Source organism: Streptomyces sp. NPDC107538, from assembly GCF_055657445.1.
Genome location: NZ_JBVKAY010000008.1, coordinates 59,293 through 174,635 on the forward strand (window position 1 = coordinate 59,293; position 115,343 = coordinate 174,635).

The following is a 115,343-nucleotide window of genomic DNA, read 5'->3' on the forward strand; positions in this document are numbered from 1 at the left end:
CCGCCGTACCGGCGCGACCGCCGTACCGGCGCGACCGCCGTACCGGCGCGACCGCCGTACCGGCGCGACCGCCGTACCGGCGCGACCGCCGTACCGGCGCGACCGCCGTACCGGCACGACCGCCGTACCGGCACGACCGCCGTACCGGCACGACCGCCGTACCGGCACGACCGCCGTACCGGCACGACCGGCCGCACCGATCCACACCGGCTTCACCGATCCACGCGCCTCACCGATCCACCCGCCTCACCAAACCGCCCGCTTCACCGACACGGCCCCGCCCAGGAAGGACGGCAGACATGGTGCGCGTCTCCTACGACTACGACCTGATGACCGTCCTCGCCCGCCACTTGTGGCACCTGCGCGACGAACTCGACCAGGCCTCGAAGACGGACAAGACGTTCGCCCCCGGGGACATCGGCCCGCGCCGGGAGACGGCCGAGGCGCTGGAGGACTTCTACGGCGCCTGGAAGAAGTCGTTCGGCGAGGGCTGGCAGGCCATGACGGACCTCGGCAACCTGCTCGACCGGGCGGGCAAGGCCTTCTACGACCAGGACGCCTCGCACGCCGCCGGCGCGGCCCAGCAGGTCACCGGCCAGGTCCGCGACGAGGCCAACCGGCAGAACGAGATCCGCAAGCAGGCCCTGAACGGCAAGCTCCGCGCCGACCAGGCCAGACGACTGGAAGCCGCCTTCAACACCCAGCAGGCGCGCCTGAAGAAGGAACAGGACGCGCTGGTCGAGAAGCGGAACAAGATCGACGAACAGACCGCGGCCCAGCAGAAGCGGCAGGAAGAGCTGAACAAGGAGCAGGAGGAGCTGGCCGAGAGGCGCGCGCCCCTGCTGAAGGAGCAGGACGAACTCCAGGCCAGACAGCAGCGGCTCTGGCAGGAGGAGAAGGAACTCCTCAAACAGCGCGAGGAGAAGCTCCAGGTCAAGCGGGACGAGCTGCAGCGGGACTATGAGGCCCTCCGTAAGGAGCAGGAGCCCCTGATCAAGCAGCAGGAGGACCTCCAGCGCAGACAGCAGGAGCTCTGGGCCGAGGAGAAGGCCCTGCGCGCGGAACAGGACGCGGCCCTGGAGAAGAAGGCCACCGCCCTGGAGCAGGAGCAGAAGGCCTACGACGCCAAGCAGGACGCGCTGCAGACGAGGCAGGAAGACCTCTGGAGGCGACGGGAGGCCCTGCTGAGCGGCGGGAACGCGACCCGGGCCGACCTCGACGCCTGGCAGCGCGACCAGGACGCCCTGGACAAGGAGCGCGACGACCTGTGGGAGTCCGAGGGCAAGGGGCTCTCCGCGCGCTGGGACGCCCTGGAGCAGGAACAGCGCGACCAGGAGAAGGCGTTCGACCCGATCCGCGCCCGGCAGAAGGAACTCGACGACGAACGGGACGCGCTGAGCCGCGCCCAGGAGCCCCTCTCCGAGCGGCAGGACGGACTCCAGGCCAGGCAGAAGGACCTCTGGGCGCTGGAGAAGTCCACCCAGAAGGAGGTCGAGGACGCCCTGAAGGGGGAGCGGGACGACCTGGAGGCCGATCGCGCCGACCTCCAGACGCGGCTCGACCCGCTGGACCGGGAGTCGGACGAACTGCAGGGCCGCCAGAAGGAGCTGTGGGACGACCAGTCGGCCACCGACAAGGAGCAGACCGCGCTCACTGAGGAGGAGAAGCCCGTCCAGCAGCGGCAGCAGGACCTCCAGGACAGCTTCGGCGAGGAGTACGACAAGCTGCGCGACTGGGACCCGGACAAGGACGCCGACGTCGGCCGGCTCCGGGGCATGCGCGGCCAGTTGGACGACCTGCCCCCCGAGGCCTTCGTGCCGAAGGGCTACACGATCGACGACGGCAACAGCACCACCACCGTGTCGTACCAGCTCGACGAGAACGGCGAGATCAAGGTCGACGAGCACGGCGACCCCGTCGAGACGACCACCACGGTCACCAACAAGAACACGGGCCTGACGTACTCCGAGACGTACCACCCGCTGTCCCGCGACGGCGACTCCGTGACCACGATCCGCAGCTCCGACGGCTCCGTCACCAAGGTGTACATGGACTCCGACCCCGAGGGCTCGCCCGACGGGTGGATGAAGCGCTACGTCACCGACGAGACCGGCCGGGACACCCTCCAGATCTGGACGAAGCGGCCCGGTGAGGACTGGTCGTTGACGATGGACAAGGAGGAGTACCTCAACTCCGAGGCCGGCAAGGAGGACGCCCAGCAGTTCCTGGACCGGCCCCCCGCGTACCTCACGGTGGAGAACCCGCTGGTCGACTCCGGCGGCCGGCCCGCGGACGCCACCGCGCCGGGGACGACGACCACCGTGCAGGAGGGCGTCACCCGCACCGACTACACCGGTGCCGACGGCTCCGTCACCAAGGTCGTCACCAACGAGAACACCGGACAGCGTTTCGTCGCCGACGCGAGCAACGAGATCCAGGAGATCTGGCAGCGCGCCGAGGACGGCTCCTGGTACCTGCGGGACTCCGTCACCCAGCACGAACGCAGCAGCGCCGAACCACCTCTCGGCTCCCTCGGGGAGAACTGGCGCTGACCCACGCGCCCCGCGCCCACCCCCAAGCTCCCTGCGCGCGCCCTTCGCGCCGCCGGGTCCCATCAACACAGCATCCACACAGAACGAGGTGCACCATGCCGAAGAACGTCATCGACGACGAGGAAATCGAGAGCACTGCCAAGAAGCTCGACTCCGCCGTCAGCGACACCCTGGTCCCCCAGCTGTCCTCGCTCCAGGCCGACGTCGAGAACCTCCTCCAGGGCGGTCTGCTGCTGACGGCGACCAGCCCGAAGATGCAGACGTCCTACGCGAACTTCAACAAGTCGCTGACCGAGGCTGTGAACAACATCACGCAGTTCTCCAAGCAGTTCCGGGACATCTGCAACGCCGTCAACAACCTGGACTCGCAGATCGCCGGCGGCATCCCCAGCTGATCCGGGTCCACCCCGAGCCGGGACACCGCCCCGGAATCCCCCTTCTGTCGGTGTCCCTTGCGCAGGGGTGTCGGTCCACTCCCCCGGACCGGCACCCCTGTTCGGGTTTTCGGACAACTCATCGGTAACCTCAGGTTCCTCTCAGGAACCCTTGAAAGCTGCAGAAGCACTCATAGACTCCCTCTTGCGGAACCTCGCCTTCCACCCATGAACCGCGAGGTCATCCCGGGTACCCGCGCTCAGCCCTGCTCAGCCCTGCCCAGTAACGCCGCCGCCGCGGCGCCCGACCGGACCGGCACAGAAGACTCACGCCGGCCCTGGGGGAATTCATGAGAACGTCCATACCCAGACCCGTCGTGACGGGGAGCGCTCCCGCCTCCGGGGAAGCGCCACCCGTCTCCGGCGAAACGCCGCTCGCCGGCGACGGTTCGATCCGCAGGCTCTACGAAGAGCACCACGGCCCGCTGCTCCGCTATGTCTCCGGACTGATCCGCGGTGACCGGCAGCGCGCCGAGGACTTCGTCCAGGAGACCCTGGTCCGCGCCTGGCAGAGCATCGCGACCCAGCCCCCGGGCTGGTCGCCGTCCCGGGCCTGGCTGATGCGGGTCGCGCACAACCTGGTGATCGACTGGGCCCGCCGCGAGCGGCCGCACCACGAGGTCACCCAGGAGCACACCCTGGAGCACCACGCCGAGACCGTGGACCCCATGAGCGAGGCCGACCAGCGCCGCTTCCTGGTCCACGCCCTCTCCCGGCTCTCGCACTCCCACCGCGAGGTGCTCTTCTACGTCTACGTCCTCGGCCACACCGGCAGCGACGCCGCCGACGCCCTGGGCATCCCGCCGGGCACGGTGAAGTCCCGCACCCACCACGCGATACGGGAGCTGCGCCGCCGGCACCCGGAGCACACGCGGGCGGCGGCATGACCACGCCCGCCGGGTCCGCCCCGGCCCTCGCGCTGGGCAAGCCGAACGAGTCCCTGCTCACGGTCCTCATCGTGGGCGTCGTCGTCCTGCTGCTGCTCTTCCTGCTGCTGCGGCACCTGGTCCGCAAGCGGGGCGGCTGGCGGCGCTTCCGACGTCGGCTCGGCCGTGAACTGACCCTGACCCGGCGGGCGTTCGGTGAACCCCTGCGCGGCTACCGGCGCCACCGGCGCGGCGTGCGCGCCCTGGCCCGTCATCTGTCCGACCCCCGGGGCGGCCTGCTCGTACGACGGCTGCTGGACGCGGCGGCGACGGCGCTGGCCGACGCGCCGGGCGCGGTCCCGCACGCCGTGCGCACGCGGGCCGGGCTGGTGGCCGTGCAGATCGCGGCCCGCCCGCTGCCGGAGCCGCCGGCCCCGTGGGAGGCGTCCGACGAGCCCGGCCCGCAGGGCTGGGAGCTGCCTCTCGCGGAGGCGGACGGGCTGCCACAGGGGCGCCCGCGCACCGGTGCGTCGCGGATCCGTCCGCTGCCGGTTGCCGTCGGCATGGCGGACGACGCCTGCGTCCACCTCGATCTGACCGCCGGACCACGGCTGATCACCGTCGAGGGCGACACCGCCGCCCGGGGCCGGCTGATCCAGGCGCTGGCCGCCCAGTTGGACCGGCCCGGCAGCGGGGCCTCGGTCACCGTCACGGACGGGGTCCATCCGCAGTACCGGGGGGAGCGGCTCGACGCCGTCCTGCGCGAGCTGGAGGAGACGGCCGGGGAGGGCCGGGAGGCCGAGGGCGCCGGTGAGTTCGACGAGTCCGGGCGCGCCGGTACGACCGTGGTCGTCTGCGCCGCCCCGGGCCCGGATCAGGCGCGGCGGCTCGGCGCCCTCGCCGCCTCGGGTGCCGTCGTCTGCCTGATCGACGGCCGGGTCGCGGGCCACAGCTGGGCCCTGCGGGTCGACGGCCGCGGCCGTGTGGTCGCGCCCGAACTGGACCTGAACGCGGACGCGTCCCCCCTCGGCAGAGCCGTCGCCACCGCCGTCCGCACAGACCGCCGCCGCCTCCGCCGCGAAGCGCCCCCACGCCGAAGCCACCCCACCCCACCTCGCCCCGACCACGGCGATCCCCGGCGGGGGGAGTTCGAGGAGACCCGGCGGATCGCGGTGGGCCGGGAGGTCGAGGAGACGCGACGGAGCGAGGCGAGCCGGGAGGCCGAGGAGACCCGGCCGCTCCAGGTCGTCCGGGGAGCCGAGGAGACCCGGCGGGTCGGGGTGGGCCGGGAGGTCGAGGAGACCCGGCGGATTCAGATCGCCCGGGGAGCCGAGGAGACCCAGCCGATTCACGTGGGCCGGGAGGCCGAGGAGACCCAGGTGCTCCAGGAAACCGAAGCCCTGCAGGAGGAGGTACCGGCGTCCGCCCTCCAGGCCCCGGCCGCCGCCCGGACCGCCACCGCCTCCGAGCTGCTCGCCGAACCGGCCGCCGCCCGGGACCGCACCACCACCTCCGCCGCCTCATCCTCCGGAGCCCGAGAGGACTGACCCCCACAGGGCGCGGCCCCCCACCGGGCCGGACCCCCCCACCGGGCCGGACCCCCCACCGGGCCGGAGCCCCACCGGCCCGCCCCCCACCGGCCTGCCCCCCCCCACCGGCCCGACCCCCCACCCCCGCAAGCCCCACCCACCAACCCACCCCCGAGCACCCCCAAGGGGAGCAGTGAAACTCCTCATCACCACGGTCGCCGACGGTGACGCCACCGGTCGGCAGGATGTCCTGCTGAGCGCTTCCGGGAGCACGCCCGTCGAGGACGTCGCCGCCCATCTGGCCCGGCTGCGCGCCGGTGACACGGACGAGACCGGACTCGCACCCGCCGCGTCGGGACCGGCCCCGGCCTGCTACCTGGGCGACGAGGCCCTCGCCCCGGGCACCCCGCTGGCCGCCACGCGCCTGATGGACGGCAGCGTCGTCGCCCTCGGCGCCCCGCAGCCGCCCCCGGCCACCGCCTACGGCCCCGAGCGCGACGCCATGCCGCAGCCGCACCGCGCGGACCACTCACCCGTGGTCGAACTCCAGGTGGTGGGCGGCCCGGACGCCGGACGGGTCCACCCGCTCGGCCTCGGCACGCACGGCCTCGGCCCGCTCGCGGACGCCGCCGTCCCGCTCGACGGCCGGGGCATGCCGGGCGAGGGCATCCGGGTGACCGTACGCCCGGACGGTTCGGCCGTGGTGGAGCTGCCCGAGGACGGCCCGGCACGGCTCTCCGTCCCGGAGCCGCCGGAGCACCGGGGCCGCCCCAACACCCCGCTGCTGCCGCTCGTGGAGCAGGACGAGGAGGACATCGACCCGGAGGAGGCCGACGACGACAGCGCGGAACTCCCCGACGGCTGGGTGCTCTGGCCCGTAGGCGCGGAACTGTCCGTCGGCGACCATCTGCTGCGGCTGACCGAACCGACCGTGAGGGACGCCGCCGTGGTGCCGTCCGAGGGCGGCGGCGGCCTGGACTACAACCGCCCGCCCCGCATCCTGCCGCACCTCGCGCCCGAGCGGTTCCGGCTCCCCGGCCCGCCCGATCCCCCCGCCCGCCGCCCGATCCCGCTGCTCGTGGCCCTCGCCCCGATGGTCTTCGGCGTCAGCATGATGTTCTTCCTGAACTCGTACTTCTATCTGATCTTCATGTTCCTCTCGCCCGTGCTGATCGCCGCGAACTACGTCAGCGGCCGACGCCAGGCCCGCAAGGACTACGAGGAGAAGTCCAGCGTCTACCGGCAGCGCCGCGCCTCGCTGGAGGAGGACGTCCGCCAGAAGGTCGCCACCGAGCGACGGCTGCGCACCGAGAGCGCCCCCGACCCCGCCGTGGCCGGCCTCTGGGCGGTCGGCCCGGGCCGCAGGCTGTGGGAGCGCCGCCGCGGCGACCCGGACCACCTGTCCCTGCGCCTCGGCACCGCCCCGCAGCCCTCCCTGCTCGGCATCGACGACACCGCCCGCGAGGACAACCACACCGCCGTCCACTGGACCATCCCGGACGCCCCGGTCGGCGTCGACCTCGTCGAGAGCGGCGTGGTGGGCCTGGCCGGCGCGACCGCTCCGGTGCAGGCGCTGGCCCGCTGGATGACCGCCCAGGCCGCCGTCCTGCACACCCCGCGCGACCTGCGGATCGTCGTCCTCACCGACAAGGCCGCCGAGGACTCCTGGCACTGGGCGCGCTGGCTGCCGCACTCCCGCGACGGCCTGCCCGGCATCCGCGGCGGCGCCGTCACCCTGATCGGCAACGACCCGGAGACGGTCGCCAACCGCGTCGCCGAACTCGTCTCCACCCTGCGCACCCGCCAGCGGGCCGCCGAGTCCACCATGAGCAAGGCGCTGCTCAGCGAACCCGATGTCCTCGTGGTGATGGACGGCGCCCGGCGCCTGCGCGACGTACCCGGCGTGGTGTCGATCCTCAAGGAGGGCCCGGCCGTCCGGATCTTCCCGCTCTGCCTGGACCAGGAGGAACGCCTCCTGCCGGAGGAGTGCACCGCCGTCGTCCGCCACGAGAACCACCGGCTGACCCTGCGCCGCACCGGCCGGCCCGACATCACCGACATCCGCCCCGACCTGGTCGAACCCGAGTGGTGCGAGCGCGTGGCCCGGGGCATCGCCCCGATCCGCGACGTCACCCCGGACGCCTCCGAGGGCCTGCCCACCGAGGTGGGGCTCCTGGAACTCCTCGGCCTGCCCGAGCCGAGCGGCGAGCAGATCGCCGCCCGCTGGGAGCGGCGGCCCGCCTCCACCGGCGTCCTGCTGGGCGCCGGCTACGACGGTCCGATCGCCTTCGACCTGGTCAAGGACGGCCCGCACGGCCTGGTCGCCGGAACCACCGGCTCCGGCAAGTCCGAACTGCTGCAGACCTTCGTGGCCACCCTCGCCGCCGTCAACCGGCCCGACGAACTCACCTTCGTCCTCGTCGACTACAAGGGCGGCAGCGCCTTCAAGGACTGCGTCGACCTGCCGCACACCCTCGGCATGGTCACCGACCTCGACAGCCACCTCGTCCAGCGCGCGCTGACCTCGCTCGCCGCCGAGCTGACCCGCCGCGAGCACATCCTGGCCGACGCGGGCGCCAAGGACCTCCCCGAGTACCAGGGGATGCGCCGCCGTACGCCCGACCTCCTGCCCGTACCCCGGCTGGTGATCGTCATCGACGAGTTCGCCACCCTCTACCGGGAGATCCCCGACTTCATCCCCGGCCTGGTGAGCATCGCCCAGCGCGGCCGCTCCCTCGGCATCCACCTGGTCCTGGCCACCCAGCGCCCGGCCGGTGTGGTCAGCTCCGACATCCGGGCCAACACCAACCTGCGGATCGCGCTCCGGGTCACCGACAGCTCCGAGAGCATGGACGTGATCGACACCAAGGACGCCGTCAGCATCTCCGCGGCCACCCCCGGCCGCGCCCTCGCCCGCCTCGGCCACGGCACCGTCGTCCCCTTCCAGACCGCCTACGCGGGCACCCCGATGCCCGGCGCCAAGCCCACCCCGGAGACCCCGGAACAGCGCCCCGCGGAGGAGTCCCGTATCTGGGGCACCGAACTCCACTGGCAGCGCCTCGGCCGCGCCGCCGGACTCCCCGGCACGACGGAGGCGGAGCAGGGCGGCGACCCGGCGGCGGACCAGGCCGGCGAGGACGTCCCGACCGACCTCAACGCGCTGGTGGCGGCCGTCACCGAGGCGTCCGCGCTCACCGGCTGCGCCCCGCAGCCCAGCCCCTGGCTCCCGGCCCTCGACCAGAGCCTCCTCATCGACGACCTGCCCCAGCCCGACGAGACCGGCGGCGCCCGGCTGGCCCCCGTCTCCTGGGGCCTGTCGGACCTGCCCGAGGCCCAGGCCCAGCTGCCCGTCCGCCTCGATTTCGCCGAGTTCGGACACCTGTACGTCGTCGGCATCCCCCGCTCCGGCCGCTCCCAGGTGCTGCGCACCATGGCCGGTGCCCTCGCCCGGGGCCACTCCAGCGCCGACGTCCACCTCTACGGCATCGACTTCGCCGGCGGCGCCCTCACCGCGCTCGGTGTCCTGCCGCACTGCGGCGCGGTCGTGCCCCGGGGCGACATCGAGCGCCTCGAACGACTCTTCGCCAGGCTCGACGGCGAACTGGAACGCCGTCAGGAGCGGCTCACCGAACAGCACGCCGGCAACCTCACCGAACTCCGCGGGACCGTCGGCGCCGGCTCCCGCCCGCCGCACATCATGCTGTTCATCGACGGCTGGGACGCGCTGATCGAGGCCGTCGCCGACCACAACGGCGGCCGCCTGGTGGAGCAGCTCAACCGGTTCCTCCGCGAGGGCGCCGCCGCCGGCCTGCACGTCGTCGCCACCTCCGAACGCGCCCTGCTGTCCGGCCGGGCCACCGCCCTCAACGACAACAAACTGCTGCTGCGCCTCAACGACCGCACCGACTACCACGCCGTCGGCAGGCGGGCCCGCGACATCCCCGACCTGATCCCCCCGGGCCGGGGCTTCACCTCCGACGGCGGCACCGAGATCCAGGTCGCCCTGCTCGCCCCCGGCGCCACCGGCCAGGAACAGGCCGAGGCACTGCGCGCGATCGGCGCCGAGGCCGGCCGCCGCGACGCCGGACTCCCCGCCGACCGCCGGCCCGCCCGCATCGGCACCCTGCCGGTGAAGGTCACGTTCACGGACGCGTACGAGAAGGTGGGGGAGGAGTGCCGGCGGCCGATGTGGGGCCTGCTGGGCCTCGGCGGCGACGACGTCTCCCCGGTCGGCGTGGACTTCGCGGAGACCTCGCCCACCTTCTCCGTCGTCGGCCCGCCCGGCTCCGGCCGCAGCACCACCCTGGCCGCCCTGGCCGTCTCGCTGCTCGCCGCCGGCACCCGCCTGGTGATCCTCGCGCCCCGCGAGTCCCCGCTGCGCACCCTCGGCGACCACCCCGGCGTACGGCTGATCACCGCGACCGAACCCACGGTCGAGGAGTTCACCGAGGCCCTGGAGTCCGGCGACGGACCCCGGGTCGTCATGGTGGACGACGCCGACCTGTTCGTCCTGCCGGACATCGACCAGAACCTGCGCTCCCTGGCGCAGTCCGGCCGGGACCACGGCATCGGCATCGTCATCGCCGCCACCGCCGAGACCATGACGGGCGCGATGGGCTGGCTCAGCGCGCTGAGACGGCACCGCAAGGGCGTCCTCCTCGGCCCGCAGAGCGTCCTGGAGGGCGACTACATCGGCGCCCGCCTCGCCCACGCCCATCTGCGCGGCCGCAAACCGGGTCGGGGCCTCACCGTCGACCAGCGCACCGGCGAACTGATCAACGTGCAGATCCCGGAGACCGTGCTCGACGCGGACGACATGAGGGACTGACCCCGACGGGGCGACCACTGAGACCGCAGCGCCTGGGGACGAGGGCTCCCCGGGCGCTGCCTTAGGCTTACGGAGTGACCAACAGCAGCGACCGGAGTCAGGCAGTGGACGTCAAGACATACGAAGTGCGTACGTATGGATGCCAGATGAACGTCCATGACTCCGAACGCCTGTCCGGTCTTCTGGAGGACGCCGGATACGTCCGCGCTCCCGAGGACGCGGGCGAGGGCAACGCCGACGTCGTGGTCTTCAACACCTGCGCCGTACGGGAGAACGCCGACAACCGCCTCTACGGCAACCTCGGCCGCCTCGCCCCGATGAAGACCGCCCGCCCCGGCATGCAGATCGCCGTCGGCGGCTGTCTGGCCCAGAAGGACCGGGACACCATCGTCAAGAAGGCGCCCTGGGTCGACGTCGTCTTCGGTACGCACAACATCGGCAAGCTGCCCGTCCTGCTGGAGCGCGCCCGCGTCCAGGACGAGGCCCAGGTCGAGATCGCCGAGTCCCTGGAGGCCTTCCCCTCCACCCTGCCGACCCGCCGCGAGAGCGCCTACGCCGCCTGGGTCTCGATCTCCGTCGGCTGCAACAACACCTGTACGTTCTGCATCGTCCCGGCCCTGCGCGGCAAGGAGAAGGACCGCCGGACCGGCGACATCCTCGCCGAGATCGAGGCCCTGGTCGGCGAGGGCGTCTCCGAGATCACCCTGCTCGGCCAGAACGTGAACGCGTACGGCTCCGACATCGGCGACCGCGAGGCGTTCGGCAAGCTGCTGCGGGCCTGTGGGCAGATCGAGGGCCTGGAGCGCGTCCGCTTCACCTCGCCCCACCCCCGCGACTTCACCGACGACGTGATCGCCGCCATGGCCGAGACGCCGAACGTGATGCCGCAGCTGCACATGCCGCTCCAGTCCGGCTCGGACACGGTCCTCAAGGCCATGCGCCGCTCGTACCGGCAGGACCGCTACCTCGGGATCATCGAGAAGGTCCGCGCCTCCATCCCGCACGCGGCCATCACCACCGACATCATCGTGGGCTTCCCCGGCGAGACCGAGGAGGACTTCGAGCAGACCATGCACGTGGTCCGCGAGGCCCGCTTCACCCAGGCCTTCACCTTCCAGTACTCCAAGCGCCCCGGCACGCCCGCCGCGACCATGGAGGACCAGATCCCCAAGGAGGTCGTCCAGAAGCGCTACGAGCGCCTCGTCGCCCTCCAGGAGGAGATCTCCTGGGAGGAGAACAAGAAGCAGGTCGGCCGCACGCTGGAGCTGATGGTCGCCGAGGGCGAGGGCCGCAAGGACGGCGCCACCCACCGGCTCTCCGGCCGCGCCCCCGACAACCGCCTCGTCCACTTCACCAAGCCGGACCAGGAGGTCCGCCCCGGCGACGTCGTGACCGTCGAGATCACCTACGCCGCGCCGCACCACCTCCTCGCCGAAGGCGCCGTCCTCGGCGTGCGGCGGACCCGGGCGGGTGACGCCTGGGAGAAGCGGCATGCCCTTCCGGCGGAGAAGGGGGCCGGGGTGATGCTGGGGCTGCCGAAGATCGGGGTTCCGGAGCCGTTGCCGGCGGCCACCACCGGTGGGTGCGGGGTTCTTCAGTAGCGGGGTCGGCTCGGTCGTTGTCGGTTGTTCGCGGGCTGCCGGTGTGTGGGGGGTTGCTCGCGCAGTTCCCCGCGCCCCTGAAGGGCGCGTGTGTCACCCCCGGTCGCGGAAGTTACCCTGCGCCTCATGCTTGTCGCCGCTGCCGTCTGTCCCTGTCCGCCGCTGCTCGTGCCCGTGGTCGCCGCGGGGGCCGCGCCCGAGCTGGACGCGGCGCGGGACGCGTGCGCGGACGTGCTCGGGGTGCTCGCCGCGGCCCGGCCGGACCGGCTGGTGGTCGTCGGGCCCGCCGCACAGGACGGGTCGTATCCGGAAGGCGCACGGGGCTCGTTCCGGGGCTTCGGGGTGGACCTCGACGTCCGCCTGGGCCATGGCGACGGTACGGAGGTCCGGTTGCCCGCCTCCCTCGCCGTCGCCGCCTGGCTGCTCGACCGCACGGGCTGGGCCGACGCCCCGATGGAAGGGCTCGGGGTGGCGGAACCGATCACCGTCGAGCGGTGTATCCACATCGGAGGGGACATCGCCGGGTCGGCCGGGCGGGTGGCCCTGCTGGTGATGGGGGACGCCAGCGCGTGCCGCACGCTCAAGGCCCCGGGGTACCTGGACGACCGCGCGGCCGGCTTCGACGCGGAGGTGGCCCGGGCGCTCGCCGACGCCGACATCGAGGCCCTGAAGGCGCTGGACAGCGGGCTCGCCCGCGAACTGCAGGCCTCGGGCCGCGCCCCCTGGCAGATCCTCGCGGGCGCCGCCGAGGACGCCGGACTCGCCGGCAGCCTGCTGTACGACGACGCGCCGTACGGCGTGGGCTACCTGGTGGCCGCCTGGTCATAGCGGTCGTAGCCCGGCAGCGGCGGCCGGACACGGCGGACGGCCGGGAGCGCGAGGCTCCGCGGCCGTCCGACGATGTGCCTGTGTTCAGGAAGCCGGAGGCGGGGGCGTGGGACCGCCGCCCTCCTCCTTGTGCGCGAGTCGGTCCATGGCGTGCTTCGCCTTGCCCGTGCCCGACTGGATCCTGTCGCTGTACTTGCCCTTGGTCTTCCGGTCGACCGTGTGCGCGGCCTTGTCGAGACCGTGCTGGATCTTGTCCTCGTGCTTCTGTGCGAGGTGCGAGACCTTTTCCTTGGCCGGGGAGAGTTTGGTTCTCAGATTGTCCAGCAGACCCATGGTTCACCTTCCCGCGCGGGGTCAGTCACTTGCGGGCGTTCTCACCGGCCTCGTTGTCGGCCGCCTGCTCGGCGGTCTGCTGCTTGGGGATCTCCACGTCGTCCGCCGTGTCGACGACCTCCGCCAGGGGCTCGGCCGTCTCCTCCGCCGCCTCGGCCGTGTTCTCGGCCTCCGCTTCGGGCTGGGCGGCCTCGGTGGATCCCTTCGCCTCGTCCGACTTCTCCGCCTCCGTCCCGGCGGCCGGCTCGGACGCCGTCACGGCGGCCTCGTCCGGGTTCTTCGCCTTACGCCGGAACAGTGAGAAAACGCCCATATCAACCTCAATGCTAATCATGCGGGTTAATTCCCGCGCTCTCCCGGAGCGTCCCATTGCGTCATCCGGGCCGCCGGCACTCGAAACCGGCGCTTCGAACTCGCAACACGCAACGACCCCGGCTGCCCCGCGTCACGTAGCTCGTTCGAGAAGAGGCCCCGACATTTGCGAGACTGGGTCGGTGAGTAGCGCAGTTCCCCCACCACGGGTCATCGCCGTCGTCGGACCGACCGCGGCCGGAAAGTCCGATCTGGGCGTCTTCCTCGCCCAGCGCCTCGGCGGCGAGGTCGTCAACGCCGACTCCATGCAGCTCTACCGGGGGATGGACATCGGCACCGCCAAGCTGACCCCCGCGGAGCGCGACGGGGTCCCGCACCACCTCCTGGACATCTGGGACGTCACGGCCGCCGCCAGCGTCGCCGAGTACCAGCGGCTCGCCCGCGCCCGCATCGACGCCCTGCTCGCCGACGGCCGCTGGCCGATCCTGGTGGGCGGCTCCGGGCTGTACGTCCGGGGGGCCGTCGACAACCTGGAGTTCCCCGGCACCGACCCCGAGGTCCGCGCCCGGCTGGAGGAAGAGCTGACCCTGCGCGGCTCCGGCGCGCTGCACGCCCGGCTCGCCGCCGCCGACCCCGAGGCCGCCCACGCCATCCTGCCGAGCAACGGCCGACGGATCGTCCGCGCCCTGGAAGTGATCGAGATCACCGGAAAGCCGTTCACCGCCAACCTCCCGGGCCATGACTCCGTCTACGACACCGTCCAGATCGGCGTCGACGTGGCGCGCCCCGAACTCGACGAGCGCATCGCCCGCCGCGTCGACCGCATGTGGGACGCCGGCCTGGTCGACGAAGTGAGCGCACTCGAGGCGCAGGGGTTGCGCGAGGGGCGTACGGCGTCGCGTGCGCTCGGCTACCAGCAGGTCCTCGCGGCGCTCGCCGGGCAGTGCACCATGGACGAGGCGCGGGCCGAGACCGTGCGTGCCACCAAGCGCTTCGCGCGCCGCCAGGATTCATGGTTCAGACGCGACCCGCGGGTGCATTGGCTCAAGGGGGGTCTCGCCGACCTGACGGAACTCCCGCAGCTCGCACTGGCGTTGATCGAACGACCGGTCACAGCCTGATCACGTCATGGCATCGGGTCGCCCCGGCGGTCATCCCGGCCTCCGGGGGCGTGCCATCATCGAGCTTCGATCGACCAAGTGGAGTCCGAGTTGGGAGGGCGCGTGGCGATGGAGGCCGGCCCTCGCGACACCGCACAAGGCACGGAGCAGGGCACCGCGGAGGACGTGGAGCAGCTGGTTACCGAGGGGTACGCACTGGATCCCGACGGCGAACCGCTGAGCCCCGACGGTCCCGACGACCAGACGCCCGGCGGCGTGAGCGACGACGGACCGGAACCGGACGAGATGTCCGGGCCGGAGGTCGAGGTCGAGCTGCGCCCCCAGCGCAGGCTGCGGCTCTGGCAGCTCGCGCCCATCGTGGGCCTCGCCGCGGTCGGCTCCCTGATGTTCGCCTTCCCACTCGCCTTCGAGTTCGGTGACGGCGGCGCCGTCGTCGCCATGCTCGGCCTGCTGATCTGCGCCACCGCCGCCGGCTGGGGCATGATGGCCGCCCGCCGCGTCGGTTACACGTGGCCCGGCCTCCCCGCCCGCGGCTCCGGCCGCCGCCCCGACTGGCGCCTCGTCCTCGCCTACGCCCTGGTCGTCGCCGCGGTCGCCTTCCTGGCCGTATGGCGGGTGGCACGGCTCCGCTAGCCCGCACCCGTCGTCGGCCCTCCCTGCGGAGCGCTCCCGTAAAATCGAGGGATGAGCACGCGCATCGCCTTCCTCAAGGGACACGGGACCGAGAACGACTTCGTGATCCTCCCGGACCCGGAGAACGCCCTCGACCTCTCCCCGGCCGCCGTCGCCGCCCTGTGCGACCGCCGCGCGGGCATCGGCGGCGACGGCGTGCTGCACGTCGTACGGTCCGCCGCGCACCCCGAGGCGAAGGAGTGGGCGGCCGAGGCGGAGTGGTTCATGGACTACCGCAACGGCGACGGATCGATCGCCGAGATGTGCGGCAACGGCGTGCGGGTCTTCGCGCGCTACCTCCTGCACGCCGGTCATGTCACCGAGGGCGACCTCGCCGTCGCCACCCGCGGGGGCGTGAAGAAGGTCCACATCGACAAGGACGGCGACGTCACGGTCGGCATGGGCCGCGCCCGCCTCCCCGAGGGGGACGTCACGGTGAGCGTCGGCGCGCACACCTGGCCCGCGCGCAACGTCAACCTGGGCAACCCGCACGCGGTGGCGTTCGTCGGCGACCTCGCGGACGCCGGGGACCTGTACACGGCGCCCCCCTTCAGCCCCGCCTCCGCCTACCCGGACGGCGTCAACGTCGAGTTCGTCGTCGACCGCGGCCCCCGGCACGTGGCGATGCGCGTGCACGAGCGCGGCTCCGGCGAGACCCGCTCCTGCGGCACCGGCGCGTGCGCCGTCGCCGTGGCCGCCGCCCGCCGCGACGGCGCCGACCCGGCGGTCACGGGCACCCCGGCGACGTACACCGTCGACGTCCCCGGCGGCACGCTCGTCATCACCGAACGACCCGACGGCGAGATCGAGATGACCGGCCCGGCGGTGATCGTCGCCGAGGGCGAGATCGATGCCAAGTGGCTGGAAAACGCGGTGCGTTGAGGTGTAGTAGGGCTTGACATGGCGGCGTCCGGAGCGCGGGCGCCGCTGACATCCAAGTCAACTCGGCGTTCAGGCGTGCGAATCCATGGCGCACCCCGGCCGGGGTGGCTCGAAACCGTAAACCTCGGAACCTTCGCTCGAATGGGTGATCCGTTTCACGCTCGGCGAGAGGCGGTCGGACGGGCGTGATGGGCTCGGTAGCATCAAGCACCGGCACGGACGGGGGAACGACACGAAACCCCTGAGCCGCCGCACGCCATGGGGCACCCGTCCGCCGGTCCACGCAGCCGGAGGTGCCCATGAGCGCGGAGGCCACGAACCCCGCCGTATCGCCCGCCCCTGCGCCGCCACCAGCGCACCGCAGGAAGGGCCGACCTCGTATCGACCTGCGCCGTCTGGGCCGCGCCGCACTCCTCGGTCCGACGACCCGCGGCCGGGTGCCCGACGCGATCAGCCATCTCGCCGACGCGCACCGCGCCCACCACCCCGACGCCGATCTCGACCCGCTGCGCCGGGCGTACATCCTCGCCGAGTCCTCGCACCGCGGTCAGATGCGCAAGAGCGGCGAGCCGTACATCACCCACCCGCTCGCCGTGACCCTGATCCTCGCCGAACTCGGCGCGGAGACCACGACCCTGACGGCCTCTCTGCTCCACGACACCGTCGAGGACACGGAGGTGACCCTCGATCAGGTGCGCGAGGAGTTCGGCGCGGAGGTCTGCTTCATCGTCGACGGCGTCACCAAGCTGGAGAAGGTCGACTACGGCGCCGCCGCCGAACCCGAGACCTTCCGCAAGATGCTCGTCGCCACCGGCAACGACGTCCGCGTGATGTCGATCAAACTCGCCGACCGGCTGCACAACATGCGCACCCTCGGCGTGATGCGCCCCGAGAAGCAGGAACGCATCGCCAAGGTCACCCGGGACGTACTGATCCCGCTCGCCGAACGGCTCGGCGTCCAGGCCCTCAAGACCGAACTGGAGGACCTCGTCTTCGCGATCCTCCACCCCGAGGAGTACCGGCACACCCGCGAACTGATCGCGGAGAACAGCGCGCACGAGCCCGACCCGCTCGCCGAGATCGCCGACGAGGTACGCGGCGTCCTGCGCGAGGCGGGCATCCAGGCCGAAGTCCTCATCAGGCCCCGCCACTTCGTCTCCCTGCACCGGGTCTCCCGAAAGCGCGGACGGCTGCGCGGCACCGACTTCGGCCGGCTCCTGGTCCTCGTCGGCGAGGACGCCGACTGCTACGCGGTCCTCGGCGAACTGCACACCTGTCTCACGCCGGTGGTCTCGGAGTTCAAGGACTTCATCGCCGTACCGAAGTTCAACCTGTACCAGTCGCTGCACACCGCCGTCGCGCGCGGCGACGGCCAGGTCGCCGAAGTCCTCATCCGCACCCACCAGATGCACAAGGCCGCCGAGGCCGGTGTCGTCGCGCTCGGCAATCCGTACGCCGCGCCCGCGGACGAGCAGACCGACGGTCAGCGCCCCGACGGCGAGGGCGAGCGCGTCGACCCCACCCGCCCCGGCTGGCTCTCCCGCCTCCTCGACTGGCAGGAGGCGGCCCCGGACGCGGACATGTTCTGGTCCACCCTCCGCGAGGACCTCGCCCAGGACCGCGAGATCACCGTGTTCCGGCCCGACGGGGGCACCTTGGGGCTCCCCGAGGGCGCGAGTTGCGTGGACGCGGCGTACGCGCAGTACGGCGAGGACGCGCATGCCTGCATCGGCGCCCGCGTCAACGGCCGCCTGGCGACACTGAGCACGGTCCTGAAGGACGGCGACACCGTCCAGCTCCTCATGGGCCAGGACCCGGCCTCCGAGCCCTCCAGAGAGTGGCTGGAGCACGCCCACACACCCGCCGCGCGCATCGCCATCCAGCGCTGGCTCGCCACCCACCCCTCGCCCGCCGCCGACGCCGAGCAGGAGGAGCGCGAGGAGCGCGACGGCGCGCGCAAGGACGAGACGCCCGCCCTGCGCCCCGCCCTCGACGAGCCCGCCGCGGCCTCCGACAGCATCGGCGCCGTGGTCGTCGTGGACCGGCCCGAGGCGACCGTACGACTGGCCGGCTGCTGTACGCCCGTACCGCCCGACGAGGTCACCGGCTTCGCCGTGCGCGGGGGAGTGGTGACCGTGCACCGCGTCGCCTGCGCCGCCGTGACCCGGATGAAGGGCCTGGGGCGCCCGGAGATCGAGGTGCGCTGGGGCGACACCACCGAGTTCCGCGTCACCCTCGTCGCCGAGTCCTTCCAGCGGCCCCACCTGCTGGCCGACCTCACCGAGGCCATCGCCCTCGAAGGCGTCGACATCGTCACCGCCACCGTCGAACCCCCGACCCAGCAGCGCGTCCGCCACACCTACACACTCCAACTCCCCGACGCCGCCCACCTCCCGAACCTCATGCGCGCCATGCGGAACGTCCCGGGCGTCTACGACGTGGACCGCGCCCAGCACCAGGCGACGGCCACGCACTGAGCGACCCCCGGGCGGGCGGGGGCGGCCCGGCAGACGAGGGCCCGGAGGGGGTGGGCCGGGTGGGCACCGGGCCGCTCGTTCGGGTGGGACCGCTGCGCGTCGGCGGCGTGCGGCGGGAGCGCGCTGGTAGCGGTGGTCCATGCCGCTCACCCCACGCATCCGGAGCCGTCGCGTCCAGGCCGCGCTGCTCGCCTCCGCCGTCACCGTCTGCCTGACCGCCGCGAGCGTCCCCGCACCCGCCGAGCCGCTCGGCGTCGGCGACCGCCTCTTCCCGCACCTCGGCAACCCGGGCTACGACGTGCGGTCGTACGACCTCGACCTCACCTATCCCGGCAGCAACAGCAAGCCCCTCACCGCCGTCACCACGATCGACGCCCGGACGACCGCCCCGCTGGAACGGGTCAACCTCGACTTCACCCACGGCAAGGTCGCCTCCGTCGAGGTCGACGGGGCGCCCGCCGCCTTCACGAGCGCGGGGGAGGACCTGGTGATCACACCCCGGGCACCGCTCCCCGAGGGCAGCCGGACACGGATCACCGTGCGGCACACCAGTGACCCCGTGTACACGGGCGACGAGGAGGGCGGCTGGCTGCGCACCGCCGACGGGCTCGCGATGGCGAACCAGGCCGACGCGGCACACCTGGTGTTCCCCTGCAACGACCACCCCTCCGACAAGGCCATGTTCACCGTCCGTGTCACCGTGCCCGAGGGCTACACGGCCGTCTCCAACGGCCTCCCCATCGGCACCGACCGTGCCCCCGGCACCACCACCTGGACCTACCGCACCCAGCACCCCATGGCCACCGAGCTGGCCCAGGTCTCCATCGGCCGCTCCGCCGTCCTGCACCGCACCGGCCCCCACCGACTGCCGGTCCGCGACGTGGTCCCCGCCAAGGACCGCGAGAAGCTCGAACCCTGGCTCGCCAAGACCCCCGCCCAGATCACCTGGATGGAGGACAAGGTCGGCCGCTACCCCTTCGAGACGTACGGCGTGCTGATCGCCGAGGCGCAGACCGGCTTCGAGCTGGAGACCCAGACCCTCTCCCTCTTCGAGCGGGACCTGTTCGTCCGCCCCGAGTACCCCAAGTGGTACGTCGAGTCGATCATGGTCCACGAGCTGGCCCACCAGTGGTTCGGCAACAGCGTCAGCCCCCGCACCTGGTCCGACCTGTGGCTCAACGAGGGCCACGCCACCTGGTACGAGGCCCTGTACGCCGAGGAGACCGCGGGCAGGACGGTCGAGGCCCGCATGAAGGCCGCGTACGCCGCCTCCGACCGCTGGCGGACCGCCGGGGGGCCGCCCGCCGCACCCAAGAAGCCCAAGAACGGCCAGAAGATCGGCATCTTCCGCGCGAACGTCTACGACGGCGCCGCACTCTTCCTGTACGCCCTGCGCCAGGAGATCGGCACCCGCGCCTTCGCCCTGCTCCAGCGGGCCTGGGTCACCGTCCACCGGGACGGCGTCGCCTCCACCGCCGACTTCCGGGACCTCGCCGGCCGGATCGCCGGACGCGACCTGGACGCCTTCTTCCACGCCTGGCTGTACGAGGTCAGGACGCCACCGATGCCGGGGCACCCCGACTGGAAGTCGGCCCCGGTCGAGCAAGGGAAATAACCCGGGTGACGAGACGGGGCGTACCGTGCGACCATCGTCGGGTCGACGGCGGGAATCCCCGGGAATCTCCCGGAATCCCCGGACGTTGTCGCCAGTGACGGCTCGGGCTCCGTGAAGATCCGCAAGGACCGACGAGGAGCCGGTGGAAATCCGTCGCCCTTCGGTATCCCCAATCGACGTAAGGACCCAATGACCTCCTCTTCTTCCCCTTCCCAGGCCGCACAGAGCGCCTTCGCGCAGAACACCCCCGAAGGTCTTCGGGCCGATGCCCTGATGGAAGAGGACGTCGCCTGGAGCTTCGAGATCGACGGAGAGCGGGACGGCGACCAGTTCGACCGCTCCGACCGCGCGGCCCTGCGCCGTGTCGCGGGCCTCTCCACCGAGCTCGAGGACGTCACCGAGGTCGAGTACCGGCAGCTCCGCCTGGAGCGCGTCGTACTCGTCGGTGTCTGGACCACGGGAACCTCGCGGGACGCGGAGAACTCGCTGGCCGAGCTGGCCGCCCTCGCGGAGACCGCGGGCGCGCTCGTGCTCGACGGCGTGATCCAGCGCCGCGACAAGCCGGACGCGGCCACCTACATCGGCTCCGGCAAGGCCAACGAGCTGCGGGACATCGTCCTCGACTCGGGCGCGGACACCGTCATCTGCGACGGTGAGCTGAGCCCGGGCCAGCTCATCCACCTCGAAGACGTCGTCAAGGTCAAGGTCATCGACCGTACGGCCCTGATCCTCGACATCTTCGCCCAGCACGCCAAGTCCCGGGAGGGCAAGGCACAGGTCGCGCTCGCGCAGATGCAGTACATGCTGCCGAGGCTGCGCGGCTGGGGTCAGTCGCTGTCCCGGCAGATGGGCGGCGGCAAGGGCGGCGGCCTCGCCACCCGTGGTCCCGGTGAGACCAAGATCGAGACGGACCGGCGTCGGATCCGCGAGAAGATGGCGAAGATGCGCCGGGAGATCGCGGAGATGAAGACCGGCCGCGAGATCAAGCGCCAGGAGCGCCGCAGGAACAAGGTGCCCTCGGTCGCCATCGCCGGCTACACCAACGCCGGCAAGTCCTCCCTGCTCAACCGGCTCACGGGCGCGGGCGTCCTGGTCGAGAACGCCCTGTTCGCGACCCTCGACCCGACCGTGCGCCGGGCCGAGACCCCGAGCGGGCGGCTGTACACGCTGGCGGACACCGTCGGCTTCGTACGGCACCTGCCGCACCACCTCGTCGAGGCGTTCCGCTCCACGATGGAGGAGGTCGGCGACTCCGACCTGATCCTGCACGTGGTCGACGGTTCGCACCCCGACCCGGAGGAGCAGCTGGCCGCCGTGCGCGAGGTCATCCGCGACGTGGGCGCGACGAACGTGCCCGAGATCGTGGTGATCAACAAGGCGGACGCGGCCGACCCGCTGACGCTCCAGCGGCTGCTGCGGATCGAGAAGCGTTCCATCGCGGTCTCGGCCCGCTCCGGCCAGGGCATCGAGGAACTGCTCGCCCTGATCGACGACGAGCTGCCGCGCCCCTCGGTCGAGATCGAGGCGCTCGTGCCGTACACCCACGGCAAGCTCGTCGCCCGCGCCCACACCGAGGGCGAGGTGATCTCCGAGGAGCACACCCCGGAGGGCACCCTGCTCAAGGCCCGGGTGCACGAGGAACTGGCCGCCGACCTGACGCCGTACGTCCCGGCGGCCACGACCGCCTGACGGTCCGCCGCGCCGGCCCGGCCTGACGGCCAGGCCGGGGAGCGCGACCGGTCCGGCCGTCCGTCCGTCGCGCCGGTCGTCCCAGGCATGGCCGAAGGCCCGCCCCCTCCGCCGAGGGGCGGGCCTTCGGTATGTGTGCGGGAGCACCGGCCGCTTGGTGCCCCCGCACACCCCCGTCCACCCCCGTGCTACGCGGTCTTCTCCTTGACCGCGTAACCGGGGGAGGTCTCCGTCTCGCTCTCGGCCATCGAGCGGGCGCGTCCGCCGTAGTAGGCGGCGATCAGCTCACCGGGGCCGTAGGCGGGGTGCGCGGCACGCGCCGCGTTCAGCCGGACGAAGATGTTCCACTCGTCGTGGCAGCCGAGGCTGTACGAGCCGCCCGCCCGCACGGTGTAGAAGCGGACGAACTCCTTGCGCCGGGCCTCCCAGACCGCCGCGTCGACCGGATCGGTGAGATCCAGCGGACGCCTGCCGCCCGCAGGGCCGTCCGGGACGGTGCCGAAGTCGGTCCAGAAGTCCGGGTCGACGGCGTACTTGCGGGCGAAGTACGACTCCACCGCGGCCACCAGCGCACCGCCGCCGCCCGAGTCCGTACGGGAAGAAGCCGTGCACGTCGTCGGGGCCGAGGAACTAGAACGCGTCGAACAGACCGCCGAGCTGGAGCTTCTGGCGCGAGGGCCGGCCGGGCGGGCCGGGCGGGTCCGTGAGGTAGTGGTCCTCGGCCAGCACCAGGGTCCACATCCGCATGTAGTCCCCGCCGGTCGGCCGGGCGGTGCCCATCAGAACCTCGATCGACAGGGGCCGGCTCTTCTCCCGGGAGAGCTCCTCGATGTGCCGCATGACCAGGCCCGTGCCCTCCTTCGACTCCAGCTGGTACGCGGCCGGATTCACGACGAAGAACCGCTCGCCCCACTCGGAGGCCAGCCGGCGGGCCACGAAGTTCGCGATCTCGGTGTTGGTCCGGAAGTGACCGCCGCCCCGCGAGCTGATCGGACAGCTCAGATAGAGGACCACACGGTCCTCCGCCTGGGCGCGGGCGATGTCCGACTGGATGAGGGCGACATGCTTCTCGAAGACGTCGAACCAGTCGCCGGTGTGCCACTCGAAACGGATGGCCGGGCCGCCAGGGACCGGGAGACCGATCGCGGTGGGTACGGACGGCCGCGTCGAGGGAGCCGCCGGCTCTGCGGTGGCCGCTGCGGTAGTGGCCCCGGCGGTGGCGGTCGTGTCGGTGGTGGTCGTCAGGGTCGGGTTCTCGGGCATGGTGTGGGTCCGTTCTCAACTTCACCAGCCCGTGGGGCCGAGCAGGTTGTTGTTGCGTACCTTGATCCGGTCCGGGACCCCCGCGTTGTAGGCGGCGACGAAGTCCACGTTCAGCTCGTCCTCGGCGCCCGTCTCGTCCATCACGCGCAGCACGGTGAACCAGGAGTTGAGCAGGCCGTCGAAGTGCACGATGCACCAGGTCAGTTCGACGGCCATCGCATTGACCCAGGCCTCCAGATAGGCCTCCGTGCCGGTGCCCGGCACCTCCGCGAGCGGCCCCTTGGCGATGTTCTCGGCAGCCACACCCCGCAGGACCTCGCGCAACTCGGTGAACTGCGCGTCGGTGACCGCGTGCGGGTCGCGCTGGATCGTCTCCGCCAGCCGCAGCAGCGTCTCCTCGGCACGCGCCGCCCGCTGCGCGGGGTCCACATGGGGGAGTTGGCCGCTGAGCAGGCCGTAGCCGATGAAGCTGTGGTGGGTGAGGGAGTACCGGCTGCGGTTGAGCAGGCTCACCAGGTTGATGACCAGCTCCTTCGTCACCCGGTCGACGAAGCCGCCCTGCGGGAACAGGACGCTCTCCCCGGCCGGGTCCCCGGGAGGCCGGGGCGCGGGCGCGTAGCGGGGGGCGTCGAAGATGAACGAGTTGGCGTACTCGACCTCGGTGAGCGCGAGGCCGGGCAGCCACGCCATCGTCCGGAACAGGTTGCTGGGAAGGCCCCAGTCCCGGATCGACCTGTCGAACTCGGTCCGGACCCGCGCCTCGGTCCGCCCGGCGGGCAGCACGGGCACACGGGGGCCGGGGGCGGCGGGCGGGATCAGATCGGACATGGGGTCACGCTCCTTGTCGGCTCCGGGGGGCGTCGGCCGTCGGCCGAGCGGGGGCAGGTGAAGGGGCAGGTGCGGGGGGTTGGTGGGTGGAGGGCGTTGGTCGCCGGGGTCCGCCGGATGCGGTCAGCCGGAGGCCGTCAGCCGAAGGGGGTCAGGCGGCCGTAGCGGTCCGCCCAGTGGCCGGTGAGCCCCGGGAAGCGGTCCAGCACCTCCCGCACGGCCTCCCCGGAACGGGGCTTCATCTCCTGCGGCAGCCACAGATGGCCGCCCTGCTCCGGCGGGACCAGTCCGCGGACCAGGCTCCGGACGATCACCCGGTCGCGCCGGGAGTCCTCGCCCTCACCCTCGGGCCGGTGCGGGTTCTGCGCCACGGCCGAGGCGGCGCCCCGGGTGGAGATCTGGTCGACCTCCGGGACGAGCCGCCAGAGCTGCTGGGCCTGGTAACTGGTGACGGAACCGGCGAGGTTGGCCTCGATGCCCCGGTGGTGGCAGTAGTCGACGAAGAACCGGATGCCGTCCAGGCTGAGGATGCCCCGCCGCTTCAGACCGGTCGTCTCGTCGATGTCCAGGGAGTTGAAGTCGGTCATGTCCGGGCTGCGTTCGGTCGCGACCAGGCCGACCCGGGCCACCTTCAGCAGCACGCTGGTGTCGAGCATCATCGCGCCCGCGCCCGCGCCGGCCCGGACGGTCGCGTCGACCATACGGGCGATCGCCTCGCGGTCGGTGCGGCGGGCGGAGGGGTCGCTCGTGATGCCGTAACGGGCGTGCGGGAACAGCTCGTTGAGCGCGACCGTGGTGTGCCGGGTGCCCTCGGGCAGGACGCCGTGGTCGATCAGCGACCCCAGGTCCACCTGACCGGGGTCGGTGGACAGGAGCCTGCCGTGCTCGTCCCGCAGCGTCCCGGCCGCATATCCGGTCAGGTCGAAGCCCTGCTCGGTGCCGGGCTCGCCGGGGTGGAACTCGCGCAGGCCCACCAGGGCCCGGCGGATCGCGTCCACCGAGCGGCGCTCCTCCCGCAGATCGAGGTCCTGGGCGAACAGCACCGACATCACCTGGGTGTGCGAGAAGCCCTCGGTGCGCCGCAGCGTCTGCACGCACTCGCGCAGCACATCGGTGAGCAGCCCGGTCTCCATGCTGTCGAGGCCCACCTTCACGATGCCGCAGGGGTGCACCCGGGTCCCCATGGACACCGCCACCCCGAGTGCGGCCTGCGAGGCCTTGCCGGCGATCTCGTACGCGGACTTCTGGATCGCCGCCCCGGTGCCGGAGCGGTCGAAGAGCAGCTGGTCCTCGCCGATGTTGGTGGAGAGCTGGACCTCCGGATCACGCCGGAAGCCGAGCACCGCGTCGCTGACCGCCATGATCTGCTGCGGCTTGATGTTTGCCGAGGGCGCTGCGCGGATCCTCGCTGTCGATGATTCTGCCGCCCCCGAGGACGGCCTCGCGGGCCTCCTGCGGATTGAAGACACTGACAAGCAGTTTGCGGTTCATCGTCCGGTCATCGGTCATGGGAAACCCCGGTATCGGATCGCCGGTCAGGTTCACGCGGACTCATACTGGTTTGCCATTTCCGGCCCAGGGGTCGTCCCGTGGGGGAGGCGGTTCATTCGCTGTCCGCGATGGCCATTCGAATGTCGCAGTACGGGGCTCGCCGTGTCCAATAGATTCGTTGATAACCTCTCGGCATGGATGTGGATCTGCGCTTGCTGCGATCATTTGTCGCGGTCGCGGAAGAACTTCACTTCACCCGCGCGGCGCAGCGCCTGCACATTACGCAGCCCGCGCTTTCCAAACAGATCGAGCAACTGGAGCGGAGCCTTCGGCTGCCCTTGCTGAAGCGGTCCAGCCGCTCGGTGACCCTGACCGCCGCGGGCCGGGCGCTGCTGCCCGGGGTGCGCCGGATCCTGGCCGACTGGCAGGGCGTGGTCGGCGCGGCCCAGGAGGCGGCGGCGACGGAGGAGCGGACGCTGCGGGTCGGCTTCATCGCCAACGCGGCCAGCGAACTCACCCCCCGGATCCTCGCGACCTTCGGCATGATCCGGCCGGACTGGCGGGTCGTGATGACCCAGGCGCCGTGGATCGACCCCACGGCCGGGCTGGCGGGCGGCGACGTGGACGTGGCGCTGGTCCGGCTGCCGCTGCCGCACGGGCCGTCGAGCATCCGTACGCAGGTGCTGCTGTCCGAGGGCCGCTGGGCTCATGGCGGCCGGGCATCCGCTGGCCGGGCAGGACGTGGTGCGCTTCGAACAACTGCTGGACGAGCCGTTCGTCGCCGTGCCCGTGGAGTCCGGGGTCTGGCGCGACTTCTGGCTGGCGCTCGACCACCGGGACGGCCATCCCGTCGTCATCGGTGCCGAGGTGAACAGCACGGACGAGTGGATGGAGGCCATCGCCAACAACTTCGGGGTCTGTCTGACCGGCGCCTCCACCGCGCGGTTCTATCCCCGCCCCGGGGTCGTCTGCCGCCCGATCGACAAGATCACGCCCACGGAGGTCGCCGTGGCCTGGCGCGCGGCCGACAACCGCCAGGTGGTCGCCGACTTCGTCACGGCCTGCTCGGAGACGGTCGCGGCGGCCGGTGACATGGGTGCCGGTACGTGACATAGCGGAACTCGGACAGGGCATCCGGAATGCGCCAGTCCGTCGAATCGGTTCTCGAATTCTCCGCTGAATCGTGTGCTGAATCACCCTGGGATTCACCTCCCGGGAGGGATGCGAAATGGTTTCTCCCTGGCTGTCACCGAGCTGACGGCAAACATTCCATCCCGGCATGAACGAATCTATTGGACGCTGTCACTTCGGCGTTGCGAGCATTCGGAAGAAAGGACCCGCCACCCGGCCGGGCCACCGGACCACCGGGCCCACGGTCTCCGGCCGCCGCATCGCTGAAGGGTATTCACCGTGGTAAATCTCCGCGCAGTCATTGTCGGCTGCGGACGTAGCGCTTCCGCCGCCCATGCCTCCGCCCATGCCGCCGACCCCCGCGTGAACCTGGCCGCGATGGTCGACCCCGACCGTGGCAGAGCCCGGGCGCTGGCCCGCCGGTTCGGCGTCCGCGAGGTCTTCACCTCTCTGGAGGAGATGCTCGCGACGACGGACGTCGACCTCGTCAGCATCTGCGCCCCGCCCCCTCTGCACGCCCCGCTCGTCACGACCGCGCTCCGGGCCGGCTGCCATGTGCTCTGCGAGCCCTCCGCCGCCACCGACCCCGCGGACCTGGCCCGCCTGTCCGCACTCGCCACGACCGAACACCGCGTCCTGACCTACGCCTTCCCCTGCCGCCACCTCACCGAGACCCGCACCGCCCGCGGCATCGTCGACGCGGGAGAGATCGGCGAGATCCACGAGATCCAACTCGGGGCGCGGGGGTGGTGCGAGGTGGTGGACGGGGGGTCGTGGGAGGTAGTGAAGGAGGGGGCGCGGGAGGCGGTGGACGAGGGGTGCCGCGCCGATGGCTGCCGCCTCGACCGCCCGCCAGGGACGCCCGGCGCACTCGACGCCCGGCCGGCCTGGGGCGCGGATGGATCAGGGGGCCGGTCTTGGGCTGCGGAGTGCGCCGGCTCTGGGTCTTGGGCTATGGAGGACGCCGCCTCCGGGCCTTGGGCTGCGGAGGAAGCTGGCTCCGGGGCTTGGGCTGTGGATTGTGTCGGCTCCGGGTCTTGGGCTGCGGAGGACGCTGCTTCCGGGTCTTGGGCCGCGGATTGTGTCGGCTCTGGGGCCTGGCCTGCCAAGAACACCGGCTCCGAGTCCTGGGGCGCCGATGCGCCGTGCGACCGGGCGCGGGCCGTCGATGTGTCGTACGACCGGTCCCGGGCCGTCGATGTGTCGTACGACCGGTCCCGGACCGTCGATGTGCCGCACGACCGGTCCCGGGCCGCTGGTGCACCGTGCGACCGGTCCCCGGCCGCCGATGAACCGGGCGACCAGCCCGGGCCGCCGATGAACCATGCGACCGGTCCCGGGCCGCCGCCGGCGCTCACTGCCGGCACCGAACCCACGCCGACCGCAGCCCCCTGACCGACACCGGTATCCACCTGCTCGACCTGGCCATGTGGATCACCGGCTTCCCCGAGCCCGTCGAGACGCTCTGGGCCACTGCCGATCGGCTCCTCGCGGCGGCGGAGAGTGCGGACGGTGGCGCCGTACGGCCACCGGCAGGGTCGGCGCCGGGGCGCCAGCGGGTGCGTGCCGAGCGGGGGACCGACTCTGCCGACGCCAGGGCCGCCCGAGCCGTGGCGCGGGAGCACCCGGACGCGAGGCCGATCTCCCCTGCCGAGCACCCAGCCACCGGCCTCGGCGCCGCCCAGGGCCCCGGCCCACTCTGCCCCAGCGGCACCGCCTGATCCGCTGCAGCGACGGCCTGTCTCTGAGCCTCACCACCTCCGACGGCCCCTCGTGCACCACCGCCTACGCCACCTCGTACGCCGCCGCGCACGGCACCGCGTACGCCGCCGATCCGCCCGACGAGGACACCGTCCGGGTGCGGCTGGTCGGTGACCGGGGCGCGCTGGAGATCTTCCCTCTGCTGCTGTCCCACCCGAACCAGTCCGCCCTGAGCCACCCCCTCCCGCCCCTCCCGGGCAGGCCCCGCGACCTCCAACTCGCCCGCACACGCCAGATCACCGCGTTCGTCGACGCCTGCCTCGGCCGGGGCCCGGCGCCGGTGACCGCCGCCGAAGCCATCCATGTGCAGAAGATCGCCGACAGCCTCCACCACACGGCCCACGCCACCCCCGTTCCCCGGGAACCGGACGCTCTCGGCCGGACAGCCGTCCTCGGCCAGCCGAGCCCCCACGAGGCCACCTCCACCCCCACCCCCACCACCGTCGACGACCCCGCTCCGGAGGCGAGCCGTGCCTGAGACCAACCTCGCGCTCTTCGGCGGTGACCCGGTGGTCACCGAACCCCCCACCTGGCCACAGCGCGGATCGCTGGAAGCCCGCATGCTGCGCGAAGTCCTGGACGACGGCCAGTGGTCACTGCACGGCGGCACCCGCTGCACCCGCTTCGAGTCCCGCTTCGCCGCACTCCAGGGCCTCGGCCGCGTCCTGACCGTCAGCAACGGCACCGCCGCCCTGCAACTCGCCTGCGAGGCCCTGGGCCTGGGCCCCGGCGACGAGGTCATCGTCCCCGGCCTCACCCGCCCGGGCACGGCCGGCGCGGTCCTGGACGCGAACGCCGTGCCCGTCCTCGTCGACGTGGACCCCGACACCTGGTGCCTGGACCCGGCAGCCGTGGAGGCCACCGTCACGGAGCGGACCCGCGCGATCGTCGCCGTCCACCTCTACGGGACGATGCCCGACCTCACGGCCCTGGCCGCCCTCTCCGCCCGGTACGGCCTCGCCCTGATCGAGGACTGCGCCCACGCACCCGGCGCCCGCTGGGAGCGGTACGGCGCCGGCTCGGTCGGCACCCTGTCCTGTTTCAGCTTCGGGAGGACCAGCACCCTCACCGCGGGCGAGGGCGGCTGTGTCGCCACCGCCGACCCCCTGCTCGCGGGCCGTCTCGCCGGCCTCCGCGACCGCGGCCGCCCACCGGCGGGCTCGCCGCCCGGCTGGCGGCCCCTTCAGGGCGGCAACCACCGGATGACGGAGTGGCAGGCCGCGATCCTGCTCGCCCAGTGCGAACGCTTCGCGGAACAACGCGAACGACGCGAGAGGGTCACCCGCCGCTGGCGCGAGGCGGCACTCGCCTCGGGCTTCCTGCGCCCCGCCCGCCTGCTCCCCGAGGTCGAACGACCACCCGGACAGGCCCTCGCCCTGTCGTACCTCCCCGACACGGACCTCCTCGGAGACCTCCCCGTGGCGACCGTCCGAGCCGCTCTCGCCGCCGAACTCAGCGTCCCCGTCGAGGCCTGCTACCGCCCCCTCGACACCTCGCCCGCCTACCTGCCGCACAGCAAACCCCGGCACCACCTCTCCCAGGAGTACTGGGAGGCCATCGATCCCGGACGGGCCCGACTTCCGCACTGCGCCCGCCTGTTCGACGCCTCCGTGGTCCTCCCGCACACCGCGATGCTCCGCCCAGGCGCCGAGGACCATCTCCCTCAAGCCCTCGACCGGCTGGCCTGCCACGCCGACCAACCGCGTGACAGCGCCCTTCGCCCGCGCTCACCGCCCGCCGTACGAACCACTCAACTCGTCCTACAACGCCCTGGCCCGCCGCCCAACTGCGGTCGCGCGAGCCAGGCACTCTCGGCCGGACCGATCGACGTGTTCGACACGAGCAGAGGCTCCGTGCCCACCCCAGTCCCGCCCGCCCCCGTCCTTCCAGTCGCCGACATCGATGCCGTACTCCTCGAACGTGTCGGCGAGGACGTCGGGAATGCCGTCACCGTCCCCGGTCGGCGGTGCGCGAAGCGCCGGAACTGGGCTTGCCGCCCGCCTCTCCGCCGCCCGAGTCACAGACGGCGGCCGCCGGCACGAGCGCCACGACGAGTCCGGTGGCGGCGAGGAGACGTAGCCGACGCCGCCGCCGCCGATACCGTCGGCGATGTGAGAAACGCATGGTTCTCGACACCCGTCGGAACTATCCGTGTGTCACGCCCACCATGCGGGCGCGTCAGGGGGCCGGCGGAGGGCGCGCGACCGGCCAATTCCACGCGCCCTCCCTGCCGGTCACCGCGTGCGCGGCGTCACTGCGAGGCGAACTTGTCGCTCACCGCCTGGTACACACCCTCGGCCTCCTTGCCCAGCCGCGGCCCGGCCAGCCAGCCGGCGCTCACCGGACCGATCGAGGTGTTCGACACCAGCGCGGGCTGCCCGTCCGAGCCGGTCGCCACCCAGCCACCACCGGACGAACCGCCGGTCATGGTGCAGCCGATGCGGTACATCGTCGGGTCGGACGCGACGAGCGAGAGCCGCCCCGGCTTGTCCGTGCACTGGTACATCGTCTCGCCGTCGTACGGAGCCCCGGCCGGGTAGCCCGTCGCCGTGATGCTCTCCACCTGCGGTACGGCGGGCGCGTCGAAGTCCACCGGCAGCGCCGAACCGACCATCTCCTCCAGCGACTTGCCCCCGCTGCCCTCCTCCGGCGTCACATGGATCACCGCGAAGTCGTACGGCGCCCCGTCACCGCCCGTCTGGCCGCCCTGCTCGATCCACTGGTCCGAGGTCTGCGCCCAGTCCCCCCACCAGACGCCGTACGGAGCGACCTGCTCCTTGGTGGCCGTCTTCAGCTCCGCCGCCGACATACCGCTGTCGTTGTACGAGGGCACGAAGGCGATGTTGCGGTACCAGCCGCCCGACTTGCCGGCGTGCACACAGTGGCCGGCCGTCCACACCATGTTGGACTTGCCCGGGTTGGCCGGGTCCTGGACCACGGTCGCCGAGCAGACCATCGTGCCCTCGGGCGCGTCGAAGAACACCTTGCCCGCCTCGGGCGCGTTCGCGTGGTAGTTCGCCGACACCGCCTCCGCGTCGACGGACGCCGGCGTCGGGTCGGTCACGCCCTGGTCACCGGTGAGGTCGCTCTCGTCGACCTCCTTCTCCGGCTCCTCGGCGTCCCGCATCCGGTCCGGGTCCCACAGATCCTTGATGATCGGGTTGACGTAGTCCTCGGCCTCGCGCAGCCAGTCGTCCTTGTCCCAGTTCTTCCAGGCACCGCCCCGCCACTTGTCGAGGTCGATCCCGTGTTCCTTGAGCTTGTCCTTGATGTCGTCCGGGATCTGGATCTTGCCGTCGCCCGCACTGTCACTGTCCTGCGCGGACGCCGACGCGTCGGCGTTGGCCGTGGTGTCACCGGAGCCGCACGCGGTCGCGGTCAACGACAGAACCGCGGCTAGGCCGACCGCGGCCACGACGGGGGAGGTTCTGCGGCGCGCGCTCCTCCCACGACGAGCGGCGAAGAGCGATCGTATGGGTCGCATGGTCTGAACTCCCCCTGGGGCGTAAGAGAACTCTGTGCTGCCGAAGCGGATCACGCACGGCTCCGCCGCGCGCCCACCGCCCCCTTGTACGTAGCCGACACGGCATTCGTGCGGCTCGGTACCTCTGCTTCTTCGTACGTAGTCGTCGTACGCGCGGCTTGGTGCGGATCCGCCGCGCCGCGTCCCTACGGAACGGCACCACACACTATGCGGTCGTTGTGGGGGACATCCGAGGGAACGGCAACGGTTCCGTCACGGCAAGGATCTTCGCCCCACCCGCTTCCCCGTGCGAGTCGCGTCGTTGGTACGGGCGGGGGACCCGCCGGTGTTCGGTGACCCCTGCCAACTCGCCTCTGAGCAGCGGGAGGAAGTGCAGTCGTGGCGGTGACCGAGTCTGCGATGGCGCCGGTCGGGCGTGAGGCCGAGCGGGCGCGTGTGGGACACGAGGACGAACGGGCGCGCACACGGCGGGAGCACGAGGGGGCGCGCTCGGCGCACGAGGGGATCCTGCGGCGGCAGGCCGCCCGTGAGTCGGCTGCCCGCACCTACGCACGGGCCCTGCCCATCGTGCCCGTACGCGCACGCGGACTGACCATCGAGGGCGCCGACGGCCGCCGCTACCTCGACTGTCTGTCCGGCGCCGGCACCCTCGCCCTCGGCCACAACCACCCGGTCGTCCTCGAAGCCATCCGCAAGGTCCTCGACTCGGGCGCCCCCCTGCATGTCCTCGACCTGGCCACCCCCGTCAAGGACGCCTTCACCACCGAGCTGTTCCGCACCCTTCCCCCGAGGCTCGCCGACCGCGCGCGGATCCAGTTCTGCGGACCCGCCGGCACCGACGCCGTCGAGGCCGCCTTGAAGCTGGTCCGCGCGGCGACCGGACGCACCGGACTGCTCGCCTTCACCGGCGCCTACCACGGCATGACCGCCGGGGCCCTGGAGGCATCCGGAGGCGCCCACGACGTACGCGTGGCACGTCTGCCCTATCCGCAGGACTACCGCTGCCCCTTCGGAGTCGGCGGCGAACGCGGTGCCGAACTCGCCGCCCGCTGGACCGAGTCCGTCCTCGACGACGCCAAGTCCGGTGTGCCGCTGCCCGCCGGCATGATCCTCGAACCCGTCCAGGGCGAGGGCGGCGTCGTCCCAGCCCCTGACGGCTGGCTGCGCCGTATGCGCGAGATCACCGCCGCGCGCTCGATCCCGCTGATCGCCGACGAGGTCCAGACGGGCGTGGGCCGCACAGGCCGGTTCTGGGCCGTCGAGCACAGTGGCGTCGTCCCCGATGTGATGGTCCTGTCCAAGGCCATCGGCGGCAGCCTCCCCCTGGCCGTCGTGGTCTACCGCGACGACCTCGACGTCTGGCAGCCCGGCGCCCACGCGGGCACCTTCCGCGGCAACCAGCTCGCCATGGCCGCCGGCGCCGCCACCCTCGCCCACGTCCGCGAGAACGCCCTCGCCGACCGCGCCGAGACCCTGGGCGCCCGCATGCTCGCCCAACTCCGCGGCCTCACCCATCACTTCGCCTGTGTCGGTGACGTACGAGGACGGGGGCTGATGATCGGCATCGAGATGATCACCCCGGACGCGCCCCCTCCCTCCAACACCACCGGCCCACACCCGCCCGCCCCTTCCCTCGCCACCGCGGTCCAACGCGAGTGCCTCCGCCGCGGCCTGATCGTCGAACTCGGCGGCCGCCACACCGGCGTCATCCGCCTCCTCCCACCTCTCACGATCACCGACGAACAGACGCACGCCGTACTCGACCGCCTGACGGACGCGATCGCCTCCGTGGCATCCACCGCCGAGGCCCGAGGAGCGGCGCCCCCGGTGCCCGAACGAGCCACGGGCCCTGGACCCGTGCCCGGACACCTGCCCGCCGGCTGACCACCGAGTCACCCCGCCCCACCAGGTGGCCGGGACTCCACCCCAGCCGCGAACCAGCCGCCCACCCCACGCACAGAACCACCCGACCATCACCCCGATCACCGTCCCGCCCTCCGCCCGCCCAAGTCCCCATGGCGCCACCGCCCTGCCTCCTCCCGCACAAGCCCCGTCCCACCCTCGCCCGCACCACCTCGCACACGTCCCATCCCGCTCGACCGCACGCCCCCGCGACTGCCCTCCCGCACGAGCAACCCCCAGGAACCGCCTTGAACCCGCTCTCCGCCTCCGAGGCCCCCACCCACGAACACGACACGACGGCAGCCCGCATCCCCATGCCCCCGGGCCCGCCGAGCGCCGAGCCATCACCCGCTCCGGTCGACCCACCGGCCTCCCGACCCGCGCCGGCTCCGCCCTCCGCCCAGCCGATCCCCGGCCAAGCCGCACTCGCGCACCCTCCGGCTCACCGTCCGACCGGGCCAGGTCAGCCGCGCGTCCCCTCGGCCCCCGCTCCAGTCATCGACGGAAACCGGAACACCGAGCCTCCGCCCGAGTCCGCCACCGACCCCCTGCACCACCCCGATCCACACACCGCGGCCCAGGCGGCAGCGGTCGAGAACCTGCTGCGTTGCTGGGTACGCGAACACGACCTCTCCTCTCCTCAGGACGGCACCCTCCGCATCCCGCTCCCCACGACCGGCACGACACTCCATGCCCCGGTGCGCTACTGGTCCCCGACCGGCTGGCACCGCTTCGGCCTCCCGCGTCTCGCCGGCACCCCCGAGACCGCACCCCCGGTCGACGCCAGGACGCTGGCGACCCTGCTGGCCAGGGAGACCACCGCGCGAGGCGCACACGAACCAGCCACGCGCGAGCCCCGACCCACGCCGACGCACACCCCCGCGTCCCCCACCACGGACCGACCGGCCCCTCTCGACCTGGTCGCCAGAGTCGCCGACTCAGCCCGCCGTATCGCCGTGTTCATCGCCGAGCGCCGAACCGCACCCACCGACCATCCGGACCGTTTCCTCGCGGCGGAGCAGGCTCTCGTTCTCGGTCACCCCCTGCACCCGACCCCCAAGAGCCGGCAGGGGCTCTCCGAGGCCGAAGCCCGGCTCTACTCACCGGAGACGCGCGGCTCCTTCCCCTTGCACTGGATGGCTGTCGCCCCCTCCGTCCTGTCGACCGACTCGGCATGGACCGAGCGCGGCCGTGTCATCCCCGCCGAGCAGCTGACCGCACGCCTGGCCGGCCCAGGGCTGCCCCTCCCGGAGGGCTACGCCGCCCTGCCCCTGCACCCCTGGCAGTCCCGCGAGGTCCGCAACCGCCCGCCCGTCGCCGCTCTGCTCGACGCCGGTCTGCTCCGTGACCTGGGGCCGCACGGCGACCCTTGGCATCCCACCTCCTCCGTCCGCACCGTTCACCGCACCGGCGTCCCCGCGATGCTGAAGCTCTCGCTGGGCCTGCGCATCACCAACTCCCGTCGTGAGAATCTCCGCAAGGAACTCCACCGAGGTGTGGAGGTCCACCGTCTGCTGCGCACCGGCCTCACCGAGCAGTGGCAGGCCGTTCATCCCGGGTTCGACATCGTCCGCGACCCGGCCTGGCTCGCGGTCACCGCACCGGACGGCGACCCTCTCCCCGGGCTGGACGTGGTCATCCGGCACAACCCCTTCGGCCCGGCGGACGACCCGTCCTGCGTCGCGGGACTGGTGTCCCCGAGGCCGTACGCCCGAGGTGAGCAGCGCGCAGGGCTCACCGCGGGCCACCTCGGTGAGACGCGGCCCTGCCCCGAGGGCCAGGACCCCGGGCGCCTCGACAACCCCGACCGGCAGGGCCGCGGTGCCGCTCCGGATGGCCACCTCGACCTCACCCTGCGGTCGCGCCTCGCCGATGTCCTCTCCCGCCTCGCCGGGCGCACCGGCCGCCCCCGGGACGCCGTCGCCGTCGAGTGGTTCCTGCGCTATCTGGAGCGGGTCGTGCGGCCCGTGTTGTGGTTGGACAGCGAGGTCGGGATCGCTCTCGAAGCCCATCAGCAGAACACGCTCGTCCTGCTGGACCCCGACGGCTGGCCCATCGGCGGCCGGTACCGCGACAACCAGGGCTACTACTTCCGCGAGTCCCGCCGTGCGGAGCTCACGGCCCGGTTGCCCGGCATCGGCGAGCGCAGCGACACGTTCGTCTCCGACGAGGTCACCGACGAACGGTTCGTCTACTACCTCGGTATCAACAACGTGCTCGGTCTCATCGGTGCCTTCGGCTCCCAGCGTCTCGGTGACGAACGGCTCCTGCTCGCCGCCTTCCGCCGTTTCCTCATGGATGCCGCCACCAGCCCCGCCCGGCTGAACACCACCCTGCCGGCCCGGCTGCTCGACTCACCCGTGCTGCGCTGCAAGGCCAACCTCCTGACCCGTCTCCACGGTCTCGACGAGCTCGTCGGCCCGGTCGACACCCAGTCCGTGTACGTCACCATCGCCAATCCCCTTCACCGCTGACCGGCCCCCGCCCCTGTTCAGCCCACCCGACTCCGTACTCCTACTCCCTTCAGCCCCGAGGAACATGACCCACCCGATCTCCTGAGAGGAGCGTCGCCGTGCCTCCCACCGACGCGAGCACCCCGGCGAGCACCGACACCGCCTCGGCCCCGACGAGCAATGAGGACACGCTCGAACTGCGCCTGCCCGACGACTTCCTCGCCCTCCTCGCCGAGAACGGAGACGAGGACGGTGGCGGTGGCGGGGACGAGTACGGCAGCCGGACCGAGGCAGGACAGGAGGTGCCCTCGGCCGGCGGCGAACTGCTCGACCATCTCGCCGACTGGGGGCCGGTCGTCACCCCGGCAGGCACCCTGCGTCTCGTCCCTGTCCGCCTCGAACGGGAGCTGCCGTTGATCGCCCACTGGATGAACGACTCGGCGGTGGCCTCCTCCTGGAAGCTCGCCGGCCCCGAGGCCGTGACCGCGAACCACCTCCGGTCGCAACTCGGCGGAGACGGCCGCAGCCTGCCCTGCCTCGGACTGCTGAACGGCACCCCGATGAGCTACTGGGAGATCTACCGGGCGGATCTCGACCCCATCGCCCGCCACTACCCGGCCCGCCCGCACGACACCGGCATCCATCTCCTCATCGGACCCGTGGCCGACCGCGGTCGGGGTCTCGGCTCCACCCTGCTGCGTGCCGTCGCCGATCTCGTCCTCGACAGAAGACCCTCATGTGCCCGCGTGATCGCGGAACCCGACCTGCGCAACTTTCCCTCCGTCTCCGCGTTTCTGAGCGCAGGCTTCCGGTTCTCCGCAGAGGTCGACCTGCCCGACAAACGGGCCGCCCTCATGGTCAGGGACCGGTTGCTGCGCGATCTGATGTAGATCCGATCTAGATCCGATGTGGATCTGCTGTGACGCCGTCATTTCTGGTACACCGCCCGCGCCGATGCGGTTCCCGATCGAGCCGACTCGATTTCCGGCCGCCGAGAATCGGCCCTCCCCGTCGAAGAGAACCGGTCTTGATCCCGCCCCTCACGCCCCATGCCTCCGCCTTGCTCACCCGTTTGTCAGTGGTGACCCGTAGGGTGGTCGCGCTATGACGAAGCCCTCACTCCACGAACTCCTGCACGCCGCCGTCACCGCTGTCGGCGGCATGGAGCGCCCCGGCCAGGTGACCATGGCCGAAGCCGTCGCGGAGGCGATCGACGACGGCTCCCATCTGCTGGTCCAGGCAGGCACCGGCACCGGAAAGTCGCTCGGCTACCTGGTGCCCGCCCTCGCCCAGGGAGAGCGCGTCGTCGTGGCGACCGCGACCCTGGCGCTGCAGCGCCAACTCGTGGAGCGGGACCTGCCGAGAACGGTCGACGCGCTGCATCCGCTGCTGCGCCGCCGCCCCGAGTTCGCGATGCTCAAGGGCCGGTCGAACTACCTGTGCCTGCACCGCCTGAACGAAGGCGTCCCGCAGGACGAGGAGGAGGGACTCTTCGACCAGTTCGAGGCGGCCGCGCCCTCCAGCAAGCTCGGCCAGGACCTGCTGCGCCTGCGGGACTGGTCGCAGGAGACCGAGACCGGCGACCGGGACGACCTCACCCCAGGTGTGTCCGACCGTGCCTGGGCCCAGATCTCCGTGTCGTCCCGGGAGTGCCTGGGCGCCACGAAGTGCGCGTACGGCGCCGAGTGCTTCGCCGAGATGGCCCGGGAGCGCGCCAAGCTCGCCGAGGTGGTCGTCACCAATCACGCACTGCTCGCGATCGACGCCATCGAGGGCGCGCCGGTGCTCCCGCAGCACGAGGTGCTGATCGTGGACGAGGCGCATGAACTCGTCTCCCGGGTGACCGGCGTGGCCACCGGCGAGCTCACGCCCGGCCAGGTCAACCGCGCCGTGAAGCGGTCGGCGAAGCTCGTGAACGAGAAGGTCGCCGACCAGCTCCAGACCGCCGCCGAGGGATTCGAGCGAGTCATGGAGCTGGCTCTGCCCGGCCGTCTGGAGGAGGTCCCCGAGGACCTGGCGTACGTCCTCATGGCGCTGCGCGATGCCGCCCGCGCGGTGATCTCGGCGATCGGCAGCACCCGCGACAAGTCCGTCCAGGACGAGGACGCCGTCCGTAAGCAGGCGCTGGCGGCCGTGGAGAGCGTGCACGACGTGGCGGAGCGGATCAGCAACGGGTCCGAGTGGGACGTCGTCTGGTACGAACGCCACGACCGTTTCGGCGCGTCCCTGCGTGTGGCCCCCATGTCCGTGTCGGGCCTCCTCCGGGAGAAGCTCTTCGCGGACCGCTCCGTCACCCTGGCCTCGGCCACGCTCAAGCTGGGCGGCGATTTCAACGGTGTGGGTGCGTCACTGGGGCTGGCGCCGGAGGGTACTCAGGGGGACGACCTTCCGCAGTGGAAGGGCGTGGACGTCGGATCGCCGTTCGACTACCCGAGGCAGGGCATCCTCTATGTCGCCAAGCATCTGTCGCGTCCCGCGCGCGACGGCGACCGGGCGGACATGCTGGACGAGCTCACGGAGCTGATCCAGGCGGCTGGCGGGCGCACGCTCGGCCTGTTCTCATCGATGCGGGCCGCCCAGCTGGCGGCGGAGGAGCTGCGCGTCCGGATCCCCGAGTACCCGATCCTGCTCCAGGGCGAGGAGACGCTCGGTGAGCTGATCAAAGGCTTCGCTGCCGACCCGAAGACCTGCCTCTTCGGCACGCTCTCGCTCTGGCAGGGCGTGGACGTGCCGGGCACCAGCTGTCAGCTGGTCGTCATGGACAAGATCCCGTTCCCACGCCCCGACGACCCCTTGATGAGCGCCCGCCAGAAGGCGGTGGAGGAGGCGGGCGGCAATGGCTTCATGGCCGTCGCCGCCACCCACGCGGCCCTGCTGATGGCCCAGGGCGCCGGCCGCCTCGTACGGGCGCAGGGGGATCGTGGCGTGGTCGCCGTACTGGACCAGCGGCTGGCGACCGCTCGGTACGGCAGCTATCTGAAGGCGTCGCTGCCCGACTTCTGGTACACGACGGACCGCAATCAGGTCCGCAAGTCGCTCTCCGCGATCGACAGCGCGGCGAAGGACAAGGAAGCGGCGAAGGACCAGGAGAAGGAAGCCGAGACGGTGGAGGCGGCAAAGGCATGACGAACGGCCGGTGGCCTGTCCCGATCGTTCGGGGGACAGGCCACCGGCCGTTCCGCGCAACAGTTCCGCACAAGCGTTCCGCGCGACAGTCTCAGGGCCCGCACCGGGCTTCCGCGGTGGGCCGGACAGGCCGGAGCCCCGGAACCGGCGCAGTGGATTCCGGGGCCCGGATCAGGGGCGGGGACGGGGCACGGGCGACCGTCCGCCGCTGGGTGTCAGACGCGGCGCAGAACGGCCACCACCTTGCCGAGGATGGTCGCGTCGTCACCCGGGATGGGCTCGTAGGCGGCGTTGTGCGGGAGCAGCCAGACATGGCCGTCCTCGCGCTTGAAGCGCTTGACCGTGGCCTCGCCGTCCAGCATGGCGGCCACGATGTCGCCGTTCTCGGCGACGGGCTGACGGCGGACCGTCACCCAGTCCCCGTCGCAGATCGCGGCCTCGATCATCGAGTCACCCACGACCTTCAGGACGAAGAGTTCGCCGTCGCCCACCAGCTGGCGGGGGAGCGGGAACACGTCCTCGACGGATTCCTCGGCCAGGATCGGGCCACCGGCGGCGATCCGGCCGACCAGCGGCACATACGACGCGGCCGGCTTGCCCGCCGTGTCCGTGGGCTGCGCCGAGGACTGGTCGGAGCCGCGGACCTCGTACGCACGCGGGCGGTGCGGGTCGCGGCGCAGGAAGCCCTTGCGCTCCAGTGCCATCAGCTGGTGTGCCACGGAGGACGTGCTGGACAGGCCGACCGCCTGGCCGATCTCCCGCATCGACGGCGGGTATCCCCGCCGCTGCACCGAGTCCCTGATCACCTCGATGACCCGGCGCTGCCGATCGGTGAGCCCGGAGCTGTCTGCCCTGATGCCTGGAGGTCGGCCGGGCAGGGCTCGCTTGGGCCCTTCATGGTTCGTGGCTTCGTTCATCGCATGCACCGGCTCGAGTCGGCTCTGGGAGCGGTCCTGGGCAGTGATGGTGGCACTGTCAGCGGTGGTGGTCACGTCGGCCCCTCTCGATGGTCTCCCGTGCAGCACAACGGTAGTTGCTTTCGAAAGGTTGCGCCAAACACACGTTCGAGTGAAAAACCGTGGATTACCGGACGTGACCATGTGTCTGGGTGTAGGGCTGGCGGCTCCGGCGGACAAAAGCGCTGATTGCTGTACTCTTCACCGCCGGGGCGGAGGGCCTTGTGGGCCCCTGTCGCCGCGTGGGTCAGTCTGCCACCCGGCACTTCGCCGGTCGGGTACCGACCCCTTTTTCCGTTGCGCCCCACCGTATCCGCGACCGCTACGCGACGGTAGGGATGCGCTCCGCGACGGTGTCACCGTCTGGCACATGCCAATACGTGGGCGACACGCGCGCTGCGGGTGGATTTACGTGCCAAGCCCTACATCTAGTGCTTGGATTGCCGTAACAGCCCAGAAGTTGTGGTCCCCCGGGTCTTAGGGCTCTTGGTCATCCCCTATGCTTGGGGCTGCTTCCGCGGGGCCCAAGTGGCCCGTGGGGGCTATTGAGTCGTGCTGTGAGGAGGGTTGGAGTTATGCACTGTCCCTTCTGCAGGCACCCCGACAGCCGTGTCGTCGACAGTCGTACGACGGACGACGGCACGTCGATCCGCAGGCGCCGCCAGTGTCCCGACTGCTCCCGCCGTTTCACGACGGTGGAGACGTGCTCGCTGATGGTGGTCAAGAGGTCCGGCGTGACCGAGCCCTTCAGCCGTACCAAGGTCATCAACGGCGTGCGCAAGGCGTGCCAGGGAAGGCCTGTCACGGAGGACGCGCTCGCCCAGCTCGGCCAACGGGTCGAGGAGGCGGTGCGCGCCACCGGGAGCGCCGAACTGACCACCCATGACGTGGGTCTGGCCATACTCGGCCCGCTGCAGGAACTCGACCTCGTCGCCTATCTGCGATTCGCCTCGGTCTACCGGGCGTTCGACTCGCTGGAGGACTTCGAGGCCGCCATCGCGGAACTCAGGGAAGAGCAGGAGAAGCGCCCCGGCGCGAACGACGACGACGTCGAGATCGCGGTCGCGGAGCGCCAGGAGAACGACCGCGGGTCCGGAGGGACTGCCCAGGTCCCCGTGCCCGCCGACGCCGCCGACTGACGGCGTGCCGCACCGCCGGACCAGTGGGTCCGGACGATCGGCGGCGATCCAGACCTGTCGCGAACGGCTGTGTCAGCCGGGTCGCGGCACAAGACAGAAACACCGTGCCATGGGAACAACGTGGCACTTCAGGGCGTTTTCGCCCGTACAGGGAGGCGGCATGACAGAGACGGCGAGCGGTCCGGCACGGAGTTCCCGCGCCAAGGGCACGAAGGCGAGCAAGGGCCTGCGTATCGAGCGCATCCACACCACCCCCGGCGTGCATCCGTACGACGAGGTGGTCTGGGAGCGGCGTGACGTCGTCATGACCAACTGGCGCGACGGTTCGGTCAACTTCGAGCAGCGCGGCGTCGAGTTCCCCGACTTCTGGTCGGTGAACGCGGTCAACATCGTCACCAGCAAGTACTTCCGCGGTGCCGTGGGCACCCCCCAGCGCGAGACCGGCCTCAAGCAGCTGATCGACCGCATCGTGAAGACGTACACGAAGGCCGGCGAGGACAACAAGTACTTCGCCTCGCCCGCCGACGCCGAGATCTTCGAGCACGAACTGGCGTACGCCCTCCTGCACCAGGTCTTCAGCTTCAACAGCCCCGTGTGGTTCAACGTGGGCACCCCGCAGCCCCAGCAGGTCTCGGCCTGTTTCATCCTGGCCGTCGACGACTCCATGGAGTCGATCCTCGACTGGTACAAGGAAGAGGGCATGATCTTCAAGGGCGGCTCCGGCGCCGGCCTGAACCTCTCCCGCATCCGCTCCTCCAAGGAGCTGCTCTCCTCCGGTGGCAACGCCTCCGGTCCCGTCTCCTTCATGCGCGGTGCCGACGCGTCCGCAGGAACGATCAAGTCGGGCGGCGCCACCCGCCGCGCCGCCAAGATGGTCGTCCTGGACGTGGACCACCCGGACGTCGAGGACTTCATCGCCACCAAGGTGAAGGAGGAGGAGAAGATCCGCGCCCTGCGCGACGCGGGCTTCGACATGGACCTGGGCGGCGACGACATCACGTCCGTCCAGTACCAGAACGCCAACAACTCGGTCCGTGTGAACGACGAGTTCATGACGGCCGTGGAGAACGGCACCGAGTTCGGCCTCCGCGCCCGGATGACCGGCGAGATCATCGAGAAGGTCGACGCCAAGGCGCTGTTCCGCAAGCTCGCCGAGGCCGCGTGGGCCTGTGCCGACCCGGGCATCCAGTACGACGGTGTGATCAACAACTGGCACACCTGCCCCGAGTCCGGCCGGATCACCGCGTCCAACCCGTGCAGCGAGTACATGCACCTGGACAACACGTCCTGCAACCTCGCCTCGCTGAACCTGATGAAGTTCCTCAAGGACGACGGTCTCGGCCACCAGTCCTTCGAGGTCGAGCGCTTCGCCAAGGTCGTCGAGCTGGTCATCACCGCGATGGACATCTCCATCTGCTTCGCCGACTTCCCGACCCAGAAGATCGGCGAGAACACCCGCGCCTTCCGCCAACTCGGCATCGGCTACGCCAACCTCGGCGCCCTGCTGATGGCGACCGGCCATGCGTACGACTCCGACGGCGGCCGCGCCCTCGCCGGTGCCATCACCTCCCTGATGACCGGCACGGCGTACAAGCGTTCCGCCGAACTCGCCGCGGTCGTCGGCCCGTACGACGGCTACGCCCGTAACGCGGACGCCCACAACCGCGTCATGAAGCAGCACTCCGACGCCAACGGCACGGCCGTCCGCATGGACGACCTGGACACCCCGGTGTGGGCCGCCGCCACCGAGGCCTGGCAGGACGTGCTGCGGCTCGGCGAGAAGAACGGCTTCCGCAACTCGCAGGCGTCGGTGCTCGCCCCGACCGGCACGATCGGCCTCGCGATGTCCTGCGACACCACCGGTGTCGAGCCGGACCTGGCGCTGGTCAAGTTCAAGAAGCTGGTCGGCGGCGGCTCGATGCAGATCGTCAACGGCACGGTCCCGCAGGCCCTGCGCCGCCTGGGCTACCAGGAGGAGCAGATCGAGGCGATCGTCGCCCACATCGCCGACAACGGCAATGTGATCGACGCCCCCGGCCTCAAGCAGGGGCACTACGAGGTCTTCGACTGCGCCATGGGCGAGCGCGCCATCTCCCCGATGGGCCACGTCCGCATGATGGCCGCGATCCAGCCGTGGATCTCCGGCGCCATCTCCAAGACGGTCAACATGCCGGAGACGGCGACCGTCGAAGAGGTCGAGGAGATCTACTTCGAGGCCTGGAAGCTCGGCGTCAAGGCGCTCGCGATCTACCGCGACAACTGCAAGGTCGGCCAGCCGCTCTCCGCCAAGACCAAGGAGACGGAGAAGGCGGAGATCACCGAGAAGGCCGAGGAGACGATCCGGGCCACGGTCGAGAAGATCGTCGAGTACCGCCCGGTCCGCAAGCGTCTCCCGAAGGGCCGTCCCGGCATCACCACGTCCTTCACCGTCGGCGGCGCCGAGGGCTACATGATCGCCAACTCCTACCCGGACGACGGCCTGGGCGAGGTCTTCCTGAAGATGTCCAAGCAGGGTTCGACCCTCGCGGGCATGATGGACGCCTTCTCGATCGCCGTCTCGGTGGGGCTGCAGTACGGCGTTCCGCTGGAGACGTACGTCTCGAAGTTCACCAACATGCGCTTCGAGCCGGCCGGTATGACGGACGACCCGGACGTGCGGATGGCGGCGTCGATCGTCGACTACATCTTCCGCCGTCTCGCGCTGGACTTCCTGCCCTTCGAGACGCGCTCCGCGCTCGGCATCCACTCCGCCGAGGAGCGTCAGCGCCACCTGGAGACCGGCTCGTACGAGCCGATCGAGGAAGAGGTCGACGTCGAGGGCCTCGCCCAGTCGGCGCCGCGCCAGTCGCTGAAGGCGGTCTCCGCTCCGAAGGCCGATGAGGAGGGTGCCAAGCCCGCTCCGAAGCAGGCCCACACCAGCGCGGAGCTGGTGGAGATGCAGCTGGGCATCCAGGCCGACGCCCCGCTGTGCTTCTCCTGCGGTACGAAGATGCAGCGGGCCGGCTCCTGCTACATCTGCGAGGGCTGCGGCTCGACGAGCGGCTGCAGCTGATCTGAGCGCCCCCGGGCGCGAACCGGTGTGACAGGGCGGTGGAGCCGAAGTGAGGCTCCACCGCCTTCGGTCTGTCGTCGGTCGGCGGGTCAGGACCGGGGCGGGCCGCCCATGACGCGGGCGAAGGTCGCCGGGTCCTCGTCGTAGCCGGTGATGCCGGGGTGGAAGGTCCACTCGCCCGTGTCGTCCCGGACGAAATCGGCCACGGTCGCCGCGGTGGAGCCGAGTACGCCGCCGAAGTCGTCCTCCGCCAGGACGGTGTAGCCCTCCCGGATGCGCAGACCGGGCTTGGTGACGTTGACGAAGGTCTTCGGACCGGAACCCTGCTGTATGGCGACACCGATGACGACCCGCCCGTAGCGGCTGTCGAGGCGGTTCAGCTCGACGGTCATGACCTCGTCCCAGCCGAAGCCCTGGCCGTTCTTGCTGTCACGGTTGAGGGTGATGGTGCCGTCGGGCGAGCGGCTGTCGAAGTGAACGACATAGGCGGGGCCGCCACTCGGCTCGGCCGCCGAATAGGTCGCCGCGACGATGTCGAGATCCGTCGGCGGCTGTCCGGCGGGGCTCGGGTCCCACTTCAGCGACACCTCGACCTTGCGGATGCCCTTGTTGAGGCCGTTCAACAGAACTCTCCTCCCCGTTCTCCTGTGCGTGCGGGCCGAACTGCCTGGCGGTCCAGGCCAGTTGTCCATCCTTGCATGCGTGCGCGTCCGCTCGCCCGGGTGCAACCGGCCGGAGAGTGACCGCCGCCACGTTCCGTGGCCTTACCATGGCGCGGTGCTGGTCAAGTGGATTCGCTGCACCGTGGTGGACCGCCGCGGTTTCGAGCGGGGGCAGCGAAAATGGGCGGGGCTACTGGGGGAGCCGGGATTCCGTGGACAGGGCGGGGGTTGGAGCCGGGGGCGGGCCGGTGTGGCGCACACCTTCTCCTTCTGGGAGAGCCGCGCCTTCTACGACTCCTTCATGGCGCGCTCCCACGACCGGCTGGCCGCCTCGCAGTCCGGCACGTTCAAGGACATGCAGGTCAAGCTCTTCGACCACCGCTTCGATGTGAAGACCGGCTTCGAGCCGCGCTTCTCGGACAGCGATCTCGTACGGGTGGCGCACTGCCGTGTCCACGAGGAGCGCGCCGAACACTTCGCTCTCATGCAGGAGAAGGTCTGGAACCCCGCGATGGCCGGCTCCCCGGGCATGGTGCGGGGCCTGTTCGGTGAGGCGCCCGGCCATGAGTTCGTGATCCTCTCCATGTGGCAGTCGGCCGCCGAGCACGGCAAGTACCGCGTCGAACGCATCGAGCGGCTCGCCCTGCGGGCGCAGATCGAGGCGGACGTCGCCGCCATGACGGGAGACATCGTGGAACTGGAGCCGAGCTGGACGGTCTGAGGTCCGGACTCTAGTCGGTTTGGATTTCCAACTCGCTCGGTCGATGTGCGGGACTTGTGTGACCTACGCCGTATGACGGCCGGACGAGTGCTCGATCGGCCGCCGTCCCCTTTAGGGTCTTGGCATGGCACGACCACGGCGCATCATCCTTGTCCGACACGGCGAGTCAACGGGCAATGTTGATGACACCGTGTACGAGCGCGAGCCCGACCATGCTCTCGCCCTCACCGATCTCGGCTGGCGGCAGGCGGAGAAGACCGGCAGACGCGTCCGTGACGTCCTCGGTCACGAGCGCGTCAGCGTCTACGTCTCCCCCTACCGCCGTACGCACGAGACGTTCCAGGCGTTCCATCTGGACCCCGAACAGGTGCGGGTGCGCGAGGAGCCCCGGCTGCGCGAGCAGGACTGGGGCAACTGGCAGGACCCCGACGACGTACGCCTCCAGAAGGCATACCGGGACGCGTACGGGCACTTCTTCTACCGCTTCGCGCAGGGCGAGTCCGGCGCCGATGTGTACGACCGGGTCGGCGGTTTCCTGGAGAGCCTCTTCCGCAGTTTCGAGGACCCCGACCACCCGCCGAACGTCCTGCTGGTCACCCATGGGCTCGCCATGCGGCTGTTCTGCATGCGCTGGTTCCACTGGACCGTGGCCGAGTTCGAGTCGCTGTCGAACCCGGGGAACGCCGAGATGCGCATGCTCGTTCTCGGGGAGGACGACAAGTACACGCTCGACCGGCCGTTCGACCGCTGGCGTGACCCGGAGTCGTACGGGGCCACCGGATAGAGTGGCAGGGCGATGACCGCTGACTTCTCTTCCGACGGCCGCTTGGAGCGTGCCCTGTCCAGCCTGCGCGGGCTCGCGGTGGGGGACGCGCTGGGCTCGCAGTACTTCGTGCCCGTGAACTACCCGCTGCTCAAGCGCCGTGCGACCCCGTCCGGCCCCTGGCAGTGGACCGACGACACCGAGATGGCCTGTTCCGTCGTGGCCGTCCTCGCTGCCCACCACCGCATCGACCAGGACGAACTCGCCCGCTCCTTCGCCGTGCACCACGACTTCGACCGGGGCTACGGCCCCGCGGTCAACCGTCTGCTCCGACTGGTCCGGGAGGGTGGCGACTGGCGCGAGCTGGCCTCCGCGCTCTTCAACGGGCAGGGCTCCTGGGGCAACGGCGCGGCCATGCGGATCGCCCCGCTGGGCGCCTGGTACGCGGACGACCCCGAGCAGGCGACCCACCAGGCGGAGATCTCGGCCTACCCCACGCACCAGCACCGCGAGGCGGTCGTCGGCGCCATGGCCGTCGCCGCTGCCGCCGCCCTCGCGGCGGACCCGGCCGGACCGCCGAGCGCCGGGGCGCTGCTCGACGGAGTCATCGCGCTCGTCCCGAAGAGCGCCGTCGGCGCGGGCCTGCGGCGGGCCCGGGACATGCTCGACTACGCTGACGCGGACACCGTCGCCGCCGTCCTGGGCTGCGGACGGCGTACGACCGCGCACGACACCGTGCCGTTCGCGCTCTGGTCGGCGGCGCGCGCCCTCGGTGACTACGAACGCGGTTTCTGGACGACGGCCCAGGTGGGCGGGGACGTCGACACGACCTGCGCCATCGTCGGCGGAGTGATCGCCTCCGGGAAGGCGGGGACACCTCCCGAGGCATGGGTGGAGCAGACCGAGGCGTTCCCGGACTGGCTCCAGGTGGAATAGCCGGTCGGGGCGGACCCATGTTCCCAGGCCCCGTCGACCCCAATCGTCCCGACTGTCACAGGCGTGCCACAGTGCGCTCTCCGGTCGGCCATGCCCTCACTCCCGCGGCGTACCCTGTCCGCCACGCCGCCTGTTGATCATGGCAAGACGCGGCGACGAGGCACCGGCCACGGGCCTGCCGCCGCAGCCACGCGCTGCGTACGGCGGGCGGTGAGCCGGTCGGGGGAGGGGGTCCCATGTCCGAGACACCGTCAACACCAGCCCAGCCGGAGCCCGAAGGCCCGGCACCCAGGGCACGCGCCGGGGCCGCGGCGAGCCCTTCAGGGGCGGCCGCACCCAAGGGCGCGACACCGGACCGCAAGGGCGCGACACCGGACCGCAAGGGCGCGACACCGGACCGCAAGGGCGCGACACAGGACCGCAAGGGCGCGACAGCGGACCGCAAGGCGAGCGGGCCCGCGGCGATACCGATACCGACACCGGGGCCGCCGCCCCCGGCGCCCAAACTGATCGACTTCGGTCCCGACGATCCCGCGCCGATCCGCACCGCGACCCTGTGGTCCGCCCTGGCGACCGGCATCCTCAGCATGGTGCTGCTGGGCCAGGGACTGGCCGTCAACATCCTGGTCGTCGCCGTGCCGGCCACCCTCGCGGTGTACTTCGCGGGCCGGCGGGCCGGCCGACGCCCCCGCCCGTGGGCGCTCGTCTGGGGCGTCGGCGGGATCGCCCTGCTGACCGTGCCCGCGCTGCACGCCGCCGAGTGGCCCACGTTCTTCGCCGTCGTCGCCGCCCTCGCGGCGGGCTCGCTCGCCCTGCACGGTGGCCGCACCTGGCCCGCCGTGCTGCTCGGCCCGATCGGTGTGTTCACCTCGCTGGTCACCGGCCCGGCCTGGGCCTGGCAGGGGCTACGCGAACGGGTGGGCGGCGACCGCGGCCGGCTGGCGCCCGTGCTCAGGGCCCTCGTCGTGGCCGCGGTCCTGCTGCTCGTCTTCGGCGCGCTGTTCGCCGGTGCCGACGCGGCCTTCGCGGACCTGCTCGGCGCTCTGGTGCCCGACGTCTCCGTGTCCGACGGCCCCTGGCGGGTCCTGCTGCTCATGCTGGGCCTGTTCGGGACCCTCGCGGCGGCCCGTACGGCGGCCGCGCCCGCCCGCTGGGACCGCGTCCAGGTGCCAGCGGGCCGGGCCCGGGGCCGCGTCGAATGGGCGCTGCCGCTGGTCGGGCTCGTCGGGCTCTTCGCCGTCTTCAACGCGGTGCAGCTCGCCGTGCTCTTCGGCGGCTACGACGCCGTCCTTAAGGAGACGGGCCAGACGTACGCCCAGTACGCGCGCCAGGGGTTCTGGCAGCTGCTCATGGCCACACTGCTCACCCTGCTGGTCATCGTGCTCGCCCTGCGCTGGGCCCCGCGCACTCGATCGAGTGACCGGACGCTCGTCCGCGGTGTGCTGGGAACCCTGTGCGCGCTGGCGCTCGTTGTCGTGGCATCCGCTGTGCGACGTATGGACATGTATGTGGAGGCCTATGGGCTGACGCGGCTGAGGATCTCGGTGCTGACCATGGAGCTCTGGCTGGGCCTGGTCATCGTGCTCATCATGGCCGCCGGGGTGTGGGGCGCCCGCTGGCTGCCGCGTGCCGTCGCGGCCAGTGCCGTCGCCGGGGTGCTGGTGTTCGGGCTCGCGTCGCCCGACGCGCTGATCGCCGAGCGCAATGTGGAGCGGTACGAGACGACGGGCCGCTTCGACCTCCCCTACGCGCAGGGGCTGTCCGCCGACGCGGTGCCCGCCCTGGACCGGCTGGAGGAGCCCATGCGGTCCTGCGCGCTGTGGGACATCAAGGAGGCGCTGGACGAGCGGGGTCACATTCCCTGGTACGCCACGAGCTGGGGCGAGGCCGAGGCCAGGCGCATCCTGGACGAGCGCCCGCCGGTGTCGGGGCCGGACGATCCGGCGTGCGGAGAGTTGGGTGCGGAGTTCGCGGAGTTCTACCGCTGAGAATTCGTGGCGAGCGGCGCTGGGAGGTCGTGGGGGCGGGGCGATGCCGTGGACGGGGCGATGCCCTGGGGTGCGCGCGGCGAGGGCGCGCGGTCTCGCCGCACACGGCTGGACCACGCCCCGTCGTCTTCCCTGGGGCGTGGTCCAGCCGTGATCGCTTCAGTGGTCGTCCCGTTCAGCCTCCGGCGGCGGGGCCGGCCGTCCCGGAGAGGGCTTCCAGGTCGCTCTTGCGGACCCTGATCACCACGACGGCGGTGGCCAGGGCGAGTACGGCCATCGCGACGGCCGGGATGAAGGCCGTGGAGATGCCGTGGGAGAGCACTTCGTGGCTCCAGGGGGCCGGGAGCTGCTGGGTCTTGGCGAACTCGGCCTTCTGCTCGTCCGTCGCCTGCGCCATGAAGAGCTGCACCTGCTTGCCCGCCTCGTCACGACTGGCCGTGCCGAAGACCGTGGTGAGGATGGACAGGCCTAGTGAACCGCCCACCTGCTGGGTGACGTTGAGCAGACCGGACGCCGCGCCCGCCTCGTGCGGGGCGACCCCCGAGACGGCGGTCAGGGTGAGGGTCACGAAGTTCAGGCCCATACCGAAACCGAATATCACCATGGGGCCGAGCACACCGCCGACGTAGGAGCTGTCGGGGCTGATGAAGGTCTGCCAGGTCAGACCGAGCACGACGAGCGTCGAACCGGTCACCATGAACGGCTTCGGTCCGAGCACCGGCAGGAACCGCTGGGACAGACCGGCGCCCGTGACGATCGCGACGGTCACCGGCAGGAAGGCCAGGCCGGCCTCGATCGGTGTGTACCGCAGCACGTTCTGCACGAAGAGCACGATGAAGAAGAACATTCCGAACATCGCCGCGGCGAGGCTCAGCATGATCACGTACGTGCCCGAGCGATTGCGGTCGGTGAACATCCGCAGCGGGGTGATGGGCTCCTTGGCCCGCCTCTCGACGAGGCCGAACGTCAGCAGCAGGATCACCGCCGCCGCGAAGGAACCGATGGTCAGGCTGTCGCGCCAGCCCTCCTCCGCCGCGCGGATGAAGCCGTAGACCAGCGCGGCCATACCGGCGGTCGAGGTGAGCGCGCCCGCGATGTCGAACCGTCCCGGGTGCCGCTCGGACTCGCTGATGTACATCGGGGTGAGGACGGCGATCAGTACACCGATGGGCACGTTGACGAACAGCACCCACCGCCAGTCGAGCCACTCGGTGAGCATGCCGCCCGCGAGCAGGCCGATGGCGCCGCCACCCGCGGAGACCGCGGCGAAGACGCCGAACGCCCGGTTCCGCTCGGGTCCTTCGGGGAACGTCGTGGTGATGAGCGCCAAGGAGGTCGGCGACGCGATCGCCCCGCCGACGCCCTGGAGGGCCCGTGCCGCCAGCAGCTGCCAGGGCTCCTGGGCGAGCCCGCCGAGCAGCGAGGCGAGCGTGAACACGAGGATGCCGGTCATGAACACACGACGGCGGCCCAGGATGTCACCGGCCCTGCCGCCGAGGAGCAGCAGACCGCCGAAGGTGAGCGTGTAGGCGCTGACCACCCACGTCAGGTCGGTGGTGCTGAATTTGAGCGCGTCTTGAATGTGCGGGAGGGCGATGTTCACAATCGTCGCGTCGAGTACCACCATGAGTTGGCAGGCCGCGATGACGGTGAGCGCGATGCCGGGGCGCCCCTCCCGGCGGGCGGCTCCCGGCTTCTGATCCTGAATCAACGGAGAGGTTGTCACTATGGGTCCCCCACAAGTGCCTTAGTGAACGCTTGCGTTCACTGACGCGACAACGGTAGTGAGTCCCCCTTAGTGAACGCAAGCGTTCATTGAAGTCGCCGCCGTGGTGTGCGTCGCCCGTCCGATTCCGCTTCTCGTATCCCCACCCCTCGGCTCAACGGAGAAACACAGATGGTCACTTCGCGCTGGACGGCCGCTCCCGATCGGACGGCCTCCCCGCGCCGGCGCGGCGCCGTGCTCGAGCGCGCGATCCTCGATGCCGCGCTCGAACAACTCAGCACGGTCGGCTGGAGCGGCCTCACCATGGAAGGGGTGGCCGCCGGTGCCCAGACGGGCAAGGCGGCGGTCTATCGCCGCTGGCCCTCCAAGGAGGACCTGGTGGCCGACGCGCTCAAGGCCGGGCTGCCGCGTTTCGAGGAGGCGCCGGATCTCGGCACCGTGCGCGAGGATCTGCTGGAGCTGTGCCGGCAGGCGCGTGAGGCGATGTTCTCGCGGCCCGGATTCGCACTGCGATCGGTGATTCACGAATGCGACACCATCCAGGCCGAGCGCTTCCATGCCGTGATCGTCGGGGGTGTCGTGGAGCCGACGGTCAAGCTACTGAGAGAGGTCGTGGAGCGAGGAATCAGGCGGGGCGAGGTGCGGTCCGACGCGGCCAACGGCTATGTCTTCGACGCGATTCCGGCCATGATGATGTATCGCTCCAAGATGTGCGGGAGCGAATGGGGAGAGCGGGACATCGAGGAGATGATCGACCAGTTGATGGTGCCGCTGCTGTATCGGCGAGGCGTCTGAAGCGGGTCCGTGGGAGGGCTGAGGTTGCCCCGGGAAACCTGGGTGTCGGGCGGGGGTGCGGGCGGCGTAGGCTAAGGGCGCCATGCCGTACGAACCACCTACTCACGCCGTCGAGCGCTCGCTGCGCGCCACGACCGGGGCCAAGGTCATCGCCGGTGTCGACGAGGTGGGGCGCGGAGCGTGGGCCGGTCCCGTCACCGTCTGCGCGGCGGTCACCGGACTGCGCCGACCGCCCGAGGGCCTCACCGACTCCAAGCTCCTGACGATCAAGCGACGCGAGTCGCTCTCCGAGGAACTGCTGAAGTGGGTGACGTCCCACGCCCTCGGTCATGCCTCCCCGGAGGAGATCGACGACCTGGGCATGACGGCCGCGCTGCGGCTGGCCGCGGGACGGGCCCTGGAAGCGCTTCCGATACGGCCCGACGCGGTCATCCTCGACGGCAAGCACGACTACCTGGGGTCACCCTGGCGGGTCCGTACGGTGATCAAGGGCGATCAGTCCTGTGTCGCCGTGGCGGCCGCCTCGGTGATCGCCAAGGTTCAGCGCGACAAAATGATGGCCGAACTGGGTGTCGACCATGCAGACTTCGGTTTCGCGGCCAACGCCGGGTATCCGTCGCCTGTCCACAAGGCCGCGCTGGCGGAGCGGGGCCCCACCCCGTACCACCGGTTGTCGTGGGCGTATCTTGATGCGCTGCCCCAGTGGCGGCATCTCAAGAAGGCCCGCAACTGGGCGGACGGAAGCGTTCCGGAGATCGAGGGCCAGCTCGGCTTCGATTTCTGACGGATTCGTTCGCACTCATGTGCCACCCGCCGACGCGTGTCGCACCGCCGTTTGATAAAAATCAGCTCATGCCTCTCCTTCCCGAGGAGCCTCAGATTCACGAGAGTGCCCAGGGCCCGCGTGCCACTCCGGCCAGCGGCCGGGTCGCGCCGACCCCCCGTCCCGTACCCGGTCCCCGTCCCGCGGCTCCGCCGCGGCCCGGTCGTCCGGGGCCTGCCCGGCCGGTGCCGGCCCAGCGCGCGGCGCATGCCGCGGTCAAGCCCGGGCCGTCCGCTCCTGCCGCCACCCCGCAGATCCAGCTGATCCCGGCCTCGGCCGAGGGCGCGCTGGACGCCGCAGAGGAAGCCGTCGACCTGCTGCTGGAGTCGGGCCGTGCCCCCGGCGACGTGCTGGTGATCACCACCGGCGAGTCGCACCCGTGGGCCGACCACGAACTCTCCTTCGGTGAGACGGCCTACTGGGCGCAGCACGACGCGGGCGACGACGTCTTCTACGCCGATGCCTCGGCCACCGACCGGGCCGCGCCGCGCCCCGTGGTCGTGGTCGCCGTCAACGGTGGAACCGACGCCGTCACCGCACAGGCGCTGCCCAAGGCCCTCGGCCGGGCCCGGACCCTGTTGATCGTGTGCGGCGACCCGCAGACGATCAACTCGGTGCTGGGCGCCGGAGTCTGAGCGACTGCGGACCTTGCCCCGGTCGGGCCTGTCAGGGCTCACCGGGGAGCTGTCCGTGCCCGGAGAACGATCAGGGCACCGGACGACGGCCACACCCCGCGACGGGGCGCTTCGGCGTGCCCGCGGGGTGTTTCGGCATGCCCGGGAGGTGCTTGGTGAGGGGGCTCAGGGGTGCCTCAGGGGTGAGGATGGTGTCCGCTCAGGGCCCTTGCCACGCCCTCGCGGGCTGGGGCGTGGGCATGGGGCGGCTCTGTCCGGGCGCGGGTCGGCGCTGTCCGAGGCCAGGACCGCAGCCGAGGCGGCTCAGCGTGCCGCGGCCCGGCGCAGGACCTCGGACGCGACGCCCCCGGTGCGCGGCATGGGCGGTGGGGCCATGGCCGTGGCGAAGGGCTCGGCCGGTGAGTCCGCGTGGGGGCGACGGCCGCCGCGGCCCTCGCCGAGGACCTGCCAGCCGTCACGGGTCAGCGTGATGTACGCCCCGCAGCGCAGCCCGTGCAGTGTGCAGGCGTCCCGCAGTCCCCACATCCACGCCCCGTCCTCCTCCGTCCAACGCGCGTCGCCGTCACGGCAGTAGAGCAGCACGGCGGTGCGCACCGGAGTGCGCCGGCGCAGGTCGTGCGGGATGACCCGCCGCAGCTGGGCGAGGAGCGCGTTGCGGAACATCCAGCCGTCGGCCGGGGCCGGACGCCGGATGAACGAGGCGCTCGCTCTCAACCGCTCGTCCGGGTCCAGGACGGCGATGACCGCCGTCGCGGGCCGGGGCTGATGCCGCGCGTGCAGCCCGCTGACGACCTCCCGGGGATTGCGCAGCAGCGGAATCCCCGCGGCGGCCCATTCCGCGGGCTCGAGCATCCGGTTGGCGGAAGCGGCGGACAGGTCGGCAGACGTCGACACGGAGGCCGCCGAGGACGGAGCGAATCCGAAGGTCACGATCCTCCCTTCGGCTACGCGCCCACTGCGGGCGGGGGTCGGACTTGGGGGAGCGCACGCCGCAGCAGGAACCCTGCCGATTCACGGGAGGCCGTGCGGGGAGCGGACTCCAATTCTTCCTGGCGAACTTGGTTGCGGCAACGAGCAATTGGGGCCACTGGCAGTTTTGTGGTGATTCACTGCTTATATCCCTGCACAGAGAACTCGTCGGCAACGCCCAAGTGCCACAGTGCCCCGCCCGGCCAGTCTCCCGGTCACGCCCGGACGGCGAGAACGAGGGGCAACACCCCTTGTGCACCCGCACGCCGGAGCACGCGCGCGGCGACCGCGAGCGTCCAGCCCGTCTCGGTGGCATCGTCGACCAGAAGCACGGGCCCGCCGGCCTCCTGGAGGGCGACGGCAAGCTCCGGCGGCACGGTCAGCGCCCCGTCGAGCGCCTTGAGCCGTTGCGCGCTGTTGCTCCGGGTGACCTGCGACACCGCGCCCGTGTAGGCCACCGAGCCCAGCAGAGGCAGGCGGCCGATCTCGGCGATCCGTGCGCCCAGGGAACCGATCAACTGCGGCCGGGAACGGGACGCCATGGTGACCACACCCACCGGACGGGGCTGGGCGTCGGCCTGCCCGGAGGCCCAACCGCCGGGCCCCTTCGCCCAGTCGGCCAGCACGGCGACCACGGCCTTCGCCACATCGTCCGGAACCGGTCCGTCCGGGGCCTGGGGAGCGAGCATCGGCCGCAGCCTGTTGCCCCAGCCGATGTCCGACAGCCGCCCCAACGCCCGCCCCACAGCGGCCTGCTCACCGACCGGAATACGTCCCTTCAGATTGACACCGACCGCCGGCAGTCCCGTCGGCCACATCTTGCGGGGCTCGACCTCGACACCCGCGCGCCCCAACTCACCGCGCGCCGCGTCCAGCGCCGCCGGGGAGACGGAGTCCGTGAACCTGGGCTTCGTGCAGGTGTCGCACCGCCCGCACGGCACGGCCTCTTCGTCGTCCAACTGCCGCCGCAGGAACTCCATGCGGCAGCCGGGCGTCGCCACGTAGTCCCGCATGGCCTGCTGCTCGGCGGCGCGCTGCTTGGCCACCCAGGCGTAGCGCTCGGTGTCGTACGTCCAGGGGACGCCGGTGGAGATCCAGCCACCCTGCACACGGCGAACCGCACCGTCCACGTCGAGGACCTTCAGCATCGTCTCCAGCCGGGAGCGGCGCAGCTCCACCAGCGGTTCGAGGGCGGGCAGCGACAGCGGACGCTCCGCGTGCGCGAGGACGTCCAGGGTGCGGCGCACCTGGTCCTCAGGGGGGAAGGCGACCGAGGCGAAGTACTCCCAGATCGCCTGGTCCTCCTTGCCGGGCAGAAGCAGCACCTCGGCGTGCTCGACACCACGCCCCGCGCGGCCCACCTGCTGGTAGTAGGCGATGGGCGAGGACGGCGAACCGAGGTGGACCACGAAGCCCAGGTCGGGCTTGTCGAAGCCCATGCCCAGCGCGGAGGTGGCGACCAGCGCCTTGACCCGGTTGGCGAGCAGGTCCTCCTCGGCCTGCTGCCGGTCCGCGTTCTCCGTCTTGCCCGTGTACGACGCCACGGTGTGCCCGCACTGGCGGAGGAAGGCGGTGACCTCCTCGGCGGCGGCGACCGTGAGCGTGTAGATGATCCCGGAGCCCGGCAACTCCGTCAGGTGGTCGGCGAGCCAGGCCATCCGGTGGGCGGCGTCCGGCAGTTCGAGCACGCCGAGGCTGAGGCTCTCCCGGTCCAGCGGCCCCCGCAGGACCAGCGCGTCCGTGCCGCCGCCGGTGCCCAACTGCTCGGCCACGTCGGCCGTCACGCGCGCGTTGGCCGTCGCGGTGGTGGCCAGTACCGGCACGCCAGCCGGGAGGTCGGCCAGCATGGTGCGCAGCCGGCGGTAGTCGGGGCGGAAGTCGTGGCCCCAGTCCGAGATGCAGTGTGCCTCGTCGACCACAAGCAGACCGGTCGCGGCCGCCAGCTCGGGCAGGACCTGATCGCGGAAGTCCGGGTTGTTGAGCCGCTCGGGGCTCACCAGGAGCACGTCGACCGAGCCCGCGGTGACTTCCTGGCGGATCGTGTCCCACTCCTCCGTGTTCGAGGAGTTGATGGTCCGTGCCTGGATCCCGGCACGGGCGGCCGCCTCGACCTGGTTGCGCATGAGCGCGAGGAGCGGGGAGACGATCACGGTGGGGCCCGCGCCCCGCTCGCGCAGCAGCGCGGTCGCGACGAAGTACACCGCGGACTTGCCCCAGCCCGTGCGCTGCACCACCAGGGCTCTGCGCTTGTCCGCGACCAGTGCCTCGATGGCGTGCCACTGGTCCTCGCGCAGCCGCGCCGCGCCCGCCGGGGCACCGACGAGGCGGGCGAGCACGGCATCGGCGGCCGTACGCAGATCTTGGCGGTCCGTGGTGGGCAGGTCTTCGTCGCTCATGACCCCATGCAACCCGATGCCTCGGACATCGCGCGAACGAGCGGGGCGAACTGTGGACAGCTTCTGACGTGGTCATGGTCGGACTTATCCACAGGCCCAAGCGGAATTTCAAGATCCGCGAGATGGTCGCCGCATGACGAATCACAGCGAAGCAGCCGGGACCCCCGGCAACAGTGACATCAGCGGGCAGAGCGGATGCCGGGGACGCGGCGAGCCCTCCGCCTACCTGAGGCACGGAGCGACCACCACACCTCACGGGGAACCACAGGTCACCCTCCGCACAGCGGCCGAACTCGCCGATGCCCTGCCCTACCTGCTCGGATACCGCCCCGAGGACAGCATCGTCCTCGCCGCGCTGCACGACCGGGACGCACAAGGCCGGTTCGGCGGGCGCGCACGGCTGGGTATCCCGGCCCAGACGGACGACTGGCCGTCCGTGGCCCAGCAACTGGCCCATGGTCTTGTGACCGGAAGCGAGCGACGAGGGGCCAAACCGGAGAGCATGGTCGCCTTCCTCTGTCAGGACCCGGCGAGCGGGGAGTCGCCCCGCGGTGTCATGGAACGCCTGCGGCCACTCGCCCAACTGCTGCGCAGGGCCTGCGGGGCCCTGGATGTGCCGGTGGTGGAGGCCCTGTGCATCTCCGACGGCCGCTTCTGGTCCTACTGCTGCCCGGGGAACGGATGTTGTTCGGCCGAGGGACAGGCGATGGGGCTGCCCGGCACCTCCGTGCTGGCCGCCGCCGCGACCTACGCCGGCCTTCAGGTCCGGGGCACCCTGAAGGAGTTGCGGGCAAGGCTTCTGCCCTGGGAGACCGCCGCCGCGCTGCGGCAGGAAGCCGCCCTCGACTCCGCGCAGTCCGCCCTCGTCCCACGGATCCTCGACGCGGAGAGCCGCGCGGAAGTGGCGGAGGAGACCCTCGCGGTGGCACAACGCCTCATCAGGCGCCTGGCCGACGCCCCGGCGGTGTCCGGCACGCTGGAGGCGGACCTCCGCGACGACGAACTCGTCGGGCACGACGACGCGGCCACCCTGATCCTCGGACTCCAGGACCGGGCAACCCGCGATCGCGCCGCCGAATGGATGGAGGGCGACGAAGCCGAGCCGGCCCTCCGCCTGTGGCGCGTCCTCGCCCGCCGCTGCGTAGGCCCCTACGGTGAGCATGCCGCCGCCCCGCTCACCCTGGTCGGCTGGGTCGCCTGGTCGGCCGGCGACGAACTGGAGGCCCGCGAAGCCCTGGCCATGGCGCTCGCCGCAGACCCCGACTACCTCTTCGCCCGCCTCCTCCACCAGGCCTGCAACGAAGGCCTCGACCCGGAGTCCATTCGCCGCTGTCTGCGCGCGGAGCGCAGCGGACGAGGTGCGGCGGCTGCGGACGCGGGAGCAGCGACCACCGACAGCGAGAAGAGTCCGTCCGACCAGTCGCCCGGCGGCCGGCCGACGTCGGACCCGGCTTGCGTCGCCACCGGCGCTCGCCGCCGACGCAGGCCGCGCTCCGAAGGGAGTCCCGAGGCGCGCACCACCCGACGATCACCGGCCGCCGCTCAGGCCCGCCGCTCGCGTTCCGCCGACGGCAGCCCGCCCGCCGGGCGACGGCCGAGGGGCACGGCGGACGGCACGAGCGGTCGGGCACGGATCCGCCGAGGCGGTGCCGAGCGCTCCACCGAGGGGGAGACGTGACCGGACAGGTCGACTTCGGACCTGGCACGCGCGCGCTGTTCTGGATCGGGGTGTGCCTGAGCGCGCTGGCATCCTTCTGGGCTCGCGTGAACACGTCACCCTCGCTCCGGAAGCACCTCAACCCACTGTCCTGCCTCGCCGCCCGCGCGGGTGTGCCACCGCGGCCCCAGACCCACCCGAGCACACTGCCCATCGAAGCCCGCCCGAGCGCACTGCCCCACTGCGGTGCGCCGACGGGCCCACACCCTCGGTGCTGCGCGCGGATCGGTCGGCAGGCCCACTCCGGCCCTCACCCGCTCGAGCCCACCGCTGCCCGCGATCTCCCGGCCACGCAAGGGCCGCTACGACACCGGCGATCTCTCGGCTCCATCGGCTTCCCGGGACGGAGGCGTGACCCGGAGCGGAGCCGTTCCGTTCACCTGAGTGGCGGTATCCGTGGCCCCGCCTCGCCGCCCGTTCACCTCGTCCCTCTCCGGCTCCTCACCTGGTGCCGAGCGCACCCCACGCGCGCCGAAGACAGAAGAAGCCGCCCCATGCCCCTGCCCTACACGCCCGACGCCCACGACGACGTCCCGTCCTTCAGCAGGTCCGTCCCTTCCCAGGCTCGGGCCCGCAGGACCGACGCCGACGCCGCACGGACGGACATCCGCAGCCCGTCGAACCGCCCCAAGGGATCACGTCCAGGCGGCCCAGGCGGCCCAGGCGGCTCAGGCGGTGCGGTGCCTCCCGCAGCCGGCACGACTGGTTACCCGGGCCTCCCGCACCCACCCGTGGGAGGCCCGTCGGCCCCACACGCGCCGGCCTCCGCCCCGCGCCGTCCCACGGAGCTGCCACCGGCCCACACCACACTGATCTGTGTTGCCCTGCCGGGCCTCGCGATCTCGACGGACCAGGGCCAGCTGAACGGCAGCGGACTCGAGGGCTTCTACCGCGCGGGACGGCGGATGCTCTCCCGCTGCCAGGTACGGGTGGCGGGACGGGAACCGCTCGCCGTGCAGGCGCGCATGATCACGGCCGACCGCGCCCGCTTCGTGGCGACGCTGCGTATGTCCGCCGATGCCGGGCCGGACCCGGACGTCATGGTCGAGCGCACCCGGTACGCCGACGGCACCGAGCGGATCACCCTGCACAGCACGGCTCCCCGCCCCCTGCGCCTGCCCGTCGAGGTCTCCCTGGGCACGGACCTCGCGGAGTTGGGAGCCGTGGCCTCCGGCAGAGCCGGCCCGGAACTACCCGCCAGCGTGTACGACTCCGGCCTCCGTTGGTCCTGCGTGAACGGGCACTCCACGGTCACGGCCCACCCACCGCCCGCCGACGCCCTGGCCTCCGCTGGACTGCTGCGCTGGGAACTGGAACTCCCGCCCGGCGGCACCCGCAGCGTGGAGTTGCGTGTGCGACCGGACGGTGCGGGACCCATCAGACCGGTGGGACGGGGCGCGACCAGCCCACTCGCCCAGGTCGGGGTCGCGGGCGACGACCCGGCCGTCCAGGCACTGCTGCACACCTGTCTGGAGGATCTCGAAGCCCTGTTGCTGCGGGACCCCAAGAGCCCGTCGGACACCCATCTCGCGGCGGGCGCGCCCTGGCGCTGCGGCATGGCTCCGGCCGACGCGCTGGTCGCCGCCAGGATGACGCTGCCGCTCGGCACCCGCCTCGCCGCAGGCACCCTGCGCACCCTCGCCCGCACCCAACTCGGCGGCGGGGAAGCGCAGTCCGGAATGATTCCGGGCCCTCGGCGGGACGCGGGCCCGCATCTGCCGCCGGGGTGCACGGGCACCGAGGCGACCCTCCTGTTCCCGGTGCTGCTCGCGGAGGCTCGGCGATGGGGGCTGCCGGAGCAGGAGACCGAGGAGCTGCTGCCCGTCGCCGAACGCTGTCTGCGGTGGCTGCGCGGCATGGTCGGCACTGGTGCCTATCTGCCCGACCCGCGGCCTGGCGGACCGCTGCGCTGCGAGACCCAGGCACACGCCCACCGGGCCGCGCTGCTGGGCGCCGACCTCCTCGACGCGTACGGCAGGCCCGGCGGGGCCGCGCTGCGGGACTGGGCGAGAGAGCTGCGGAGCCGGTTCGGGGCGGACTTCTGGATCGAGGACCGGAGCGGGGGCAGACCTGCGGCCGCCCGCACCCCGGACGGGCGTCTCGTGCCGCACCTCGGCGCGGGCGCCGCCCACCTCCTCGACACCGGCCTGCTCGGCGCCGGAGAACAGGCTCCGGGCCTGCTCGACAAGGTGCGCACCGAACAACTGGCCCGACTGCTCGGAGGGCCCGCCATGGACTCGGGGTGGGGGCTGCGGACGTTGGGGGCGAAAGAGGCCGCGTACAACCCCTTCGGCCATCGCAGCGGTGCCGTGCGGGTGCAGGAGACGGCGGTCGCGGTGGCGGGGCTGGCCGGCGCCGGATACGAGAAGGAGGCGAGTTCGCTCCTGCGGGGCGTGCTGGCGGCGGCGGAGAGCTTCGGTCATCGGTTGCCCGAGATGTACGCGGGGGAGCAGCGGACGGCAGGGGGCGCCCCGCTCCCGCATCCGGCCGCCTGCAGACCGGCCGCGACGGCGGCGGCAGCGGGGGTGCTGCTGCTCACGACCCTCGTCGGAATCCGTCCCGACGCCCCCGCGGGGACGGTGACCCTGCGGCCGGTGCGCAGTGCGCCGCTGGGCGAGATCGGTATGACGGGACTACGGGTCGCGGGTGCCCCGTTCGCCGTGCGGGTCAGCAGGCTGGGGCTCGCGATGGTCGAGGAGGCGGCCGACGGACTGCAGTTGGGGGTGTGACCTCCCGTGACGGGTGGAGAGGACGACGGGGGTGCCGTGTCCGGGAGGCGACGGCCGGCTCGCGGGACCAGGTACCGGACAGAAGTGGATCAAGTGGGGAAGCGACCGTGAAGGGAGTGTTTATCGTCAGGCAGACGACTATGATCGCGGCATGCCCTACGACCCGTCGGACTACCCGCCCTTCGCTGTCACCGTGGACCTGGTCGTACTGACCGTCCGTCGTCACGCGCTCTGCGCGCTGACGGTACGGCGGGGCGAACAGCCGTTCCAGGGGCGGTGGGCGTTGCCCGGTGGCTTCGTGCGGCCCGACGAGGACCTGTCGCAGGCCGCGGCACGGGAGCTGGCCGAGGAGACCGGCCTGACCGCCCACGAACCGTCCGAGCCCGCGCAGGACAACGGCGCGCACCTGGAGCAGTTGGCGACCTACGGAGACCCGAAGCGGGACCCCCGGATGAGGGTCGTCAGCGTCGCCCACCTCGCCCTCGCCCCGGACCTGCCCGCACCGCGGCCGGGAGGGGATGCCAACAGCGCGCGCTGGGCGCCCGTCGAGGAGTTGCTGGAGCAGGGCGGCTACGGGCGGGACGGGGAGCCGGTGGCGCCGCTGGCCTTCGACCACGCGCAGATCCTCGCGGACGGGGTGGAGCGCGCCCGGTCCAAGATCGAGTACTCCTCGCTGGCCACGGCCTTCTGCCCGCCGGAGTTCACGGTCGGCGAGTTGCGGCGCGTCTATGAGGCGGTGTGGGGCGTGGCGCTGGATCCGCGCAACTTCCATCGCAAGGTGACGGGCACGCCCGGCTTCCTGGTGCCCACCGGAGGGACCACCACGCGGCAGGGCGGCCGCCCCGCTCAGCTCTTCCGCGCCGGCGGCGCCACCCTCCTGAACCCGCCGATGCTGCGTCCCGAGGTCTGACGCCGCGGAGCGGGATGCGCCCTGTCGCCGTGTTCGACGGCCTCGGTCGTGCGATGAACCGCGAGGCAACCGGGAAAACGGACATACCGCGCTATCTTGCTTCAGGTGATCCAGGCCATCGGATTGACCAGCAATCCCCGCAAGGAGTTTCCGCCCGCAGTCGACGACGTGTCCTTCGAGGCGCACTCCGGCCGCGTCACCGCACTCCTCGGGGCCCCCGGAGCGGGCAAGTCGACAGCGCTGAAACTCGTTCTCGAACTCCAACGGGGCCGAGGGGTCGCCTACTTCAGAGGCCGTCCCCTGCACCGCATCGCGCATCCCGCACGTGAGGTGGGAGTGCTCCTCGGGGACGTGCCCGGCCATCCCGCCCGCACGGTCCGCAACCATCTGCGCATGCTCTGCGCGGCGGCGGGACTGCCCACACGGCGTGCCGACGAAGTCCTGGAAGTCGTGGGTCTGGTCAGCCTGTGCGAGGCGCGGCTGAGCACGCTGTCGCGGGGCATGGACCGCCGCCTCGGCCTGGCCTGCGCCCTGCTGTCCGACCCGCACACCCTCGTGCTGGACGATCCGGCCGACGGGCTGGCCGTCCGAGAAGGCCGATGGCTGCACGGGATCATGCGGGCGCACGCCGGACAGGGCGGCACGGTCCTGTTCACCACCGGTGACCCCAAGGAGGCCGCGCGGATCGCCGACCGGGTCCTCACGCTCGAACGGGGCAGGCTCGTCGCCGACCAGGAAGTCGCCGAGTTCTCCCGCACCCGGCTTCGGCCCAGGGTCGCCGTCCGCACCCCGCACGCCGCCCGCCTCGGAGCCCTGCTGACCAAGGAGGCCCGGACCGCGCGGCGTTCCGTGGAGATCGTGCCGGAGGGCGGCAACCGGCTGTCGGTCTACGGGAGTACGTGCGCCGAGGTCGGCGAGATCGTGTTCCGGCACGGCATCCTGGTCCATCAACTCGCGGACGAGATCGGGGATATGGGCCCCACACCGCTGCTGGTGCCGTCGCCCGCCGACGAAGAAGCACTGGGGGCGGCCGAGAGTCCTCATGGCTCGCTTCAGGACGCCCAGGGGTCGGTCGAGGGACTTCTCGCATCCGTTCCGGCGCTCGCCGAGGAGCATCGGGCGGTTGCCGTCGAGTCGTGGAGACCGGCCGACGACGCACCCGACGTCAACTCCGCGCCTCTCGGCGACCTCGGTACACAAGATCGTTCAGTGCCGTACGCCGAGCCCGTGTCCGGTGATCACTTCGCGCCATGCGCGGATCCCGAACCCCTTGACCCGTTCACGGCGCGCGCCGAACCCGGTCCCGACGACTCCTGCGAGCTCCACGCAGCCACCGAGGACGAGGTCCACTCCGCGCAACCGCCCGCCGCCCGGCCGCCCGAGACGGTCCCGCTGCCGTCGCTCCCGCCGCCCATCGCCGTGCGCTCGGCGCCGAGCCCGCTGCGTCCGCTGCGCTACGAGCTGCGCCGGGCGGGCGGGGTCGGCACCGGGTACGTCACCGCCGCTGCCGTGCTGGTCACCTCCGCCCTCATGGCGGTGCTCCTGGCCAGGATCGGGCACACCCCGCAGCCGCGGCTGCTGGCCGCGTGGCCGAGGGAACTGCCGCTGCCGCCCGCCGCCATCGGGGCGGGGCTGCTCGGGGCCATCGCCTTCGGCGACGAATTCCGCCACCCCGCCCTGGCCGCCCACTGCGGCACGGTTCCCCGACGGCTGGGGCTGCTCATCGCGAAACTCCTCGTCGCGGCGGCAACGGCGGTGCTGCTGGCCGTCCTCACCGTGGGCTGCGACCTCGAAGTGCTCTATCTCGTCTACGGACCCGAACTGGTCGCGGTTCCCGCCGACTGGTTCCCGCTCGGCGCGAGTTGGGTCGGCCTCGTCGTGGGGTGCGCCTGGGCGGGCGTGCTCGCGGCGGGTGTCTTCCGGTCCACGTCCGCCGGGCTCGCGGCCGTGGTCGCCGTGCCCCTCGTCGTCGTACCCCTGGTGCAGAAGGCGCTGGAAGGCGCGAGTGTACGGAGCGCTGTCGGGTTTCCGATGCGGTTGCGGGAACTCGTCCTGATGCAGTGGCCCTTCGGGGGCGAGCGCTATCTGGAGGCCGTGGCGCGGGCGGTCTCCCAACCCGTGGGCGGGGCGCTGCTGTTGTCGCTGGCGGCGCTGCTGGGGGCCTACGTGCTCACGAACCTGCGCAGCCGGGTCCGGTCATGATCGTCCTCATCCATTCGTGCTCACTGTCCGTACTCTTCCGTTGGCACAATGCGCACAACTCCTCGTAGAACGCCCATTTCTTTCCGATAAGGCGTCAATTGCGACGGGGTGAGCGATCACCCTTTCGTGTGCTTTTCACCAAAGACCTCAAGGGAGTTGGGAACGCAGCCGACAAAGGATGCGTGAGTACCCTTGCGCACACCATGATGACCGCCGCCCGCTCCGCCGAATCCGGCCTCGCAGGACCGGGCGAACTCGACCGCTACCCCTACGCCGAGCGCCCCGGTGTCGACCGCGTCAGCCTCCCCGCCTGGGACGGCGCCGACCCCGAGCTGGGGCGCGTGGGCCGACGCGCCGCGGGGAGCCGCGGACGCGGGCTGCACGGCCAACTCGTCCAGCAGCTCGGCCAGATGATCGTCTCCGGCGACCTGGGCGCGGACCGCCCCCTCGTACCCGAGGAGATCGGCCAGCGGTTCGAGGTCTCCCGCACCGTCGTCCGTGAATCCCTGCGTGTCCTCGAGGCCAAGGGCCTGGTCAGCGCCCGCCCGAACGTCGGCACGCGCGTCCGCCCGGTCAGCGACTGGAACCTGCTCGACCCGGACATCATCGAGTGGCGGGCCTTCGGCCCCCAGCGCGACGACCAGCGTCGCGAGCTGAGCGAGCTGCGCTGGACGATCGAGCCGCTGGCCGCCCGCCTCGCCGCCGGGCACGGCCGCGACGACGTGCAGCAGCGCCTCGGCGACATGGTCGAGCTGATGGGCCACGCGATGGCGCAGGGCGACCCGCTGACCTTCTCGCGCGCGGACGCCGAGTTCCACTCGCTGCTCATCCAGCTCGCGGGCAACCGCATGCTGGAGCACCTCTCGGGCATCGTCTCCGCCGCCCTCCAGGTGTCCGGCGGTCCGGTCACCGGATGTGACCGGCCGACCGAGGCGACCCTGACGCACCACGCCAGGATCGTCGACGCTCTCGCCGCGGGCGACGGAGGGGCGGCCGAGGCGGCCATGCGTCAACTGCTCACCGTCCACCCCGAGGTGGAGCGTGTGGTGCCGGCGCCGCGCGAGCACTGAGGGCGCCGAGAGCGGGACAAGGGCGGCACGGCTCGGGCGCGTGCCCTACCGTGACGCCGCTCCACCGGCGGCCCCGTGCCGCCGGGCCCCATCGGATCCTCCCGGGATTCGGCGGGGCCCGGCGGCACGACCGGCGGCGGACTCCGGCGGGAGCGGTGGGTCCCGTGTGACGGACGTCCCGGGCGAGGGTGCCGGACCTCACCGGAACTCGATGGGATCGATGGGATCGATGATCCGCATTGAGGAGTTCGTTCGGGAATCGTTCGGGTACCCGTCCCAGCAGAATCGGTTGTGGCCTTGATCGATTACGTCTGGCAGTATCTGACCGCTTTTGAGCGCTTACGGGGTGTGACTCGGGCCACGCAGATTGGGCGTAACGCTCGTGGGAACAGCGCGATGACCTAAGAGGTGACAGCCGCGGAGGGAATACGGACGCCGTTCACGGCGCTGTGCATCTTCCCGGCCCCCGCCCGCACCGTCGGCCCACTCCCAAGCCGGTGGTCGGCTCCTGTCCACAGTGGACGAAGCCGGAAGCCGTTTTCCAACGTTCCGAGAGGTTGTTCGTGTCGGCCAGCACATCCCGTACGCTCCCGCCGGAGATCGCCGAGTCCGTCTCTGTCATGGCGCTCATTGAGCGGGGAAAGGCTGAGGGGCAGATCGCCGGCGACGATGTGCGTCGGGCCTTCGAAGCTGACCAGATTCCGGCCACTCAGTGGAAGAACGTACTGCGCAGCCTCAACCAGATCCTCGAGGAAGAGGGTGTGACGCTGATGGTCAGTGCCGCGGAGCCCAAGCGCACCCGAAAGAGCGTCGCAGCGAAGAGTCCGGCCAAGCGCACCGCCACCAAGACGGTCGCGGCGAAGACGGTGACCACCAAGAAGGCCACCGCCACCGCCGCTCCCGCGGTGCCCACGGCCGACGCCCCCGCCGAGGACGCCACCCCCGCCAAGAAGGCCGCCGCGAAGAAGGCGGTCGCGAAGAAGGCGGCCCCCGCCAAGAAGACCGTCGCCGCCAAGAAGACGGCGGCCAAGAAGACCACCGCCAAGAAGGACGACGCCGAGCTCGTCGACGAAGAGGTCCTCGAGGAGACCCCCGGCGGCAAGCCCGGTGAGGAGCCCGAGGGCACCGAGAACGCCGGCTTCGTGCTGTCCGACGAGGACGAGGACGACGCCCCCGCCCAGCAGGTCGCCGCCGCCGGTGCCACCGCCGACCCGGTCAAGGACTACCTCAAGCAGATCGGCAAGGTCCCGCTGCTCAACGCCGAGCAGGAGGTCGAGCTCGCCAAGCGCATCGAGGCCGGTCTGTTCGCCGAGGACAAGCTGGCCAACGCCGACAAGCTCGCCCCCAAGCTCAAGCGCGAGCTGGAGATCATCGCCGAGGACGGCCGCCGCGCCAAGAACCACCTCCTGGAGGCCAACCTCCGTCTGGTGGTCTCCCTGGCCAAGCGCTACACCGGCCGCGGCATGCTCTTCCTGGACCTGATCCAGGAGGGCAACCTCGGTCTGATCCGCGCGGTCGAGAAGTTCGACTACACCAAGGGCTACAAGTTCTCCACGTATGCCACCTGGTGGATTCGTCAGGCGATCACCCGCGCCATGGCCGACCAGGCCCGCACCATCCGTATCCCGGTGCACATGGTCGAGGTCATCAACAAGCTCGCGCGCGTGCAGCGCCAGATGCTCCAGGACCTGGGTCGCGAGCCCACGCCGGAGGAACTGGCCAAGGAACTCGACATGACCCCCGAGAAGGTCATCGAGGTCCAGAAGTACGGCCGCGAGCCCATCTCGCTGCACACCCCGCTGGGCGAGGACGGCGACAGCGAGTTCGGTGACCTCATCGAGGACTCCGAGGCCGTCGTCCCGGCCGACGCGGTCAGCTTCACGCTCCTCCAGGAGCAGCTGCACTCCGTCCTCGACACGCTCTCCGAGCGCGAGGCCGGCGTCGTCTCCATGCGCTTCGGTCTCACCGACGGTCAGCCGAAGACCCTCGACGAGATCGGCAAGGTGTACGGCGTCACGCGTGAGCGCATCCGCCAGATCGAGTCCAAGACGATGTCGAAGCTGCGTCACCCGTCGCGTTCGCAGGTTTTGCGCGACTACCTCGACTAAGGAGCATGGCACCGCCCGTGCGGTCGGCTCCGAAGGCCCGGTTCCCCCGAAGGAACCGGGCCTTCGCCGTGTGTGCGGCATGCGGAAGGCGATCCGGTGGATCACTCTGGGTGTGCCATCCATGTCCCGGAGTGAGGAGCGCGCATGCGTCGATCGTTCGCCCGACTGCTGGCCGTCGCGGCCACCACGGCCGTCATACCGCTGGCGTCACCGCCACCGGCGACGGCCGAGGTCGTCATCGGGGGTCATCCGGTCGAGGTCTCCCAGGCGCCCTGGACGGTGGCGCTGTCCAGCCGTGACCGATTCGGGGGTACGCGGGCCGGGCAGTTCTGCGGTGGTGTGGTGGTGGGCCGCTCGACTGTCCTGACGGCCGCCCACTGCCTCAGCGAGAGCGTGCTGGGAGGGCCTCCGGAGCGTGTCCCCGATCTGCGGGTCATCGCGGGCCGCGCCGAACTGCAGTCGGCCGAGGGCCAGGAGATCCCGGTGAGCGGAGCCTGGGTCAACCCCGAGTACGACCCCTATACGAACGCCGGGGACTTCGCGGTGGTGACCCTCGCCTCACCGTTGCCCGAGGACTCCGTCATCGGGTTGGCGGGGGAGGGTGACACCGCCTACGTGCCGGGCACGTCGGCTGCGGTCTACGGGTGGGGGGACACCACAGGGGCCGGCGACTACGCGCGGAGTCTGCGGGCGGCCCCGGTGAAGGTGCTGGCCGACACGGTCTGCGAGCGGGCCTATCCGGGCAGCGCGGAGGGCAGATACCTGTCCGAGTCCATGGTGTGCGCCGGGGAACAGGACGGTGGCCGGGACGCCTGCCAGGGGGACAGCGGAGGGCCGCTGGTCGCCCAGGGGAAGCTGATCGGGCTCGTGTCGTGGGGCAGCGGCTGTGGGCTCGCCGGGAACCCCGGCGTCTACACCAGGGGCTCGTACGTGGCCCGGGTGCTGGAGGAGAACCGCTGAGGCGGCGCTGAGGCACCGGACCCGGTCGCGCGCCGTGCCGTGTCTCGGCGAGGTGCGAGTGGGGTGTCGGGCCGTGTGTGCGGCACGAGAGCGGGCGGCCACCCCGTGTGTACGGGAGTGGCCGCCCGGTCACCGGCCTCGAGCCGGTGGCGGCTCGTCGTAGGTGCGAAGCGTCAGCGCTCGTCCTCTTCTGCGGTCGCGGGAGCGGCCGTGAGCCGCTCCGTCTCGTCCTGTATCTCCGCGGCGATCTTCTTGAGCTCCGGCTCGAACTTGCGGCCGTGGTGGGCGCAGAACAGCAGCTCTCCACCGCTCAGCAGGACGACGCGCAGGTAGGCCTGGGCGCCGCAGCGGTCGCATCGGTCAGCGGCCGTCAGCGGGGTCGCGGGGGTCAGAACAGTAGTCACGTCGCCTCTTCTCTAGCTCGACGAGCTGTCGTACCAGGGTCAACATCCAACCAGGCCGAAAACGTTCCCGCTCGCGGCTTTAACTCGAAAAAATCTTTCCGGGCCGGCTGTCTGCTGCCGGTTGGCGGCGAATGAGCCGTAGTGCGTGTCTTCGTGTCGTACGGGTTCGCGCTGTCTGTCGGGTGGATCCAGTGGTGGTTCTGGTGGTTGTTCTTTCGGTTGTACGGTCCTACCGGCTGGGTTGCCGTTTGTTCATGAGGACGTGCCCGGAGCCTAAATGGTTCATGCCTCGAAGGGAACGTGATATGTACTTCACCCCATCGAGGGATCGAACATGTATGCGACTCTGGACTACTCTGAGTTTCGGACGAGGGTGGCGTTACAACGGCTCTACCAGGCCTCGGTACCCTCGGACCGGCAACAGAGCCCGGCCCCGTACCCCAAAGGGCCTCACCTGAAATTCAGCGAGGAGCGAACCGCGTGACCGCCGACACGTCCGTGCCGTCCACAGCGCTGCTGACCGGAGCAGACCGGGACGGTTCCAACTACACCGCGCGGCACCTGCTCGTCCTCGAGGGGCTCGAGGCCGTGCGGAAGCGCCCCGGTATGTACATCGGCTCGACGGACAGTCGAGGCCTGATGCACTGTCTGTGGGAGATCATCGACAACTCCGTGGACGAGGCCCTCGGGGGCTACTGCGACCACATCGAGGTGATCCTCCATGACGACGCCTCCGTCGAGGTGCGCGACAACGGCCGCGGCATCCCGGTCGATGTCGAGCCCAAGACCGGCCTCTCCGGCGTCGAGGTCGTCATGACGAAGCTGCACGCCGGCGGCAAGTTCGGCGGCGGCTCGTACGCCGCCTCCGGCGGTCTGCACGGCGTGGGCGCCTCCGTGGTGAACGCGCTCTCCGCCCGCCTGGACGTCGAGGTCGACCGCAACGGCAGCACCCACGCCATCAGCTTCCGGCGCGGCGTGCCCGGCGCCTTCGCGGGCAACGGCCCGGACGCCAAGTTCGAGACCGGCGGCCTGCGCAAGGGCAAGCGGATCCCCAAGACGCGTACCGGCACACGCGTGCGCTACTGGGCCGACCGCCAGATCTTCCTCAAGGACGCCAAGCTCTCGCTGGAGCACCTGCATCAGCGCGCGCGGCAGACCGCCTTCCTGGTGCCCGGACTGACGATCGTCGTCCGCGACGAGTTCGGGCTCGGTGACGGCGGCAGCAAGGGCGAGGAGTCGTTCCGCTTCGACGGCGGGATCAGCGAGTTCTGCGAGTACCTGGCCTCCGACAAGCCCGTCTGCGACGTCCTCCGCTTCTCCGGGCAGGGCACCTTCAGGGAGACCGTGCCCGTCCTCGACGAGCACGGGCAGATGACGCCCACCCAGGTCACCCGGGAACTGGGCGTCGACGTGGCCATGCGCTGGGGCACCGGCTACGACACGACCCTCAAGTCGTTCGTGAACATCATCGCCACCCCCAAGGGCGGCACCCATGTCGCCGGCTTCGAGCAGGCCGTGGCCTCCACCATGAACGAGGTGTTGCGCGCCAAGAAGATGCTGCGTGTCGCCGAGGACGACGTCGTCAAGGACGACGCCCTGGAGGGCCTCACCGCGGTCGTCACCGTGCGTCTCGCCGAACCGCAGTTCGAGGGGCAGACCAAGGAGGTCCTCGGCACCTCGGCGGCCCGGCGCATCGTGGCGCAGGTGATCGCCAAGGAGCTCAAGGCGTTCCTGACCTCCACCAAGCGGGACGCCGCCGCTCAGGCGCGGGTCGTCATGGAGAAGGCCGTCGCGGCCGCCCGTACGCGTATCGCCGCACGTCAGCACAAGGACGCGCAGCGGCGGAAGACCGCGTTGGAGTCGTCCTCGCTGCCCGCCAAGCTCGCCGACTGCCGCAGCGACGACGTCGAGCGCAGCGAGCTGTTCATCGTCGAGGGGGACTCGGCGCTCGGTACGGCGAAGCTCGCGCGGAACTCCGAGTTCCAGGCGCTGCTGCCGATCCGGGGCAAGATCCTCAACGTTCAGAAGTCGTCCGTCACCGACATGCTCAAGAACGCCGAGTGCGGTGCGATCATCCAGGTCATAGGGGCCGGGTCCGGGCGTACGTTCGATATTGACGCGGCTCGTTACGGCAAGATCATCATGATGACCGACGCCGATGTGGACGGGTCGCACATCCGGTGTCTGCTGCTGACGCTGTTCCAGCGGTACATGCGGCCGATGGTCGAGGCGGGGCGGGTCTTCGCCGCGGTGCCGCCGCTGCACCGGATCGAACTGGTCCAGCCCAAGAAGGGGCAGGACAAGTACGTCTACACGTACTCGGACCGGGAGCTGCGCGACAAGCTGCTGGAGTTCCAGAGCAAGGGGGTCCGCTACAAGGACTCCATCCAGCGCTACAAGGGTCTCGGTGAGATGGACGCGGACCAGCTGGCGGAGACGACGATGGATCCGCGGCACCGGACGCTGCGGCGGATCAATCTGTCGGACCTGGAGGCGGCTGAGCAGGTGTTCGACCTGCTGATGGGGAACGATGTGGCGCCGCGCAAGGAGTTCATTTCGAGTTCGGCGGCCACGTTGGATCGGTCGCGGATCGACGCGTAGCCGCTGCGCTGGGCTTTGGCGGGTTCGCCTCGGGTTCGCCTTGGGTTCGGTGGGTGGGGCGGGGCGTGCCGGGGGGCCTTCGGTTGGTGGGTGGGTCGGGGGCGTGTCGGGGGGTGTCCGTCCTCGGAACGGCGCGGAATCGGTGGGCTGGGAAGTTGGGCGAGTTGACGCGCCAACCGCTGCGGGCGGACACCCCCCGACACGCCCCCTTCTCGCCGTACGCCGCCGACCCGCCGTCGGGGTCGCGTCAGATCAGTGCTGGGTGAGTGCCTGCCGTTTCAAATGCGGGAGGCCCGCCGGGGTTTCACCTGATGGGGTGAAGAATCGGGAAGAGGTACGTCGGGGGTCTTTCCGGTCTGTCCATGCTTGGGCATGCAGTCAAGCACCGGCCGTCCCCGCCGACGCGGGGGTGGTTCTGAGAGCCCGGTCGAACAGCACGAGGGGCACGTCCTCGCCAGTGGGGACGTGCGGTTCGACGATCCCTGGTACGACGCGCTGGCGTCCGGCTGGGGGGAGTTGGACGGTACGGGCGGGCCGGCGCCGGTCGAGGCCGAGGAGCCGGGGAGTCGGGGCGCGGCGGACGTCTATCTGGAGGTCCAGCGGAGCGCGGCCTTCCAGGAGGTGCGCAGCCGTTACCGCAGGTTCGTGATCCCGGGCGTCGCCGTCTTCTTCAGCTGGTACGTGGCCTACGTCGTGACGGCGACCACCGCGCCGGGGCTGATGGCGCGGCCGGTCGCGGGCGCGGTGAACGTGGCGATGCTGGCGGGGCTCGGACAGTTCCTCACGACGTTCCTGTTCACCTGGGCGTACGCGCGGCACGCGAGGCTGCGCCGGGACCGGGCGGCGCTCGATCTGCGGTGGGACACCCAGGAGTTGACGCGTGGTGTCCGAGGGGGCGAGCGGTGACCGCCGACCATCAGACGCTGGCGCTGCTGCTGTTCAGCGCGTTCGTGGCGGTCACGCTGGGCATCACGACGTGGGTGAGCCGCAACCGGCATGGTTCGGCCGAGGAGTTCTACGCCGGCGGGCGGCTGTTCTCGCCGATGGAGAATGGTTTTGCCATCGCGGGGGACTACATGTCCGCCGCGTCGTTCCTGGGGATCTCGGGGCTCATCGCGCTCTTCGGGTACGACGGGCTGCTCTACTCGGTGGGCTTTCTGGTCGCCTGGCTGGTCGTGCTGTTCCTGGTGGCCGAACTGGTGCGCAACTGCGGGCGGTTCACGCTCGCCGACGTGGTCGCGGCGCGGATGAGCGAGCGGCCGGTGCGGATCGCGGCGGGAACTTCCTCGGTGACCGTGTCCGTTCTGTATCTGGTGGCGCAGATGGTGGGAGCGGGCACTCTCGTCGCGCTGCTGCTGGGAGGAGAGAGCGAGGCGGCGCAGACCTGGACGGTCATCGGGGTCGGCGCGCTCATGGTCGTCTATGTGTCGTTGGGAGGGATGCGGGCCACCACCTGGATCCAGATCGTGAAGGCGGTCCTGCTCATGGGCGGGGCGATCGCACTGACCGTGCTCGTACTGGTGCGCTTCCACGGGGACTTCGACCAGTTGCTGCGGACGGCGGCCGAGCGCAGCGGACACGGTGACTCGTTCCTCGCGCCCGGGCTGAAGTACGGCGGTGACTGGGGCGCGCGCCTCGACTTCATCAGTCTCGGACTCGCCCTGGTGCTGGGCACGGCCGGACTGCCGCACATCCTGTCGCGCTTCTACACCGTGCCCACCGCGCGGGCCGCACGCCGCTCGGTGGTCTGGTCGATCGGTCTCATCGGCGGCTTCTACCTGATGACCATCGTGCTCGGCTTCGGCGCGGCCGCCATCGTCGGCCCGGAAGCCGTGCGGAGTTCCAACGCGGCCGGGAACACGGCGGTGCCGTTGCTGGCCCTCGATCTGGGCGGCGGCCCCGACTCCACTGGCGGAACGGTTCTGTTCGCGATCGTCGCCGCCATCGCCTTCGCCACGATCCTCGCGGTCGTCGCCGGGATCACCCTCGCCTCGTCGGCGTCCGTCGCCCATGACCTGTACGCGTCGCTGCGGCGCCGTCGGTCCAGGCCGCGCAGCGAGGTCGCCGTGGCGCGCACCGCCGCCGTCGGTATCGGTGTGGTGGCGATCGGGCTCGGGCTGCTCGCCAAGGACCTCAACGTGGCCTTCCTCGTCGGCCTCGCTTTCGCGGTCGCCGCCTCCGCCAATCTGCCCGTGCTGCTGTACTCGCTGTTCTGGCGGGGCTTCACCACCCGTGGCGCGGTGTGGTCCGTGTACGGCGGACTGGTGCCCTCCGTGGTGCTGGTGCTGCTGTCGCCCGTCGTCTCGGGAAGCGCCGACTCGCTGTTCCCCGGCGTCGACTTCCAGTACTTCCCGTTGCAGAACCCGGGCCTCGTCTCCATCCCGCTGGGCTTCCTCGCGGGCTGGCTCGGCACGGTGACCTCGGCCGAACCGCCGGACGAGGCGAAGCACGCGGAGACCGAGGTGCGGTCGCTGACGGGCGCCGGGGCGGTGTGAGAGCGGGGCGCGTGGCGGCCTCTCAGGGGCGGGTCGCCCATTCGTAGCGGTGTTCCGGGCGGCCCGCATCGCCGTATTTGAGGGTCAGCCGGGCCCGTCCCGTGCGTTCCAGGAGCTTCAGATAGCGCTGGGCGGTCTGGCGGCTCAGGCCGGTCCGTTCGGCGATCTCCTGGGCGGACAGGGCGCCCTCGGCGGTCATCAGGGCCCGGCGTACCAACTCGGTGGTGGTGGGGGAGTGGCCCTTGGGCAGGTCCGGCTCGCCGCCCGCGGAGAGGGCGCCGAAGATCCGGTCCACCTCGGCCTGTTCGGCCTCTCCGCCGCCGTCCAGGGTGCGCCGCAGCTCCGCGTACGCCTCCAGCTTCGCCCGCAGCCCCGCGAACGCGAACGGTTTGACCAGGTACTGCAGCGCGCCCTGGCGCATCGCCGCCTGGACGGTCGACACGTCGCGGGCCGCCGTCACCATGATCACATCGCACTGGTGGCCCCGGCGCCGCATCTCCTGGACGACCACGAGGCCCGTGTCGTCCGGCAGATAGTGGTCCAGCAGGACCAGGTCCACGTGGGCCGACGTCTCGAGCCGCTGCAGCGCCTCGGCCGCGCTGTGGGCCACACCGGCGACGTGGAAACCGGCGACCTTCTCCACGTAGGCGGCGTTGACGCGGGCGACTCTGACGTCGTCGTCCACGATCAGGACCTCGATCATCGCGACTCCTTGTCGGCGGCTGTGATGGCGGCTTCGGGTTCCCGCTCGGGGCCCGGTCGCCCGTCGCGGCCGGCCGTCGGCTCGTCCTGCCGGGCCGGTCCGTCGTCGGGTGCCATAGAGGCATCGGGTGTCGTGGAGGACAGCGTCGGCGCGGACGTCCGCGTCACCGGGTCGGGTTCCGCGAGGGCGTCCGGCAGCACGACGGTGAACTCCGCGCCCCCGCCCTCCGCCTCCGTGACCCGGGCGCTGCCTCCCTGCCGCTCGGCGAGGCGGCGTACCAGGGAGAGTCCGATGCCGCGTTCGCGGTGGGCGGGGCGCGTCTTGGTCGACCAGCCGTCCGCGAAGATCAACTCCCGTTTGTCGGGCGGGACTCCGGGACCCGTGTCCCGCACCCGGAGAATCGCCGAGCGCCCCTCGGCGCGCAGATCGACCTCCACGCGCGCGTGCGGGGTGCCCGCGACGGCGTCCAGGGCGTTGTCGACGAGGTTGCCCACGATGGTGACCAGTCCACGGGGGTCGATCAGCCGGTCCGGGAGCATCGTGGCGCCCGCGACCGACAGGGCCACTCCGCGCTCGGCCGCGACGGTCGCCTTGCCGACCAGCACAGCGGCCAGCAGCGGATCGTGGATCCTCTCGGTGACCTGCTCGGCGGTCGCCCGGTGGTCGCCGACCACCTCGCCGACGAACTCCACCGCCTCGTCGTACATCTCCAGTTCGAGCAGGCCGAGGAGCGTGTGCATCCGGTTGGCGTGCTCGTGGTCCTGGGCGCGTAGGGCGTCCGTCAGGCCGCGCGTGGAGTCGAGTTCGCGACTGAGTTGCTCCAACTCGGTGCGGTCGCGCAGGGTGGCGACGGCGCCCCCGTCGTCCGTGGGCATGCGGTTGGTGACCAGCACACGCTGACCGCGCACGGTCAGCAGGTCGGTGCCCGTGATCCGGCCCGCCAGGACGTCGGTCGTGCGGCCGGGGCCGAGCGCGTCGTCGAGCGACCTGCCGACCGCCTCGTCGCCTATCCCGAGCAGTCGCCGCGCCTCGTCGTTCAGGAGGCGTACGCGCCCGGCTCGGTCCAGTGCGACCACGCCCTCCCGGATGCCGTGCAGCATCGCCTCGCGCTCCGCCAGCAGCCCCGCGATATCGGAGAAGGCCAGGTCACGGGTCTGGCGATGCACCCGCCGGGAGATCAGATACGCGGCCAGCGCCCCGACGGCCATGGCCCCGCCGGCGTATGCCAGGAGCCCGGGGATCGCGTGGATCAGCCGGGCCCGCACACTGTCGTACTCGATGCCCACGGACACCGCGCCGACGATCTTCCCGTCGGCGTCACGCAGCGGCACCTTGCCCCGGGCGGAGCGTCCCAGCGTCCCCGAGTCGATCTCCATGACCTCGTTCCCGGCCAGGGCGCGGCGCGGGTCCGTGGAGACCGTGCCACCGATCTCCGCCGGGTCCGTGTGCGACCAGCGCACCCCCTGCGTGTCCATCACCACGACGTACTCCGCCCCGCTCGCTTCCCGGATCCGCTCGGCCTCGACCTGTACGGGACCGTCCACGGTCGGCTCGGACGACACCAGGTCCTCGGCGATCTGCGGCTGCGCGGCCGTGGTCTGCGCGATCGCGAGCGCCCGGCGCATCGCCTGGTCGTCCAGCTGTTCGCTGAGCGGCGCGAGGAACAGCCCGGTCGCGAGAACGGCGACACCGGCGGCGATCGCCACCTGCATCAGCAGGACCTGCGAGAACACCCGCCGCGGCATACCGAGACGCAGGCGGCGTGCGGGGGGAGTGGGGCTCATACCCATGACGGTACGTGGACGGGCCGGGCCGCTCGTAGTGGGGTGTGGCGCGGATCTCAGGTGCCGGGTGTTTGTACGACGCCGGGACGGGCGGAGATCGCCGGGCCGGGAGTGGGGTGGCTAGCGCGTGGCCGTGGCCGGGGACAGCTCTCGTACGGTCAGGACGTCCATCCTCGCCGGGGAGCCGAGCGCGGAGCCGCAGCTCTCCGGGCGGGGTGGCTGGGCGGTGCCCTGGGCGACGGTGACGGTCCAGCGGCGGCCGTCCGTGTGGGCGACCGTCACGTCCCAGCGGGGTGCCGTGCCGTCCGTGCGGAGGACGGTGAGCGCGTCGGCGGCGTCCTCGCCGGTCTCGGTGCGCACCGCCAGCTCGGCCGCCTGCCCGGGACGCTCCCAGGCGGAGCCGCCGCGGCATCCCTCGGTGACGACACGGCCCTCCCGTACGCCTTGGAGGACCTCCTTGACGTGGTGGGCCTCGGCGCGGCCGTACGCGTAGCCGAAAGGCAGCACGAGCAGGGTGGGGGAGAAGCGGTGACCACCCAGATGGGTGACCTCCCAGGTGCCCTCGACTCCGGAGGCGGCCAGTTCCGCGGCGAGGGGCCGGCCGAGCAGGGCGCAGCAGCGGTCGCGCTTGCCGTTGGTGCAGACGAGCGCGAGGGGGGCGCCGGTATGCGGCCTGCCTCGCAGAACCGCCCCGAAGGTGTGGTGGTCGCCCCGGCCGAGGGCGGCGAAGTCGAGGTCGAGCAGCCGCTCGGGAGCGGATGTCGTGGCGCTGTGCAGCCAGACGTTCCCGGGGACGGTGTGGCCCACGTACACCCGGCGCTCGCGGGCCACACGGCGGTCCGCGTGGCGGCCGGGACGCCGGATGAGGGCCACCCGTACGCCGGTGCCCTCCGCCGCGGCTTCGAGAGCGCGGCCGACCGCGGGGTCCAGGTGGCTCGAAGTGAGCGCCTTGACGCCCCAGGGGCCGGGTTGTTCCAGCAGCAGCCATGTCCTCGCCGTGGCGGCGGTCCCCGCGAGAGGCTCGTCGAGGTGTCGGGACGCGGATGTGCACGTACTCACAGAGGTGAGCCTAACCTGACTTGCCCGCGAGTGAATTCCGGCCGGGCCGAAGGGGTGCAAAGGGGGTCCACAAGGGGCGCGAACGGGACCCGGTGTGGGGCTCCGGGGGCGTGAAGGGTGCGGAGGGTGAGGGGCGGGTGCGCGGCCTGCTAGTGCGGGAGCGGCTGGGGCGGCCTCGGGCCCACGTACTGGCCGCTCGGCCGCATGCGCAGGGGGCGCTCGCCGTACTCCTCCAGGGCGTGGGCGATCCAGCCCGCCGTCCGGGCCACGGCGAAGACGGTCTCGCTCGCTCTGGCAGTCATGCCGAAGGAGACCGTGAGGACCGCGAGGGCCAGGTCGACATTGGCGTGCAGGGGCGTGTGACGGGCGGCCGTCGCCACGATGTCGCGGGCGGCGGCGAGGGCGGGCGCCGCCTGCGGGACCTCCTTCAGGAGAGCGAAGAGCGCACGCGCGCGTGGATCCTCGCCCGTGTAGAGGCGGTGGCCCAGTCCGGGGATGCTGCGGCCGGCTCGTAGCTCGTCGGCGATCACGGGAGCCGCGCTGCCGTGATCCAGTACGTCGAGGAGCAGCCGGTGGGCGAGTGCGCCGGCCGCGCCGTGCAGCGGGCCTTCGAGGGCGCCGAGGCCGGCCGAGACCGCCGCGTACGCGTGGGCGCGGGCCGACGCGGCGACGCGGACGGCGAGCGTGGACGCGGCCAGGTCGTGGTCGACGAGCAGCCCGAGCGTCGTGTCCAGGGCGCGCAGGGACGTCTCGTCCGGGGTGCGGCCGGTGAGCCGGGCCCACAGGCGGGCGGCGAGAGGGCCGGAGTCGCGGTGGGAGCGCAGGACCGGCGGGAGGGCGGCGACCAGGGTGGGGATGAGGGTGCGCGCCGTGCCGAGAACGGCCTCCTCGGACAGGTCGAAGCGCAGCGGGTCCGTCGCGGAGGCGGCGATCGCGGCGACCCGCAGCCGGTCGAGAGGGCCGCTGTGCTCCGGCAGCGCGTCGACCGCGCGGCGGGCAGCCGCGGCGGACGCCTTCGGGGCGGTGAAGGTGGCGCCCGGCCGCAGCTCACCGGTCCACAGCCACTCGGCGACCTCTTCGTAGGAGTACCGCGCGGCGAGTTCGGTCGCGTCGACCCCGCGCAGGAAGTAGCGGTCCCGCTCGATGAGGGTGAGCCGGGTACGGACGGCGAAGTCGCCCCCCGTGGCCTGACTCCCGCCGCTCTCCCGCCTGTTGCGCCCCGCGAGTGCCGCCACCTCGTCGGCGTCGAAGGTGCTGCCCCGTCCGCCGGGATCCCGCCGACTGCTGAGCTGTCCGCGGCTCACGTACGCGTACACCGTCTCCGGCTTCACGCCGAGCAACTCGGCCGTCTCCCGGGTGCTCAGCCGCTCTCGATGGCCTTGTTCCGTCATGGGCGTCACCGTATCGGCAGTGGGGTGTATTGATTCAATCAATATTGACACTTGTTGAGTCAATAATGGACAGTCGAATCAAGTTCAAGGAGGAGACATGCCGATCAACCGGGCCACGGCCACCCCCATCGACGTGCCGCGCGGACTCGCGGGTGTCGTCGTCACCGACACCTCATTGGGTGACGTCCGAGGCCAGGAGGGCTTTTACCACTACCGCCAGTACTCGGCCGTCGAACTCGCGCGGACCCGGGACTTCGAGGATGTATGGCACCTGATGATCCACGGCGAGCTGCCGGAGGGTGACGGGCGCACCGCGTTCGCCGACCATGTCAGGACTCTGCGTCGGCTGCCCGACGACGTACGGGCCGCACTGCCCGCGATCGCGGCGGCGAGCACCCGTTCCGGCCCGCTGTCGGGTCTGCGCACGGCCCTTTCGCTGTTCGGTGCCTCCCAGGGCTTCCGTCCGGTGTACGACCTCGGCGCGGACCGGCGCCGCGCGGACGCGCTGGCAGCCTCGGCGGTCGTTCCGACCCTGCTCACGGCGCTGTATCGACTGGGCCAGGGGCTGGACCCGGTCGACCCGCGGGACGACCTGCCGTACGCCGCGAACTACCTGTACATGTTGACGGGTTCGGAGCCGGACCCGTTGCGGGCGCGGGCCATAGAGCAATACTTGATCTCAACTATTGATCACGGCTTCAATGCGTCAACCTTCACGGCGCGGGTCATCACATCGACCGGCGCGGACGTGGCGGCGTGCCTCGTGGGTGCCGTGGGCGCGCTCTCCGGCCCTCTCCACGGTGGTGCTCCGAGCCGCGCGCTGGACACGCTCGACGCCATCGGCACCCCTGACCGCATCGACCCGTGGATCCGCGAACGCGTCCTCGCCGGCGATCGCATCATGGGCTTCGGCCACCCCGTCTACCGCACCGAGGACCCCCGCTCCCGCATGCTGCGCGAGATCGCGCTGCGGTTCGGCGGTCCCAGGGTCGCCTTCGCGGTCGAGGTGGAGCGTCAAGTGGAGGCGATCCTCGCCGAGTTGAAGCCCGGCCGTGCGCTGCACACCAATGTCGAGTTCTACGCCGGTGTCGTCATGGAACTCTGCGGCCTGCCCCGTGAGATGTTCACCCCCACCTTCGCGGCCGCCCGCACGGTCGGCTGGAGCGCCAACGTCCTCGAACAGGCGGAGGACTCGAAGATCATCCGCCCTGCGGCCCGGTACGTGGGACCGGGGGCGCCGGTGGCGGTGCCCGGGAGGGGATGACCCGCGGCTGCCCTGCCGCTGCCCTGCCGCTGCCCTGCCGCCGCGCTGCGGCGGAGCGGCCGGCGCCCGGACGAGCCTCGGGCGCCGGGACGGGGCTCAGGCGTCGGGAATCTCCGGTTTCGCACGGACGAGCGTCTCGCGAGTGATGATCACGATCCGCTCGTAGTCGGCACGTGCGGCGTCGGAAGGAAGCTCGGCGTCGAGCTCCGCGGTGGCCTCGCGCCCGATGACGGCGAAGCTGCCGTCGCTGAGCTCGAAGATGTCGGGGCACGTCTGCCCGGTGGCGCTGCCGCGCTCACGGGGTGAAGCCCCGACACGTCGCACGATTTTCACGGAGAGGTACCAGCCTTAAGGACTCGGAGGGAGAGGAATGCCCTCCGAGTGCAGTGGCCTCCGAGCGGAGGTGTGCTTCGGAGCGTCCTGTCTCCGAGCCGAAGGATGATCGCCGGAGTGCCCGGAGAGGGCCAGACGACAAGATAGCGACTCAGCCGGTCCGGGTACGCGGGATGGGTGGCGGGAGGCCAGGTGAAGTTCCTCGGTACCCGCTTGACGAAGCCTGTCGAGGCCGTGCGGGCGCCCGATTCGGGAGGCCTGTGGCAGGTCAGGGCCGTGGACCGCGTATGGGGGCAGACACCGGCGCACCGGCGCCCGGGCATGGAGCGCGCGGTCAAGCGGACTCGTCCGGTGGCTCTCCCACCACCCACCACTCCTCCGTGTCGGCGTCGGTGAGTTCCCGGATCAAGTCGTCCATCATCCGCCCCAGTTCCGCTTCCTCCGAGGCTTCGGCGAGGCTCTGCCGGTGATGACGGGTCGACTCCCAGTACTTCTGGAAGATCTTGTTCCGGCACATGACCCGCAGATGCCCGTACAGCTCCGCCTTGCTGAGCGCCCCGATCCGGTGGAAGTGGAGGGCGTTGATGTACAGGGCGTTCGCGAACAGGTACTGGCGTTGTGTCTCCGGCGGGACATCGTTCTCGTAGGTGTCCAGAACGGCGGCGAGGGCCGGGTCGTCCATGGCCTTGCAGAGCAGATCGAAGTGGAGCCGGTGCTGTTCGGCGAGTGAGGCTCGCCGGTGGCGGCGTGCGACCGGCAGCAGGGCCGAGGCTCTCGCCGTCGCTGTGGAGCGAAGCCTCCGGATCCAGGAATTCAGTGTGGCCATGTCAACCCCCGGTTCAGGCGGCCGTCCGCCGGTCGTCGGGTGCGGGCGACGGGAGGGGACCGGCGAGCGGTGGGCGGCGCTTGCCGCCTCTCAGTGTCGCCGGGCGGTGATGGTCGGCTGGGAGGCGGAGAGGAGGCGCACGGAGGGATGCGCGGGTCGCGCGAACCGGCGCCATGCCCATCGTGTGCCCCTCGGGCGCCGCTGACAATCGTGGGCTCCGCGGGGTGATCGCCCTCGCTCGTATCCTGGGGCGGCATTCAAGGAACGTACGAGAGCCGCGGCGTTCCGGTGGGAGCCGGTCCATGGGCCGGCCTCGTGCGGTGACCGACCGCGAGCCGGCGCACGCAACGGTGGGAGAGAGGGCGCGTGTTGAGCCAGTCGTCGAGTTCGCATCCGGGTGCTGTCGCGCAGGGTTCGCCGCAGATCCCCGTCGTCGTCCTCGCCGGGTTCCTCGGTTCCGGCAAGACCACCCTGCTCAACCACCTTCTCCATCGCAGCGGCGGCAGCCGGATCGGTGCCGTCGTCAATGACTTCGGGGCGATCGAGATCGACGCGATGGCCGTGGCGGGCGCGCTCGGGGACTCCACCGTGTCGCTGGGCAACGGGTGTCTGTGCTGTGCCGTCGACGCCAGTGAGCTGGACGTCTATCTGGAGCGGCTCGCCGAGCCCGCCGCCGGGATCGACGTCATCGTCATCGAGGCCAGCGGGCTCGCCGAGCCGCAGGAACTCGTGCGGATGGTGCTCGCCAGTGAGAATCCCCGGGTGGTGTACGGCGGGCTCGTCGAGGTCGTGGACGCCGCCGAGTTCCCGGAGACCCGGCAGCGGCATCCCGAGATCGACCGGCATCTGGCCATCGCCGACCTCGTCGTCGTCAACAAGCTCGACCGGGCCGAGGACGGGGAGGGGGTGCTGAAGCTCGTCCGGTCCCTCGGCGAAGGCGCCGCCGTCGTGCCCGCCACCTACGGGCGCGTCGACCCCGAGTTCCTCTTCGACTGCCGGCCCTCCGAGGAGCGCATCGGACAGCTCTCCTTCGACGACCTCCACCACCACGACCACGACGGGCATCACGAGACAGACGGTCACACCGGGCATCTGCACACCGGCTACGACAGCGTCTCCTTCGTCTCCGAGGTGCCGCTCGACCCCCGGCGGCTCATGGAGTTCCTGGACGGGCGGGCCGACGGGCTCTACCGCATCAAGGGGTACGTCGACTTCGGGCCGTACGACCCGCGCAACCGCTACGCCGTGCACGCCGTCGGGCGGTTCCTCCGGTTCTATCCCGAGCCCTGGCCGGACCATGACGGAAGCGGTGGGGAGAGCCGTCTCAGTCAGCTGGTGCTCATCGGCGCCGGGATCGACGCCCCGGCCCTGACCAAGGAGTTGGAGGCGTGCAAGGGCGAAAAGGACGCCCCGCACGCCGACGAGCACGGCATGTGGGGCGTCCTGCGCTATGTCCGGGAGGCGGAGGCCGACGAACCCGAGGCCGCCTACGAACCCGACTCCTCCTACGACGGCGTCTGAAGCCTCGGCCTCACACCGGCCCCGCCACCGGCGCCACTCACACCGGCCCTGCCACCGACGACACCGTCTTGCCCAGGGACACGCCCGAACCGTCGCGGCGCGGGTCCATCTCAGGGAGGTCGGCCGGGGTGCCGTTCTTCTGCGCGGCACGGGCCGGGACGGGCCCCGCCCAGGCGATGGAGAGGCAGTCCTCGCCCTTGAGGAACCGCTGGCAGCGGACGCCGCCCGTGGCGCGTCCCTTGCGGGGGTACTGGTCGAACGGCGTGAGCTTGGCCGTGGTCTGCACGGAGTCGTCCAGGGTGCCCCGCGAACCGGCGACGGTGAACACCACCGCGTCCGCGGCCGGGTCGATGGCCGTGAACGAGATCACCTTCGCGCCCTCGACGAGCTTGATGCCGGCCATACCGCCGGCCGGGCGGCCCTGCGGGCGGACCTGGGAGGCCTGGTAACGCAGCAGTTGGGCGTCGTCCGTGATGAAGACCAGGTCCTCCTCACCGGTGCGCAGCTCGACGGCGCCGACGATCCGGTCGCCCTCCTTGAGCGTGATGACCTCCAACTCCTCCTTGTTGGACGGGTAGTCGGGGACCACGCGCTTGACGACACCCTGCTCGGTGCCGATCGCGAGCCCCGGCGACGACTCGTCGAGCGTCATCAGACAGATGACCGTCTCGTCGTCCTGGAGGGACAGGAACTCCGTGAGCGGTGCGCCGCCCGACAGGTTGGGCGCCGCCGAGGTGTCCGGCAGCTGCGGCAGATCGACCACGTTCAGGCGCAGCAGACGGCCGGTGGAGGTCACCGCGCCCACCTCGCCCCGGGCCGTCGCCGGGACCGCCGAGACGATGACGTCGTGCTTGGCGCGCTTGCCGTCCTCGTCCGCCGCGAAGGGCTCGCCGTTCGCCGTACGGGCCAGCAGACCCGTCGACGACAGCAGCACCCGGCACGGGTCGTCCGCGACCTGGAGCGGGACCGCGGCCACCTGGGTGCCCGAGGACTCCAGCAGCACCGTACGGCGCTCGGTGCCGAACTTCTTGGCCACCGCGGCGAGTTCGCCGGAGACCAGCTTGCGCAGCTCCGCGTCCGACTCCAGGATGCGGGTCAGCTCGGCGATCTCGGCGCTCAGCCGGTCCTTCTCGGACTCCAGCTCGATGCGGTCGAACCGGGTGAGGCGGCGCAGCGGGGTGTCGAGGATGTACTGCGTCTGGATGTCCGACAGGGAGAAGCGCTCGATCAGGCGCTCCTTGGCCTGCGCGGAGTTGTCGCTGGAGCGGATCAGACGGATGACCTCGTCGATGTCCACCAGCGCGGTGAGCAGGCCCTCGACCAGGTGAAGCCGGTCGCGCTTCTTGCCGCGGCGGAACTCCGAGCGGCGGCGGACGACCTCGAAGCGGTGGTCGAGGTAGACCTCCAGCAGCTCCTTGAGGCCCAGGGTGAGCGGCTGGCCGTCCACCAGGGCCACGTTGTTGATGCCGAAGGACTCCTCCATCGGCGTCAGCTTGTAGAGCTGCTCCAGGACGGCCTCCGGCACGAAGCCGTTCTTGATCTCGATGACCAGGCGCAGGCCGTGCGCGCGGTCGGTGAGATCCTTGACGTCGGCGATGCCCTGCAGCTTCTTCGCGCCGACCAGGTCCTTGATCTTGGCGATCACCTTCTCCGGGCCGACGGTGAACGGCAGTTCGGTGACGACGAGACCCTTGCGGCGGGCCGTCACGGTCTCGACCGCCACCGTGGCACGGATCTTGAAGGTGCCGCGGCCCGTCTCGTACGCGTCCCTGACGCCGGAGAGCCCGACGATCCGGCCGCCGGTCGGGAGGTCGGGGCCCGGGACGTGCTTCATCAGCGTGTCCAGGTCGGCGTTCGGGTACCGGATCAGATGGCGGGCGGCCGCGATGACCTCGCCCAGGTTGTGCGGCGGCATGTTGGTGGCCATACCGACGGCGATCCCGGACGCGCCGTTGACCAGCAGGTTCGGGAAGGCGGCGGGCAACGCCACCGGTTCCTGCTCCTGGCCGTCGTAGTTGGGCGCGAAGTCGACCGTGTTCTCCTCGATCGACTCCGTCATCAGGCTCGTCGCGTCGGCCATCCGGCACTCGGTGTACCGCATGGCGGCCGGCGGGTCGTCGTTGCCCAGCGAGCCGAAGTTGCCGTGGCCGTCGACCAGCGGGAGCCGCATGGAGAAGGGCTGGGCGAGGCGCACCAGGGCGTCGTAGATCGAGGAGTCGCCGTGCGGGTGCAGCTTGCCCATGACCTCGCCGACGACGCGGGCGCACTTCACATAGCCGCGGTCGGGGCGCAGGCCCATCTCGTTCATCTGGTAGACGATCCGGCGGTGCACCGGCTTCAGACCGTCACGGGCGTCCGGCAGGGCTCGGGAGTAGATGACCGAGTACGCGTACTCCAGGAAGGAGCCCTGCATCTCGTCGACGACGTCGATGTCGAGGATCCGCTCCTCGAACGCGTCGTCGGGCGGCGGGGTCTTCGTGCTGCGGCGGGCCATCGCTGCCGGCTCCTCTTTTTCTGGTCGCTCACCTACGGGGCGCTCACGTCTGGCGGTCCACTGTCACCGAGACGTGAATGGGATCTGACGCGCACCATTGTGGACTGCCGCACTGACAAGCCCGACACGACCCGGCGCCGACCGCCGGGCACGCCCTTCCGGGCCGCCGCGTCAACAGCGTGCGCCGACCTTAACCAGAGACCGCGGGTGGCAACCCCGGTCTCGCTCTCGGCGTACGCGCCCCGGGAACTTCTCCAGGGGTCCGCGCGCTTGCATACAGTGGCGGGACCGGCAGGAGAACAGCGGTTTCCGCGACGATCCCACGACGGACACGACCACGGATTCCGCGACCACAGCACGGCGACGACGACAGCACAGCGACGACCACAGCACAGCGATCGAAGGGACGTACCGCCCATGGGTCACACGGCCACAGCCGAGGCCGGCTCCGAAGGCCTGACAGTGAGGGAGCGCCAGCTGGACAACGGCCTGCGGGTGGTGCTCTCCGAGGACCACCTGACCCCGGTCGCCGCGGTGTGCCTCTGGTACGACGTCGGTTCGCGCCACGAGGTCCAGGGCCGCACGGGCCTCGCCCACCTCTTCGAGCACCTGATGTTCCAGGGCTCGGGCCAGGTCAAGGACAACGGCCACTTCGAGCTGGTCCAGGGCGCGGGCGGTTCGCTGAACGGCACCACCAGCTGGGAGCGCACCAACTACTTCGAGACCATGCCCACCCACCAGCTGGAGCTGGCGCTGTGGCTGGAGGCCGACCGCATGGGCAGCCTGCTGCTCGCGCTCGACCAGAAGAACCTGGACAACCAGCGGGCCGTGGTCAAGAACGAGCGCCGCCAGCGGTACGACAACGTCCCCTACGGCACCGCCTTCGAGAAGATCTTCCGCCTGGCCTACCCGGAAGGCCACCCCTACCGGCACACGCCGATCGGCTCCATGGACGACCTGGAGGCGGCCAGCCTGGAGGACGCCCAGCAGTTCTTCCGGACGTACTACGCGCCCAACAACGCCGTCCTGTCGATCGTCGGCGACATCGACCCGGAGCAGACCTTCGCCTGGGTCGAGAAGTACTTCGGCTCCATCCCCTCCTACGACGGCAAGCCCGTGCCCCGCGACGGCGCCCTGCCCGACATCATGGGCGAGCAGCTGCGCGAGGTCGTCGAGGAGAACGTCCCCGCGCGCGCGTTGATGGCCGCCTACCGGCTGCCGGAGGACGGCACGCGCGCGTGCGACGCCGCCGACCTGGCGCTCACGATCCTCGGCGGCGGCGAGTCGTCCCGCCTGTACAACCGGCTCGTCCGCCGTGACCGCACCGCCGTCACGGCCGGATTCGGCCTGCTGCGGCTGGCCAAGGCGCCCTCCATGGCCTGGATGGACGTGAAGACCTCCGGCGACGTCGAGGTCCCCGTGATCGAGGCCGCCGTCGACGAGGAACTCGCCCGGTTCGCCGCCGAGGGTCCCACGGCGGAGGAGATGGAGCGCGCCCAGGCCCAGTTGGAGCGCGAGTGGCTGGACCGGCTCGGCACGGTCGCCGGCCGCGCCGACGAACTGTGCCGGTTCGCGGTCCTGTTCGGTGACCCGAAGCTCGCCCTGACCGCCGTCGACCGCGTCCTGGAGGTGACGGCCGACGAGGTCCAGGAGATCGCCAAGGCCCGCCTGCGGCCCGACAACCGCGCGGTGCTCGTGTACGAGCCCGTCGCCGCCGAAGAGGACGCCGAAGAGGAAGGCGTCGCGGCCGAGGCCGCCGAAACCACCGACGAGACCGAGGAGTCGGCGAAGTGACCGAGCTCGCGACCATGGACTTCCACCCGCAGCCCCAGGCCGGCGACGCCCGCCCCTGGGCGTTCCCGGCGCCCGAGCGCGGCACCCTGGACAACGGCCTGACCGTGCTGCGCTGCCACCGCCCCGGCCAGCAGGTCGTCGCCGTCGAGGTCGTCCTCGACGCGCCCCTGGACGCCGAGCTGGCCGGTCTCGACGGTGTCGCCACCATCATGACCAGGGCGTTCTCCGAGGGCACCGACAAGCACTCGGCCGAGGAGTTCGCCGCCGAGCTGGAGCGCTGCGGCGCCACCCTCGACTCGCACGCCGACCACCCCGGCGTACGCCTGTCCCTCGAAGTGCCCGTGTCGCGGCTGGAGAAGGCCCTCGGGCTGCTCGCCGACGCCCTGCGGGCCCCCGCGTTCGACGACAGCGAGATCGAGCGGCTGGTGGCCAACCGGCTCGACGAGATCCCGCACGAGACCGCCAGCCCCGGCCGCAGGGCCGCCAAGGAGCTCTCCCGGCAGCTGTTCCCGGCCGCCTCCCGGATGTCGCGGCCCCGCCAGGGCACCGAGGAGACCGTCGAGGGCATCGACTCCGCGGCCGTACGCGCCTTCTACGAGCGGCATGTACGCCCCGCGACGGCCACCGCCGTGATCGTCGGCGACCTCACCGGCGTCGACCTCGACGCGCTGCTCGGCGACACCCTGGGCGCGTGGACGGGCTCCCCGGCCAAGCCGAGCGCCGTGCCGTCGGTGACCGCCGACGACACCGGCCGCGTGATCATCGTGGACCGTCCGGGCTCCGTGCAGACGCAGTTGCTCATCGGCCGGGTGGGCGCCGACCGCCACGACCGGGTGTGGCCGGCCCAGGTACTCGGCACCTACTGCCTCGGCGGCACCCTCACGTCCCGGCTGGACCGCGTGCTGCGCGAGGAGAAGGGCTACACCTACGGGGTGCGCGCGTTCGGCCAGGTGCTGCGCTCCGCGCCCGACGGCTCCGGTGTCGCCATGCTCGCCATCAGCGGCTCCGTGGACACCCCGAACACCGGTCCGGCGCTCGACGACCTGTGGACGGTCCTGCGCACCCTGGCCGCCGAGGGGCTGACCGACGCCGAACGCGACGTCGCCGTACAGAACCTGGTCGGGGTCGCCCCCCTCAAGTTCGAGACGGCCGCGGCCGTGGCGAGCACGCTGGCCGACCAGGTCGAGCAGTACCTGCCGGACGACTACCAGTCGACGCTGTACCGCCAACTCGCCGCCACCGGCACCGTGGAGGCCACCGCGGCCGCCGTGAGCGCCTTCCCGGTGGACCGTCTGGTGACCGTCCTCGTCGGGGACGCCGCGCAGATCGAGGAGCCGGTCAGGGCCCTCGGAATCGGCGAAGTCACCGTCGTACCCGCCGAGTAGAGGCCGAGTAGAGGCAGGGCGGAAGCCGAGGAGAAACCGGACGGAACGGCGCACGCGCGTGAGGCCCTGGTGACTGAAGAGTCACCAGGGCCCATGTTTGTCCGTATTGATGGCGGAGGTTGCGTGTCTGACCTGTGGCGTAGTTAACAAATCCTGTGATCCGTTTGTTATTTCGAAGACGGCCCACTTAGCGTCGGTCCGGCTGTTCGTCAGATGTTCGCCGCAGCCGCGGCACCGGACAGTCATCGCCGAGTCCCCGTATGGCGCGAGCCAGGGGAGCCGGGGACCCACCGAAGTCCCTGGGGTGAATCGGGTGCCCTTCGCGAGCCACGCGAAACGGGGGGCAGCCGTAGGAGACCTTCCTGCTCCGAACCCGTCAGCTAACCCGGTAGGCGAGAGGGAAGGAAAGGACCAGCCACTTCATGGCGTTCACCCGCGCCCCCGGGAAGCACCGCCGTCCCGGCCGTGTACAGCGCACGACCACGAGGAACGTGGGCGTCGCCGCTCTCACCACCACCGGTGTCTTCGGGACCCTGGCCGGACCCGCGCTCGCCGCGGAGGAGCCCGCCGTCGAGCAGACCGGCCTGAACCAGATCATCACCCTCGGCGACACGGTCGCCGATCAGGTCGACGCACAGGCCGCCGCCCAGGAGCAGGCCGCCGAGGTGGCCGCCGTCAAGAAGAAGGCGCAGGAGGAGGCCCGCAAGGCCGCCGCCGAGAAGGCCGAGCAGGAACGTGCCGCCGCCAAGGAGCGCGAGGAGATCAAGGCCCGTGCCGCCCGCGCGGCCGAGCGCGAGCGCCTGAACACCTATGTCTCGCCCATCAGCGGCTCCTACATCTCCACCGGCTACAAGGCCGGCGGCGCCGTCTGGTCCTCCGGCAGCCACACCGGTGTCGACTTCCACGCCGCGTCCGGCACCACCGTCCTCGCGGTCGGCTCCGGCACCGTCGTCGAGGCGGGCTGGGGCGGTGCGTACGGCAACAACATCGTGATCAAGATGGTTGACGGCACGTACACCCAGTACGGCCACCTGTCGTCCATCGGCGTCTCCGTCGGCCAGACGGTCACGCCCGGCCAGCAGATCGGCCTCTCCGGGGCGACCGGCAACGTCACCGGCCCGCACCTGCACTTCGAGGCCCGGACGACCGCCGAGTACGGCTCGGACATCGACCCCGTCGCGTATCTGCGCTCGCACGGTGTGAACGTCTGACGGACCCACCGCTTTGAGGAGGCCCCGGCTCATCGAGCCGGGGCTTTCCTCGTTGTGCGTACCTGTGGTGACGTGACGTACCTCCTGTCCAAAAAATATCCCTGGATTCCGGCCCGCCATCGGAAATTCCGGCTCGCTGCAATAGAGTCGCTGGAACACACGTCAACTATCGACGTTTCACGGGGATTAAGACGGAGGTCGGTCATGCGTATTCCGGCGCACTCGGTATGCACGGCGATCCGGGATGACATCGTCGCGGGTGTCTACGAGCGCGGCAGCCGTCTCACCGAGGAACTGCTCGCCCGCCGGTACGGCGTCAGCCGGGTCCCCGTGCGCGAGGCGCTGCGCACCCTGGAGGCCGAGGGGTTCGTGGTGACCCGCCGGCACGCGGGCGCGTGCGTCGCCGAGCCGACCGAGCAGGAGGCCGCGGACCTGCTGGAGATGCGCATGCTGCTGGAGCCGCTCGGTGCCGCCCGCGCCGCCCAGCGGCGCACGGAGGCGCACCTCAAGGTGTTGCGCGGCCTGGTCAGACTGGGCCAGGAGCGGGCCAGGAGGGGCACCAGCGACGATCTGCGCTCCCTGGGCGGCTGGTTCCATGAAACGCTCGCACAGGCGTCCGGCAGCCCCGCCCTGACCTCGACACTCGCCCAGCTGCGGCACAAGATCGCCTGGATGTACGCGGTCGAGGCGCCCGCCGACCCCGTGGAGTCCTGGGCGGAGCACGGCGGCATCGTGGACGCCGTCGCACGCGGCGACAGCGACCGGGCCCGGACGATCACCTCCCTGCACACCGAGCGCGCCACCGCCGCGCACCGGCTCCGATTTCCGGCCGGGGCCGCCGGGACGGAACGCCCGGACCGTGTGAGGACTTCGCAACACCCCGTAAACATGCCGAGCCTGCGGCATTAACACGGAAGCCGTATACAAAGAGGGAAGAATTCCGTGGGGCATTATTTCTGCTGCCCGCAGAACGGAATCAGGACGTAAATGCGAAGGGCTCGCCCGATAAAACGGACGAGCCCTTCGGCGTTTGTGCGGGTGATGTGTGTGGGAGGCTTTTCAGGCCTTTCCGCCGCGGTCACCCGTTGCGGTCGCCCGGTCGGTCAGACCGTCTCGGGGAGTTCTTCGAGCCCCTCGGCGACGAGCTTGGCCAGACGGTCGAGCGCGATGTCCGCGCCCTCGGCGTCGGAGGCGAGCACGATCTCCTCGCCGCCCTGGGCGCCGAGGCCCAGGACCGCCAGCATGGAGGCCGCGTTGACGGGGTTCCCGTCGGCCTTGGCGATCGTCACGGGGATACCGGAGGCCGTGGTGGCCCGGACGAAGATGGATGCGGGGCGGGCGTGGAGGCCCTCGGCCCAGCCGACGTTGACGCGGCGCTCAGCCATGTTGATGCTGCCCTTCAGGTGTCTCGGGTGCTGCAGAGAGGTCTAGACCGGGTTGTCTAGACCAGTTTCCCATATGGGGCGACGTACCGGAACGGGCCCACGGCCTGACCACGAACCGGCTGTCGCGCTTGTGTCGTGCTTCTGTTGTGCCTCCCCAGACTGGCCCGCGCCGCATGCGTACGCGAGCCGTACTCTGGGGCCCATGCAGACCTCGCCGGACCGGCACGAGTACCCCGCCCACTGGGAGGCCGACGTGGTGCTGCGCGACGGCGGCACCGCACGCATCAGGCCCATCACCGTCGATGACGCCGAGCGTCTTGTCAGCTTCTACGAGCAGGTCTCGGACGAGTCGAAGTACTACCGCTTCTTCGCGCCGTACCCTCGCCTGTCCGCCAAGGACGTCCACCGCTTCACGCACCACGACTTCGTGGACCGGGTGGGGCTCGCCGCCACGGTCGGCGGCGAGTTCATCGCCACCGTACGCTACGACCGCATCGGCGCCGACGGCATGGCCGCGTCCGCCCCCGCCGACGAGGCCGAGGTCGCCTTCCTCGTCCAGGACGCCCACCAGGGCCGCGGCGTCGCCTCGGCCCTCCTCGAACACATCGCCGCCGTCGCCCGCGAACGCGGCATCAGACGCTTCGCCGCCGAGGTGCTCCCCGCCAACACCAAGATGATCAAGGTGTTCACCGACGCCGGGTACCAGCAGAAACGCAGCTTCGAGGACGGCGTCGTCCGCCTGGAGTTCGACCTGGAGCCCACCGACCGCTCCCTCGCCGTGCAGCGCGCCCGGGAGCAGCGGGCCGAGGCCAGATCCGTGCAGCGGCTGCTCGCCCCCGGCTCGGTCGCCGTCGTCGGCGCCGGGCGCACGCCGGGCGGAGTGGGCCGCGGCCTGCTCGCCAACCTCCGGGACGCCGGCTTCACCGGGCGGCTGTACGCGGTGAACAGGGCCCTCGGGGAGGACGAGAAGGATCTCGACGGGGTGCCCGCACACCGGTCCGTCACCGACATCGAGGGCCCCGTCGACCTCGCGGTCGTCGCCGTCCCGGCCGCCCACGTCCCCGAGGTCGTCGCCGAGTGCGGGGAACACGGCGTGCAGGGACTGGTGGTCGTCTCCGCCGGGTACGCCGAGAGCGGCCCCGACGGGCGCGAGCGCCAGCGCGAACTGGTGCGCCAGGCCCGCACCTACGGCATGCGCATCATCGGGCCGAACGCCTTCGGGATCATCAACACCGCCGCCGACGTACGGCTCAACGCCTCGCTCGCCCCCGAGGTGCCCCGCCCCGGGCGCATCGGCCTCTTCGCCCAGTCCGGCGCCATCGGTATCGCGCTGCTGTCCCGGCTGCACCGGCGCGGGGGAGGGGTCACCGGCGTCACGGGCGTCTCCACCTTCGTGTCGTCCGGCAACCGCGCGGACGTCTCCGGGAACGACGTCCTGCAGTACTGGTACGAGGACCCGCACACCGATGTCGTCCTCATGTATCTGGAGTCCATCGGCAACCCGCGCAAGTTCACCCGCCTCGCCCGGCGCACGGCGGCGGTCAAGCCGCTCGTGGTGGTGCAGGGGGCGCGCCACGGCTCCGCGCCCCTGGGGCACGCCGTGCGCGCCACCCAACTGCCCCACACCACCGTGTCCGCGCTGCTGCGCCAGGCCGGGGTGATCCGGGTCGACACGATCACCGAACTGGTCGACGCGGGGCTGCTGCTGGCCCGGCAGCCGCTGCCGGCCGGACCCCGGGTGGCGATCCTCGGGAACTCCGAGTCGCTCGGCATGCTGACGTACGACGCGTGCCTCTCCGAGGGGCTGCGACCGCTGCCGCCGCTGGACCTGACGACCGGGGCCTCGGCGCGGGACTTCCACGCGGCGCTGTCGCGGGCCCTCGCCGACGACTCGTGCGACGCGGTGGTGGTGACGGCGATACCGGCGCTGGGGGAGACGTCGCCCGGGGACGCTGCGCTGGCGGAGGCGCTGCGGAGCGCTGCCGCGGGGACGCCGTCGAAACCGGTGCTCGTGGTGCACGTCGAGCTGGGCGGCTTGGCGGAGGCGTTGTCGGCCGCGGCCAGCACGGCACCACAGGCAGGTCGCACGGCACCGGAACGACCGCCCACCGAGGCGCACGACACGGCGGACGTCCCGCCCGCGCCCTCCTCCGAAGCGCACCTCATCCCCGCCTACCCCGCCGCCGAACGAGCCGTCCGCGCCCTCTCCGAAGCCGTGCGCTACGCCCAGTGGCGGCGGGAGGCGGCGGAGCCGGGGCGCGTGCCGGAGTTCGAGGACATTGACGAGAAGGGAGCGGCGGAGCAGATCGACGCGCTCCTGACCAGGGGCGAAGGGCTCATGCTCGGGGCGGAGGAGACGGGCACGCTGCTCGCGCGGTACGGCATCGGGCTCCGCCAGGCACGGCCCGCGCCCACCCCCGACGAGGCGGCGAGCGCGGCGGAGGCCATCGGCTACCCCGTCGCGCTCAAGACGACCGCCCCGCACCTGCGGCACCGCGCCGACCTGGGCGGCGTACGGCTCGACCTGGCGGACGAGGAGCAACTGCGGCGGGCGTACACGGAGTTGACGGAGCTGTTCGGCGGGCCGGATGAACTGCGTCCGGTCGTCCAGGGCATGGCCCCGCGCGGGGTCGACACGATCGTACGGACCGTGGTGGACCCGGCGGCCGGAGCGGTGCTCTCGTTCGGGCTCGCCGGACCCGCGTCGCAGCTGCTCGGGGACATGGCGCACCGCCTGATCCCGGCCACCGAGCGGGACGTGGCCTCGCTGGTCAGGTCGATCCGGACGGCACCGCTCCTCTTCGGCTGGCGGGGCTCCGCCCCCGTCGACACGGGGGCACTGGAGGAGCTGCTGCTGCGGGTCTCCCGGCTGGTCGACGACCACCCCGAGGTCGTGGCGGTCTCCCTGGAACCCGTCGTCGTCGCTCAGCACGGCCTGAGTGTCCTCGGCGCCACCGTCCGGCTCGCGCGCCCGCCCGTGCGGGACGACCTCGGCCCGCGGACGCTCCCGGTGTACTGAGGGCGCCGCTCCCGGACCGCCGGAGACGGCGCACGCACCCCCCACGGGCGGCGCACAGGCCCGCGCATTGAACCGTCCACGACAGAACAGAGACGGCAGAGCGGTCCCTCGCAGTCAGTGCGCCACCGTAGGATGGACGTCATGGCCAAGACCAGTACGACGACCCAGGGGCTGCGTGCGGCGATCGAGCGCAGCGGCTACTACCCGGCCCTCGTGGCCGAGGCGGTGGAGGCCGCTGTCGGCGGCGAGGCCATCAAGTCGTACCTGGTCCATCAGGAGACGACGTTCGACGCGAACGAGGTACGGCGCCATGTCACCGTCCTCGTCCTCACGGCCAACCGCTTCATCGTGAGCCACACCGACGAGCAGGCCGCGGACAGCACCTCCCCGACGCCGTACGCCACGACGTCGACCGAGTCGGTGAAGATCGGCCGGATCTCCTCGGTCGTGCTCAGCCGGGTCGTCGCCAACCCGGAGTCGTACGCGCCGGGCACCCTGCCCCGCGAGGTCGTCCTGACCATCGGCTGGGGCGCCGTCTCCCGTATCGACCTGGAGCCCGCCGCCTGCGGTGACCCCAACTGCGAGGCGGACCACGGGTACACGGGCAGCTCGACGGCGGACGACCTCAGCCTGCGGGTCAGCGAGGCCGGGGACGGCCCGGAGACCGTGCGCCAGGCCCTCGCCTTCGCCCAGTCGCTCTCCGAGGCGACCGCGGACACCGCCCGCTGATGGCGCTGCCCACCTGGGACCACCCGGAACCCCTAGCCGTCGGCTCCGCCCCCGTCCCCGAGTACGGCACCGGCTCGCTCGCCGACCTCCTGCCCACCCTCGCGGCGGGCATGGGCGTCCCCGGAACGACCGCGTCGATACCGGAGCTGACGGCGGCCGACCGGGCCTGTGTGTTCCTGGTCGACGGCCTGGGCTGGGAGCAGCTGAGGGCCCACCCCGACGAGGCGCCCTACCTGACCGCGCTGCTGGCGTCCTCGCGCGGCGGCACCGGTCGCCCCATCACCGCGGGCTACCCCGCCACCACCGCCACCTCCCTCGCCTCCGTGGGCACCGGCCTGCCCCCGGGCGCGCACGGACTGCCCGGCTACACGGTCCGCGACCCGGGGACCGGGGGGCTGATGAACCAGCTCCGCTGGCAGCCGTGGACGTCCCCGCGCGTGTGGCAGCCGTACCCCACGATCTTCCAGCTCGCCGACCGGGCCGGCGTGCACACCGCCCAGGTCACCGCCCCGGCCTTCCAGAACACGCCCCTCACCCAGATCGCGCTGAGCGGCGGCACCTTCCACGGCCGCCTCTCCGGCGAGGACCGCATGGACGTGGCCGCCGAGCAACTGGCGGCCGGCGACCGCGCGTTGATCTACACCTACTACTCCGAGCTGGACGGCGCGGGGCACCGCTTCGGTGTCGACTCGGACGCCTGGCGCGGCCAGCTCATGCACGTCGACCGGCTGGTCCAGCGCCTCGCCGAGCAACTCCCGCCGCGCACCGCGCTGTACGTCACCGCCGACCACGGCATGATCGACATCCCGTTCGACGAACAGCACCGCATCGACTTCGACGAGGACTGGGAGCTGCGCGCCGGGGTCGCCCTGCTGGGCGGCGAGGGCCGCGCCCGCCATGTGTACGCCGTACCGGGCGCCGAGTCGGACGTCCTGACCTGCTGGCGCGAGGTGCTGGGCGAGCAGTTCTGGATCGCCTCGCGCGACGAGGCGATCGCGGCGGGCTGGTTCGGCCCGCACATCGACGAGCGGGTGTACGCCCGCATCGGCGACGTCGTCGCGGCCGCCCGTGACGACGTCCTGATCATCGCCTCCGAGCGGGAGCCCAAGGAGTCGGCGATGGTCGGCAACCACGGCTCGATGACCCCCGTGGAGCAGCTGGTCCCGCTCCTCGAAGTACGCTCCTGAAGCGCGACCACAGACCTTGGATCTCTTGCCGAAAGGTGCTCAACCCACCATGCCCGAGCTGGTGTTCTTCTCCGGAACCATGGACTGCGGGAAGTCGACGCTGGCCCTCCAGATAGAGCACAACCGTTCGGCACGCGGCCTCCAGGGCATGATCTTCACGCGTGACGACCGCGCGGGCGAGGGCAAACTGTCGTCGCGGCTCGGCCTGGTGACCGACGCCGTGGAGGTCGAGGACGGCCAGGACCTCTACGCGTACCTCGTCGACCACCTCTCCCAGGGCCGCCGCGCGGACTACGTGATCGCCGACGAGGCCCAGTTCCTCGCCCCCGAGCAGATCGACCAACTCGCCCGTGTCGTGGACGACCTGAGCCTCGACGTCTACGCCTTCGGCATCACGACCGACTTCCGCTCCAAGCTCTTTCCCGGCTCCCAGCGTCTGGTCGAACTGGCCGACCGCGTCGAGGTCCTCCAGGTCGAGGCCCTGTGCTGGTGCGGTGCCCGCGCCACGCACAACGCCCGCACCATAGGCGGTCAGATGGTGGTCGAGGGCGCCCAGGTCGTCGTCGGCGACGTCAACCAGCCCGACGACATCGGCTACGAGGTCCTCTGCCGCCGTCACCACCGCCGCCGCAGGACGGCCGCCACGGCCCGCGCGGGCACCCTCTCCCCGGACGTCCTGCCGGTCGAGACGGTCTGACCGGAACACCCGGGTCCGCGCCGGGGATCACCCGGCCGTGTGAACGCCCACTCACCGGCTTCAGCGTTCCGTGCGCACCACCGCGAACTTCGCCCCCTCCGGGTCGGCGAGCGAGGCCACGGGGCCGTGCGGGGTGTCATGGGTGGGTTTCAGGACGTGTCCGCCGAGTTCGATGACACGGTTGGCGGCCTCGTCGGGGTCGGCCACCTCGAAGTAGGTCAGCCAGTGGGGGCCGCGGTCGCGGGGGAGGGCGGTGCCGACCCCGTGGATACCGGCGACGGGACGGCCCTCGATGCGGAGGGTGACGTAGTCGAGGTCGTCCGAGACCACCGGCTCCTCCTCGAAGCCGAAGGCCGTCTCGTAGAACTTGGCGACCAGCGAGCTGTCCACGGTGAGCAGTTCGTCCCACGCCGGGGTGCCGGGGACGCCCGTGATGTCCGCGCCGAGATGCTCCGCCGCCTGCCAGATGCCGAACACGGCCCCCGCGGGGTCGGAGGCGATCGCCAGCCGGCCCGCCTCACCGGCGTCCAGCGGACCCACGCCGACGGTGCCGCCGCAGTGCCGTACCGTCTCCGCCGTCTGGTCCGCGTCGGCCGAGGCGAAGTACGGCGTCCAGGCGATGGGGAGGTGGCGGTCGGGCGGCAGCTGGCCGATGCCCGCCACCTGGCGCCCGTCGAGCAGCGCCCGCACGTACGGGCCGAGCTGCTGGGGACCCGGCTGGAACTCCCAGCCGAACAGCGCCCCGTAGAAGTCCTGGGTCGTGGCCATCCCGTGCACCATCAGGCTCACCCAGCAGGGTGTGCCCGGTGGATACGCCCCACCGTGCCGGCCGGTCGACCCCCGTGCCTCGGTCATCGTCACTCTCTCCTCGGCCCCTCGCGGTGGCCGTGTCCGTCCGCCCTCCGTACGCGTGTACCGCGTCCACGCGCGATCACGCCCCGTGCCGATGCTCGCACCACCCGTAGCGCCACGGGCCCACGCCGCACCGCCGCGCGACGCGTACGTACGCGAGGATGCCGGGCTCGCCGGTACCGGTCGCTTGCCGTGTCACTGCCGTGCGGTGTCCATCGGTTGTACGGCATGTGCCCGACCCCGTACGCCTCGTGATCGGCACCGCCCGGCGGGCAGAGTAGCCCGACCCGGGCGACGCGGCCACCCTGTGCGCGAGGATGGGGCCATGAACGCCATCATCTCGGCCCCCGACCTCGGACACGAGCTGGCGGGAGTCCGCCCGCCGGTCCTCCTGGACGTCCGTTGGCAGTTGGGCGGCCCGAATCTGCGCCCCGAGTACGAGAAGGCACACATCCCGGGAGCGGTCTTCGTCGACCTGGACGCCGAACTCGCCGGCCCGGCGGGCTCCGGCGGCCGCCACCCGCTGCCCGACACCGACGCCTTCGCTGCGGCGATGAGGGCGGCCGGTGTCTCGGCCGACCGCCCCGTCGTCGTGTACGACGGCGGCCTCAACTGGGCGGCGGCGCGCGCGTGGTGGCTGCTCCGTTGGGCCGGGCACCCCTCGGTCCGGGTCCTGGACGGCGGTCTGGCCGCCTGGGAGGGCCCGTTGACGGCCGAGGTCCCGGAGCCCGTGCCCGGCACCTTCGAGCCCGTGCCCGGCGCGCTGCCGCTGCTCGACGCGGACGGCGCCGCCGCGCTGGCCCGTACCGGCCTCCTCCTGGACGCACGGGCCGCCGAGCGCTACCGGGGCGATGTGGAGCCCATCGACCCGGTCGGCGGGCACATCCCGGGCGCGGTGTCGGCGCCGACCACGGAGAACGTGGCCGGATCCGGCCGCTTCCGGACCGCCGCCGAACTCGCCGACCGCTTCAAGGGACTCGGCGCCACCGCCGAGTCCGAGGTCGGCGTCTACTGCGGCTCCGGCGTCTCCGGAGCCCACCAGGTGCTGGCGCTGGCCGTCGCGGGCATCCCGGCGGCCCTGTACGTGGGCTCGTGGTCGGAGTGGTCCCGGGACGGCAGCCGACCGGTGGCCACGGGGCCCGACCCGCAGTGATCCGGCGCTGACGGCATGCCGGGGCCCGCGTCTGAACGACGCGGGCCCCGTGCACGTATGAATGACCGATCCTGCAACCGACAGGAACTACAAGAACCACAGGAACTACAAGAACCACAGGAGCTACAAGAACCACAGGGACTACCCGAGAGAAACGGATCTGCTTGACGAGCGACCGTTCCAACTCCCCACCGCCGTACGCCCGCTACTCCTGCTTCTTGCGTCTCGTGCCGAACACGATCTCGTCCCAGCTGGGCACCGCCGCACGTCGGCCCGGCCGGACGCCGTCGGCCTCGGCCTGGCGGTCGGTGGCACCGATGAGCCGGTCGCGGTGGCCGTTGACCGACCGTGGCATGAGGACATCCGCATAGGCGGAGCCGGCCGAGGCCGCGGGGGCCGCGGACTCCTCCTCCGCCACCTCCTCGACGGAGGCGGCCTCCTCCTGCGGTTCCACGGAGGGCAGTTCGGGCACCACCAGGTCGCCCCGGTAGCTGGGCACGGCCTCCAGGATGCTGGTGAGCGAGTCGCGCTCGCTCACCAGGTCCTCGTCGGGCTCGGGGGGCGGGGACGGCAGGGCGGGACGTTCCGCCTGGCGGTCCAGGGGGCGGTCACGGGGCAGCCGCGCGATCCTCGGCACGAACGGGAAGCTGGGCTCGGGCGTCCCGAGGTCGTCGGACTCACCGATCAGCGAGCGCGCCTCGTCGTCGACGGCCTGGACGAGCCGCCGGGGCGGGTCGTACGTCCAGCTCGCCGAGTGCGGTTCGCCCGCGACCAGGTAGACCAACAGGACTTCCCAGGTGCCGTCGTCGCGGCGCCACGAGTCCCACTGGACGGTGTCCTTCTCGGCGCCGCGCAGCAGCAGCCGCTCCTGGACGGCTTCGCCGAGCTGGGGCCCCGCGGCGTTCTCGCCGGGGCGGCGGACCGGGGTCTTGCGGGCCCGCTCGGCCATGAAGGCGCGCTCGGCCAGGACGGGGCCCTCGAACCGGCGGACCCGGTCGACGGGGATGCCGGCGAGCTGCGCGACCTCCTCGGCCGTGGCACCCGCGCGTATACGCGCCTGGATGTCACGGGGGCGGAGATGGCTCTCCACCTCGATCTCGATCTGACCGAGGCGAGGACGGTCGCCGCGCACGGCGGCACGCAGCCGTTCGTCGATCGGCAGCGTGTACTCCGTGGAATCGGCAGCCTTCAGCACCAGCCGTGTGCCGTCATTGGAGACGGCCACGACACGCAGTTCGGGCATGGGGACCTCCCGGGTGGTGCCTGCCGACGTCACGTGCGTCGCTGCTTCCGCTAGTCGAGTGTTCCGCTAGTCGAGTGTGGCCTGCCCGGGTGCAGCCTGCCACAACCTTGCCGAGTTGCCCGGCGTGTCGGGCGTGAGCCCGAGGCTGCCGTTATGGCACGGTTATCAATTCGCAACGCTAAGTGACGAACCTCATCACCCTGTGCAACGATCCCCCTCCCGGTGGTCCTGGAAGGCCCCGGACACCCTGGCGGGAGTCCGGACCCAGGGCTCGCAACAGTACTCCATTCGGGCCACTTGCGTGGATCGGCACGCCGCTCAACTTCTCATGGGAGACGTCGATCCGCCGCCGGAACAGACCTTTTCGTGACCGCGGGAGGGACCCGCTTCACACGATCATCGACAAACGCCCGCCCGGCTACGCCCCGAGCACCCGGCGCAAGTAGTCGTTCTGGAACCGCCGTTCGGGGTCGAGCCGGTCACGCAGCGCGGTGAACTCGCCGAAGCGGGGGTAGACCTTGGCGAAGTAGTCCGTGTCCCGGGTGTGCACCTTGCCCCAGTGCGGCCGTCCCTCGTGCGCGGTGAAGATCCGCTCGGCGGCGGTGAAGTACGCCTGATAGGGCGTGCCTTTGAACATGTGCACGGCGATGTAGGCGCTCTCGCGGCCGGAGGCGGTGGAGAGCGTGATGTCGTCGGCCGGTGCGGTGCGCACCTCGACGGGGAAGCTGACGCGCAGCTTCGAACGGTCGACCATCGCCTTGAGTTCACGCAGCGTGTCCACCAGGGCCTCACGCGGAACGGCGAACTCCATCTCCACGAACCGCACTCGGCGCGGAGAAGTGAAGACCTTGTAGGGGATGTCGGTGTAGGTCCGCGAGGACAGGGCGCGGCTGGAGATCTGGGCGATCGTCGGGATGGTGGCGGGGACCGCCTGGCCGACCCAGTTGGCCACCTGGAAGACGCCGTTGGAGAGGAACTCGTCCTCGAACCAGCTGTTCAGCTGTGGTACCGGCTTCTCGGGGCCCGCACTGCGGTTGTTGCGCTTGGTGTTGGTGTTGCCGGTGTGCGGGAACCAGTAGAACTCGAAGTGCTCGTTCTCGGCGTGCAGTTCGTCGAACTCGGCCAGCACCCGCTCGAACGGCATCGGTTCCTCGCGCGCCGTGAGCAGGAAGATCGGCTCCACCGCGAAGGTGATCGCGGTGACGATGCCGAGGGCGCCGATGCCGACGCGGGCCGCCGCGAACACGTCGGGGTTCTCCGTCGCGGAGCAGGTGAGGATCGAGCCGTCGGCGGTGACCAGTTCGAGTCCGCGGATCTGGGCGGCTATCGAGGCCGAGTCACGGCCGGTGCCGTGCGTTCCGGTGCTGGTCGCCCCCGAGACCGTCTGCTCCATGATGTCGCCCATGTTCGTGAGCGACAGCCCCTCGCGCGCGAGAGCCATGTTGAGTCTCTTGAGCGGGGTGCCGGCGGCCACCGTGACGGTCATGGCCTCACGGTCGATCTTGCGTATACCGGTCAACAGTTGAGGGCGGATCAATACACCGTCGGTCGCGGCGGCGGCCGTGAAGGAGTGGCCGGTGCCGACCGCCTTCACCCGGAGGTCGTCCTCGGCGGCCTGCCGTACGGCGGCGGCGAGTTCCTCGACGGTGGCCGGGGTGACCTCCCGTACGGGCCGGGCGGTGACGTTCCCCGCCCAGTTACGCCACGTGCCGCTCTTGCCGATCACTGTGGTGCTCATGGGGCCCTCCCCGCCTTGGAGCCGGCCTGCGCAGCCGGCGGTACCCGAGGAAACCGACCGCGACCGCGACGGCTCCGGAGGCCGCCGGAACCACGTACCCCGCCTTCGCCCCGGCCGCGTCGATCACCCAGCCGGAGACCGAGGAGCCGAGCGCGACGCCGACCGCGAGCCCGGTGCCCACCCAGGTCATGCCCTCGGTCAGTTGCGTGCGTGGTACGTGCTCTTCGATCAAGGACATCGTCGTGATCATCGTGGGTGCGATGGACAGTCCCGCCACGAAGAGCGCCACGGCCAGAAACGGCAAGTTTCCGACCAGTAGGAGGGGGATCATACTCACGGCCATGCCGCATACGCCCAGCAGCCACCGGCGTTCGGCGGCCCCGGCGAAGCGCAGCAGCCCGAAGGCGATGCCCGCGGCGCACGAACCGGCCGCGTAGAGGGCCAGCACGACGCTCGCGGCGGCCTTGTGACCCCGCTCCTCGGCGAAGGCCACGGTGACCACGTCGACCGCCCCGAAGATCGCCCCGGTCGCCACGAAGGTGGCCACCAGGACCTGAAGGCCGGGCGAGCGCAGCGCCGATCGGCCCTTGTCGTGCCGCGCGCGCGGGTGCGGCGCCGGCTCGGTGGCGCGCTGGGCGGTCAGCCAGAAGACACCCGCGGCGAGGAAGCAGGCGGCGAGCAGCGGACCGGCCTCCGGGAACCACGCGGTGGACAGCCCGATGGAGATGATCGGCCCGAAGATGAAGCAGACCTCGTCGATGACCGACTCGAAGGAGTACGCGGTGTGCAGCTGCGGGGTGTCCCGGTAGAGGGCCGCCCACCGCGCGCGGGTCATCGCCCCGAGACTCGGCACACAGCCGATGCCGGCCGAGCAGAGGTACAGCACCCAGTCCGGCCAGCCGTAGTGCGCGGCGAACAGCAGCCCCGCGGCGGCCGACAGGGCGACCAGCGTCGCCGGGCGCAGCACCCGCCGCTGTCCGTACTGATCCACCAGGCGCGAGATCTGCGGGCCGAGCACGGCGGCGGACAGGGCGATGGTCGCCGAGAGCGCGCCGGCCAGGCCGTACCGCCCGGTGAGCTGGGAGATCATCGTGACCACGCCGATGCCCATCATCGACAGCGGCATCCGGCCGAGGAGGCCCGCGGCGGTGAAGCCCTTGGTGCCGGGGGCGGCGAACAGGGCGGTGTAGGGGCTGGGCACGGGGGCTCCGGTCGGTCCGGTAAGAGGAGGAACTGATTCCTCGTAAGGTGCGAAGGCGGTCGATACAGCTTACGGGTCAGGTCACCCCGAGTCATCCTCGGGCGTGGGCCGGGATCCCGTCCGTCGGTGCCGAGTGGCAGGATCGACGACATGCCACACGCGCACGACGCCACCCCCTACGACGCCCTGCTCCTGCTCTCGTTCGGCGGCCCGGAGGGCCCGGACGACGTGGTCCCGTTCCTGGAGAACGTGACGCGGGGGCGCGGCATCCCCAAGGAACGCCTCAAGGAAGTCGGTCAGCACTACTTCCTGTTCGGCGGGGTCAGTCCCATCAACGACCAGAACCGCGCCCTGCTCGACGCCCTCCGCAAGGACTTCGCCGAGCACGGCCTGGACCTGCCGGTCTACTGGGGCAACCGCAACTGGGCGCCCTACCTGACCGACACCCTGCGCGAGATGGTCGCCGACGGCCGCCGCCGCGTCCTGGTCCTCACCACCAGCGCGTACGCCTCGTACTCGGGCTGCCGCCAGTACCGCGAGAACCTCGCCGACTCGCTCGCCGCCCTGGAGGCCGAGGGCCTGGAGCCGCCGAGGATCGACAGGATCCGGCACTACTTCAACCACCCGGGCTTCCTGGAGCCCATGATCGACGGCGTCCTGGAGTCGCTCGCCGACCTCCCCGAGGACGTCCGCGACGGCGCGCACCTCGCCTTCTGCACCCACTCCATCCCGAACGCCTCGGCGGACACCTCCGGCCCGGTCGAGGACCACGGCGACGGCGGCGCGTACGTCGCGGAGCACCTGGACGTCGCGCGGCTCATCGCCGACGCCGTGCGCGAGCGGACCGGTGTCGAGCACCCCTGGCAGCTCGTCTACCAGTCCCGTTCCGGCGCCCCGCACATCCCCTGGCTGGAGCCCGACATCTGCGACCACCTTCAGGAGCGGCACGAGGCCGGCGTCCCGGCCGTCGTGATGGCACCCATCGGCTTCGTCTCGGACCACATGGAGGTCTTGTACGACCTCGACACCGAGGCCATGGCCAAGGGCGAGGAGCTGGGCCTGCCGGTCCGCCGCTCGGCCACCGTGGGCGCCGACCCCCGGTTCGCCGCCGCGATCCGCGACCTCGTCCTGGAGCGCGCCGCCACCGAGCAGGGCCGGGACGTGACCCCCTGCGCGCTCGGCGCCCTCGGCGCGAGCCACCATCTGTGCCCGGTCGGCTGCTGCCCGGCCCGCGCACCGCGCCCCGCCGCCGCGGGCGCCGACAGCCCGTACGCGTGAGGAGCACCATGACCGACCAGCCAGAGCGTCCGGAGCGCCCGGACGGCCTGCGGGCCGAACTGCTGGAGATCGCCCTGGACGCGGCCGCCCGCGCGGGAGCCTTCCTGCGCGACGGCCGGCCCGCCGATCTCGGTGTGGCCGCCACCAAGTCCAGCGCGGTCGACGTCGTCACCGAGATGGACATCGCCTCCGAGAAGCTGATCACCGGCCTCCTCGCCGAACGCAGGCCGCACGACGGCGTGCTCGGCGAGGAGGGGGCCAGCGTCGAGGGCACCAGCGGCGTCCAGTGGGTGATCGACCCCCTCGACGGCACCGTCAACTACCTTTACGGGCTTCCCAGTTGGGCCGTGTCCATCGCGGTCCGGGTGGACGGCGAGACGGTCGTGGGCGTGGTGTACGCCCCGGTGCGCGGCGAGACCTTCCGGGCCGTCCTCGGCGAGGGCGCGTTCCTCAACGACCGCCCCGCGCGCGTGCGGCCCGCCCCGGAGCTGGGAGTGGCCCTCGTCGGCACCGGCTTCGGCTACCTCGCCGAGCGACGGGCCAAGCAGGCCGAGGTGCTGCACCGGCTGATCCCCGAGGTGCGGGACATCCGGCGCGGCGGCTCGGCCGCGATCGACCTCTGCGACGTGGCCGTGGGCCGTCTGGACGCGTACTACGAGCGCGGTCTGAACGCCTGGGACTACGCGGCGGGGGACCTCGTCGCCCGGGAGGCGGGCGCCCTGACCGGTGGCCGCCCCGGAGAGCCCCTCTCGCCCGACCTGACCATCGCCGCCCCACCCACCCTCTTCGAGGCCCTCCAGACCCGCCTGGACGACCTCGGCGCCTGGCACGACTGAGGGCCACGACAGCAGTCGCCCCCCCGGAGCCGGGCAGTCGTCCCGCGGAGCCGCCGAGCGCAGAAAAAACAACACCCCCGGACTGGATCTGCCGGGGGTGTCGTGTCGTGCGTCGGGCCGGGAATCAGACGCTCTGCGCGCCGACCTCCACACCGTGGTCGGCGGCGAGGCGGCGCAGGTCGTCGAGCTCGCCCTGCTCCACCTCGACGAGGAAGTCGTCTCCCTCGTCGAGAGCCCTGGTCAGGTCGGACTCGGTCGCCCTTATGCGCTGCAGAAGTCCTGCGGTGAATGCGTCCATGCTGCGCCCCCTCGTCCTGGGTCGTGGGTCGATGGCACGGGGGTGTGCCGTTCGGAAGGGGCGATCACGTCTCTTTGTGGATGCCCAGCGCTGCCCTGGCCGGGCGGCGACGGTGCCGGACACCCACGCCCACTCTGCGGAAAAGCGGATGCCGACGTACCGCATGGTGGTGCGGCACAAGCAGAGCGTGATCGCGGGGTGTAAAGCCGTCCTCCCCCCGGTCTCTCGGACGGAAACCTCAACCGGACGAAAAAATCCCGCATTCCCGGCCGGGCACCTTCGCCCTTCCTGTCCCGGGGTCGTCTTACAGCCGACTTACGGCCGAAAAAGGCAGGATGGAGGTCACACACCCACGAACACCCTGCCCGTGTGCGCCTCCCACGCGCTACGCGGGTGGACACAGGAAGGACAAGCGACGTGCGCGTACTCGTCGTCGAGGACGAGCAGCTGCTCGCCGATGCGGTGGCCACCGGACTGCGCCGGGAGGCCATGGCCGTCGACGTCGTGTACGACGGTGCGGCGGCCCTGGAACGCATCGGCGTCAACGACTACGACGTCGTCGTCCTCGACCGGGACCTCCCCCTCGTCCACGGCGACGACGTCTGCCGCAAGCTCGTCGAGCTGGGCCTGCCCACGCGCGTGCTGATGCTCACCGCGTCCGGCGACGTCAGCGACCGTGTCGAGGGCCTGGAGATCGGCGCCGACGACTACCTGCCCAAGCCGTTCGCCTTCAGCGAGCTCATCGCGCGCGTACGGGCCCTCGGCCGGCGCACGAGCCTGCCGCTGCCGCCCGTCCTGGAGCGGGCCGGCATCAAGCTCGACCCCAACCGCCGCGAGGTCTTCCGCGACGGCAAGGAGGTCCAGCTCGCGCCCAAGGAGTTCGCGGTCCTGGAGGTGCTGATGCGCAGCGAGGGCGCCGTGGTGTCCGCGGAGCAGCTCCTCGAGAAGGCCTGGGACGAGAACACCGATCCGTTCACCAACGTCGTACGCGTCACGGTCATGACGCTGCGCCGCAAGCTCGGCGAACCACCGGTCATCGTCACCGTGCCCGGCTCCGGCTACCGGATCTGATCCGCCGTGGCCGCCACCCCGGCGCCGCCCCAGGCGCCCCCGAAGCCCACCTGGGACCCCCGTCGGGCACAGAACCCGCTCCCCTGGCTGCGCCCGACCATCCGGATACGGCTCACGCTGCTGTACGGCGGCATGTTCCTGATCGCCGGAATCCTGCTGCTGTCGATCATCTATCTGCTCGCCGCCCAGGCCGTGAGCACCGGCAACACCCCGGTGTTCAAGATCGAGGACGGCACGAACATCAGCGTGTCCAGCAACATATGTCCCGCGGTCGACGCCGACACGGCCCCGACCAACCTCCGGCTGGACGACTTCAACCGGGCGATCGCGGCCTGCATCGACCACGAGCGTCAGGTCGCCCTGGACACCCTGCTCAGCCGTTCCCTGCTGGCCCTGCTCGGGCTCGCCGTGATCGCGTTCGCCTTCGGGTACGCGATGGCGGGCCGGGTGCTCGCGCCGCTCGGCCGGATCACCCGCACCGCGCGCGCGGTGGCCGGCTCGGACCTGTCCCGCCGGATCGAGCTGGACGGCCCGGACGACGAGCTGAAGGAGCTGGCGGACACCTTCGACGACATGCTGGAGCGGCTCCAGCGGGCCTTCACGGCCCAGCAGCGGTTCGTCGGCAACGCCTCGCACGAGCTGAGAACACCGCTGGCGATCAACCGCACGCTGCTGGAGGTGCATCTCTCCGATCCGGGTGCGCCGGCCGAGCTGCAGCAGCTGGGCAGAACGCTGCTGGCCACCAACGAGCGCAGCGAGCAGCTCGTCGAGGGGCTGCTGCTGCTCGCCCGCAGCGACAATCAGATCGTCGAGCGCAAACCCGTGGACCTCGCCGAGGTCGCCTCCCAGGCCGTCGACCAGGTGCGCTCCGAGGCGGACGCCAAGAAGGTGCAGATCCGCGGCGAGCGGGCCCCTGCGGTCGTCCAGGGCAACGGCGTGCTGCTGGAGCGGATCGCCCTGAACCTCGTGCAGAACGCCGTCCGGTACAACGTGCCGGAGGGCGGCTGGGTGGAGGTCACCACGGAGCTTCAGCACGGGCAGGCGGTGCTGGTGGTCACGAACACCGGGCCCGTGGTCCCGGCGTACGAGATCGACAACCTTTTCGAGCCGTTCCGGCGGCTGCGTACCGAGCGCACGGGCAGCGACAAGGGCGTGGGCCTCGGCCTGTCGATCGTCCGGTCCGTGGCCCGGGCGCACGGCGGCCACATCGCGGCCCGGCCACGTGAGGGAGGCGGCCTCGTGATGCGCGTGACCCTTCCCGTCTGAGAAAATGACCCCCGGCTCCGGGACGTGTTCGCTTTGCGCGGAATTTCCCGGGCGCCTGATCGAAACGGTCGTGCACGACCAATGTGTGATCGATCACAAGGGCGAATTTCCAGCCATCTACCGAGCGTGATCATGTGGCCGTCGGAAAGCCGGGAAAATCCGGGTTTTCGGGGGTTGAGATCACGGGAAGTACATGCTGAGGCGCCTTTGATATGCAGCCTCTGGACCGTGTACGGTCCCGTTCGCCATCCAAGCCGATCACTCTTGAGGAGTCCGGTTGGGTGTCGATTGAGTAACAGACCTTGATGTGAGGCAAAATCTCCGCCTCAGGTCGGGCACAAGTCCGGCCTCTCACGCGTTACGTGCGCTGGAGACACCGCAGACACCCAGAGGGGGAGAGCGACATGGCAACGGATTACGACACCCCACGCAAGACCGACGACGACGTCGACTCGGACAGCCTGGAAGAGCTCAAGGCTCGCCGGAACGACAAGTCGACTTCCGCCGTGGATGTAGACGAGTTCGAGGCTGCCGAAGGCCTGGAACTGCCCGGGGCCGACCTCTCGAACGAGGAGCTGGCCGTCCGGGTGCTGCCCAAGCAGCAGGACGAGTTCACCTGCATGAGCTGCTTCCTGGTGCACCACCGCAGCCAGCTGGCCCGCGAGAAGAACGGTCAGCCGATCTGCCGCGACTGCGACTGAGGCAGGGTCGGCCGTGACTGGCTCGACCCCTCCCTGGAAGCGCCGCTCCCGCAAGGGGGCGGACCAGGAGCCGTACGACGGCTCCGGCGACGGCGTGCGTGACGACGAGCGGGGCTCCTCCGACCAGGGAGCGGCCTCGCTCGAACGTGCGTCCGGCACGGCGTCGGGGGGCGCCACGGATGAGCAGGGACGCCTGCCCGTACCGGTGGACACTCCGGCGCCGGTCGCCCGACGGCGCGCGGCCGTCGTCCGCGACGGACTGAAACAGGGCCTCAAGGTCGGGGCCCGCAAGAGCGGTGACGGGGCCAGAGCGGGCCTCGCGTACATCACCGACCGGGTCATCGAGATCGCCCCGCGGATCCCCGTGCGCGATCTCGCGGCTCTGCGTGCCCAGTTCCCGGGGCTAGGGCCCGAGCAGATCGCCGACAAGCTCGTCGCGGGGGCCGCCAACGCGACCTCCACGGTGGGCGCGGGGGTCGGGGCCGCCGCGATGCTGCCGGCGCCGCCCGCGATGCCCGCGGAGCTGGCCGCCGAGATCACCGGGGTCGCCGCGGTCGAGCTGAAGCTCATCGCCGAGCTGCACGAGGTGTACGGGGCGCGGCCGCCGGGGAATCTGCGGCAGCGCAGTACCGCGTATCTGGACTCCTGGTCCGGGGAGCGCGGGATCGACGTGACCAAGCCGTCGACGATCAACTCGGCGCTCGGCGGGCAGGTGAAGCGGCAGCTGCGGCAGCAGATCATGAAGCGGATGGTGCGGAATCTGCCGAACCTGATGCCGTTCCTGGTGGGCGCCGCGGTGGGGGCGGTCATGAACCGCCGGGAGACCAAACACCTCGCTGAGCGGATCCGTAAGGACCTGCGGCGCGTTCAGGTGCCGTGGGAGGCGCTGCCGGAGCTGCCGCCGCTGGAGGAGCCGGTTGATCCGCTGGCGGTGGGGGAGCTGCCGAAGGAGCTGGGCGGGGGCTGAGGGAGAGTCCCGGCTGCCGGGCGCCTCGTCGGCGTTCGTCCCTGTCGCTGCCCCGTTCCCGGCGGCGAGCGGTAAGAGTTCGACGAGAAAACCCCGCCGCCGAGTCGCTCCATCGCCGCCTGCCGCCTGTGGGGGCGGGTGGGTTACGCGGCGGTCTTCGCTGCTTCCAGGGCGGTTGTCAGGCGCTCCGGGTCGCGGGTGGACAGGTAGACGTACGGGGTGGGGTCGGTCGGGTCGGTGATGGGGATGCGGAGGGCCGTGGGGATGTAGGCGCGCAGGAGCATGAAGGCGTGGGGGTTGGCCTTGTGGGTGCGCCAGGCCTGGGCCTCCTCGCGGTCCAGGATCTCCGGTTCGCCGAGGGCGCTGACCGGGATCTTCGCCTCGCCCGCGATCAGGGAGTCGCCGACGACCCGGATGCGCACCGAGCCGTAGGAGCTGGCGACGACCGCCGCGACCGCGGTGCCGCCGGCCAGGCCGCCCAGCAGGGGCAGCGTGCCGAACGGCAGCAGGATGAGGGCCATCGAGACACCGACCAGGAAGCAGACGAGCCACCAGGTGCGGGGAGCGGTGAGGCGTTCTTCGTACGGCGAGGCGGAGAGCTGCATGGCGTCAAGCTTGGCATGGGGGTCCTCCCGTCCCGGAATAGGGGCGTCCGAGGGGAAACCCTGCCCGTAGGGACGGTGGCCGGACGCTGACGGACGGGTAAGGTCTGCGCCTGTGAGAGGTACTTCCGCGGCCCTGCGGCCCCCGGCGGACGCCAAGGCACCCGTACGGCATCCCGACGCACCCGCCCCCGGCGAGCCGCTCGGCGCGCACTACGGGCAGTGTTTCGGCTGTGGCGGAGAGCAGCCCCACGGGCTGCATCTGGAGGCGACGGCCGGTGAGGGCGTCACCCTCACCGCCGAGTTCACCGTGCGGCCCGCGCACCAGGGGGCCCCGGGCCTCGCGCACGGCGGGGTCCTGGCGAGCGCCCTCGACGAGACCCTCGGCTCCCTCACCTGGCTGCTGCGCACCATCGCGGTGACCGGACGGCTGGAGACGGACTTCATGCGGCCCGTCCCCGTGGGCACCGTGCTGCATCTGCGGGCCGAGGCCACGGCGGTGGCCGGGCGGAAGATCTTCGCGACCGCCGAGGGGCGCATCGGGGGCCCCGACGGACCGCTCGCCGTACGCGCCGACGCGCTCTTCGTCGAGGTCAAGGTGGACCACTTCATCGACCACGGCCGCGACGAGGAGATCCGGGCGGCCATGGACGACCCGGACCAGGTCCGGCGGGCCCGTGCCTTCGAGGTGAACCCGTGAGCGGCGGCCGTACCCCTCTCGACGTCCTGATCCGGCGCGTCGACCCCGACGTGCCGCTGCCGGACTACGCGCGGCCCGGTGACGCGGGAGCCGATCTGCGCACCACGGAGAGCCGGGAGTTGAAGCCCGGCGAACGGGCCGTGCTGCCCACGGGAGTGTCCATCGCGCTCCCGGAGGGGTACGCGGCCTTCGTGCACCCACGATCCGGTCTCGCCGCCCGCTGCGGCGTCGCCCTGGTGAATGCCCCGGGGACGGTTGATGCCGGGTACCGTGGGGAGATCAAGGTGATCGTGGTGAATCTCGACCCGCATGAAGCCGTGCGGTTCGAGCGCTTCGACCGGATTGCCCAACTGGTCGTCCAGCAGGTCGAGAAGGTGCGCTTCCAGGAGGTGGCGGAGCTTCCCGACTCGGCGCGGGCCGAGGGGGGCTTCGGGTCCACCGGCGGTCATGCCGCCGTGGACGGCACAACGAGCGGCACAGCAAGCGGCACAACGGGTGGGAATCGATACGCTTCGGTCGTATCCGACCGGGAAGGACAGTGACGTGTTCGGACGTCGCAAGAAGAAGGGTTCCGCCGAGGACGCGGCGGACGCGGCGAGCGAGGCCGAGCAGGTCGACGGCGTTGCCGGGGAAGCCGACGGCGAGGCGGACGAGGTCGAGCGGGAGCGCGTGCGGCTCGAGCCCGAGCCGCGGCCGGACGGCCCGTGGGACAGCACCGAGGTGCGCGAGCCCGGCGAGGGCCGGGTGGACCTCGGCGGCATCTTCGTGCCCGGAGTCGACGGCATGGAGCTGCGGGTCGAGGTCGCGGGCGACGCGATCGTCGCGGCGACCGTCGTGCTGCGGGACAGCGCGGTCCAGCTGCAGGCCTTCGCCGCACCCAAGCGCGAGGGCATCTGGGGCGAGGTCCGTGAGGAGATCGCCTCCGGCATCACCCAGCAGGGCGGTGTCATCGACGAGGTCGAGGGTCCGCTGGGCTGGGAGCTGCGCGCGCAGGTCCCGGTGCAGCTGCCGGACGGCACGGGCGGCTTCCAGGTCGTCCGGTTCGTCGGCGTGGACGGGCCCCGCTGGTTCCTGCGCGGAGTGATCTCCGGGCGGGGCGCGGTGGAGCCGCAGACCGCCGGGCTGCTGGAGCAGATCTTCCGGGACACGGTCGTCGTCCGCGGTGAGGGCCCCATGGCGCCGCGCGACCCGATCGTCCTGAAGCTGCCGAACGACGCGCAGATGGTCCCCGAGGGGGTCCAGCAGGAGGAGCAGGCCGGTTCCCGCTTCTCCGGCGGCATGGGGCAACTGCAGCGCGGGCCCGAGATCACCGAGGTGCGCTAGACGGGATCCGGCTGAGGCCGTCCGGGAACTGCGGGTCCGTCGTGGCTGGTCGCGCAGTTCCCCGGCCCCTTGCGGGGCGTCGGCGTCAGGGTTGTGTCAAAGAGGCGGCCTCCGGTCGCCTCTGTCTGTTTTGCCGTGATTATTGGCCGTAAGGTCGACGCTGCGTAGGCGGTGGTCACGGGAAGACAATGGGGACATGGGACGCGGCAAGCTCCGGATCTACCTCGGTGCGGCACCGGGCGTCGGCAAGACGTACGCGATGCTGTCCGAAGCGCATCGGCGGATCGAGCGCGGCACCGACTGCGTGGTGGCCGTCGTGGAGCACCACGGCCGTCCGCGCACCGAGGTGATGCTGCACGGCCTCGACCAGGTCCCGCGCCGGGAGCTCGCGTACCGGGACACGGTCTTCACCGAGATGGACGTGGACGCCGTGCTCGCCCGGCGGCCCCGGGTGGCCCTCGTGGACGAGCTGGCCCACACCAATGTGCCGGGCTCGCGCAACGACAAGCGCTGGCAGGACGTCGAGGAACTGCTCGCCGCCGGCATCGACGTGGTCTCGACCGTCAACATCCAGCACCTGGAGTCGCTCGGCGATGTCGTCGAGTCGATAACGGGCGTACGGCAGCGCGAGACCGTGCCCGACGAGATGGTCCGGCGGGCCGACCAGATAGAGCTGGTCGACATGTCGCCCCAGGCGCTGCGGCGGCGGATGGCGCACGGCAACGTCTACCAGCCGGACAAGGTCGACGCGGCCCTGTCGAACTACTTCCGGCCCGGGAACCTGACCGCGCTGCGGGAGCTGGCGCTGCTGTGGGTGGCGGACCGGGTCGACGAGTACCTCAACGCGTACCGCAGCGAGCACCAGGTGTCGAAGATCTGGGGTTCGCGGGAACGGATCGTGGTCGGGCTGACCGGCGGCCCCGAGGGCCGGACCCTGATCCGGCGGGCCGCCCGGCTGGCCGAGAAGGGCGCGGGCGGCGAGGTCATGGCCGTCTACATCGCCCGCAGCGACGGGCTGACCTCCGCCTCGCCCAAGGAACTCACCGTCCAGCGCACCCTCGTCGAGGACCTCGGCGGCACCTTCCACCACGTCATCGGCGACGACATCCCGGCCGCGCTGCTGGCCTTCGCGCGCGGGGTCAACGCCACCCAGATCGTGCTCGGCGTCTCACGCCGCAAGAGCTGGCAGTACGTGTTCGGGCCGGGCGTCGGCGCGACCGTGGCCCGGGACTCGGGGCCCGACCTGGACGTCCACCTGATCACCCACGCCGAGGCGGGCAAGGGACGCGGGCTGCCCGTGGCCCGGGGCGCGCGGCTCGGCCGGGCCCGGATGGTCTGGGGCTGGCTGGTCGGGACCGCCGGGCCCCTGCTGCTCGCGCTGCTGCTGGCCAACGTCGAGACCGACCTCGGTCTCGCCAACGACATGCTGCTGTTCCTGTCCCTGACGGTGGCCGCGGCCCTGCTGGGCGGTCTGCTGCCCGCGCTGGCCGCCGCCGTGCTGGGCTCGCTGCTGCTCAACTGGTTCTTCACCCCGCCGCTGCACACCCTGACGGTCGACGACCCGACGAACATCGTCGCCATCGTCGTCTTCATAGGGGTCGCGGTGGCGGTGGCGTCCGTGGTGGACCTCGCGGCCCGGCGCACCCACCAGGCGGCCCGGCTGCGCGCCGAGTCGGAGATCCTGTCCTTCCTCGCGGGCAGCGTGCTGCGCGGCGAGACCAGCCTGGAGGCGCTGCTCGAACGAGTGCGCGAGACCTTCGGGATGGAGTCGGTGGCGCTGCTGGAGCGCGGGAGCGAGGTCGACCCGTGGTCCTGCGCGGGCAGCGTCGGGCCGCGCCAGGTGGACCGTCCGGAGGCCGCGGACGTGGACATGCCGGTCGGCGACCACATGGCGCTCGCGCTGTCCGGGCGCGTCCTGCCCGCCGAGGACCGCCGGGTGCTGGCCGCGTTCGCCGCGCAGGCCGCCGTCGTACTGGACCGGCGGCGCCTGCGGCAGGAGGCCGACCAGGCCAAGGAACTGGCCGAGGGCAACCGCATCCGCACCGCGCTGCTCGCCGCCGTCAGCCATGATCTGCGCACCCCGCTGGCCGGGATCAAGGCGGCGGTGTCGTCCCTGCGCTCCGACGACGTCGCCTGGTCGGAGGAGGACGAGGCCGAACTGCTCGCGGGGATCGAGGAGGGCGCCGACCGGCTCGACCACCTCGTGGGCAACCTCCTCGACATGTCCCGCCTGCAGACCGGCACGGTCAGCACGCTGATCCGCGAGATCGACCTCGACGAGGTGGTCCCGATGGCCCTCGGCGGTGTCCCCGAGGGCAGCGTCGGACTGGAGATCCCCGAGAGCCTGCCCATGGTCGCCGTCGACCCCGGGCTGCTGGAGCGCGCGGTCGCCAACGTCGTCGAGAACGCCGTCAAGTACAGCCCGCCCGGCACGCCCGTCCAGGTCTCCGCCAGCGCCCTCGGCGGCCGGGTCGAGGTCCGGGTCACCGACCGCGGCCCCGGCGTCCCCGACGAGGCCAAGGACCGTATCTTCGCGCCCTTCCAACGCCACGGGGACGCCCCGCGCGGCATCGGCGTGGGACTGGGGCTCGCGGTCGCCCGGGGCTTCGCCGAGGCCATGGGCGGCACGCTCGACGCCGAGGACACCCCCGGCGGAGGACTCACCATGGTGCTCACCGTGCGGGCCGCGGAGAACGGCTCCGGGCCCGGTACGGCCCCGCGGTCGGGCATCGACCCGGCGGCGGACGCGTCGTCGTCCCCAGGCACCGACCCGTCGTCGTCGCCGGGTACTAACCCGACGTCGTCGCCGGGCACCGACCCGGCGCGGGACACGTCTACGTCGGCAGACGCCGACCCGTCGGCGGAGACGGCCGCCGGCGCATCGGTCGGCACGGCCCCATCGGCAGAGAGGCGAACCACATGACCCGGGTGCTCGTGGTCGACGACGAGCCGCAGATCGTCCGCGCGCTCGTGATCAACCTGAAGGCCCGCAAGTACGACGTCGACGCGGCCCACGACGGCGCGGGCGCCCTCGAACTCGCCGCCGCCCGCCACCCCGACGTCGTCGTCCTCGACCTCGGGCTGCCCGACATGGACGGTGTCGAGGTGATCAAGGGGCTGCGCGGCTGGACCCGGGTGCCGATCATCGTGCTCTCCGCCCGCCACACCTCCGACGAGAAGGTCGAGGCCCTCGACGCGGGCGCCGACGACTACGTCACCAAGCCCTTCGGCATGGACGAGCTGCTCGCCCGGCTGCGCGCCGCCGTCCGCCGCGCCGAGCCCGTCGGGGGCGAGGAGGGCGACGTGATCGTGGAGACCGACGACTTCACCGTGGACCTGGCCGCGAAGAAGGTGCACCGGGACGGCAGGGACGTCCGGCTCACCCCCACCGAGTGGC

90 protein-coding genes, 2 pseudogenes and 1 riboswitch (1 of these 93 running past the window's edge) are annotated in these 115,343 nt (G+C 71.5%); of the genes and pseudogenes, 63 read left to right on the forward strand and 29 right to left on the reverse strand.

All coding sequences use genetic code 11. The annotated features are described in order from the left end of the window. The coding region (locus ACZ7MG_RS27315) for a hypothetical protein (protein WP_471946162.1) at nt 1–216 on the reverse strand (216 nt) is incomplete at its 3' end. 83 nt (nt 217–299) lie between these two features. On the opposite strand from ACZ7MG_RS27315, the gene ACZ7MG_RS27320 reads away from it, so the two are divergent. From ACZ7MG_RS27320 to ACZ7MG_RS27350, 7 genes are all read left to right on the forward strand, one after another. Then, entirely contained in the window at nt 300–2,552 is a 2,253-nt protein-coding gene (locus tag ACZ7MG_RS27320) for a hypothetical protein (RefSeq protein ID WP_471384875.1), read from the forward strand. Nucleotides 2,553–2,647: 95 nt separating this feature from the next. Next, on the forward strand, nt 2,648–2,947 hold the full coding sequence (locus tag ACZ7MG_RS27325) for a hypothetical protein (RefSeq protein WP_086748184.1): 300 nt from the start codon (nt 2,648–2,650) through the stop codon (nt 2,945–2,947). 329 nt (nt 2,948–3,276) lie between these two features. After that, the gene (locus tag ACZ7MG_RS27330; RefSeq protein WP_471946163.1) at nt 3,277–3,873 is read left to right on the forward strand and encodes a sigma-70 family RNA polymerase sigma factor; all 597 of its coding nucleotides are present in this window, start codon (nt 3,277–3,279) and stop codon (nt 3,871–3,873) included. Continuing rightward, entirely contained in the window at nt 3,870–5,399 is a 1,530-nt protein-coding gene (locus ACZ7MG_RS27335; protein ID WP_471384872.1) for a hypothetical protein, read from the forward strand. The genes ACZ7MG_RS27330 and ACZ7MG_RS27335 overlap by 4 nt, the downstream gene beginning before the upstream one ends. A 175-nt stretch (nt 5,400–5,574) precedes the next feature. Beyond that, on the forward strand, nt 5,575–10,209 hold the full coding sequence (locus tag ACZ7MG_RS27340) for an FtsK/SpoIIIE domain-containing protein (RefSeq protein WP_471384870.1): 4,635 nt from the start codon (nt 5,575–5,577) through the stop codon (nt 10,207–10,209). A 104-nt stretch (nt 10,210–10,313) separates the two neighbouring features. Continuing rightward, on the forward strand, nt 10,314–11,810 hold the full coding sequence (miaB, locus tag ACZ7MG_RS27345) for a tRNA (N6-isopentenyl adenosine(37)-C2)-methylthiotransferase MiaB (RefSeq protein ID WP_471384965.1): 1,497 nt from the start codon (nt 10,314–10,316) through the stop codon (nt 11,808–11,810). 126 nt (nt 11,811–11,936) lie between these two features. Beyond that, nucleotides 11,937–12,638: a class III extradiol dioxygenase subunit B-like domain-containing protein gene (locus ACZ7MG_RS27350; protein WP_471384868.1), complete on the forward strand. Its 702-nt coding sequence runs from the start codon at nt 11,937–11,939 to the stop codon at nt 12,636–12,638. A gap of 84 nt (nt 12,639–12,722) precedes the next feature. Here the strand turns inward: ACZ7MG_RS27350 and ACZ7MG_RS27355 are convergent, their stop codons facing one another. Together ACZ7MG_RS27355 and ACZ7MG_RS27360 are read right to left on the reverse strand one after the other, a co-directional pair. Beyond that, complete coding sequence (locus ACZ7MG_RS27355; protein ID WP_471384867.1) at nt 12,723–12,971, reverse strand: antitoxin; 249 nt, start codon at nt 12,969–12,971, stop codon at nt 12,723–12,725. A 25-nt stretch (nt 12,972–12,996) separates the two neighbouring features. Further along, nucleotides 12,997–13,284, reverse strand: a complete 288-nt coding sequence (locus ACZ7MG_RS27360; protein ID WP_471384865.1) for a hypothetical protein — start codon at nt 13,282–13,284, stop codon at nt 12,997–12,999. A gap of 181 nt (nt 13,285–13,465) precedes the next feature. Here ACZ7MG_RS27360 and miaA point away from each other — a divergent pair, with 181 nt between their 5' ends. The 6 genes from miaA (at nt 13,466) to hflX (ending at nt 21,739) form a co-directional block, all read left to right on the forward strand. Beyond that, nucleotides 13,466–14,404: a tRNA (adenosine(37)-N6)-dimethylallyltransferase MiaA gene (miaA, locus tag ACZ7MG_RS27365; protein ID WP_471384863.1), complete on the forward strand. Its 939-nt coding sequence runs from the start codon at nt 13,466–13,468 to the stop codon at nt 14,402–14,404. A 108-nt stretch (nt 14,405–14,512) separates the two neighbouring features. Next, the gene (locus ACZ7MG_RS27370; protein ID WP_471384861.1) at nt 14,513–15,037 is read left to right on the forward strand and encodes a hypothetical protein; all 525 of its coding nucleotides are present in this window, start codon (nt 14,513–14,515) and stop codon (nt 15,035–15,037) included. Between the two features lie 51 nt (nt 15,038–15,088). Beyond that, nucleotides 15,089–15,958: a diaminopimelate epimerase gene (dapF, locus tag ACZ7MG_RS27375; RefSeq protein ID WP_471384859.1), complete on the forward strand. Its 870-nt coding sequence runs from the start codon at nt 15,089–15,091 to the stop codon at nt 15,956–15,958. 299 nt (nt 15,959–16,257) lie between these two features. After that, nucleotides 16,258–18,435: a RelA/SpoT family protein gene (locus ACZ7MG_RS27380; protein WP_471384857.1), complete on the forward strand. Its 2,178-nt coding sequence runs from the start codon at nt 16,258–16,260 to the stop codon at nt 18,433–18,435. A 139-nt stretch (nt 18,436–18,574) separates the two neighbouring features. Beyond that, a complete protein-coding gene (locus tag ACZ7MG_RS27385; protein ID WP_471384855.1) occupies nt 18,575–20,050 on the forward strand; it encodes a M1 family metallopeptidase in 1,476 nt (491 codons plus the stop codon). A 189-nt stretch (nt 20,051–20,239) separates the two neighbouring features. After that, nucleotides 20,240–21,739: a GTPase HflX gene (gene hflX, locus ACZ7MG_RS27390; protein WP_471384852.1), complete on the forward strand. Its 1,500-nt coding sequence runs from the start codon at nt 20,240–20,242 to the stop codon at nt 21,737–21,739. 188 nt (nt 21,740–21,927) lie between these two features. Here the strand turns inward: hflX and ACZ7MG_RS27395 are convergent, their stop codons facing one another. The 5 genes from ACZ7MG_RS27395 to ACZ7MG_RS27415 form a co-directional block, all read right to left on the reverse strand. Beyond that, the gene (locus ACZ7MG_RS27395; protein WP_471384850.1) at nt 21,928–22,305 is read right to left on the reverse strand and encodes a hypothetical protein; all 378 of its coding nucleotides are present in this window, start codon (nt 22,303–22,305) and stop codon (nt 21,928–21,930) included. Nucleotides 22,306–22,369: 64 nt separating this feature from the next. Then, complete coding sequence (locus tag ACZ7MG_RS27400; protein WP_471384848.1) at nt 22,370–23,002, reverse strand: hypothetical protein; 633 nt, start codon at nt 23,000–23,002, stop codon at nt 22,370–22,372. A 21-nt stretch (nt 23,003–23,023) separates the two neighbouring features. Beyond that, entirely contained in the window at nt 23,024–23,830 is an 807-nt protein-coding gene (locus ACZ7MG_RS27405; RefSeq protein ID WP_471384846.1) for a carboxymuconolactone decarboxylase family protein, read from the reverse strand. A 137-nt stretch (nt 23,831–23,967) separates the two neighbouring features. Continuing rightward, nucleotides 23,968–25,191 carry a hypothetical protein gene (locus tag ACZ7MG_RS27410; protein ID WP_471384844.1) on the reverse strand — a complete coding sequence of 408 codons (1,224 nt, stop codon included), beginning with the start codon at nt 25,189–25,191 and terminating at the stop codon, nt 23,968–23,970. Continuing rightward, a complete protein-coding gene (locus ACZ7MG_RS27415) occupies nt 25,154–25,375 on the reverse strand; it encodes a hypothetical protein (protein ID WP_471384842.1) in 222 nt (73 codons plus the stop codon). Before ACZ7MG_RS27415 ends, ACZ7MG_RS27410 begins: the two co-directional genes overlap by 38 nt. Nucleotides 25,376–25,515: 140 nt before the next feature. Here ACZ7MG_RS27415 and ACZ7MG_RS27420 point away from each other — a divergent pair. From ACZ7MG_RS27420 to ACZ7MG_RS27440, 5 genes and pseudogenes are all read left to right on the forward strand, one after another. Next, nucleotides 25,516–25,956: pseudogene (locus ACZ7MG_RS27420) on the forward strand (LysR family transcriptional regulator); the annotation flags it as partial. 73 nt (nt 25,957–26,029) lie between these two features. Continuing rightward, the gene (locus ACZ7MG_RS27425; RefSeq protein WP_471384840.1) at nt 26,030–26,431 is read left to right on the forward strand and encodes a LysR substrate-binding domain-containing protein; all 402 of its coding nucleotides are present in this window, start codon (nt 26,030–26,032) and stop codon (nt 26,429–26,431) included. A gap of 300 nt (nt 26,432–26,731) precedes the next feature. Further along, on the forward strand, nt 26,732–27,847 hold the full coding sequence (locus tag ACZ7MG_RS27430; RefSeq protein ID WP_471384838.1) for a Gfo/Idh/MocA family protein: 1,116 nt from the start codon (nt 26,732–26,734) through the stop codon (nt 27,845–27,847). A gap of 463 nt (nt 27,848–28,310) precedes the next feature. Continuing rightward, nucleotides 28,311–28,691 carry a hypothetical protein gene (locus ACZ7MG_RS27435; RefSeq protein WP_471384836.1) on the forward strand — a complete coding sequence of 127 codons (381 nt, stop codon included), beginning with the start codon at nt 28,311–28,313 and terminating at the stop codon, nt 28,689–28,691. An 82-nt stretch (nt 28,692–28,773) separates the two neighbouring features. After that, nucleotides 28,774–29,553 (forward strand): annotated as a pseudogene (locus tag ACZ7MG_RS27440) (DegT/DnrJ/EryC1/StrS family aminotransferase); the annotation flags it as partial. Between the two features lie 911 nt (nt 29,554–30,464). Here the strand turns inward: ACZ7MG_RS27440 and ACZ7MG_RS27445 are convergent. Then, nucleotides 30,465–31,697, reverse strand: a complete 1,233-nt coding sequence (locus ACZ7MG_RS27445; RefSeq protein WP_471384834.1) for a trypsin-like serine peptidase — start codon at nt 31,695–31,697, stop codon at nt 30,465–30,467. 378 nt (nt 31,698–32,075) lie between these two features. Here ACZ7MG_RS27445 and ACZ7MG_RS27450 point away from each other — a divergent pair, with 378 nt between their 5' ends. The 4 genes from ACZ7MG_RS27450 (at nt 32,076) to ACZ7MG_RS27465 (ending at nt 39,178) form a co-directional block, all read left to right on the forward strand. Beyond that, nucleotides 32,076–33,581 (forward strand): diaminobutyrate--2-oxoglutarate transaminase family protein, encoded by a 1,506-nt coding sequence (locus tag ACZ7MG_RS27450; protein WP_471384832.1) that lies wholly within the window; start codon nt 32,076–32,078, stop codon nt 33,579–33,581. Between the two features lie 332 nt (nt 33,582–33,913). Then, nucleotides 33,914–36,073, forward strand: a complete 2,160-nt coding sequence (locus tag ACZ7MG_RS27455) for an IucA/IucC family protein (RefSeq protein WP_471384963.1) — start codon at nt 33,914–33,916, stop codon at nt 36,071–36,073. Nucleotides 36,074–36,171: 98 nt separating this feature from the next. Further along, nucleotides 36,172–36,942 (forward strand): GNAT family N-acetyltransferase, encoded by a 771-nt coding sequence (locus ACZ7MG_RS27460; protein WP_471384830.1) that lies wholly within the window; start codon nt 36,172–36,174, stop codon nt 36,940–36,942. Nucleotides 36,943–37,156: 214 nt separating this feature from the next. Continuing rightward, on the forward strand, nt 37,157–39,178 hold the full coding sequence (locus ACZ7MG_RS27465) for an ATP-dependent DNA helicase (protein WP_471384828.1): 2,022 nt from the start codon (nt 37,157–37,159) through the stop codon (nt 39,176–39,178). Between the two features lie 215 nt (nt 39,179–39,393). On the opposite strand, the gene lexA is transcribed toward ACZ7MG_RS27465, so the two are convergent. After that, entirely contained in the window at nt 39,394–40,170 is a 777-nt protein-coding gene (gene lexA, locus ACZ7MG_RS27470; protein ID WP_020114122.1) for a transcriptional repressor LexA, read from the reverse strand. A 539-nt stretch (nt 40,171–40,709) separates the two neighbouring features. Here lexA and nrdR point away from each other — a divergent pair. Both nrdR and ACZ7MG_RS27480 read left to right on the forward strand, forming a co-directional pair. Continuing rightward, a complete protein-coding gene (gene nrdR, locus ACZ7MG_RS27475; RefSeq protein ID WP_471384826.1) occupies nt 40,710–41,273 on the forward strand; it encodes a transcriptional regulator NrdR in 564 nt (187 codons plus the stop codon). 160 nt (nt 41,274–41,433) lie between these two features. After that, nucleotides 41,434–44,325, forward strand: a complete 2,892-nt coding sequence (locus ACZ7MG_RS27480) for a vitamin B12-dependent ribonucleotide reductase (protein ID WP_471384824.1) — start codon at nt 41,434–41,436, stop codon at nt 44,323–44,325. An 89-nt stretch (nt 44,326–44,414) separates the two neighbouring features. Here ACZ7MG_RS27480 and ACZ7MG_RS27485 read toward each other — a convergent pair whose 3' ends face one another. Further along, nucleotides 44,415–44,948 carry a TerD family protein gene (locus tag ACZ7MG_RS27485; RefSeq protein WP_471384822.1) on the reverse strand — a complete coding sequence of 178 codons (534 nt, stop codon included), beginning with the start codon at nt 44,946–44,948 and terminating at the stop codon, nt 44,415–44,417. 154 nt (nt 44,949–45,102) lie between these two features. On the opposite strand from ACZ7MG_RS27485, the gene ACZ7MG_RS27490 reads away from it, so the two are divergent. The 4 genes from ACZ7MG_RS27490 to ACZ7MG_RS27505 all read left to right on the forward strand — a co-directional run bounded on the left by ACZ7MG_RS27490 (nt 45,103) and on the right by ACZ7MG_RS27505 (nt 49,395). Continuing rightward, nucleotides 45,103–45,708, forward strand: a complete 606-nt coding sequence (locus ACZ7MG_RS27490) for a YdbC family protein (protein WP_471384820.1) — start codon at nt 45,103–45,105, stop codon at nt 45,706–45,708. Nucleotides 45,709–45,832: 124 nt separating this feature from the next. After that, the gene (locus tag ACZ7MG_RS27495; protein WP_471384818.1) at nt 45,833–46,492 is read left to right on the forward strand and encodes a histidine phosphatase family protein; all 660 of its coding nucleotides are present in this window, start codon (nt 45,833–45,835) and stop codon (nt 46,490–46,492) included. A 12-nt stretch (nt 46,493–46,504) separates the two neighbouring features. After that, the gene (locus ACZ7MG_RS27500) at nt 46,505–47,407 is read left to right on the forward strand and encodes an ADP-ribosylglycohydrolase family protein (protein WP_471384816.1); all 903 of its coding nucleotides are present in this window, start codon (nt 46,505–46,507) and stop codon (nt 47,405–47,407) included. A 236-nt stretch (nt 47,408–47,643) separates the two neighbouring features. Beyond that, nucleotides 47,644–49,395 carry a DUF4153 domain-containing protein gene (locus tag ACZ7MG_RS27505; RefSeq protein ID WP_471384814.1) on the forward strand — a complete coding sequence of 584 codons (1,752 nt, stop codon included), beginning with the start codon at nt 47,644–47,646 and terminating at the stop codon, nt 49,393–49,395. Between the two features lie 175 nt (nt 49,396–49,570). Here ACZ7MG_RS27505 and ACZ7MG_RS27510 read toward each other — a convergent pair whose 3' ends face one another. Further along, nucleotides 49,571–51,121, reverse strand: a complete 1,551-nt coding sequence (locus tag ACZ7MG_RS27510) for an MFS transporter (protein WP_471384812.1) — start codon at nt 51,119–51,121, stop codon at nt 49,571–49,573. Between the two features lie 171 nt (nt 51,122–51,292). Here ACZ7MG_RS27510 and ACZ7MG_RS27515 point away from each other — a divergent pair, with 171 nt between their 5' ends. The 3 genes from ACZ7MG_RS27515 (at nt 51,293) to ACZ7MG_RS27525 (ending at nt 53,374) form a co-directional block, all read left to right on the forward strand. Next, on the forward strand, nt 51,293–51,916 hold the full coding sequence (locus tag ACZ7MG_RS27515) for a TetR/AcrR family transcriptional regulator (protein ID WP_471384810.1): 624 nt from the start codon (nt 51,293–51,295) through the stop codon (nt 51,914–51,916). A gap of 82 nt (nt 51,917–51,998) precedes the next feature. After that, complete coding sequence (locus ACZ7MG_RS27520) at nt 51,999–52,700, forward strand: ribonuclease HII (protein ID WP_471384808.1); 702 nt, start codon at nt 51,999–52,001, stop codon at nt 52,698–52,700. 68 nt (nt 52,701–52,768) lie between these two features. Continuing rightward, a complete protein-coding gene (locus tag ACZ7MG_RS27525; protein ID WP_471384806.1) occupies nt 52,769–53,374 on the forward strand; it encodes a hypothetical protein in 606 nt (201 codons plus the stop codon). Nucleotides 53,375–53,677: 303 nt separating this feature from the next. Here the strand turns inward: ACZ7MG_RS27525 and ACZ7MG_RS27530 are convergent, their stop codons facing one another. Together ACZ7MG_RS27530 and ACZ7MG_RS27535 are read right to left on the reverse strand one after the other, a co-directional pair. Beyond that, on the reverse strand, nt 53,678–54,304 hold the full coding sequence (locus ACZ7MG_RS27530; protein WP_086756937.1) for a hypothetical protein: 627 nt from the start codon (nt 54,302–54,304) through the stop codon (nt 53,678–53,680). 254 nt (nt 54,305–54,558) lie between these two features. Next, the gene (locus ACZ7MG_RS27535; RefSeq protein ID WP_471384804.1) at nt 54,559–56,739 is read right to left on the reverse strand and encodes a RecQ family ATP-dependent DNA helicase; all 2,181 of its coding nucleotides are present in this window, start codon (nt 56,737–56,739) and stop codon (nt 54,559–54,561) included. Nucleotides 56,740–56,872: 133 nt separating this feature from the next. Here ACZ7MG_RS27535 and ACZ7MG_RS27540 point away from each other — a divergent pair, with 133 nt between their 5' ends. The 7 genes from ACZ7MG_RS27540 to ACZ7MG_RS27570 all read left to right on the forward strand — a co-directional run bounded on the left by ACZ7MG_RS27540 (nt 56,873) and on the right by ACZ7MG_RS27570 (nt 68,435). Next, on the forward strand, nt 56,873–58,417 hold the full coding sequence (locus ACZ7MG_RS27540) for a DUF4192 domain-containing protein (protein ID WP_471384802.1): 1,545 nt from the start codon (nt 56,873–56,875) through the stop codon (nt 58,415–58,417). A gap of 827 nt (nt 58,418–59,244) precedes the next feature. Next, entirely contained in the window at nt 59,245–61,185 is a 1,941-nt protein-coding gene (locus ACZ7MG_RS27545) for a glycogen debranching N-terminal domain-containing protein (RefSeq protein WP_471384962.1), read from the forward strand. 151 nt (nt 61,186–61,336) lie between these two features. Next, nucleotides 61,337–62,095 carry an NUDIX hydrolase gene (locus ACZ7MG_RS27550; protein ID WP_005481548.1) on the forward strand — a complete coding sequence of 253 codons (759 nt, stop codon included), beginning with the start codon at nt 61,337–61,339 and terminating at the stop codon, nt 62,093–62,095. Nucleotides 62,096–62,200: 105 nt separating this feature from the next. Then, entirely contained in the window at nt 62,201–64,297 is a 2,097-nt protein-coding gene (locus tag ACZ7MG_RS27555; RefSeq protein WP_471384800.1) for an ABC transporter ATP-binding protein, read from the forward strand. 182 nt (nt 64,298–64,479) lie between these two features. Next, on the forward strand, nt 64,480–65,367 hold the full coding sequence (locus ACZ7MG_RS27560) for a FadR/GntR family transcriptional regulator (RefSeq protein WP_471384798.1): 888 nt from the start codon (nt 64,480–64,482) through the stop codon (nt 65,365–65,367). A 563-nt stretch (nt 65,368–65,930) separates the two neighbouring features. Next, complete coding sequence (locus ACZ7MG_RS27565; RefSeq protein WP_471384796.1) at nt 65,931–67,475, forward strand: RNA polymerase sigma factor; 1,545 nt, start codon at nt 65,931–65,933, stop codon at nt 67,473–67,475. A gap of 144 nt (nt 67,476–67,619) precedes the next feature. Next, entirely contained in the window at nt 67,620–68,435 is an 816-nt protein-coding gene (locus tag ACZ7MG_RS27570) for a S1 family peptidase (protein WP_471384793.1), read from the forward strand. A 173-nt stretch (nt 68,436–68,608) separates the two neighbouring features. Here the strand turns inward: ACZ7MG_RS27570 and ACZ7MG_RS27575 are convergent, their stop codons facing one another. Next, nucleotides 68,609–68,839 carry a DUF7455 domain-containing protein gene (locus ACZ7MG_RS27575; protein ID WP_013000244.1) on the reverse strand — a complete coding sequence of 77 codons (231 nt, stop codon included), beginning with the start codon at nt 68,837–68,839 and terminating at the stop codon, nt 68,609–68,611. Between the two features lie 480 nt (nt 68,840–69,319). Between ACZ7MG_RS27575 and ACZ7MG_RS27580 the strand changes: the two genes are divergently transcribed. The 3 genes from ACZ7MG_RS27580 to ACZ7MG_RS27590 all read left to right on the forward strand — a co-directional run bounded on the left by ACZ7MG_RS27580 (nt 69,320) and on the right by ACZ7MG_RS27590 (nt 73,935). Further along, nucleotides 69,320–71,440, forward strand: a complete 2,121-nt coding sequence (locus tag ACZ7MG_RS27580; protein WP_471384791.1) for a DNA gyrase/topoisomerase IV subunit B — start codon at nt 69,320–69,322, stop codon at nt 71,438–71,440. 372 nt (nt 71,441–71,812) lie between these two features. Then, nucleotides 71,813–72,346 (forward strand): DUF485 domain-containing protein, encoded by a 534-nt coding sequence (locus ACZ7MG_RS27585; protein ID WP_471384789.1) that lies wholly within the window; start codon nt 71,813–71,815, stop codon nt 72,344–72,346. Beyond that, nucleotides 72,343–73,935, forward strand: coding sequence for a solute symporter family protein (locus ACZ7MG_RS27590; RefSeq protein WP_471384787.1), 1,593 nt, complete (start codon nt 72,343–72,345; stop codon nt 73,933–73,935). Before ACZ7MG_RS27585 ends, ACZ7MG_RS27590 begins: the two co-directional genes overlap by 4 nt. A gap of 22 nt (nt 73,936–73,957) precedes the next feature. Here ACZ7MG_RS27590 and ACZ7MG_RS27595 read toward each other — a convergent pair whose 3' ends face one another. From ACZ7MG_RS27595 to ACZ7MG_RS27610, 4 genes are all read right to left on the reverse strand, one after another. Continuing rightward, on the reverse strand, nt 73,958–74,638 hold the full coding sequence (locus ACZ7MG_RS27595; RefSeq protein WP_471384786.1) for a response regulator: 681 nt from the start codon (nt 74,636–74,638) through the stop codon (nt 73,958–73,960). After that, nucleotides 74,635–76,422 (reverse strand): ATP-binding protein, encoded by a 1,788-nt coding sequence (locus ACZ7MG_RS27600; protein WP_471384785.1) that lies wholly within the window; start codon nt 76,420–76,422, stop codon nt 74,635–74,637. Before ACZ7MG_RS27600 ends, ACZ7MG_RS27595 begins: the two co-directional genes overlap by 4 nt. A 120-nt stretch (nt 76,423–76,542) precedes the next feature. Continuing rightward, nucleotides 76,543–77,481, reverse strand: a complete 939-nt coding sequence (locus ACZ7MG_RS27605) for a sucrase ferredoxin (RefSeq protein ID WP_471384784.1) — start codon at nt 77,479–77,481, stop codon at nt 76,543–76,545. A 149-nt stretch (nt 77,482–77,630) separates the two neighbouring features. Beyond that, nucleotides 77,631–78,872, reverse strand: a complete 1,242-nt coding sequence (locus ACZ7MG_RS27610; RefSeq protein ID WP_471384783.1) for a citrate/2-methylcitrate synthase — start codon at nt 78,870–78,872, stop codon at nt 77,631–77,633. Between the two features lie 97 nt (nt 78,873–78,969). Between ACZ7MG_RS27610 and ACZ7MG_RS27615 the strand changes: the two genes are divergently transcribed. Then, complete coding sequence (locus ACZ7MG_RS27615; protein ID WP_471384782.1) at nt 78,970–80,136, forward strand: citrate synthase/methylcitrate synthase; 1,167 nt, start codon at nt 78,970–78,972, stop codon at nt 80,134–80,136. A 96-nt stretch (nt 80,137–80,232) separates the two neighbouring features. On the opposite strand, the gene ACZ7MG_RS27620 is transcribed toward ACZ7MG_RS27615, so the two are convergent. Next, a complete protein-coding gene (locus ACZ7MG_RS27620) occupies nt 80,233–80,469 on the reverse strand; it encodes a hypothetical protein (protein WP_086753723.1) in 237 nt (78 codons plus the stop codon). A gap of 334 nt (nt 80,470–80,803) precedes the next feature. Next, nucleotides 80,804–81,295, reverse strand: a complete 492-nt coding sequence (locus ACZ7MG_RS27625) for a DUF6082 family protein (protein ID WP_471384781.1) — start codon at nt 81,293–81,295, stop codon at nt 80,804–80,806. 366 nt (nt 81,296–81,661) lie between these two features. Here ACZ7MG_RS27625 and ACZ7MG_RS27630 point away from each other — a divergent pair, with 366 nt between their 5' ends. Beyond that, the gene (locus tag ACZ7MG_RS27630) at nt 81,662–82,816 is read left to right on the forward strand and encodes a CobW family GTP-binding protein (RefSeq protein ID WP_471384780.1); all 1,155 of its coding nucleotides are present in this window, start codon (nt 81,662–81,664) and stop codon (nt 82,814–82,816) included. A 37-nt stretch (nt 82,817–82,853) separates the two neighbouring features. On the opposite strand, the gene ACZ7MG_RS27635 is transcribed toward ACZ7MG_RS27630, so the two are convergent. Then, complete coding sequence (locus ACZ7MG_RS27635; protein ID WP_471384779.1) at nt 82,854–85,310, reverse strand: DNA gyrase/topoisomerase IV subunit A; 2,457 nt, start codon at nt 85,308–85,310, stop codon at nt 82,854–82,856. A gap of 417 nt (nt 85,311–85,727) precedes the next feature. Between ACZ7MG_RS27635 and ACZ7MG_RS27640 the strand changes: the two genes are divergently transcribed. The 4 genes from ACZ7MG_RS27640 to ACZ7MG_RS27655 all read left to right on the forward strand — a co-directional run bounded on the left by ACZ7MG_RS27640 (nt 85,728) and on the right by ACZ7MG_RS27655 (nt 90,609). Further along, nucleotides 85,728–87,104: a M16 family metallopeptidase gene (locus ACZ7MG_RS27640; protein ID WP_471384778.1), complete on the forward strand. Its 1,377-nt coding sequence runs from the start codon at nt 85,728–85,730 to the stop codon at nt 87,102–87,104. Further along, entirely contained in the window at nt 87,101–88,489 is a 1,389-nt protein-coding gene (locus tag ACZ7MG_RS27645; RefSeq protein ID WP_471384777.1) for a M16 family metallopeptidase, read from the forward strand. Before ACZ7MG_RS27640 ends, ACZ7MG_RS27645 begins: the two co-directional genes overlap by 4 nt. 236 nt (nt 88,490–88,725) lie before the next feature. Continuing rightward, a riboswitch (cyclic di-AMP (ydaO/yuaA leader) is annotated at nt 88,726–88,899 on the forward strand. Between the two features lie 12 nt (nt 88,900–88,911). Next, nucleotides 88,912–89,700, forward strand: a complete 789-nt coding sequence (locus ACZ7MG_RS27650) for a M23 family metallopeptidase (RefSeq protein ID WP_471384776.1) — start codon at nt 88,912–88,914, stop codon at nt 89,698–89,700. Nucleotides 89,701–89,904: 204 nt separating this feature from the next. Further along, nucleotides 89,905–90,609 (forward strand): GntR family transcriptional regulator, encoded by a 705-nt coding sequence (locus tag ACZ7MG_RS27655; RefSeq protein ID WP_471384775.1) that lies wholly within the window; start codon nt 89,905–89,907, stop codon nt 90,607–90,609. A 194-nt stretch (nt 90,610–90,803) separates the two neighbouring features. Here ACZ7MG_RS27655 and ACZ7MG_RS27660 read toward each other — a convergent pair whose 3' ends face one another. Then, a complete protein-coding gene (locus ACZ7MG_RS27660; RefSeq protein WP_451275152.1) occupies nt 90,804–91,085 on the reverse strand; it encodes an HPr family phosphocarrier protein in 282 nt (93 codons plus the stop codon). 202 nt (nt 91,086–91,287) lie between these two features. Between ACZ7MG_RS27660 and ACZ7MG_RS27665 the strand changes: the two genes are divergently transcribed. The 4 genes from ACZ7MG_RS27665 to ACZ7MG_RS27680 all read left to right on the forward strand — a co-directional run bounded on the left by ACZ7MG_RS27665 (nt 91,288) and on the right by ACZ7MG_RS27680 (nt 96,717). Further along, entirely contained in the window at nt 91,288–94,104 is a 2,817-nt protein-coding gene (locus ACZ7MG_RS27665) for a bifunctional acetate--CoA ligase family protein/GNAT family N-acetyltransferase (RefSeq protein WP_471384773.1), read from the forward strand. A gap of 141 nt (nt 94,105–94,245) precedes the next feature. Further along, entirely contained in the window at nt 94,246–94,833 is a 588-nt protein-coding gene (locus ACZ7MG_RS27670) for a DUF5998 family protein (RefSeq protein ID WP_469076245.1), read from the forward strand. Continuing rightward, entirely contained in the window at nt 94,833–96,020 is a 1,188-nt protein-coding gene (locus ACZ7MG_RS27675) for an alkaline phosphatase family protein (protein WP_471384771.1), read from the forward strand. The genes ACZ7MG_RS27670 and ACZ7MG_RS27675 overlap by 1 nt, the downstream gene beginning before the upstream one ends. Before the next feature lie 49 nt (nt 96,021–96,069). Then, complete coding sequence (locus ACZ7MG_RS27680; RefSeq protein WP_471384769.1) at nt 96,070–96,717, forward strand: thymidine kinase; 648 nt, start codon at nt 96,070–96,072, stop codon at nt 96,715–96,717. 60 nt (nt 96,718–96,777) lie between these two features. Here ACZ7MG_RS27680 and ACZ7MG_RS27685 read toward each other — a convergent pair whose 3' ends face one another. Continuing rightward, a complete protein-coding gene (locus tag ACZ7MG_RS27685) occupies nt 96,778–97,572 on the reverse strand; it encodes a VOC family protein (protein WP_471384768.1) in 795 nt (264 codons plus the stop codon). A 322-nt stretch (nt 97,573–97,894) separates the two neighbouring features. Between ACZ7MG_RS27685 and ACZ7MG_RS27690 the strand changes: the two genes are divergently transcribed. Next, nucleotides 97,895–98,722 carry a sulfurtransferase gene (locus tag ACZ7MG_RS27690; protein WP_471384767.1) on the forward strand — a complete coding sequence of 276 codons (828 nt, stop codon included), beginning with the start codon at nt 97,895–97,897 and terminating at the stop codon, nt 98,720–98,722. Between the two features lie 205 nt (nt 98,723–98,927). Here ACZ7MG_RS27690 and sepH read toward each other — a convergent pair whose 3' ends face one another. The 3 genes from sepH to ACZ7MG_RS27705 form a co-directional block, all read right to left on the reverse strand. Beyond that, nucleotides 98,928–99,965, reverse strand: a complete 1,038-nt coding sequence (gene sepH, locus ACZ7MG_RS27695) for a septation protein SepH (RefSeq protein ID WP_471384766.1) — start codon at nt 99,963–99,965, stop codon at nt 98,928–98,930. 418 nt (nt 99,966–100,383) lie between these two features. Beyond that, entirely contained in the window at nt 100,384–101,703 is a 1,320-nt protein-coding gene (locus ACZ7MG_RS27700) for a D-arabinono-1,4-lactone oxidase (protein WP_471384765.1), read from the reverse strand. Continuing rightward, on the reverse strand, nt 101,663–102,904 hold the full coding sequence (locus ACZ7MG_RS27705; RefSeq protein ID WP_471384764.1) for an MFS transporter: 1,242 nt from the start codon (nt 102,902–102,904) through the stop codon (nt 101,663–101,665). The genes ACZ7MG_RS27700 and ACZ7MG_RS27705 overlap by 41 nt, the downstream gene beginning before the upstream one ends. 150 nt (nt 102,905–103,054) lie before the next feature. Between ACZ7MG_RS27705 and ACZ7MG_RS27710 the strand changes: the two genes are divergently transcribed. Both ACZ7MG_RS27710 and ACZ7MG_RS27715 read left to right on the forward strand, forming a co-directional pair. Then, nucleotides 103,055–104,182, forward strand: coding sequence for a ferrochelatase (locus ACZ7MG_RS27710; protein ID WP_471384763.1), 1,128 nt, complete (start codon nt 103,055–103,057; stop codon nt 104,180–104,182). A gap of 8 nt (nt 104,183–104,190) precedes the next feature. Then, nucleotides 104,191–105,018: an inositol monophosphatase family protein gene (locus tag ACZ7MG_RS27715; RefSeq protein ID WP_471384762.1), complete on the forward strand. Its 828-nt coding sequence runs from the start codon at nt 104,191–104,193 to the stop codon at nt 105,016–105,018. Between the two features lie 124 nt (nt 105,019–105,142). On the opposite strand, the gene ACZ7MG_RS27720 is transcribed toward ACZ7MG_RS27715, so the two are convergent. Continuing rightward, the gene (locus tag ACZ7MG_RS27720; RefSeq protein WP_471384761.1) at nt 105,143–105,316 is read right to left on the reverse strand and encodes a hypothetical protein; all 174 of its coding nucleotides are present in this window, start codon (nt 105,314–105,316) and stop codon (nt 105,143–105,145) included. A gap of 417 nt (nt 105,317–105,733) precedes the next feature. Here ACZ7MG_RS27720 and ACZ7MG_RS27725 point away from each other — a divergent pair, with 417 nt between their 5' ends. From ACZ7MG_RS27725 to ACZ7MG_RS27740, 4 genes are all read left to right on the forward strand, one after another. Continuing rightward, a complete protein-coding gene (locus ACZ7MG_RS27725) occupies nt 105,734–106,387 on the forward strand; it encodes a response regulator transcription factor (protein ID WP_086753693.1) in 654 nt (217 codons plus the stop codon). Between the two features lie 6 nt (nt 106,388–106,393). Beyond that, entirely contained in the window at nt 106,394–107,653 is a 1,260-nt protein-coding gene (locus tag ACZ7MG_RS27730) for a sensor histidine kinase (protein ID WP_471384760.1), read from the forward strand. Between the two features lie 404 nt (nt 107,654–108,057). Beyond that, the gene (locus ACZ7MG_RS27735; RefSeq protein ID WP_005481602.1) at nt 108,058–108,354 is read left to right on the forward strand and encodes a DUF4193 domain-containing protein; all 297 of its coding nucleotides are present in this window, start codon (nt 108,058–108,060) and stop codon (nt 108,352–108,354) included. 13 nt (nt 108,355–108,367) lie between these two features. Then, nucleotides 108,368–109,321: a hypothetical protein gene (locus ACZ7MG_RS27740; RefSeq protein WP_471384759.1), complete on the forward strand. Its 954-nt coding sequence runs from the start codon at nt 108,368–108,370 to the stop codon at nt 109,319–109,321. Nucleotides 109,322–109,464: 143 nt separating this feature from the next. Here ACZ7MG_RS27740 and ACZ7MG_RS27745 read toward each other — a convergent pair whose 3' ends face one another. Then, nucleotides 109,465–109,926 carry a DUF3093 domain-containing protein gene (locus tag ACZ7MG_RS27745; RefSeq protein WP_471384758.1) on the reverse strand — a complete coding sequence of 154 codons (462 nt, stop codon included), beginning with the start codon at nt 109,924–109,926 and terminating at the stop codon, nt 109,465–109,467. A gap of 112 nt (nt 109,927–110,038) precedes the next feature. Here ACZ7MG_RS27745 and ACZ7MG_RS27750 point away from each other — a divergent pair, with 112 nt between their 5' ends. From ACZ7MG_RS27750 to ACZ7MG_RS27770, 5 genes are all read left to right on the forward strand, one after another. Beyond that, nucleotides 110,039–110,623 carry a PaaI family thioesterase gene (locus tag ACZ7MG_RS27750; RefSeq protein WP_471384756.1) on the forward strand — a complete coding sequence of 195 codons (585 nt, stop codon included), beginning with the start codon at nt 110,039–110,041 and terminating at the stop codon, nt 110,621–110,623. After that, nucleotides 110,620–111,165 carry a dUTP diphosphatase gene (gene dut / locus ACZ7MG_RS27755; protein ID WP_471384754.1) on the forward strand — a complete coding sequence of 182 codons (546 nt, stop codon included), beginning with the start codon at nt 110,620–110,622 and terminating at the stop codon, nt 111,163–111,165. The genes ACZ7MG_RS27750 and dut overlap by 4 nt, the downstream gene beginning before the upstream one ends. Before the next feature lies 1 nt (nt 111,166). Continuing rightward, a complete protein-coding gene (locus ACZ7MG_RS27760; RefSeq protein ID WP_152172183.1) occupies nt 111,167–111,946 on the forward strand; it encodes a DUF3710 domain-containing protein in 780 nt (259 codons plus the stop codon). Between the two features lie 196 nt (nt 111,947–112,142). Beyond that, nucleotides 112,143–114,869 carry a DUF4118 domain-containing protein gene (locus ACZ7MG_RS27765; RefSeq protein ID WP_471384752.1) on the forward strand — a complete coding sequence of 909 codons (2,727 nt, stop codon included), beginning with the start codon at nt 112,143–112,145 and terminating at the stop codon, nt 114,867–114,869. Continuing rightward, nucleotides 114,866–115,343, forward strand: the 5' portion of a protein-coding gene (locus tag ACZ7MG_RS27770) for a response regulator (RefSeq protein WP_471384750.1). The gene runs 206 nt beyond the window's last position; only the first 478 of its 684 coding nucleotides appear in the window; its start codon is at nt 114,866–114,868; the stop codon falls past the right edge of the window. The genes ACZ7MG_RS27765 and ACZ7MG_RS27770 overlap by 4 nt, the downstream gene beginning before the upstream one ends.

Excerpts from the sequence above, each read along its gene's own strand:
- ACZ7MG_RS27335 (WP_471384872.1), top strand. The coding sequence starts at position 3,870 with ATGACCACGCCCGCCGGGTCCGCCCCGGCCCTCGCGCTGGGCAAGCCG.
- ACZ7MG_RS27350 (WP_471384868.1), top strand. The coding sequence starts at position 11,937 with ATGCTTGTCGCCGCTGCCGTCTGTCCCTGTCCGCCGCTGCTCGTGCCC.
- ACZ7MG_RS27525 (WP_471384806.1), top strand. The coding sequence starts at position 52,769 with ATGCCTCTCCTTCCCGAGGAGCCTCAGATTCACGAGAGTGCCCAGGGC.
- ACZ7MG_RS27495 (WP_471384818.1), top strand. The coding sequence starts at position 45,833 with ATGGCACGACCACGGCGCATCATCCTTGTCCGACACGGCGAGTCAACG.
- ACZ7MG_RS27480 (WP_471384824.1), top strand. The coding sequence starts at position 41,434 with ATGACAGAGACGGCGAGCGGTCCGGCACGGAGTTCCCGCGCCAAGGGC.
- ACZ7MG_RS27635 (WP_471384779.1), bottom strand. The coding sequence starts at position 85,310 with ATGGCCCGCCGCAGCACGAAGACCCCGCCGCCCGACGACGCGTTCGAG.
- ACZ7MG_RS27585 (WP_471384789.1), top strand. The coding sequence starts at position 71,813 with ATGCAGTCAAGCACCGGCCGTCCCCGCCGACGCGGGGGTGGTTCTGAG.
- ACZ7MG_RS27465 (WP_471384828.1), top strand. The coding sequence starts at position 37,157 with ATGACGAAGCCCTCACTCCACGAACTCCTGCACGCCGCCGTCACCGCT.
- ACZ7MG_RS27500 (WP_471384816.1), top strand. The coding sequence starts at position 46,505 with ATGACCGCTGACTTCTCTTCCGACGGCCGCTTGGAGCGTGCCCTGTCC.
- ACZ7MG_RS27745 (WP_471384758.1), bottom strand. The coding sequence starts at position 109,926 with ATGCAGCTCTCCGCCTCGCCGTACGAAGAACGCCTCACCGCTCCCCGC.
- ACZ7MG_RS27610 (WP_471384783.1), bottom strand. The coding sequence starts at position 78,872 with ATGACGGAACAAGGCCATCGAGAGCGGCTGAGCACCCGGGAGACGGCC.
- ACZ7MG_RS27615 (WP_471384782.1), top strand. The coding sequence starts at position 78,970 with ATGCCGATCAACCGGGCCACGGCCACCCCCATCGACGTGCCGCGCGGA.
- hflX (WP_471384852.1), top strand. The coding sequence starts at position 20,240 with ATGACCTCCTCTTCTTCCCCTTCCCAGGCCGCACAGAGCGCCTTCGCG.
- ACZ7MG_RS27540 (WP_471384802.1), top strand. The coding sequence starts at position 56,873 with ATGACGAATCACAGCGAAGCAGCCGGGACCCCCGGCAACAGTGACATC.
- ACZ7MG_RS27380 (WP_471384857.1), top strand. The coding sequence starts at position 16,258 with ATGAGCGCGGAGGCCACGAACCCCGCCGTATCGCCCGCCCCTGCGCCG.
- ACZ7MG_RS27405 (WP_471384846.1), bottom strand. The coding sequence starts at position 23,830 with ATGTCCGATCTGATCCCGCCCGCCGCCCCCGGCCCCCGTGTGCCCGTG.
- ACZ7MG_RS27515 (WP_471384810.1), top strand. The coding sequence starts at position 51,293 with ATGGTCACTTCGCGCTGGACGGCCGCTCCCGATCGGACGGCCTCCCCG.
- ACZ7MG_RS27330 (WP_471946163.1), top strand. The coding sequence starts at position 3,277 with ATGAGAACGTCCATACCCAGACCCGTCGTGACGGGGAGCGCTCCCGCC.
- ACZ7MG_RS27410 (WP_471384844.1), bottom strand. The coding sequence starts at position 25,191 with ATGGCGGTCAGCGACGCGGTGCTCGGCTTCCGGCGTGATCCGGAGGTC.
- ACZ7MG_RS27735 (WP_005481602.1), top strand. The coding sequence starts at position 108,058 with ATGGCAACGGATTACGACACCCCACGCAAGACCGACGACGACGTCGAC.
- ACZ7MG_RS27385 (WP_471384855.1), top strand. The coding sequence starts at position 18,575 with ATGCCGCTCACCCCACGCATCCGGAGCCGTCGCGTCCAGGCCGCGCTG.
- ACZ7MG_RS27625 (WP_471384781.1), bottom strand. The coding sequence starts at position 81,295 with ATGGCCACACTGAATTCCTGGATCCGGAGGCTTCGCTCCACAGCGACG.
- ACZ7MG_RS27675 (WP_471384771.1), top strand. The coding sequence starts at position 94,833 with ATGGCGCTGCCCACCTGGGACCACCCGGAACCCCTAGCCGTCGGCTCC.
- ACZ7MG_RS27325 (WP_086748184.1), top strand. The coding sequence starts at position 2,648 with ATGCCGAAGAACGTCATCGACGACGAGGAAATCGAGAGCACTGCCAAG.
- ACZ7MG_RS27570 (WP_471384793.1), top strand. The coding sequence starts at position 67,620 with ATGCGTCGATCGTTCGCCCGACTGCTGGCCGTCGCGGCCACCACGGCC.
- ACZ7MG_RS27535 (WP_471384804.1), bottom strand. The coding sequence starts at position 56,739 with ATGAGCGACGAAGACCTGCCCACCACGGACCGCCAAGATCTGCGTACG.
- ACZ7MG_RS27680 (WP_471384769.1), top strand. The coding sequence starts at position 96,070 with ATGCCCGAGCTGGTGTTCTTCTCCGGAACCATGGACTGCGGGAAGTCG.
- ACZ7MG_RS27370 (WP_471384861.1), top strand. The coding sequence starts at position 14,513 with ATGGAGGCCGGCCCTCGCGACACCGCACAAGGCACGGAGCAGGGCACC.
- ACZ7MG_RS27655 (WP_471384775.1), top strand. The coding sequence starts at position 89,905 with ATGCGTATTCCGGCGCACTCGGTATGCACGGCGATCCGGGATGACATC.
- nrdR (WP_471384826.1), top strand. The coding sequence starts at position 40,710 with ATGCACTGTCCCTTCTGCAGGCACCCCGACAGCCGTGTCGTCGACAGT.
- ACZ7MG_RS27505 (WP_471384814.1), top strand. The coding sequence starts at position 47,644 with ATGTCCGAGACACCGTCAACACCAGCCCAGCCGGAGCCCGAAGGCCCG.
- ACZ7MG_RS27685 (WP_471384768.1), bottom strand. The coding sequence starts at position 97,572 with ATGACCGAGGCACGGGGGTCGACCGGCCGGCACGGTGGGGCGTATCCA.
- ACZ7MG_RS27445 (WP_471384834.1), bottom strand. The coding sequence starts at position 31,697 with ATGCGACCCATACGATCGCTCTTCGCCGCTCGTCGTGGGAGGAGCGCG.
- ACZ7MG_RS27650 (WP_471384776.1), top strand. The coding sequence starts at position 88,912 with ATGGCGTTCACCCGCGCCCCCGGGAAGCACCGCCGTCCCGGCCGTGTA.
- ACZ7MG_RS27690 (WP_471384767.1), top strand. The coding sequence starts at position 97,895 with ATGAACGCCATCATCTCGGCCCCCGACCTCGGACACGAGCTGGCGGGA.
- ACZ7MG_RS27425 (WP_471384840.1), top strand. The coding sequence starts at position 26,030 with ATGGCGGCCGGGCATCCGCTGGCCGGGCAGGACGTGGTGCGCTTCGAA.
- ACZ7MG_RS27520 (WP_471384808.1), top strand. The coding sequence starts at position 51,999 with ATGCCGTACGAACCACCTACTCACGCCGTCGAGCGCTCGCTGCGCGCC.
- ACZ7MG_RS27660 (WP_451275152.1), bottom strand. The coding sequence starts at position 91,085 with ATGGCTGAGCGCCGCGTCAACGTCGGCTGGGCCGAGGGCCTCCACGCC.
- ACZ7MG_RS27700 (WP_471384765.1), bottom strand. The coding sequence starts at position 101,703 with ATGAGCACCACAGTGATCGGCAAGAGCGGCACGTGGCGTAACTGGGCG.
- ACZ7MG_RS27355 (WP_471384867.1), bottom strand. The coding sequence starts at position 12,971 with ATGGGTCTGCTGGACAATCTGAGAACCAAACTCTCCCCGGCCAAGGAA.
- ACZ7MG_RS27550 (WP_005481548.1), top strand. The coding sequence starts at position 61,337 with ATGCCCTACGACCCGTCGGACTACCCGCCCTTCGCTGTCACCGTGGAC.
- ACZ7MG_RS27665 (WP_471384773.1), top strand. The coding sequence starts at position 91,288 with ATGCAGACCTCGCCGGACCGGCACGAGTACCCCGCCCACTGGGAGGCC.
- ACZ7MG_RS27670 (WP_469076245.1), top strand. The coding sequence starts at position 94,246 with ATGGCCAAGACCAGTACGACGACCCAGGGGCTGCGTGCGGCGATCGAG.
- ACZ7MG_RS27600 (WP_471384785.1), bottom strand. The coding sequence starts at position 76,422 with ATGAGCCCCACTCCCCCCGCACGCCGCCTGCGTCTCGGTATGCCGCGG.
- dapF (WP_471384859.1), top strand. The coding sequence starts at position 15,089 with ATGAGCACGCGCATCGCCTTCCTCAAGGGACACGGGACCGAGAACGAC.
- ACZ7MG_RS27595 (WP_471384786.1), bottom strand. The coding sequence starts at position 74,638 with ATGATCGAGGTCCTGATCGTGGACGACGACGTCAGAGTCGCCCGCGTC.
- ACZ7MG_RS27720 (WP_471384761.1), bottom strand. The coding sequence starts at position 105,316 with ATGGACGCATTCACCGCAGGACTTCTGCAGCGCATAAGGGCGACCGAG.
- ACZ7MG_RS27455 (WP_471384963.1), top strand. The coding sequence starts at position 33,914 with ATGCCCCCGGGCCCGCCGAGCGCCGAGCCATCACCCGCTCCGGTCGAC.
- ACZ7MG_RS27640 (WP_471384778.1), top strand. The coding sequence starts at position 85,728 with ATGGGTCACACGGCCACAGCCGAGGCCGGCTCCGAAGGCCTGACAGTG.
- ACZ7MG_RS27715 (WP_471384762.1), top strand. The coding sequence starts at position 104,191 with ATGACCGACCAGCCAGAGCGTCCGGAGCGCCCGGACGGCCTGCGGGCC.
- ACZ7MG_RS27710 (WP_471384763.1), top strand. The coding sequence starts at position 103,055 with ATGCCACACGCGCACGACGCCACCCCCTACGACGCCCTGCTCCTGCTC.
- ACZ7MG_RS27360 (WP_471384865.1), bottom strand. The coding sequence starts at position 13,284 with ATGGGCGTTTTCTCACTGTTCCGGCGTAAGGCGAAGAACCCGGACGAG.
- ACZ7MG_RS27765 (WP_471384752.1), top strand. The coding sequence starts at position 112,143 with ATGGGACGCGGCAAGCTCCGGATCTACCTCGGTGCGGCACCGGGCGTC.
- ACZ7MG_RS27400 (WP_471384848.1), bottom strand. The coding sequence starts at position 23,002 with ATGCCCGAGAACCCGACCCTGACGACCACCACCGACACGACCGCCACC.
- ACZ7MG_RS27320 (WP_471384875.1), top strand. The coding sequence starts at position 300 with ATGGTGCGCGTCTCCTACGACTACGACCTGATGACCGTCCTCGCCCGC.
- sepH (WP_471384766.1), bottom strand. The coding sequence starts at position 99,965 with ATGCCCGAACTGCGTGTCGTGGCCGTCTCCAATGACGGCACACGGCTG.